The sequence below is a fragment of the Collinsella aerofaciens genome (genome assembly GCF_015670795.1).
In the GTDB taxonomy this organism is placed as follows: domain Bacteria; phylum Actinomycetota; class Coriobacteriia; order Coriobacteriales; family Coriobacteriaceae; genus Collinsella; species Collinsella aerofaciens_Q.
Genome location: NZ_JADPCJ010000005.1, coordinates 1 through 92,315, shown reverse-complemented (window position 1 = coordinate 92,315; position 92,315 = coordinate 1). Strand labels below are relative to the sequence as shown.

Sequence of the window (92,315 nt, the reverse complement as noted above, 5' to 3'; positions counted from 1 at the left end):
CAAAGGGAGCTCAAGCCCATAAGGAGGGCCTACGAGGCATGGGTCGAGGCCGGACTTCCGCTCGATTGGGACAGGCAAGCCTTCGAGGCCGAGCGCAAAATGGATTCTAAAAAACACCTTGCCAAATAGGAGCGTCAGCACGAAGCCCCCTTATCCGCAGCTCCGAAGGAGCAGGATAAGGGGGCTTCAAGTGCGAGGACGCATTCAGAGGGAAACCCGTCGGGTCCCGGTGAGAGCCACAGGGCTATCGATTACCCCGTGTTCTGCAATCCTGCCGAGACGCCGGTCACAGTCGAAAGAATCAGGCTCATGTACTCGGCCTTCTTCTCCTCGGCCATCTCGTCCTGATTCATGCGCACCTCGCGAAGGGCGCGGACCTGGGCGATGGACAGAGCGTCGACGTAGGGGTTACGCACGCGAACGGCGCAGCCGAGCACGCGACGACGCTGCAGCGGCCACTCATCACCGACGATGGCAAGGACCCACTTACGCGTGAGCTGCATCTCGGTGAAGACCTTCTCGGACAAATCATCGCGGTCGCCCAGGTGCAAATACATCTTGGCGATGCGCTGGTCGGTCTTGGCGATCGACATCTCGATGTTGTCGATAAAGGTGCGGAAGAACGGCCACTCCTGGTAGGCAGCCTTGAGCTGGTCAAGATCGCCCAGCTGCTCGCAGGCGGTGCCCAGGCCGTACCAAGCGGCCAGGTTAATGCGCGCCTGGCTCCAGCTGAAGATCCACGGAATGGTACGCAGGTCATCGAGCGACTTGGCGCCCAGGCCGCGCTTGGCGGGACGCGAGCCGATCGGCAGCAGACCGACCTCGGTCAGCGGCGTCACGGTCGAGAACCACGGTGTAAAGTCCTCGGTGTTCAGCAGGTCCAGATAACGCTCGTGGCTTGCGGTGTTGAGCTTCTCGGCCATATCCCAGAACTTCTGAGTGGTCTCGGTGTTAGTCTTCTCGACACTCGGGGCCGACTGCAAAAGCGTTGCAGCAGCAACGGACTCAACATGGCGCTGGGCCAGCGTGCGGTTGCCGTAACGGGCAAAGATGACCTCGCCCTGCTCGGTGAGCTTAAAGAAGCAGTTGACCGAACCCTTAGGCTGCGCCAGCACGGCCTTGTTGGCCGGGCCGCCGCCACGGCCCACGGCACCGCCGCGACCGTGCATGAGCACCAGGTCGATATCGTTCTTCTCTGCCCACTTGGCAATGCGCTCCTGCGCGGAATGCAGCGCGAGCATGGCCGTGGTAGGACCGGCGTCCTTGGAGGAGTCGGAATAGCCCAGCATAACCTCCATGCGGCGGTTGGTCTGGGCAAGGCGCTTTTGCACCACGGGCAGCGTAAGCATCTGATCGAGCACGTCGACGCAGCCCTCGAGGTCCTCGAGCTGCTCGAACAACGGGATCACGTCGAGCTCGGGGACATCCTCCTCGTGTGCAAAGGACAGGTGCGCCAGCTCAAAGACGTCGGCCACATGCTGAGCGCTCTTGGTAAACGAGATGATGTAGCGGTGCGCCATCTTCTTGCCGTAGCGCTTTTGGATGGAGCCGATAGCGCGGAAGGTATCGATGACCTCGCGCGTCATGGGCTGCAGGTCGCCATGGATACCGTTCTCGTGGATATCCTTAAGGGCGCGGGCATGCACCACAGAGTGCTGACGGAACTCCATCTCGACCATATGGAAGCCGAAGGACTCGACCTGCCAGATGATGGTTTGGACCGGGCCGTAGGCAGCACGGACGGCACCGCAGGCGGCCAGCGAACGCTGGACGACGCGCAGGTCCTCCAGGAACTCATCGGCGCTGTGGTACATGGTGTCGGTGATACGACGGACGGTGGCGTTCAGGCGGTCGGCCATGACGAGCATGACGGCGCGATGCGGCTCGTGCTCGGAGATCAGCTCGGCGCGGGCCGTGTAACGAGGGCTCATCTCGACCTGATGGTTCCACAGGTTAATGAGCTCGGCAGACGGCTTGCTGTAGGTGGCCTCGAGCGTGAGGTTGCGGCCGATGCGGCGGCACTTGTCCTCGAGCTTGAGCACCATGTGAGTGAAGTACTTGGCGGCGACTTCGCGGCTCACCTTGGCGGTGACGTTGGGGTTACCGTCGCGGTCGGAGCCGATCCAGCTGCCGGGATGGAAGAACGCCGGGCACAGCGGCGGCACGGTACCGGCCTTGTCGCCCAGCACCCAGTCGTCAAAGCGACGATAGATGACGGGGATGACGTCGAACAGCGTGTTATCGAAGATGTCGATGATGGTATCGGCTTCCTCGACCGGCGTGGGCTTCTTGAGCGCGATGGGGCTCGTACGCACCAGGGCGTCGATCTCCTGCAGCATATGGCGCTCGTTCTCCACCAGGTCGGAGCCGCCCAGACGCGGACGCTCCTCCAGCAGGTTGGAGATACGGCGAATCTTGCCCTCGACGGCCTTACGACGGGCCTCGGTGGGATGTGCGGTAAAGACAGGGTGGAACTCGAGCTTGCCGAGCAGCTCATTGGCACCCTCGACGCCCATCTCGTTTACCAACTGGTGATAGGCGACGGTGAGTTCGTTGGCGGGATCGACCTCGGTATCGGTCGATGCGCCGGCCTCGCGCTCGCGCAGCTGCGCCACACGGTAGTTCTCCTCCGACAGGTTTGCCAAGTGGAAGAAGCTCGTAAAGGCGCGAACGATGACCTGCTGCTTATCAAGCGGCAGGCTGTCAATCAAATCGACGACTTCGCGAAACGCCACGGCGGTGGGCTCGTCGGCAGTGGGCACGCCCTGTTCGTCAACGGACTCGTCGGCAGCGCGGCTACCGGGGTTGCCAGCATTGGCCACAATCTCGGCTGTCAAAATCTTGTCGAACAGGTCCGCGATCTCGGGATCATACTCGCTAAGCACACGACGTTCCAGGCGCAGGAACAGCGCCAGATTATCGCGCAGCTCCTCGGGGATCTCGATCTCGGCGAGACGCTCCCTGGACTCGGCATTCGAGCCGATTCGGTTAACGAGGCGGTTGACCACGGCAGCGACGCGCGCCGCGGCTTCGGGTACAGACTGGTTGCTTAGGTTCTCAGCCACGTTTCCTCCCATTCCTCCTTCTATGCACGTAACATGCGGTATTCATTATAGGCGCTTGAGAAATACTTTCGACATTGATTGCGCTTTACCACACAAAAGTATTTTCTGCATTGCAAGGGTTTTTGCCCCAAATGGTCGTATTTCTCGGTGGGCGGCATATGCAAACGAGGGCATTCCGCATAAATGCGAAACACCCCCGTAACAATAGCTCGTCGCGAGCGGGACATGTTAGCGGGTCCGCAGCTCAAAAATCATGCGCTACAGACGCTCGCGAACCGCCTCGACGACGTTGGCCAGATCGGCAAGAACCTCTTCGTGGCTCTCCATGTCGCGCACCTTGACCTTGCCGGCGGCAAGCTCGTCGCCGCCCAGGACCAGGATGAGCTTGGCGCCCACCTTATCGGCCTGCTTAAACTGGGCTTTGAGCGAACGGCCCTGATAGTCGGCCTCGGTCACGATGCCTGCGGCGCGAAGCTCCTGCGTAATGGCAAAGACGTTCTGGCGCAGCTCCTTGCCTGCGTTGGCGACATAGACGCACGGGGCCTCCTCGGCACCCAGATCGCTGCCAAAGGCCTGCAGGGCCAGCAGGGCGCGCTCAAAACCGACGGCAAAGCCGACGCCTGCCGTGGGCTTGCCACCCTCGAGCTCGACCAGGCCGTCGTAGCGGCCGCCGCCGCCGATGGAGCCGACGCCGGCGCCAGGGGCCTCGACCTCAAAGACAGTACGGGTGTAGTAGTCCAGGCCGCGCACCAAGGTGGGATCCTCGACATACTCGATACCGGCGGTATCCAAATAGCGCTTGACCTGCTCGTAGTGCTCGCGGCACTCGTCGCACAGGTTGTCGCCCATCAGCGGGGCGTCGGCCATGATCTCACGGCAATGGTCGTTCTTGCAGTCGAAGGCGCGCAGCGGGTTGAGCTCGGCGCGCTCGCGGCACTCGTCACACATCTCGTCTGCGTGATCGAGGATGAACTGCTTGACCTGCTCGCGGTAAGCCGGACGGCACTGGGCGTCACCCATCGAGTTGATGAGCAGACGAAGCTTGGAAAGATCGAAGCCCAGGCGCTTGTAGAACTCCATGAGCATGATGATGCACTCGGCGTCTGCCGCCGGATCGGGAGCGCCGAGCCACTCGATGCCCACCTGGTGGAACTGGCGCAGGCGGCCCTTCTGGGGACGCTCGCCGCGGAACATGGCCTCGGCGTAGTAAGCCTTAAACGGCGTGGAGCCCTGGGGCACCAGATTGTTCTCGACGACGGCGCGCACCACGCCGGCCGTGCCCTCGGGGCGAAGTGCCAGGCGCTGCTTGGGCTTGAGTTTGGTGTCGGTGCCCTCGGTAAAGACGCGCTCCAGGTTGGCACCGCTGAACACGCGGAACATTTCCTTGCGCACGACGTCGGTCGACTGGCCGATACCGTGGACAAACACGTCAACCTGCTCGATCGCGGGCGTCTCGATGGGTTTAAAACCAAACGGCTCGAACACGCCGGCCGCAATCTGCTGCATCTTTTGCCAGGCGCGCATCTCGGCGCCGATAAGGTCGCGGGTTCCCTCCGCCTTCTGTGCCTGCATGGGCAAACACCTTTCTTTTGTATCGCGTCATAGGTAGTGGACATTATACGGCACAAAGCAGCAACGCGGCGGCGCGCCTGACCGAACGAGGGTATGGGGACTCGTTCGGCCAGACGCGCCGCCGCGGACGAAGCGGACAAGCGGCGATGCGCTTTGGCCTACCTACTCCCCCGCCACGCTCGCGCGCAGCTTGGCGGCGATGGGCTCGGATGCCAGCAGGAACACGAGCATGACCACGGAGCACGCCAGGCACACAATCCAGGCGCTCGCAAAGGAGCCCGTGGCATCGAACAGCACGCCCGAGACAATAGCGCCCACGGTGCCGCCGACCATCTCGAGCGAGGTAATGGTGCCCGTGACCTTGCCGAGGTCGGCCATGCCAAACTGCTTGGACGCGGCAATGGTAGGCGTGATAGTGCCCATGCACGTTCCGACACCAAAGCTCACGGCAGCCACGATGGGACCAAGATCGGTCGCGGGGAAGCACAGGGCGACGCAGGCGATAATGCACGCAATGGAGCCAAGGATATTGCCAAAGCGCAGACCAAAGCGGTCATAGATCGCACCGAGCGAAATCTTGGCGATAACGACGGTGACCATGTAGGCCGAAAGCACGGTACCTGCCCACATGGGATCGTGGCCGCCCGTGACGATCTTGGCGCCGTTGACGGTAACACTCGTCATGTTGGTGACCTGGTTGGGCAAGATGGCGCCGTTAACGAGACCCATAAAGAGGAAGGCGACGACGAGCAGCCAAAACGCCGGGCTCTTCTTGATACGAGACCAGCCGACGCTAACCTCGGGCGCCGTGTGCTCGTCCTTGTCGCCAGCCGTCGAGACGGACGGATCGCCCGGGTTCTCGCCGAGCGGCTTAAGGCCGATCTCGGAAGGCTTGGTGCGGAAGGAGTAAGCCGTGATGGGCAGTGCCGCCACCATGCAGACGGCAGCGAGTACCAGGAACGCAGAGCGCCAGCCCACACTCACGATAAGAGAGCTCACGATCGGCGAGAGAATGGCGCCGCCAAAGCCCGAACCCGAAAGTGCGATGGAAATGGCAAGGCCGCGCTTGGCCGTAAACCAGTTGGCGGTCACAAGGCTGATGAGCAGGCGGGTCGAGGCCACAGCGAAGCAGCCCGAAACGGCAAAGAGCACGTAGACCTGCCACAGCTCACCGACAAAGCTCATGCCAGCAAGCACCGCCGAGGTAGCGATAACGGTGAGCGAGCCCAATACGCGGCCACTCACCTTATCGGCAACATGGCCGATAACGAGCGAACCCACGACGCTCACTACGGTGGAGATGGCATTGGAGATGTTGTACTGCGCAAGGGAAATGCCCAGGTCGCTGACGATCAGCGGCTGGAATAGGCTCATGCAGTTGACGAAAATCGTGTAGCACGTGGCCATGATCACGAAGCCGGAGGCCACCACGAGCCAGCCGGGGAAGAACTTACGCTGCTGGGGCATACTGCTCCTTATTTAACAAACGAATAGCCGGCGCAGGGGCCGGTAGTGCCCAAGATTGCCTTGAAAGACAAGGGCATAGGCCTTACGGCCATGCCCGCAGGCTTGAAAGGCAAGGTTGGGTGCTACCGGTGGTCGGCGATATAGCCCAAAGCGACGGCGGTATAGGCCGCGGCGCCGAGCGGCAGCTCGGCATCGTTAAAACGTGCCTTGGGATGGTGCTGGGCAAAGCGTTCGTCCGTGTCGGTTACGGCCGCGCCCACGGTAAAGTACGCACTCGGAATCTCGCTCGAGATAAGCGCAAAGTCCTCACTCGCCATGGCATGGAAAAGCGGCAAGAAAGCCGCCTTGGGCAGCACTGCGCCCACGTAGCCAAGCGACGCCTGAGTCATATCGCTGTCGAGTACAAGCGGCGGAACATCCGAAAGCGTCTCGATGGTCGCCGGCGTACGATATGTTGCGGCAACGCCGTTAACGACCTCCGCGATGCGGGTCTTTAGGTGAGCTATGAGCTCGACATCGAAGCCACGCAGCGTTCCCTCGAGCACGCAGGTGTCGGGGATGACGTTGGCCGCCAAGCCGCTAGCAAACTTACCAACGGTAAGTGCGACTTCCTTGGCCGCCGGCACCTCGCGGGAGATGAGCTCCTGGAGCGCCAGGTGCACATGGACGCCGGCCGTAATGGGGTCGATGCAGATCTCGGGGCTGGAACCGTGGCCGCCCTTGCCCTGGAGCGTGATGCGGAAACCGTACACGCCCGAGAGCGCCGGGCTGCCGTAGAGCACCAGGCCAAGCGGCGACTGGCTGTTGACATGCATGGCGAAGGCCGCCTGAGGGCGCGGGTTCTGCAGCAGACCGTCGGCGATGGCGGCGCGGGCACCCTCAAAGGTTTCCTCGCCCGGCTGGAACAGCAACTTAACCGTAGCCTTGGCATCAACAAGCTCTGCCTCGCGCGCTTTGAGCATACGAGCCGCACCAAGCAGCGCCGTCGCGTGCATATCGTGACCGCAAGCGTGCATGCAGCCGTTGGTGGATGCAAAGGGCTCGCCGGATTCCTCGGCAACGGGCAGGGCGTCCATGTCGCCACGCAGCATGATGACCGTACCGGCCTGCTCATTCGTGCAGATGCCATTGCCTTGGGCCGCGGCGGCACCGGCGCCGACAAGGCCCACAACGCAGGAACCATCGACGAGCGTAGCAAATGGGATGTCCATCTCGGTCAGGCGCGCTTGGATATACGTAGAGGTCTGCGGGAGGCTATTACCCAGCTCGGGCATCTGATGTAAATCGTGTCGCCACGCAGCGAGCTCGTCTGCAAAAGCCTGAGCTTCTGCAACAAGACCGTCACCGATAGCGGTCTGCGCCGCCGCGGTGGCCTTGGGCGCTGATTGCGGTTGAAGATCGGACAGTGCTGGTGCCATAGATGCCCTACAGTAACGTTTTTGCAGCAAGCACTTTGATAGCGTAAAGTGCAAGGTACTACTTTAAGGGCGACGCATAAAAAATGCCGCCCCGGGAGGCGGCGCAACAAATTGTTTACAATTGCGGACGCGGCTTTCGACGCAAAAAATCGAAATGCGTCTCGCTCAAGATAATCGAAAGAAAGATGAGCGCGAAGCCGGCGAGCAGGCGCGAGGTGAGCGCCTCCCCCATCAGCAGCACCGAGAACAGCACACCCGAAGGCGACTCCATCGAAAGGAGCAGCGAGCCCGCTGAGGCCGGGACATGCGCCAGGCCGACGTTTTGGATGAGCAGAGCCACACACGTACAGCCCACCGATAGAAACGCCATCGCGCTGATAAAGCTCGGCGTCCACACGGACAGAGGCGCTTGGGTCTCGAATAGCAGCGACGTTGCCAGGCTCAGCACGCCGTTGCCCACAAACATCCAAAACGTGATGACGTTGATGTCCATTTTGCGACCGTACTTGGCAGTCACCGCCATCTGGATGGCGAAAAAGACCGCACCCGCCAGCGTAATGACATCACCGATGTTGAATTCAACGCTATCGAGCGCCACCAAGCCAATGCCCGCCAAGCACAGCAGCGCCGCGCCCAGGTTATAGCGGGTGAGTTTTTCGCCGCTCAGAAAATAGCTCGCGAACGGCACAACGATGCAATACGTGCCCGTCAAAAAAGCATTCTTGCCCGCCGTGGTGTGCGCCAGACCGACTGTCTGCAGGGCGTAGGCGGCCCACATAAGTGCGCCCATGCCAAGTCCGACGATAAGGTTGCGGGCGTTGAGGTGCGCGATGATGCGCTTGTGGAAGATGAAAAACATGACCAACGCCGCAGGCAGAAAGCGCACGTAGAGCAGTTCGAACACCGGAATGGTGTCGAGCGCGTCCTTCATGGTCGTAAAGGAGTAGCCCCAGACGACTGCCACCGAAAGCAGCAGGACTTTCCAGAACAGCGGCGAGCGAGCGCCGGCGCCGCGGGAGGTGCCGCCCGCGCCCAGGTCCTCGCGAGCAACAGGGCTATCGGGCATCATTTCGATATTGTCAGTGGCATGCTGGGCCATAGGGCATCCTCGCGCTCAATCTGGGCGTGGTGTCCGCACGCGCATGGCTGCGTGCCGCCTCATGGTCAAATAAAAGCAGGGCGCACCGGACCCCCGGCACGCCCCGCTACTGTAGCAACAACCAAGCAGCCCGTGCAATTCACTACGCTAAAGCATCGGGTTGGAAGATCTCGATGTTCCGACGGCGTTTACGTTGCTGAACTAAATCAATTTGGTTGACTCCAGTTTTTCGATGATCCAGTCGTTGGCTTTGATGACCGGGCGGCGGAAGACGACGCCCAGTGCCAGCGACGGAATCAGATAGCTCGCCAGAATGCCTAGCTCAATCCAGTACTCCATGTGGTACGCACCGGCCATGGCGGCATGCATGGCGTTGATGCCGTGGGTGAACGGCAGGAACGGATAGATCGCCTGGAACACGGGGCCGGTCATCTCGATGGGGAACGTGCCGCCCGAACCGCCGACCTGCATGACCAGCAGCACGACGGCGAGCGCCTTGCCGATATCGCCAAACGAAACCGTAAGCGTGTAGACGATATTGGAGAACACGAGACTCGCGACCCAGCCCGCCAGCACAAACTGCAGCGGGTCGTCGCACTGGATGCCAAAGAACAGGATGTCGCCCGCACACACGAGCGTTGCCTGCAGCAGGGCCAGACCGCCAAAGAACAGGTAGCGGCCCAGGTAGATCTCGTGCAGGCGCACGGGGATGAGCTCGTTGATAAGCTCATCGTCAACCGAGACCTTCATCATGGCCGCCAGCACAATCGAGCCCACCCAGAGCGACAGAATCGTGTAGAACGGTGCCATGGCCGAACCGTAGTTGCGGATCGGATAGACCGGCTTGCGATCGAGCGCGACGGGGCCGGAAAGCGACACGGCCAGACCCTCGGGATCATTGCCGATCATCGTCTTGATCGTAGCGAGGTCATCCGACATCAAGGCGCCGTCGAGCTCGTCCTTAAACGCACTGATCTTGTCCGACGCCTCGCCCAGCTGATCAGAAGCCTTGTTGACCAGCTTTGCAGCTTTGGAGAGGCCCTTTGCCAGCGAACCGGATGCGTCGGTCAGGCCAGCAACAGCACTATCCAGATCGTTCGAAATACCGTTCAGCGAATCCAAAACGCCCGAGATGGTCTTCTTGAGCTCCTTTGCCTTGGCCGAAAACGTAGAGTCGTAGTCAGTCTTGGCGCCCGAGATACCAGCCTTGGCATCCGCGATTGCCTGATCGACCTCGGCACGCGACTTATTAACCTCTGCCATGCTGTCAGAGAGAGACTTCGCGGTGGCCGTCAAGTCCTTGGCGTTGTTGCGATACTCCACAGCAATCCTGCTCAGCGATGTTGCCACAGACTTGAGGCTGTCCTGGAGTTTTTCGTCAGTCACCTGATCGGCAAAGCCGCGGAGCTGGTCGGCCGTGGCGTCGATATCGTCGGCACGCGTGTTGAGCGCCGCCGCGGCATCGTTGAGCTGGGACACTGTAAGGTCGACATGTTGATTCGCGGCATCAAATGCCTTCGCAAGCTCGGCGGACACGTTGTCAAACGAGCCCGCGCTTCCGTCAATCGCGGCATTGATGGCGTCGTTGGCGTCCTTCAGCGCTTCCTTGGAATCGCTAATACCGCTCTTGACATGCTCCATCAGCTGCTTCGTTGACTCATCGACCGTGCCCGTCTGCTTGAGCATGCCGCTCGCCGACGTCAGCGAATCGGACGTGGAGCTCAAAATGCCCGCCAGCGACGAAGCATTTGCCCGAACGTCTCGCAGGTCCTCAATCGAATCGCCGAGCGTCGAGGACAGGTTGGCGATAAAGTTACCCACCTGGTCGGTGCTCATGTAATCGAGCAGGCTGGACACCGTCTTAAGACCGATCGTCATAATGGTCTCGGTAAAAGTTTTGTTAACCTGGCTCTGGACGGCGCTCGAACCCTTCTCGGTCACGATCTGCGCAATGGCGTTGGCCTTCTGATTCTCGTAGAACTCGATATCGGCATGCTTCACGTCGGTCGAGAAAAGCGTCATCATGTCAGCGCTAAACGTTTTGGGGATAACGACGGCAGCATAGTACGCGCCCGACTTAACGCCCTCGATAGCCTTTTCGCGATTGTTGAGCACAACCCAATCGAAGCTCTCGTTGCCGCGTAGGGTGGCGGTCACGTTTTCGCCCACGTTAACCTCGACGGGGATCAAATCGCTCTCGTAACCCTCATCGGTGTTGACCACGGCGATCTTAAGATTGCCGGTGTTGCCGTACGGATCCCAGCTGCCGGCGATGTTAAACCACGCGTACAGACACGGTACGATAATGAGGCCCATCACGACAACCAAGCCGATCACGGAGCGAGACACGTTTTGGACATCGCGCTTAAACAGATGCAGGATGTTCTTCATTTATGCCTCACCTCCTTTGGAGTGCTTGCCAAGCGCGGTGGTATCTCCATCATTTGTGGCTGTGCTGTCGCTGCCCTGAGATTTATGGTGCGAGCCGATATGCGGCAAGCGGCCCGTGGACTGATCGCCGCCCTTGGCACCACGCTCGCTGGCGTTGAGGCCAAACATGTGGCGGGCGGCAGGAATGGCGGCCGTGTGTTCGCGCATCTCGCGACGCAGGTCCTCATCCGAAAGCGCCGAGATGCGCATCTGGGTATTGAGGCTCGCTCGGATATATTCGATATTGATAAGCCAGCCGCAGATGGCAATAACCGAGATGATCCAAATGACAAGCAGGATGATCTTGCCGTTATTGTCGATATCGAGAACCGTCGACAGGACAAAGAGCAGGACCTGAACGCCCACCACGGCGGCAAAACCGCCCTTGATGTAGTACGGGTAGCGATGTTCAAAGGCGACCGCATGATCGAGCAGTTCGCGACGGTACGAATCGGAATCGAGCATGACGCGCATGGCCGTGCGCAGCGAGTAGCGCTGGCGCGGCAGGTCGTTGGACTCGCAAATCATCATACCGGTCGTGGAGAGCTGTTTATCAAAGAGCAGGTTAAGGTTGAGCAGCAGCGGACGCAGCTGCAGGCCGATAAAGAGCGCCACGATCAAGAACACGCCCAGAATGCACAGGTTAAACAGGTAGTTGAACGAATACATGCCGCCGACCGTCTCGCGCAGCAGATTGATGCCGTAGGTAAAGGGCAGCAGCGGGTGCAGCCACTGGAAGAAGCCGGGCATCATCTCGATGGGGTACATGCCCGACGAACCCGGGATCTGCACGATGACGAGAATGACGCCGATAGCCTTGCCGATATGCTTAAACGTGGTGGACAGCGCATAGATGATATTGACGTAGGTGAACGAAATGGCGATGCCGCCCAGCACGAACAGCAGCGGGCTGACGCACTGCACGCCAATCACCAGATCGCCTACCGTAACGATGATGGCCTGCAACGCGCCCAGGATCACCATGAGCAACCAGCGGCCAAAGTAGCCTTGGCGCGCCGTAAAGCTGCCAACACCTTCACGGTCGACCTCGAGCTTGTAAATGGCGATGAGCACATAGCCGCCCACCCAAAGCGCCAGATTGGTGTAGAAGGGAGCGATGCCCGAGCCAAAGCTCTTGACCGGATAGATTGGCTTGGACGTCAACTCAACCGGAGACGCCATGAAATCTGCCACGTCATTGACATCGACGCCCATCAGATCGGCCAGCTCGCCCATGGACTCGGAGGTCTGCAGCGCCGCGATGTCATTGGCGGCGGTTGCAAGCTTGTCCTGGACCTTGGCAAGCGAGGAATCGGTCTGGGACAGCGTGGTCTTGGCCTGGCCGAGCGTAGCGCTAAGCTGCGCCAACGTGCCGCGCGCATTTGCAAGTGTAGGTGTCATACCCGAGACGATACCGGTCAGGTCGACCGAAACGGCAGCAAAAGAGTCGAGCGCGCTCGAGGCCTTCGGCAGCGCGTTTTGGCCCAAGTCCGTCTGGGCTTGGCCAAGGTTGGTCGCACCGGTATGAATTGCGTTATTGATAGCGTCACTGGCACCCGAAACAGCCGCTGCGTCATTCGCCATGGCGCTCGACTGCGCGGACAGACCGTCCTTGATGCTCTGAAGCTTTTCATTCTGCTCTCGAAGCAAATCGATGGTCGATACAATGCGCGCGTCAATTTCCTCGGAACCTGTCGACGTGTCATTGGCGAGAATCTCCAAGTGCCCGATAACGGCCTTATTGTGGTCGATCGTCGCTTGAAGAGACTCGAGCGAGTTGTCGATACGGGTGGTCGTAGATGTGACCGCGCCCGTCAGCTTGCCGATGGCAGCGTTCGCAGAGGCCGACGTCTTGGTGAGCGCAAGGCTGCCTTCCGAGAGCGCCTTGGAGAGCGAGGTGATGGAGTTGCCCGCCGTGGTGCGAGCTTCGCTCAGCAGATCGTTGCCCTGGGAGATCGCCTGCGTCAGCGACGGTGCCTGGCCTTGCAAGCCGGCAAGTGCCGCATCAGCCGAGGCGATAGCGCCACTCGTCTTATCGATGGCGGCATTCATATCGCCAATCGAATCGCGCACCTCGCCCAAGGTGTCGGACGCCTCGGACACCGAACTTGCCAGCGAGTCCTGAGTCTGGGTTGCCTTGTCCTTTAAATCGACACCGGCATCCTTGGCGATACCGGCAACAGTCTTGCCTACCGTAGAGACAAATTCCGAGTTGATCTGCTCCTCGATGGTGTTTGCACCGGTATCGGTAACCTTGGGCGCAATGGCGCTCTTCTTCTCATTGACGTAGTACGTGAGCTTGGGCTGATGGTAGTTGCCGTCGAGCATCGAAACCAGGTTATCCGAGAAGTTCTTGGGAATCACGATAGCGGCATAGTACTCGCCGCTCTCGACGCCCTCCTTGGCATCGGCCGTCGAGTCGACGAACGTCCAGCCCAGCTGATCGTTCTCCTTGAGCTGATCGACGACCTGATCGCCCGCGTTGAGCTCGCCCACCAGGTCGTTTTGGGTGCCCCGATCGTTGTTGGCGATGGCAATCTTGATGCCCTGGGTGTTTCCGTACGGATCCCAGTTGGCCACGATGTTGTACCAGGCATACAGCGAGGGAATAACGCACACGCCAAGGGTAACCACCAAGGCGACGGGGTTCACAAGCAGTCGCTTAATGTCGCGCTTAAATATCGCAAAGGAGACCTTTGCATTGGATAGTTTGCTGCCGAGACTCACGCTTGGACCATCCATCCTGTCGTTGAATCGAATCGTACTATCGATAACCATTGTACGTAAGCGCTTTAGCGTCTCAGAGCACAATGGTATTGAGTTTTGCGGGTAGCAATATACTACGAAGACGAATTAACGTACAGTTGTACAGTATCTTTAATTTCAGCAGGTCACAAAACCACAACCCGCACAAATTAGCAATTCAAATAGTCATCGGGGACGTTCTTAAACGACTGGTCAAACAAGAACGCCCCCAACGACTAGTTTGGACCACGGTAACATCGATGTTTTAGCAATGCCAGCGAGCGGGCGCCAGAGCGAACAAATTGGCATGAAAAGAGGACGGCATAGACCTTCTGGTCATGCCGTCCTCTTTGAATGACAAGTTGTCGCTCTGGCGCCCGCGCAGCGTCGACTGGTCCGCCGTTCGTTAGAACGGCGGAACTGAGGGCAGCGTCGAGCCGTTACGCGGTTTGGTAAAACCGCGTAAATACCTAACTACATCAAGTTGCAAACAGCTGCTGCGAAGGCAACGGGGTCCTCGGGCAGAATGCCCTCGACCAGCAGGGCCTGGTCATAGAGCAAACCGGAGTACTGCTTGATCTTGTCGGCGTCGCCCGCCTTCTGAGCGGCGACGAGCTTGGAAAAGACCGGGTGCTTGGCGTTGAGCTCGAGCACGCGCTGGCTCTTGGGCATACCGTCGGGCGCGCCCTCGGGACCCTTCTGGAGCACCTTCTCCATCTCGAGCGAAAGCGGGCCCTCGGTGGTGATGCACGCGGGAGCATCGGTCAGGCGCGCAGAGACGGCAACCTTCTCGACCTTGTCGCCGAGTGCCTCCTTCATGGCGTTAAAGAGGTCCTCGTTCTCCTTGGTGGCGTCCTCGGCCTCCTTTTTCTCGTCCTCGGTCGCCAGGTCAAGATCACCGGTTGCGACGTTCTTGAGCTCCAGGTGACGATCCTCAACCTCGGGCTCGGCACCATCGGCCACGGCCTTCTCGGCAGCCTCGCGGGCGGCATCGTCCTCGTAGATCTTGGGCATATCGGCGGCAACGTACTCACGCATAGCCTGGAACGTGAACTCATCCACATCCTGCGTCAGCAGCAGCACGTCATAGCCGCGGTCGAGCACGCCCTTTACCACGGGCATCTTGGCCAAGCGCTCACGCGAGTCGCCGGCGGCGTAGTAGATGGCCTTCTGATCCTCGGGCATGCCCTTGGCATACTCGGCCAGGGTAATCATCTTCTGTTCCTTGGCAGACCAGAACAGCAACAGGTCGGCGAGCTCATCGGCCTTCATGCCATAGCTCGAGTAGATGCCGTACTTAAGACCGCGGCCAAAGTTCTCAAAGAACTTCTCGTAGGCCTCGCGGTCGTTGTCACGCATATCCTCAAGGTCGGCGGTAATCTTCTTTTCCACACGCTTGGCGATGGCCTTGAGCTGACGGTTCTGCTGCAGCGTCTCGCGCGAGATGTTGAGCGACACGTCGGCGGAATCCACGACGCCGCGGACAAAGTTGTAGTAGTCGGGCAGCAGGTCGTCGCACTTCTCCATGATCAGGACGTTGGAGCTGTAGAGCGCCAGACCCTTCTCGTAGTCCTTGCTGTACAGATCGAACGGCGCGCGTCCCGGCACAAACAGCAGGGCGTCATACTCGAGCGTGCCCTCGGCGTGGAAGCTGATGGTGCGCGCAGGATCGTCAAAGTCGTGGAACGTGGACTTGTAGAACTCGTCGTAGTCCTTCTGCTCGACATCGGAGCTGCGCTTCTTCCAGATCGGTGTCATGGAATTGACGGTCTCGAGCTCCTGATAGTCCTCGTACTCGGGCTTGTAATCGTCGCCGGCGTCCTCGGGCTTGGGTTTCTGGCGGCTCTTGGACACCATCATCTGAATCGGGTAGCGCACATAGTTGCTGTACTGCTGAATCAGGCTCTTGAGACCCCACTCGGTCAGGAAGCGATCGTAGGTCTCGGCCTCGCCGTCGGCATCGAGCTTCTCGTTCTCGCGCAGCGTCAGGATGACATCGGTACCGTGCTCGGCGCGCTCACCGTCCTCGATGGTGTAGCCCTCAAGACCGTCGGATTCCCACACATGGGCGACATCCTCGCCATAGGCGCGGCTGACGACCTTCACATGGCTGGCAACCATAAAGGCAGAGTAGAAGCCCACGCCAAACTGGCCGATGATGTCGACATCGGAGCCCTGCTGCTCGGCGTTCTCGGTCTTAAACTCCTCGGAGCCGGAATGGGCGATGGTGCCCAGATTGCGCTCGAGCTCCTCGGCGGTCATGCCAATGCCGTTATCCGAGATGGTAATGGTGCGGGCGTCTTTATCAAAGGAGACGCGAATGGCCAGGTCGCCCTGGTTGATCTTGACGCTCGGATCCTGCAGGCTCTTAAAGTTGAGCTTGTCGACGGCGTCGCTCGCGTTAGAGATAAGCTCGCGCAGGAAGATTTCCTTATTGGTGTAGATGGAGTTGATCATGAGGTCGAGCAGTTTTTTGCTCTCGGTCTTAAATTGACGCATGTGCAGTCCTTTCGCGCTACCCCCGTCCGCAAAAACGGCCCGGTTGCCCGAGCCGCATCGCAGACCTGCTATGTTCAGACTTAGATTTTATAACCCAATAGCGCGCATATATACATACGGAATCGAAAAACTGTATGTCCGAGCGCTCCAATGCGTCAATTGCCAAGGAGTGTCCCCAGCTGCCGGCAGAAAAGGAACGTCCCTATCTGCCATCTACGCGCTTGGCCATCCAGACATGGGGCTGGCCCTCGTCTTCGTAATCTACCGGGGCAATTTGCGTGTAGCCCGCCTTTGCATAGAGCGGCAACACGTATTCCTGCGCATGCAGCTTAATAAGCTTAGCGCCGGCATCGCGTGCACACGAAGCACTGGCCTCGACGATCGCACTCGCCAGTCCGCGACGACGCATAGCCGGCAGCACGGCGACGCGCCCCATAATGTAGGCCTCCCCCGCCGCAACGCCTTCGTCCATGTCGCATGCCGGCAACACCGGGGCCTCTGCGTCAGCCACGCGCTCAAGCTCCTCGGGAAACACGCGCGAGCAACCGGCAAGCTCGCCGTCTACATAGAGCGTCACATGAATGCAGTTCTGATCCTCGTCGATAGCGTCGAACTCATTCTCGTAGCCCTGCTCGTCCATAAAAACGACGCGGCGCACCAACGCCGCGTCATCAAAGCATCCCGTCTTAAGTTGGATATCCATGGCTGCCCTTTCATTCAATGCGAACGTTAGGGACAGATATTAGCGAAAATGAGCTCCGCGCACGCTAAACTTCGCGCGAGCCTTCGCCAGGCAGTCGTAATGACCCACGTTATGGGCATCGCTCGCGATGAAGCTGTACAGGTTCTGATCGAACAGGCGCTGTGCCGGCTTTTTCTCGCGACCAAAGCGACCGCCGGCAATAAAGTCCGCCGAAGCCTGCAGCTTGCAGCCCATATCGACCAGACGCTCCGCCACGCTTACATCCTTTTGAACCGCACGATAGCGCTCAGGATGAGCGATGATCACCTGGTAGCCACGGCACTGCAAATCGTAAATCGTGTTCTCGTACTCTCTAAACGCATACGCATCGGCATGCGTCGAAAGCTCGAGCAGAAACTCGTTGGTCCCATCGAAATGCAAGTGCTCCGCGGCATCGATACCAAGCTCAACGAGCTTTCGATGGTTGACCTCGAAGCCCATCTGGAGCGGAAAACCGTCAGCGTTATCACGCAGCAGCTCAAAGGCATCCCACATCTTGTCGTAATCAAAATAGGGATCACGGCAGTGAGGAGTGCAAACGATTCTGGTTACACCGGCCCGCTTGGCAGCCTCGAGCATCGCCAAGCTCTCATCGAGATCGGCGGCGCCGTCGTCTACACCCGGCAAGATATGGCAATGAATGTCACGCATAGGTCAGCCTTAATCAACTAAACGTTTGCTCGGTTGGTGAAGATGCCCTTTTTGGAAGTCCCCTGATCGTCGGAGCCCTTCTTCACCTTCTTACCGTCCTTGGTGTAGTAGGAGTAGTAGTACTCGCTGGTCTCGGTCTCGCAGTAGTTCATAACGGTACCGATGAGCTTGACCTTTTCGGACTTCTTAAGCTGGCCGATAGCGTTGAGTGCCTCCTCGCGCTTGGTGAAGTCCTCGCGCACCACGAACAGCGTGCCGTCGGTCAGACTTGCGATCTCGGCAGCATCGATGAAGGTGCCGACCGGGGGAGCATCAAAGATGACGTACTGAAACTTGGCGGACAGTGCCTTTACCAGCTTGGCAAAGCGGTGAGAGACGATGATGTCAGCAGGATTGGGAATGTGCGGCTCGGCATCGAGGAAGTAGAAGTTCTTCTGACCCGTCTCGACAATTGCCTGGTCAATGGAGATCTGCTCGGAAAGGACCGCATAGAGTCCGCCGCGCGAACGAACGCCGAGCATATCGGAAAGGGACCTGCGGCGCATATCGGCCTCGACCAGGAGCACGGACTTGCCGCTCGTGGCGATAGCCTGGGCAAGGTTGATGGAAACCGTAGACTTGCCCTCGTTGGGAATCGAGGACGTGACAGTAATGGAGCGAATGGGGTCGTCCACGCTCGCAAAGCGGATGTTGGCCAGAAGGGTCTTGGCGGCATTCTGTACAACGAGCTTATCGGTGTTCTTTGCCTTAGCCATGCCTATTTACCACCTTTCATAGCCGGAATTCGGCCAACAACGGGAATGCCCAGGAGCTCTTCTGCCTCTTCGGCACCGCGGATGCGGGTATTGAGCATGTCTGCCAAAACGACATAGGCGACTGCGATAAAGATACCGGCGAGGAACGCGACAGCAACGTACAGCATACGCTTGGGACCGCTGGGGGCTTCGGGGGTCTTAGCCTCGTCGATAACGTTGATGCTCTGGGCAGCGCCGACGTTCTGAGCGACCGTACTCACCGAGCTGGCCATGGCCTTTGCGACCTTAGCCGTCTCCTTGGCATCGGTGCCGGTAACCGAAAGCGTAATGACACGCGTGGTGGTCTCGGAGGAAACAGACACCTTGTAGTCATCCAGATCGGTGAGGCCCAGTTCATTGGCTGCGCCGCTCTTAACGCTATCGCTATCCAGCAGCGTGGCGATATCGTTGGAAAGCATCTGACTCGCCGAGAGATCGTTGTAGCTCATCTGACCGCTATCGTCGGTCTTGGCGAGAATGTACATGCTCGTCGTCGCGGTATAGGTGTTGTCCATCGCAACGAAGGACACGATGCCCATGGCGATCGCGCAGACCACCGGAAGGGTGATGACCAGCTGAAGGTGCTTCTTCAGCAGCTGGAACAGTTCGAGAAGGGTCATGCAGCTTGCCTTTCATTTCCCCAGTTCGGATTGACAAAACTGTCCGTATGTTATCGCATCTTTTTACCGAGACCAAACTCTATACATAAGAAACAGGCTCTCCTGTAAAAATGTCGGAAGCAATCGTAAAATTGCACAACAACGCCGCACCCGAAAGTCAAATGCGGCGTCTGCATCAATATCTATGTTATATCGCTATGCGAATGGCTCGTCCTGCTGTATGGGAAACGTCACCGTAATGGTGGTTCCCACGCCCAACTCGCTCGACAGATCGAGCGTGGCGTGATGATACAGGGCCGCATGCTTGACAATGGCAAGCCCCAGACCGGTTCCGCCGCGTGCCTTGGACCTACTCTTGTCCACGCGATAGAACCGCTCAAATACCTTGCCCTGTTCTTCAGGCGCGATACCGATTCCCGTGTCGGCGACCGCAAGGAACGGATGGCCTTCGTCGTTGGTGCCGCACTGCAGCGTAACCGTACCGCCGGGTCGATTGTAGCGGATGGCGTTGCTTGCCAGATTATAGATGAGCTCGTCAAGCAAGCGCGACACGCCCTCGATGACCACAGGCTTGGTCTCATGACTTATCGTCACATTCGCCTGACGGGCGACCTGTTCAAGACGCTGCTCGACCGCGTAGATGGCACGTGAGAGCTCAATAGGCTCCGTGGACCCAATGGGCACCGCCTCGCCCTCAGCTGCACGCTCGGCCTCGTCCAAGTTAGACAGCGTAAGGATATCGTTGACAAGCGCTGCCAAGCGGCCCGCCTCACGATAGATGCGACCGCCAAAGTTGCGCAGGTCGCCCTCGCCCTCGACCATGCCGTTTGCGATGAGCTCGGCATAGCCCGAAATCGCCGTAAGCGGCGTCTTGAGCTCATGGGTGATATTCGCCGTGAACTCGCGGCGCATACGGTCGTTGTCCGCCAGCACCGCCATTTGGCGCTTGAGCTCCTGGCGCTGCGACTCAATACGCTCAAGCATGGGGACCATCTCGGCATAGGCGTGCTCATAGCTACGGCGTGGGTGGTCCAAATCCACCTCTTGCAAAGGCGCGATGATGGCACGGGACTCGCGGCGCGCCATAAAAAACGAGAGTACCGCACCCGCTGCTGCGATAAGCAGCATCGGCGCCACCATCGACAGCAAAATCGCCGCAACGCCAGGCTGGGCCTGCGCCAAGCGGACAACCTGGCCGTTATCAAGGGCGACGGCGCGATACAGCATAATCTCGTCGAGCGTAGAGCTTGCGCGCTCCGCGGAACCCGAACCACTCTCAAAGGCCTCGATGACCTCGGGGCGATCGCCATGGTTGGGCAGTGTGGAAGGCGACGCCTCGTTGTCGTAGGCAACCGATCCATCCTTGTTAATCAGCGTGATGCGCAAGTCCTCTCGATCGAGGCTACGCAAGAACGGGATGGGCTCCTGCTGCTCGTCGAGGGCGGCAGCAATGAGCTCGGTTTCCTGCGCCAGATTGGCACTCGTGGCATCCGCCAAGGTGTTTTGCACAAAGAACGCACCCAGCACCGTAAACGCCACGATAACCGCCATGGCGCAGACAAAGATCGTCACAAAAACGCGGTGCGACAGCGTATGTTTTCCCTGGGGGGCGAAGACCACGGGTTACTCCTCCGATGCGGTGGCCGCGGTGTCGTCACCTTCGGCACCATCACCGGCAGAAGGCTCGGCCAAGCGGTAGCCCACGCCGCGCACGGTCTCGATGGCGCTGGCATGCTCGCCCAGTTTTTGGCGAAGCGTCTGCACGTGCACGTCAACGGTGCGCGAACCGCCGTCGAAGTCCCAGCCCCACACGCTCTGCAGCAACGACTCGCGGGTAAAGACCACGCCGGGCTTGCGCATGAGGTACTCGAGCAGGTCGAACTCGCGCAGGGTGAGCTTAAGCGACTCGCCGGCAACAGTCACCTCACGATGGCTGGGCGAGAGCACAATGTCGCCCACGCTGAGCACATCGCTTGCCTGTTTGACCATGCCGCCGCGACGCAGCAGTGCGCGGCAGCGGCTGGCGAGCTCCATGAGCGAAAACGGCTTAGTCAGGTAATCGTCGGCACCGCCATCGAGCGCCATCACCTTGTCGAGCTCGGTATCCTTGGCGGTAAGCATCATGATGGGCACCGTCGCCGTCAGGCGATCGGCACGCAGTCGACGCATAATCGCCAAGCCATCGGTATCGGGCAGCATGATGTCGAGCAGGACGGCATCGGGTACCCGTCGCGCCACGGCAGCCTTAAACTCACCGTCGCACGAAAAGCCTTCGGCCTCAATCCCCTGCTTGCGCAGTGCATAGACCGTCAAATCCCTGATGTTGTCATCGTCCTCGACGTAATAGATCATGTTGAACCCCTTTGCGGCCGGCATGACCGCATCTTAACCCTAAAGGTACCTTTACTAGATGGTATCAGCCAAAACGTCCCGTCAAATAATCCGCCGTGCGCGGATCGGTCGGATTCTTGAAGAGTTGCGCGGTGGGCGCGTGCTCCACCAGCTCACCCAGCAAAAAGAATGCGACCGAATCGGAGATACGCGCCGCCTGCTGCATATTGTGCGTAACGACCACGAGCGTGCAGGTCTCTTTGAGCTCGCAGGCCAGCTGCTCCACCACCAGCGTCGACACAGGGTCGAGTGCCGAGGTCGGCTCGTCCATCAGCAGAATGTCGGGCTGCACGGCAAGTGCGCGGGCGATGCACAGACGCTGCTGCTGGCCGCCCGAAAGACCCAGACCCGACTCTTTGAGCTTGTCCTTGACCTCATCCCATAGCGCAGCGCGACGAAGGGAGTCCTCGACCAGCTCATCCAGCGCAGCGCGATCGCGCACACCCATACCGCGCGGACCATACGCGACGTTGTCGTAGATGCTCATGGGAAACGGGTTGGGGCGCTGGAACACCATGCCCACGCGCTGGCGAAGGCGGCAGATGTCGTAGTCGCCCAGGATATCTTGACCATCGAGCGCAATCTTGCCCTCGATGCGGCAATCCTTGATGCCGTCGTTCATGCGGTTAAAGCAGCGCAGCAACGTGGACTTTCCGCAGCCCGAAGGCCCGATGAACGAGGTGATCTGCTTGTCGCGGATCTTGATATTCACGTCCTTGAGCGCATGGTGGTCGCCATAGAACAGGTCGAGGCCCTCGACATCGATACGCGTCGGCGAGGCGGCAAGATCCTCTGCCGTGGGGCGAGTCGCATCCCCAACCTCGCGCTCGCGCGCGGCCTCGGCCTGCGCTTTCATGAGTTCTTCAAGCTCCGTGGGCTCCACAGCCGCAGCAGCCGTCATACCGCATACCTCCACATCGATATCAATTCAGCAGTATCGATAGTAGGAATCACGGCTCATATGCACGTGAGCGCATTGTCAAGTGTTTGTAAGGGCACACTGGCTATGCGGCGGGCAGCTCGATGGTGAATATCGTGTGTTCGGGCGTCGATTCACATGCAACGGTACCGCCGTGCGCGCATACGATCTCCTTGGCGATGGCAAGCCCCAGTCCAGCGCCGCCGCGATTGGTCGCACGCGCCGCATCCAGGCGATAGAACTTCTCAAAGATCACCTTGAGCTTTGCCTCAGGGATGGGATCGCCCTGATTGATAAAGCGCACGCGCACGCCACCGCCGTCCCGGCGTCTGGCCTCGATCGTGATGGTCGAGCCCTCATAGCTATAGGCAATAGCGTTTTTCATGATGTTGTTGAACACGCGAGCCATTTTGTCGCCATCCACGAGCACCGTCAGGTCCTCGCGAATATCAACTTGGACTTCCTTATGCTGCTCGTTGAGGATGGGATAGAACTCGTCAGCCACCTGAGCCAGCAGCAACCCCAGATCAACATAGCCGCGCGTGAGCACGATATCGTGGAAGTCAAAGCGCGTGATATCGAAGAACTCTTCGATGAGCGCATCGAGCCGGTGCGCCTTGTCGAGAGCCACGCCCGTAAAGTGCGCACGTTGCTCAACCGGCAGCTCAGGAGCCTCTTGCAGCAGCGAAAGATAGCCCACTACGCTCGCAAGCGGGGTGCGTAGGTCATGTGCCAAGTACGTAACCAGATCGTCCTTGCGATGCGACTCGTCACGCAGAGCTTGCTGCACCTTGCGCTCACGGTCACGCACGCGGTTAAGGGCGCCCTCGACCTCCAAGAAGTCGCCGTCGATGTTGTCCCAGGTGTCGGGGTGATCGATCAGGCGATCTTGAATACGAGCGGCCAGCACACAATCGGCATGCTGCTCGCCCTGTTCGTAGCCCTGGTAGTACAGGGCACGGCCGCACAAGAACAGCACGCACGCGGCAAGCGCCAGCACAAAGCCAAGCATGTTGAATACAAAGCCGGCATCGAACAGCACCGGCCCTTCGATGCCGCCGAGCGCCATGGCGCCAATCGCCAACGTCATGGCCCACGCGGCGCCGCCAATCACCACGCAGCGGCACACGATCTCAAATCGATCGATCAGCAAAAAGCCGACAAGCAGCACCGCCAAGATTCCGACGATGTTGTCGATGCCAATCAGCAGCAGGCTCAGCAAAAAGAGCAGCACCGTTGCAAGCGCGCGGTTGTCGACGACCGACCTCACGTATTCAAAGAGCCGATCGGGCACCTCGAACGCTTGCCTATCGTCTTTTGTCATATCAAGATCCTCACAAGCGAAAAGCGTTATTCGATGATGTAGCCGACGCCCCAGACGTTTTTGATAAAGCGTGGCTTTTGTGCGTCGTCGCCGATCTTTTCGCGCAAGTGGCGAATATGCACCATCACCGTATTGTTGGAGCCGGGCATAAAATCCTCGCTCCACACCGCGCGGAACAGGTCCTCCACGGCCACCACGCTGCCGCGATGCTCGACCAGATACAGCAAGATTGAATACTCGGTGGGTGTGAGGCGTACCGGTGAACCGTCCACTGTCACGGAACGAGCATCGCGGTTGATCTCCAAGCCGTCGAGCTGAATGGTCGGCGACTCGGCCGCCTGTGCACGGCTACCGTAGCTGGTGTAGCGGCGAAGCTGAGCGTGCACGCGCGCGATGAGCTCCAGCGGACGGAACGGCTTAACCACGTAATCGTCCGCGCCAAGCGAAAGGCCCCCGATCTTGTCTTGCTGGGCATCGCGCGCCGTCAGCATGATCACGGGATAGGTATGGCTGGAACGGATCGTACGCAGCAGCTCAAACCCATCGATATCGGGCAGCATGACATCAAGCAGCGCCAGATCGAACTCCTGCTCCAAAATCGCCTTGGCAGCATCGGCCCCGCTATAGGCAATCTGGACATCAAAGCCCTCTTTTGTAAGGTAGATGCCAACCAAGTCGGCGATGGCCTTTTCGTCATCAACTACCAAAATGCGCTCGTTCATGCGTGCTCCTCTCGCGCTCCATTATGCCTGAGGCGACGCACGCCACACACAACAAGCGTGGGTGATTAAGTCGGCCTTAAGCACCCTTGTGCCCGTTCGGGTGCGGATGTGGGCCAAGCGCGCACGCGATGATCGCCGACGCCGGCAAACGATATACTCTAGTTTCAGAAGAGACCATCCCGTCGAAAGCGAAATCTGTGAAGTCCCTCACCTCTTTTGCAAAGCGCTCAGCCCAGCTTGCCGCCGGCTTTGTCTGCGCTATCGCCCTTGCCGCTGGCGCGCCCACCGTCGCCGGCGCCCAAGTGCTCACGACCGACAATGTTTGCGGCAAAACCGCCGATGCGCGCGGCATCACGGCCGAAAACCTGCCCGATATCGATGCGACCAATGCCCTCGTCATGGGCAAAGACGGCACCGTCTACTATGGGCGCGGCGCCGATGAGCAGGTCAAGATTGCCTCGATCACCAAGGTCATGACCGCAATCCTAACCGTCGAGAATTGCAAGATGGACGAGAAGGTCACGGTGAGCAACGCCGCAGCCACCGTGGGTAATTCGACCGCCGGCTTGCTCGAAGGCGACGAGCTTACCGTGGAGCAGGCACTGCGCGGCCTGATGATTCCCTCGGGCAACGACGCCGCCATCGTGCTCGCCGAATATGTGGGCAAGAAAATCGACCCTAAGACCAAAGACGCCGAGGCCACATTTGTGAAGGCCATGAACGAGCGCGCTAAGAAGCTCGGCTGCACCGGTACGCTTTTTGAAAACCCGCATGGTCTGGACTTTGATGAGTGGGCTGGCGATATGCACTCAACCGCACACGACGTAGCGCTGATGATGCAGGAGGCCATGAAAAACGACACGATCCGCGAGGTCGTAGCGAGCGAGGATTCCTGGATCGAAGTCACGGGCGCCGACGGCACCGACCATTCGCATTCCATGGACACGCATAACTATTTGCTGGGCCAAGATGGCAACATCGGTGGCAAGACCGGCACCACCGACGACGCGGGCTATTGCTTTACGAGCGCCTACAACCGCGACGGCGACGAGATCTACACCGTTATTTTGAACTCCACCACCACCGATCAGCGCTTTACCGATACCGCCACCCTTGCCAACTGGTACTACGGCCACAAGGTGACGGTCGCAATCGCCAACACGCAGGAAAAGACCGCCAACGGCAACCCGCTTATGGCGCGCATTGGCCAAACCGACTGGACGGATAAGACAATCGACGCCACACTCGCCGATCCTACGGCGCAAGCGACCGTGTTTTCCCTTGCCGGCGAGGTGACCGAAAAGGTTAGCTACGACGATCTTTCGGGCACGGTGCATGTGGGCGACAAGGTGGGCAGCGTTACTCTCAAGCAGGACGGCACCAAAATCGCCGTTATGGACCTGGTTGCCGACGAGGAAGGTGCAGGGCCGAATCCCATTGAATGGCTGCTCGTGAAGCTCGATCGCTTGGGCCGCCGCATCGACAACCGCCCGCTCACAGCCGAGAGCGAGACCGTCGCCAAGGCGCCCGAGATGTAAGATCGAAGAACAATACACTCGCTGAAAGGAGGTGTCCGAAAGGATGCCTCCTTTTTTTGAGGGTTCGAATCCCCAGCGCCCTTTCTCGATAATAAAAAAGGGCCCCCGATGGGACCCTTCTTTAAAGTTAAACTGGCGGAGAGCTGGGGATTCGAACCCCAGATGCCCTTTTGGGGCATACTCGCTTAGCAGGCGAGCACCTTCGGCCTCTCGGTCAGCTCTCCGTAACAGCCGTTCTATAGTAACCAAACAGCCAAGGATGGGCAAGAGGAAATTTTCTAATTGCCTAGCATCCTTTCCTCCTTGGAAGCTTCGCCTACCCCAGCGAGCGGTTGAGGGAGCCGAGCTCGTCGTTGCCCATGGTGCGCCACATTTGGAAGATGCAACCGCGTGCCAGGAAAAAGAAGCCGTTGTCGACCAGTTGCACAGCGGCATCTGCCAGCTGATTCGTCACGGCGGACACTGGCGGCAACTCAAGTCCAGCCTTGTGGATGGTCTCGACCGCTTCTTCGAACGTCGGAGGCTCGCTGACGCCCATCTCGTTCATAAGGCCCTGCATTTCTTCCAGCGCGCTGCTGCCCGACTCCTCGCCGCGCGGCACTAGACGGTAACAAGCCAGCGCCAGGTCGAGCTGATCGCAATTCCAATAGGCAAACGCCAAGCGGTAGAACAGGTAGCCAATTGCAGAACGATCGCTGGCAATACGTAGGCCGTGGCGCGCCACCTCGATAATCTCGTCAAAGCGCTCCAGACGCGCAAGCACGTTGATGAGCGCAAAGTGCGATTGCATGGACGAGCGCGCCAGATCGTAAAGATGGCGCACCTCGGGCAGTGCTCGTTCAAAGTCCTCTTGCTCGGCGTAAAAGCTGCAAATCTCGTGCTGGGCAAAGTACAGCGCATCGGGCGCACGAAGGATCCGCACCGAGCGGTCTTCTTCCAACACCGGTAGCACCATGCGCACCAGCTGGTTATCGCAAAACTGCGTTTGAACCGGACCTGTCGCCAAAAGCTCGGCGACGGCGCACTTAGCCTCCAACTCCTCGACAAGACGGGAAAAGCCTTCAAAAGCACCTGTACGGTCGACTTTTGCCTGCTCGCGCAATTCAACAACACGGGCCACGTATGGGTCGTCGTCCTCTTCCATGACCTCCAACTCGTCAGCCGTATCGGCAAGCAGCAGATTGCGCAGCGCCGGCGGCAGCGTGCGATGGTCATCACGCGGACGAGCATGAACCTCCGCAGGCTCAATCGTCTCCGGAGCGGTTGACTCATACGCCTCAAGCACACGCTTGCACGGCATATCGTCCATGTCCATGCTCTCAAGATCCTTGGCGACAGGCACGCAATCGGCCAGATAGGCCGCACGCCCAAAGAAATACGTTGCGACAACGCGCTCGCCCTGCTCACTGTCGGTAGCAGCAATCTGCACATAGCAGCGCGTGATGCAGGTGCCCGCGGCAAAACACGCTGCCGCAAGCGTGAGTGCCACGCGCGCATCGTGCTCCGCGGCCCAGATCGCCCGCGTGTCCTCGTCCAGCTCGCGCCAGGCGTCATCCTGAGCGTCGTATTCACGTTGCGGCATGGCATCAACGACAGACTGCCCAAACCGAACGAGCATAATCCCCTCGGCAACGTTTGCCCGATAGGTATAGTCGAGCCGCGTGACCACGTTGAGCGCCTCAACGATTCGCGCAAAACGGGTGCGCACGTCCCACTCGCCGCCCGGCTGGCAAGCCACCGTACCCGGCTTGCCCCACGGGTTATCGCTCGAAGCCGTATCGAGCAGTCGGGGAACATCGTTGGTCGTCTTGGCGATATGCCACGCATCAAAGAGCGCGCAGCCCTCAAGGCTCGGCGAGGATGCCGTAGGGACCAATCCGGCCCCGATGCGCTCAAGGATGCCGGAGAGGCGGTTGAGACGGCACTCGACGGCAAGCAGCATGTCAATCTCGTCCTGGTCCAGCAGGCTACGATCAAAATTGAGATAGAAAATCTTTGAGCGATCAATGCGAGCCAGGCTCATCTCGGACTTGGCAGCGATGGTGCGCAGGCGGGGCAAGTCAATTTCGCTCATAAGGGCGGCGGCATAGCGCTCGATACCGCTCGGATTCTCGGCATGGTCAACGCGGTAAAGCAGCGTCTCGATAGCATCGGGGAGCGGTGCCGTGTTAAAGCCCAAAAACACCTCGACCGGCTCGGGCAACTTTACGAGCTTGATCTTGTCGACTACGTTTTGCATACCCTCGTCGAGTCCGCCGGCGTCCGCCGTGTTCACAATAGCGCTTTCGGAGTTGGCAAATATCACGTAGCGCAAGAACATCGAGGCCATGAACTCGCCGTAAGGAAGGGCGCGGGTCGAATTCCATGTCTCGTGGTCGGACTGCTCGCGCATGGGGCCTTCGGGAGAGCCGGCAGTTTGCGCACACGCGCGCATTGCACCGTTGGCTTCCCTTACCATAATCTCACCAATACTGGAATCCGACTCGTCAAGGACCAGTTCCATGTCGGGATCGTTGGGCAGCGGAGCCTCGCAGACGGGGCGGTCCACCTTGTACACCTCACCCGAAACGCTTACGTAGCCCAAAAGCGACACATGACTTTTGCCAACGAATTCGACGACATAACAAGATTCATGCTGGTCCTCGCCAAAGAGTTTCCAGACCACGCCATATGAGCGCCCCGCAGGCTGCTCGGGCATCGCCGGAAAGCGCTTTTTGGGATCGAGAAACCTGAGCCTGTATGTCGGACGCTCTGCCACGAAATATCACCCTGATCGGTCGTTGAGAGAAGGAGTGGTCGCGGATGGGCCGCGACACCTACTCGGAATCTTACACGAGTCGACAGGAAATCGTCCCTTTGGACGAAAGCACTCAAGCTGGCGTAAAAGAAAAGCCCCCGTTGCCGGGAGCTTTAATCTCAAATGGTGCGGCGTATAGGATTCCGCGCATCCGCTGCGCGGATCCGCACCGGCTTCGCCCGCCTGCCGGCGCGCTCGCCCGCGGGCTAAAAACGCTCCGCGTTTTCTTTACGCCCGCGCCTCGACCGAGGTTCGAATCCATGCGGTGGCGGCATAAAAGAAAAGCCCCCGTCGCCGGAGGCTTTCAATTTCAATTGGTGCGGCGTATAGGATTCGAACCTATGACGTTCTGATTCGTAGTCAGACCCTCTATCCAGCTGAGGTAACGCCGCGACTTGTTGATTATTATGCACATCGACTGAATAAAGGTCAAGCAATTTTCGAAAAAAGTTATCAAATTTGATTTTTACTCATTTTGACCACTTGATGCTATCTTCGACGCATCGCGATATAAGAAAAGCCTCCGTTACCGGAGGCTTTAAAGTTCAGTTGGTGCGGCGTATAGGATTCCGCGCATCCGCCGCGCGGATCCGCACCGGCTTCGCCCGCCTGCCGGCGCGCTCGCCCGCTCGCTAAAAACGCTCCGCGTTTTCTTGACGCTCGCGCCTCGAACGAGGTTCGAATCTCCGCAATGCCCCCGTAAAGGAAAAGCCCCCGTTTCCGGAGGCTAAAAACTCAATTGGTGCGGCGTATAGGATTCGAACCTATGACGTTCTGATTCGTAGTCAGACCCTCTATCCAGCTGAGGTAACGCCGCAGCGCAAGACATATAAAACCACTTTAGCTTATTGGAGTCAAGCTCAATCTCAAACTTTTTTGTGAAACGCAGTTTTGTCATGCTGCTCCGCATATACCGCCGTTCCCCGTACGATCGATTGGCTTTTCGATCACGTCAAACTTGGCATCAAGTTCCCTCAGGAGCGATCTCACCCGCTGGGCACAATCATAATCGGCAAACGAGATGCTCAGCATGCGCGCGACCTGGTTGGAAGTCCCAACTCCATAGAAGTGCTCCAGCGCCACAAGCCCCACGTGCGTCACAAAGGTCTCGACCACATGCGGCGACTCCTCAAAACACCATTGTGTCAACGGACCCTCACTCGTCTGTCGAACCACCAGGCCACCCATGCCAGACGGCTCACACGTTACAAGCAGGTACTCCCCACCCTCGTCGCTCTCAAACAAAACCACCCGATCATCAAACAGCTCCATCGCGTCCCCTTTCTCTCGCTCTTATTTAGCAAAAGCATAACAGGTAGATAGCTGTATACAGAACAGTTGTTCGTGTGTTTTCTATTGAGCTGTCCGCACGGCATGATATGGACCTGCGCACGAAATAGGGCGCCCCCGAAGGAGCGCCCTTGCATATCCCCTATGCAGCCAAGTTACGCGACCGGCTCGATCTTCTCGAGACCGCCCATGTAAGGACGCAGAACCTCGGGGATCGTGATGGTGCCGTCGGCGTTCTGGTAGTTCTCCAGAATGGCAGCCATGGTGCGGCCGGCCGGCAGGCCAGAACCGTTGAGCGTGTGCAGGTAGCGCGAACCCTTGAAGTTCTCGGGGTCGCGATACTTGATGTTGGCGCGGCGAGCCTGGAAGTCACCGCAGTTGGAGCAGGAGCTAATCTCCTTGTAGGCGTTGTAGCTCGGCAGCCAGACCTCAACGTCGTAGGTCTGACGGGCAGAGAAGCCCAAGTCGCCGGTGCACAGGCTAATCACGCGATACGGAAGGCCCAGCTGCTGCAGCAGGTACTCGGCCTCGGCGGTCATGCTCTCGAGCTCATCGTCGGACTCCTCCGGCTTAGCGAACTTGACCATCTCGACCTTGTCGAACTCGTGCTGACGGATGATGCCGCGGGTGTCGCGACCGGCGGAACCGGCCTCCTCGCGGAAGCAGGGGGTGAAGGCGGTGTAGCGACGCGGCAGAGTGTCGGCATCGAGGACCTCGCCGGCGTGCAGGTTGGTAAGCACGACCTCGGCGGTGGGGATCAGGAAGTTGTCGCCCGAGACGTGGTAGGCGTCGTCCTCGAACTTGGGCAGCTGACCCGTGCCAAACATGGTCTGACGCTTGACGACGATGGGCGGCCACCACTCCTTAAAACCACGGCTGGTGTGCGTATCGAGGAAGAAGTTGATGAGGGCGCGCTCCAGGCGGGCGCCAGCGCCACCGAGAACGGTAAAACGGCTGCCGGAGAGCTTGTTGCCGCGCTCGAAGTCGAGGATGTCCAGATCGGTGCCCAGATCCCAATGCGGCTTAAAGTCGAAGTCGAACTCGCGCGGGGTGCCCCAACGACGGCGCTCAATGTTCTCGTCCTCGTCCTTGCCGTACGGCGTGGCCTCGCAAGGAATGTTGGGCAGGTGAGCCATGAAGTCGTACTGCTCCTGCTCGAGAGCAGTACGGCGCTCGGCCAGACCGTCAATCTTCTCGTTGACGGCGCGCACGGCCTCCTTGGCGGCCTCGGCCTCGTCCTTCTTGCCCTCCTTCATCAGGGCGCCGATCTTCTTGGACTCGGCATTGCGCGTAGCCTGGAGCTCCTCGACCTCGGTGATGACGGCACGGCGCTCGTCGTCGAGCTCAAAGAACTTCTCGCGATCCCAAGACGTCTGGCGGTTAGCCATGGCGACATCGATGGCATCGGGGTTCTCGCGAACAAACTTGATATCAAGCATTAGATCCTCCGGCGATATACATTCCATTTAGGTTGCAACCTTGTACATGTATGGGCAAGTATATACTTATGAGCGTTTACGACCCAACTCAACTACGCAAGAAGGCACCCAATGGACGCAGTTTTTTCCTTTTTGTTTGGCACCCGCACCGGTTTTGCCATCCTTTTCGCCGGCGGCATCCTGTTATTTGCGATTCTTGCCTTTGTAATGGAGAAGCGTACCCATAAGATGTACGTCGACCGCGGACCCAAGTCCGAGGATGAGGAAGACAGCTTCTGGGACTAACCTGCCAAAAAGGGACAGGTTTATTTTGGTCTGTTTTATCTGGGCAAACGCAAGCGCCCCGCAACTGGAATTGAGCCAGTTGCGGGGCGCTTTTCGCTAAAAGGACAAAACCGCAGAAAATACCTGCCAAAAATAAACCTGTCCCTAAATGGCAGGTTTTACTGGAGAGTCGCGTCGATTGCCTTGACCAGGGCGCTGCGCATGCCGGCGTCCTCGAGCGCAACGACGCCCTTGATGGTGGCACCACCGGGCGAGCATACGGCATCCTTCATCGCCGCAGGATGCTGGCCAGTTGCAAGCTGCAGCTTTGCCGTACCCAGCACCATCTGGCTCACAATGCGATAGGCATCGGCACGCGGGATACCGTGCTTGACCGCCGCATCGCCCAGAGCCTCGATTGCCATGGCGACAAATGCCGGAGCGCAACCACCCACCGTGCCGCCCACGAACAGCAGGCTCGTATCGAGCTCGACCACCGCGCCGAGCTTGCCAAGCAGATCAAGCACCACTGTGCTCTGCTCATCACTAAGCGTGGAAGCCTTCTCGCAAGCGATGACGCCCTCGCCCACCGAAACCGGTGTGTTGGGCACCGTCGAGATATGCGCGACGCCCGGCAGGACCTGCTCCCACTTGGCACTGTCCCAGGTCCAGGCAACCGACAGAACGACCTTTTTGGCAAGAGCATCCTTGAGCGGGGCGAATATCTTCTCGATCATGTACGGTTTGACCGCAGCGACCACGATATCGGATGCGGCGACAACCTCGGCGGCATCGTGGCAGGCGACCATGCCGCGCGCCTCGCAGCGCTCAACCAGTGCGTCGTAGCGACCCGCGCAGGCGCACATGTCGCTCGCAGCTACACCGGCAGCGATCCAGCCATCGGCCATAGCGCTCGCCATATTGCCAAAACCGACAAATCCAATCTTCATATCGCATAGTCCTTTCAGACACATTCCTCAAAACGAAAGGTATTGTCCCACGCCATTGTTTCGTATTGCCGACCTATTTGTGATACGGCTCGCCACGACTGATCTTGCAGGCACGGTAAATCTGCTCTAGCAGCACCACGCGCGCCAAGTTATGCGGCAAGGTAATGCGTCCAAAGCTGAGCATCTCGTCGGCTCGTGCGCGCACGCCATCGCTCACGCCGTCCGATCCGCCAATCACAAAGGCGATGTCGCTATTGCCTCGCAGCATAAGATCATCGAGCCGCGCCGAAAACTCCTCGCTCGAGCGCTCTTTGCCCTCAATGGCCAGCAGGATCACATGCGCTCGAGACGGCAAGGCAGCAAGAATCGCCGCCCCCTCCTTGTCGCGCGCGGCATCCACGCCGCCCGCCTTAGCCGGGTCGATATCGGCCACCTCGCGGATATCAACCTTGGCATAGGCACCTAGGCGCTTGGCGTACTCAGCGCACGCGTCCTTCCAAAAGCGCTCCTTGAGCTTACCGACGCAAACGACGGTGTATTTCACGCGCGCCTACTCCTTCGAACCGTTTTGAACTTTGCCGGCGGTCAGCATCTGCTCGAACATCGAGGCCGACTGCGAGAAATCGCTCGGCAGTACGACCGTCGAAGTTTTACCCGTGCGAGCGAACTCCGTCATCATCTCGGACCACTGCGTAAACATGAACAGCTGGTTGGCCTCGTCGTTGCCGACGCCCGTCTCCTGGATGATCTCGAGTGAATCTTTGATGCCCAGCGCGATGGCCTTGCGCTGGTTGGCGATGCCCTCGCCCGCCTTTTCCATAGCCTCGGCCTCGGCGGTCGCCTCGGTGACGCGCTTGATACGGTCTGCCTCGGCGAGCTCCTGTGCCGCAGCGCGCTTGCGCTGGGCGGCGTTGATGTCGTTCATGGAGTTCTCGACCTCGGTCGGCAGTGCGATTTTGGTGATGAGCGTCGACACGAGGGTGAAGCCGTAGGCGGCCATCTGCTCGGAAACGGTAGCGTTGACATCCTTGGCGATGTCATCCTTCTTGGCAAAGACCTCATCGAGTGTGTAGACGGGGATCGAAGAGCGCAGGGCGTCGGTGATGAAGTCACGCATCTGGTCGACGGGCTCCTGCAGCATGTAGTAGCTCTTGTAGATACCCGAATCTGCCGGGCCGGCGCCCATGTCATAGCTCACGTGGTACTGAGCAGAGACCTCAAGGCCGATGGTCACGTTGTCCTGGGTCTTAACGTCGATGCCAAAACCGTTTTTCATGGTGCGCAGACTCACCGTGGCGGCCTTGCGGTCGATCACGGGCACCTTCATGTGGAAGCCCGCGTTGACGATGCGGTTAAACTTGCCCAGACGCTCGATGATCACGGCATGCTGTTGTTCAACGACATAGCAGGCGTTGGGAAGCAGTAACAACAAAATGATGATGGGAATCAAAAGGCTGGTAAGGGCGGCGATGATACCGGACAACAGCATGGTCTCTCCTCTGATAGGCATACGTTGGCACTAGGATACCCGCACAAGGAGATCGTACATAACAAAAAAGCTCCCATTGCTGGGAGCTCTTTCATTCAATGGTGCGGGCGAAAGGACGTCCGCGTATCCGCTTCGCGGATCCGCACCGGCTTCGGCCGCCTGCCGGCGTCCTCGCCAGCTCGCTAAAAACGCTCCGCGTTTTCTTTACGCTCGCTCCTTTACAGGTTCAAGTCCCTGTGATGGGCCCATAACAAAAAAGCTCCCATTGCTGGGAGCTCTTTCATTTAATGGTGCGGGCGAAAGGACTTGAACCTTCATGGGGTTGCCCCCATACGGACCTGAACCGTACGCGTCTGCCAATTCCGCCACGCCCGCGTGCAGAAATTAGAATAACGGAGCGCCATCGCGAACGCAAGAACTATTTTTGAAAAAGTTTGCAGGCATTTTCCCAAGCTGCTCGCGCGATTACCTCAGCATCCTCGCCGGTACGATCGACACGGTCGTTGACCAGCGTGTTTGCCGTAATGGAGATCATTGCGGGCTCGCATTCAAGACCGCGGATGGGCTCCGGAGCCATATACGGGCAATCCGTCTCGAACAAAATTCGATCGAGTGGGGTTGCCGCAAATGCCTCGCGCACATCGTCGTTGCGCTTAAAGGTGGCCGCACCGCCATAGGCGATATAGCAGCCCAAATCCACAAAGCGCTCCATCGTGGCGCGGTCCTCGCCAAAACAGTGCAGCACACAACCAGCCTGGGGCACACCCACCTCGCGCAGTACGTTGTACGCATCAACGTGCGAGGTGCGCTCCCCATCCGAGTCCTCGTGACGCAGGTGCAGCTCCACCGGCACATTGCGGCGCACGGCAAGCTCGAGCTGGCGCGCCATGCAATCAATCTGCACGTTATGGGGTGCCGGCGCGATATCGTCGTCATAGTCCATGTGATAGTCCAGGCCGATTTCGCCAATACCGGCGCATAAGGGGTCATCAAGTGCCGCAACGACCTGTGCATGAACGTCGTCGGTATAGTCCGGCGCGCCATACGGATGCACGCCGGCAAGATACTTGATCTGCGGGATATCCTGCATCGGAAGAATCTCGCGCGCCAGCCAGTCGCTATAGTCCGCCACGCTGCGCTTGTCGGCAATGGGGTCGAACATCGTCACCAACAGGTCGACGCCCGCGGCTTTGGCGCGCACGAGCGTCTCGGGCACATCCTTGCCCCAAAACGAAAGCAGATGTGCATGCGTGTCGGCAAGCGGCGCCAAGGGCACGGGACAAGCAACCGTCTTCTTTTTCTTGGTAAACGTCACGCGTTCGGCATTAGGCGTCATGGATTAGCTCCCGGGCCAGACGGACAAAGTCGGCAACATCGAGCGTCTCGGCGCGCGTGGTGGGTGCGATACCGCAAACCTCAAAAGCGGCATCGAGCACGTCCTTGGCAAAACCGTTGGCGCTCATGGAATTTCGGATGGTCTTGCGCCGCTGAGCAAATGCAGCGTCGATCACACGAGCCACGAACTCGCGATCGAGCCCCTCGGGCACCACGCCGTCAACACGGTCGATACGCACGACGGCCGAGTCCACGTGCGGCGCTGGCATAAAGCAACGCGGCGGCACCTCAAAGCGACCCGTCACCTGCGCATACAGGCCGAGCTTTGCCGTATAGCCGCCATAGGTCTTGTTGCCCGGCACTGCGGCAATGCGATCGGCAACCTCCTTTTGCACCATGACGACGGCACGCTTGAGCGCCGGCATCGTCTGGAAAAATTGCAAAATGATCGTCGCCGCCACGTTATAGGGCAAGTTCGCGACAAATACCGTGGGCTCGCCGCCGGCGGCCTGCTCAATCTGCTCCGGGCCCACCTTAAGCGCGTCGCCCATGATAAAGCGGAAGTTGGCATAGTCGGCGGCATGGGCGTCGAGCACCGGTTCGAGCTCGGGATCTGCTTCGATCGACGTGACGCACGCCGCCTCCTGCAACAGCGCAAGCGTGAGCGTGCCAACGCCCGGACCAACCTCGAGCACGCGCTCATCGCCCGCAAGCTCGGCAAGCTCGCAAATGCGCTCGATCACATGGTTGTCGATCAGGAAGTTCTGGCCCAGGCGATGCTTGGTCGCAAGGCCAAACTCCTCCAGCAGCTCCCTTGTTGCCGTGGGGTTTGCCAAAGGCGAAGTTGTCATAGTTGCCTCCTTAGCATGATGGCGGCGTCTTGAAACGAAAGGGCATGGACCGTGGCGGCCATGCCCTTACATCTAAACAGCAAATTGCCGATATGGCGCGCCGCGTCTTAGCCCAGACGCGGGAACAGCGGCTCGCCCTTCTCGACAGGCTGACCGCCGGCAAGCAGGCCCCAAGCGCAAATGCCCTTGAGGTCGTCGGTCGCGGCCTCGTCCTCGCAGGACAGGCGGCGCAGGGCCTCGGCAGAGGTCTGAGGCATGAGCGGCATCAGCAGGTGGGCGGCAATGCGGATGGCCTCGAGCAGGTTGTAGATCACAAACGCCAGCTCGTCAGCCTTGGCCTCGTCCTTGGCAAGTGCCCAAGGCTCAGAGTCCTCGATGTAGTGGTTGGCGGCATGGATGAGCTCCATGACCTCGTCCTTGGCTCCGCCGTAATCGAGCACGTCCATCTTGGCCATGTAGCGCTCGACCAGACCATCGGCGATCTTTGCCAGCGGGTTGTCGAACGCATCGAACGATGCGGGCTTGGCGGGCGCGCAACCGTCAAAGTACTTGCCGCTCATGTTGAGCGAACGCGAGATAAGGTTGCCCCAGCTGTTGGCCAGGTCGGCGTTGTAGACCTGCTCCATGCGGTCGAAGCTGATGGCGCCGTCGGTACCGGGGACGACGTCGGTCATGAAGTAGTAGCGATAGCCCTCGACGCCCAGCATGTCGATAACGTCCTGCGGAGCGATGGCGTTGCCGCGGCTCTTGGACATCTTCTCGGCCTTGCCAGTCTCGGCATTGCGCACGGTCAGGAAGCCGTGGGCAAAGACGTGCTCGGGCAGGGCCTCGCCAATGGCCATGAGCATGGCGGGCCAAATGACGCAGTGGAAGCGGATGATGTCCTTACCCACGATGTGGAACTGCGCGGGCCAGCGATAGGCCAGCTCGGCACGCGCCTCGTCGGTGTCGACACCGTAGCCGACGGCCGTCATATAGTTGAGCAGCGCATCGAACCACACATACGTCACGTGGCCCTCGTCAAACGGGACCTGAATGCCCCAGTCAAAGCTCGTACGGCTCACGGATAGGTCGTTAAGGCCGCCCTCGACAAAGCTGCGAACCTCGTTCATGCGGAACGCAGGCTCGACAAAGTCGGGGTGCTCGTCATAGAGCTTGAGCAGCTTGTCCTGGAAGGCGGAAAGCTTAAAGAAGTAGGACTCCTCCTGCACGCGCTCAAGCGGACGGTGGCAGTCGGGGCACAGGTGCTGGCCGACGCTGCCGTACTCCTCGTCGCCCTTCTGGACCTGCGTATCGGTGAAGTAGGTCTCATCAGGCACGCAATACCAGCCGTCGTAGCTGCCCTTATACAGGTAACCGGACTCCTTCATGCGCTCCCACAGGTACTGCACGGCATGATGCTGGCGCGGCTCGGTGGTGCGGATGAAGTCGTCGTTGGAGATCTCGAGCTTGTTCCAAAGCTCCTTGAAGTGCGGAGCCTGGCTGTCGGTCCACTCCTGAGGCGTCATGTTGTGCTTGGCTGCGGCCTCGGCGACCTTCTCGCCGTGCTCGTCCATGCCGGTCAGGAACTTGACGTTATAGCCGGCGGAGCGGCGATAGCGAGCCTGAACGTCGGCGATGATGGTGGAATAAGCCGTGCCCAGGTGCGGATCGGCGTTGACGTAGTAGATGGGCGTCGTGATAAAGAACGAAGGCTTGCTTTGATCCATGGGGTTTGTCCTCCAGAAAAACGTTGCATACAGAGGATGATTCTAGCGCAAGGGCTGGATATCCTCCATCTATTGCATATCGAGCACCATGGCATAGACATCGCGCTTGCGGCGCGAATACTTCTGAGACAGGCGCTTGGCCACCGCAGACGCGGGCTCCCCCTCCTCGAGCGCGGCGCGGATATCCTCGCGCAGGGCCTCGTCGGGATCCGCTGCCGCGGCGCCAACCGGCACGATACCGGCCTCCTCATCCTCGCTCGGCGGCGCGATGACCAGCGCAATCTCGCCCTTTACCTCGCCGCGAGCACGCAGCTCCTCAGCAAGCTGGGCAGCGGGCCCGCGCAAGACTTCCTCGTGCAGCTTGGTGAGCTCGCGGCAGACGGCAACCTCACGCTGGGGAAAAACCTCTGCCACGGCCTCGAGCGTCGCCACGATGCGATGTGGAGACTCGTAGAAGATGAGTGCGCCGGGAACCACGGCAAGGCGCTGCAAACGACGCACGCGGTCGCCGTGCTTTCGGCCCAAAAAGCCCTCAAAGAAAAAATGCTCACAGGGAATGCCGGACGAAACGAGCGCCGTGACGCAAGCGGAGGGCCCGGGAATAACTTCGACGGGCACATCGGCCTCACGTGCCGCCTCGACCAGCGCCTGGCCGGGATCGGACACGCTCGGCATGCCGGCGTCCGAGGCAAAGGCGAGGGTCTCCCCCGCCAGCAGACGGTCGACCAGGCCGGCGGCGCGGCTGGCGATCACATTCTCGTCGCAACGGACAAGCGGCTTGGAAATGCCCAGGTGCATCAGCAGCTTTGACGTCACACGCGTGTCTTCGCAGCAGATGGCATCGGCGGCGGCAAACGCCTCGCCAACGCGCGGGGACAGGTCGCCCAGGTTGCCGATGGGCGTGCCGACCACATAGAGTTTGCCCGTATGGGCGCTGTTTTGCGTCATATCAACCTATTCAATCATGCCACGCTCGAGCGTACCGAGCGCCGCGCGGGCGTCCCATGCTGCAATGCGCTTCTCGGTCTTCCACGTTTGGAAGAACCAACCGGCAGCCGGTGCAAACGAAGCCAGTTGGTTGGCGATAAACACGCGCTCGTAGGCATTGCGGCCCTCGGGCGTAACCGACGAGTTGGCAAAGATCGCCGCGCCCGACCATTCGCCCACCAGCACGGGGAACCCAGTCGAAATCGCTTCTTTAAGCTCGCGCTTGTTACGCGAAATCGCCGTCGTCAGCCCGCGGGGGCTCGTGATATCGAGCGCATACTCGTCGCGGTAATGGTACAGGTGAAGGTCCATGTAGACGTTCTTGTACTTAGCGCCGCGCATAAAATGCTTCCACTCGCTGGGATGTCCCGAAGACGAAAAGACGACGATCTTATCCTCGGGCATATACGAACGGACGAGCTCATAGGCATCGCGATAGAAGTTGCGCAGGTAGTGCGCAGGAATGCCATCCGTCATGGTGAAGAGGCTCTTGCGGACACTCATCTGCGGCGTATCCAGCAGCTCAATGCCCAGCAGGCTCTCGGCCTCGCCGTAGCGATCGGCCAGGCGCTCGAGCACGTCGAGTGCGACATGACGACCGTTGGTGGACGAATGCCACTCGGCAACAGCCTCCGGCGTGGCGGGCGAATCGTTGGAATCGCCCTGGCCACCGGGCACAGTTGCTAGATCAAGCAGCACGCGGATGTCGTACTTGGCAGCCCACTCAATTGCACGGTCGATGTAGTCGACAACCGAGATGTAGGACGCATCGGACTCCTGCGAGCCAAAGGCATACCAGGGTACCGGCAGACGCACGGCATTGAGGCCGATCTGCGCCATGCGACGGAAATCATCCTCGCTCACAAACGTCTCGTAATGACGGCGCATGCGCTCGTTATAGGCGGCGGTGCCCATGGCCTCCTGCAGCTCGGCCGCATTGGATGCACCGGTCGCCGTGTATAGCGACGGGGTCACCCAAGGCTCGGGAATAAACCAGCCAGAGAGATTAACGCCGAGTATCCTCTCCATCACTGCCCCCTTTTGAATCATACGGGCTAAGCCCGCATCGCTCTTGCATGACATATCTATCGATTTGAGTATACCCGCGCATGCAGACAGGCGACCGAACGGTCTACAAAGTGGCGCAAAAGTGGGAGGAATGTCTAGGCGGGCGGGTCCGAGATGGCGCGCCGAGATGTGCACGCACGTCGGAAGTACGCGCCGGAAAGCGCATCCCGCTCTAAAGCCCAATTCTGGGATGCATTTTTCGCGGAACTCTACATAAAAGAAAAGGACCCCTTTGCAGAGGTCCTAGTCAATTCAAGGTGGCGGGGAAGGGAATCGCGTCCGCGCGCTGCGCGGACGGACCGCTGCGGCGCTTACGCGCCTTGCGAGCTACGCTGGCAAACGCTTACGCGTTTACTCAGCTCCGCGCCCTCACGGGGTTCGATTCCATGTGGGGGCTGCATAAAAGAAAAGGACCCCTTTGCAGAGGTCCTAAACAATTCAAGGTGGCGGGGAAGGGAATCGAACCCCTGACACGAGGATTTTCAGTCCTCTGCTCTACCAACTGAGCTACCCAGCCATTTGAGGTGTGCCTTGTTTCAAGGCTTGATTAGTATAACCAAGGACGCGTTCCGGTCAACCGAGAATTTTAAAAAAGTTTTTGAGCACAGCCTCGGTTCTATAAATCGGCACGTCAGAGGCATCAGCCGGCAGCAAGAAGTTTTTCGCTCAGTCCCTTAAGCCGGCACGCGTTGGAGAGCAGGGGTCGAAACAATGATTGAAGGGCGCTCTAGTACGGCCCAGGCGCCGGGACAGGAGCACATACGCCAGGGACGTACGTTTTCGTAGCATACGAGGACATAGCCGCGCGCATCGATAAAGGCGATATCGATGGGATAAGCCATAAAACACGTGTGGACCGAGGAACAGTGCGGAAACGCCATGACAAGCGGCAGGCCGTTGGCGGCAACCGGACGCCGTCCCAGCATGCCGCGCAGGCGCACGGCAAACGACTCCGCCACCACAAACTCGGCCGGCGTCCAACCCAGCCTGTTGAGTGCCCGCGCGTAGGCGATGTAAGACGAGACCGCGGTCACATGACCACCCCCGGACGCCATGGATCGACCGTCACCGCGCGCTCGTGCGACAACGTTGTCGGCGCCCCCAGCGAAACGCCAGCGATGCTGAGAGAAGTCGGCCACGGCTCATAGTGCATGGTGCAGGTGTAGGTCCTAAACGTACCGGATAGGGAGAGCAGGCCACCATCCAATGCCTCCGCGCCTTGCTCGCTCGACACTTCGATCCGCAAGTCATAGCCTTCCATGGCATTCAGAATTTGAGTCTGAACCGTCGCCGAGGCATCGGCAGAGCTTTCGTCGCCCTCCCCCTCCGACGCCACGGCGTGCGCCAACACGATGTCGGGTACCACGCGGTCGAAGCGCGCGACAGCGCTGGCAAAGATCATGACGTTGTACACGATGAGTGCCAGCACCAGCAAAACGGGCGTAACCACCGCCATCTCCACCGTCGCTTGGGCGCGCTCCTCGCGCAGACGCATGCGGATACTCATTACGACCCACCGCCCAGAGCGCCAACCAGCGTGGCAACATCGACGGTGAGTGGGATGGAGCCGCCGCCGGGCAGAGGAATCTCCGCAAGCGTGAACACCGTACCGCTAATGGTGCGTTCGACTTGATATTCCAACGCCTCGCAAAGCGCCTTGGGATCGGTCACGCCCAACGGAATACTTCGCAGCTTGTCTTGCGCTTGAGAGAGACCAGCAATGTCAGACCCCGGGCTCTTAATGACGTTGGCGGAATCGGTCAGCACTGGCTTTCGCAGGCGCAAGTCGCACGGTTCCAGACCCAACGCCGCCATGGACGCCGAAACGGTATCGCCGAGCCACGATGCGATGGAACCCAACGCGCCGCTGCCCCCTCCTAGGCCTTTAATCATCTCGTCCATAAGTTCGTCGGCCGAACCTTGGATATCACCGTATCCTACGAGCAGCCGTCCCCAAACATCCATGACGCCGTCGAGCACGCCGGCAACGCCGCCCGAGCGTTCCTTCAATGTCGAGAAAAATCGCGAAAGCACGTTGTTTTGCGCCGTCGCCTCATCGGGTGCCAACACCGCGGCAGAGATAGCACCGCGATCGCCGAGCCTGACTGCCGTGCTAAACGAAGAGTTGAGCTCATCGGGGCTCGAGATGGCACCCGAAACCGCAAGGGCAACTACGCCGTTGCGACCGGGCGGAGCGATACGCGGACGCTCGCCCGAAAGCTCCTTGATGGCCTGGTCAAACGTATTGCCCGCACGATCGGCCTCGTCTTCGGTCTGACGCTCGAGCTCGAGCTCTTTGTTGCGGCATTCGACGTAGTCTTCCAGAGCCTCTTTGAACTTGTCAAAGTGGTACTCGAAGCCGTTTTCGATAGAAGTCGAAGGAGCCGCAACGGCACCGAGCGACGAAACACCAAAATGGCATCTATTGCATTTGTCCTGCCCGTCATAAGCAGCAACCGAGGCCAGCCCGCATGGCGCCCCCTTCTTATAGTTGGGGCAACTCGTTCCGTAATGCAGATACGTCTTGCCATCGATGGCACTGGTTGGCCACACCGTATCGGTATAGAGTTCCGTCGCTCGCACCTCGTCAGTGTTGCGCGGCAACAGCGGGATATAGGAAGCGACTTCATCTCCGTCCTCGGTTACATATGCACGATTGACCTCTGTACTCGCATAGGTGTAAAACGCCTTGCGCGCCGCCGACTCCGCCTTCGTCTCGACGCTTGAACCCTGCGGTTTTTCGTCTGCCAGGCGTTGACGGTAGTAGGTCTTCGCGCGGTCGAGCGCCACCTGTGGCTCCCACGAAATGCTCGAGGCATAATGCGGGTTCTGCTCACCCGAGAGCTTTGCCAAACTCCTCGCACGTTCCCACATGCATGAACAGCTACCGACCGAAGCCGGAACCGATCCACCGCAATCCGCAAGCCAGGCGCGTTCTTTTGCTTTCGCCGTCTCCTCCGAGGCCTTCTGCAGCTCATCTGCTGCGCGCTCCAGATCTTTCGATGTGTCTTTAATGGCATCGGTCGAGATCTCAGAACCCTCGAGCGCAACGAAATCCGACTCGGACATCCTGGGCACGGCAAGCGCCGTACCGGTATAGGTCACACTATCGGTATCCTGCGCCGACACCGCCTGCGTGGCACGCGCGGCAATCAGATACGGCAGAGCCGTCTCGATTTTCTGTAAGCCTTCCGATGCGCTTTTGGCAAACTTGTTGCGCGTTTTAATGATCTCAATCCCGGTGTCGACCATATTGCCGGCAACTGGTTCGGCACCCGGGATGAGGATGGCGACCAGGCCCGTCCCGATTGTGGCAAACCCCGCCAGCCCCAGACTCAAGATGCTCGCATCAACCACCGTAGCAGCCGTGTGATAGGACGACACTACGTTGGCACCCGCCAGCGCGCCGCTATCGGCCGCCACCTGGGTATCCCCGGCACGCGACATGCTCCATATCGCCGCGGTCGACGAAAACAACAACGTGAGCACCACTAGGATGACCACGGCAGAAGAAAGCGTGGTGTAGGCACCGTCTTCGATAAACAGGTCGATACCGGCGCGGCCCATAAAGCCGCCTCGCTTGCGATGGCAGCTCGGACGGCGCGTCAAAACGCATCTAGACCAGAAACGCTTAATCCCATGTAGCAATCCACGAATCATAATCTCCCTCCAGCCATTCGGGACGTGATTGATACGAGACATCGACCTTGAGCTCAACGTAGCCGCCCTCGGCGGTACCACCCATAGCCTGCGCAAACGCACCGATCACAGGCAACGGCCTGACCTCGCCGGAAACGGACACGGACGAGACGCCACCCGCACCGGCCCGACCAAGCTCGATATTCCACGACAACGGCCCGCCGGCATGAAAGATCGAAACGTTGGGCACCGCGGCAAGCCGGCGGCGGGTGAACTCCTTAAGATCGTCGTCCTCCGCCGTCGTCGTGGTCATGAGCCGCGCGGTCTCGGCAGCGGCAGACTCCATGACCGCGCGCGTATAGAGCAGGCACACCGGTTGCAGTGCGAGAAGGATGAGCATCAGAAACGTCGGCAGCAAAAAAGCGGCCTCGACCGTAGACTGCGCCCGGTCCTCGCGCGCGATATCAATACAACGCGATGTCCTTAGCACCCGCAGCGGCGTCGATAACCGACGTCGAGGCAACGCCATGGGATGCCGCCCGCTCGACCAGCGCCGCCAAGCGCCCGTCGGCACCGGCACGCCAAAGCCCCGCGATCGCCAGCACGATGGAAAGCAGCGCCACCGTGACGATGGCGTATTCGACCGTCGCCTGGGCAGATTCCTCGCGCAGGACGTCATGCATTTCACGACCCCTCCTTTGAGTTCGATGCCTGCGGGCTCAGGCGGATCACGCGCAGGCGGCACGAGGCATCGCCGGCATCCGCGGCAACCGTCACCATATCGACCCAGCCGCGCCCATCGCGCACAATGGCGCCCCATACGTTGCCCTTAATATCGAGATAGCCGCTCAGGGCGAGCTGGGCCGTTGGCACCTCGCGGTAGGCGCGTAACATATCCGCCGCTGCCTCGGTCATCGGTCGGTCCTCGGACCATGCAAGCCGGACCGCAATCGCGTTGTCCTCAGGTGAATCCGTCGCAGTGCCAGACCGCTTGTCGAGCGTCCGCAGAAAGGTTTGCGCCGTGACAGCGACATCCGAATCGTCCGCATCTCGCATCTCATCTTTTTGAGACGCCACCGCCGAATCTGAGCCCGAATCGAAGGCGGCCCCAGGACGCTGCTGCCGCGCGGCGTTAAGCCCCCAAAGCACCGCCGCTATCGCCACGGTCAGGCAAGCAAACACCAGCAGCACCCCGATGGGGCGCTCGCCCTCTACAGGCTGTTGATGCCCTCGCTGATAGCGTTCCATAGATCTTGGACCTTGCCCTTAAATGCGACAATGGCAATGATGGCGATCACCACGAGCACGCCGACCAAGATGGCGTATTCGGTGGTGCCCTGCGCACTCTCCTCCTGCAGTAGCTCCCCGGCATGCTGGCGAGCGCGAATTGACTGGCAAACAGCCCAGCTCCAGACCTTGCCAGCAACGTCAGTCATCGTGTTCATGTATTCCTCCCTACATCATCCCGCCTGCTCCCAACAGCGGGCCCAATATGGACAGAAGCAACGCCGGCAAGATGAGTGTGCCGGTGGGAATCAGCAGCTTGATGGGCGCACGCTCGATCTCGCGCTCGACCGCGGCGCGATGAGCCGCACGGATCTCGCGACTTTGAGCGGCCAGTGTCTCGGCAAGTGGGGCACCCAGGGCGAGCGCCTGCCCCACCGTGATGGCAAAGGTCTCGAGCGCTCGTACGTCCAGATCGCGCGCGGCGGCCAACAACTCGTCCTCACGCGTGCCCACGCCCACCTGCCACGCCATGCAGGCCCGCTCAAGGCGAAGAGCCAGCACTGACCGGCGGTTGGCGCAGAAAATCTCAAGCGCCGCATCAAACGAAAGACCGGCCGAAAGACCCAAGCGCACAACATCGATCATCTCGGACACTTCGCCGAGCGAAACTCGCGCCGGGCCGCCCGCTCCAACCGCGCCCTTCACTCGCGCGGTCAGGGCATCGACCACTGAGCGACCCGCGGCAGCGACCAGCACCGCCTCGCGCTTGCAGGCCCCTGCGATCTTGCGTGCATCCGCCCGATCCAAACCCGTCGCGATAAATACACTCAGGGCGCACAGGCAAGCCGCAACTGCAACTGGGGCGCTCATAGCTCCACCCTCATAATGCGCCGGATAACCACCAGGGCAACGGCGTTGAGGGCGAGACCCAGCACCACAGCGCCCGCACCGGCAGGCGTCGCAAGACCGCGACGAAAATCTGCCGAAAGCAGCACCAACACCGCGCACATGCCCGCCGGCATCGCCGCGACCATATGCGCCGACATGCGAGCCTGCGACGTCTTGACATCCAGGCGGCGCTTGAGCTCAATGCGCTCCCCTACCATGCTCGACGCCTCGGACAGCAAGTCGGCAAGCGGAGCGCCGGTGCGCTGTGACACCTTAAGCGCCAAGGTCACAAGCGAAAGACCGGGGGCGTCGATGCGCACGAGCAAGTCATCGAGCGCGTCGGTCGCCGAGATACCGCAATCGATCGCCGCCGCCACCCGCAAAAACTCGGTATGCACCGGTTCTTGCGCATGAGCGCCCACAAAGCGCATGCCCTGGGCCAGCGAATGTCCCGAGGCAAGCGACATGGAAAGTGCGGTAAACGCCTCGGGCATGGCCTCTTCTGCATCGTGTTGCTCGCGCCGGCTCTCAAAGCCATCCCGAGCGGCGCCAGCGGCAATCGGAGCAACAAGTCCCAAGGCAAACCCGAGGGGCGATAACGACACCATCGTTAGTAAAACGCTGCAGACACCGCTCGATAGCAGTAGAAACGCCAAACGCCCCGAAGCATCTTCAATCACGAGGCCAAGGCGATGCGCCGGAGCCAGCGATGCCCACGAACGGGCGATCTTTTTCAGCAGATCGTTTTCCACCAGCTCACGCGGCAGCTTCTCTGCCACCGTCTCGAGCGCCTGACGCGCCAGCTCCGCCGGCGGCACCTGCGGCACACGAGGTTCCGCCCCGCACGCCGTCGCAACAGAAAACCCTGCCAAACCCCCTACGACGAGGGGCACAGCGACCTCCATTCGTCCACCTCCTCTTGTGTGAGCGTCCCCGACCGCAGGCCTTCTGCGATAAACGGCGGCTCGCGGTCAAGCGCCCAGGTGCGCTCGGCGGCATCGAAAGTCACATAGCGCTCGAGCTCTACGCCGCCCGACGCGGCGCGACGCACCCCCGAATACGAGGAGACGAAGCGCCTGCCATCGGCGTGGCGCTCGGACATCACGATGTCGTCGAGCGCCATGGCAATCTGCTCCTCGATGAGCTCGCTCGGCAGATCGATGCCATAACGTGCAAGCAACGTCAGACGCACCACGGTCTCCTGTTCTGAACCCGCATGAAGTGTGGTGAGCGACCCGTCGTGGCCCGTATTCATGGCCTGCAACATGTCGCAGCACTCGGCACCGCGCACCTCGCCCACCACGATGCGGTCGGGGCGCATGCGCAGGGCATTGGTCACCAGGTCGCGGATCGTCACCGCGCCCTCGCCCTCAATTGAAGCCTCGCGCGCCTCTAGGCGCACCACGTGCGGATGATGCGCAAACTTGAGCTCGGCAGAGTCCTCGATCGTCACGATGCGCTCGCCGGTGGAAATCTCGCATGACAGCGCGTTGAGCAGGGTGGTCTTACCAGATCCCGTGCCTCCCGCAACCGCCAGGTCCTGTCGCAGCGACACCGCGCACGACAGCAGCTGCGCATACCAAAGCGGCAGTGACCCCAGCCCCACAAGCTCGTCCAGCGAGCAGATGCGGTCCGAGAACTTTCGGATGGTGAGAATCGGTCCGTCAATCGCCACAGGCGGAATCACCGCGTTGACGCGATAGCCCGTTTTAAGGCGAGCGTTGACGATGGGGCTGCGCTCGTCGATACGGCGGCCAAGTGGCGAGATGATGCGGTCGATAAGCACACGGATCTGCTCATCATCCTCAAACGCATGCTCGATAGGGTACAAGACGCCGCCGCGTTCAAAGAAGGCCGAGCGGCAGCCGTTGATCATGATCTCGGTAACGGTGTCGTCCTCGATGAGCGGCTGCAACGGCCCCAGGCCCACCACGTCATCCAAAATCTCGTCGATGATGGTCTCGCGTTCGGACGTCGCGAGATCGGTCGGCTCCTCAACATTGAGCGCCGCCTCCACCGCGGGACGCAATTCCGAGCGGGCAAGCGCCGGGTCGATATAGGCGCTGATACGCGCCACTTCGTCGTAACCCATGCGGTCCATCACGGCGCGCTTAGTGCGTCGTTTCACCGCGCGGCGACGCCCCGCATCTACAGGAGCTGCCGCCGCTGCAGCGCCGGCAGCCTTAATCCTCGTTTGCAGGCTCATCGCTGATCACCCTCGCGCGACCAGGGAAGGCGGATACGCGGGCGTTCGGTACGCGTTGCACGGTCGGCGACTATATCGCTCCAAGGGCCGACGGCGCACCCCAGTTCCACGAGCATCTCGCGCGTGGCCTCGCGCACGCTGGTCGCAAAAGCGCTCGTCTGACCCACTGCCTCGTCGGCGCGCCCAAACGCCATGAGCGCGGCGAGATCCTGCCCGCCATCGGCGATACGAATCTTGGAGCTCAACGCACAGGCAATCTCAAAGCGCATGGCGACGTCCTCGTCTGCCCCGCGCGCACCGAACCGGTTGAACACGGCGCTCATGCGCGTGCGCGGCACACCTACTCGACTTGCCAGTTCAATGACGCGCGACGCCGATGTCGCGGACGACACCGCCGCATCGCCAACGACCAGGCAACGGTCGCTCGCCGCCACCGCAGCCGCCACGGCATCGCCCCAAAAGACCGAGGTATCGATAAAGACCACGTCGGATTCGCGACGCAGGACATCGAGCAGCAGCTCCACCGGACGTGCCATGAGCTCGGCTTGCTCGGGCGCCGCGACGGGACCCCAGAGCGTAACGCCCGGGGCGACGCGCATCGATGCGGCCACGATATCCGGCTCGGTGAGCGTGCCCGCCGCCGACGGCTCGATAAGTGCCGCCATATCGTGCGGAGCATCGACGCCTAACAAGTCGTAAAGGTTTCCAAACATCAGGTCCAGGTCGAGCACGGCGGCACGCAAGCCCAACAGCGACGATGTGTGTGCCATGGTGGCAACGATCGTCGACTTGCCGCAACCGCCCGAACCCGAAATGGCGCAGATGACCGGAGCTCGATGCGGCGAAGCGGCAGCGTCTGCCGGCGGCATCGGAGGCGGCGGGGCGGGCGTCGGTGACAGCGTCCCCGTCTCCCCCGCCGCAACTACACGCTGCGTCCAAGCCGGCATGGCGGCTTGTTCGGTCTGCGAGGCAGGCTCGTTCTGCGCAATCTGCTCATGCTGCATCAGCGACAACTCGCCGCACCCGGCAAAGCCCTCAACTTCGTCGAGTTCATCCGCCAGATTCACGCCGCGCACGTATCCCATATCTACAGCCGGGGAGTCGCCAGCATGCTGCGCCGGTCCTCCAGCGTCATCGTATACAAGGGGGTTCCGGGGGCGCCGACCATGCTCGGCTTCCGCTTTTCCATAATCATCAACACGCGGGCCTCTTGTAGCGCGAGGCGCCCCGGGTTCCCTATCAACAAAAGCATCGGGCTCAATCGTCATGCGCCGATCGGAATCAACCGCTCCCTCGCCCGCTCGCCCGTTGCCGCATATACTGTGCGCAGCGATGACCTCGGTCGCCCCTGCGCGAAACAGCCCCTCGATATCCGACGGATCGAGTGCTTCTATCAACACGACCACGCGACTCACGCGGCCTTCGGCCGTCAGGCGCGCAACAGTCTTGCGCACATCTTCGGTATCAAACAGAGACGCCGCGATGATGGCAGCTCCGCGGCGCGACGGAAACGCCCGCGCCATGGAAACCAGCCCGTCCAGGTCACCCACGCGAAGCACCTGTGCACCCGTATCACGGCCCTCGACTTCCCGCTGCAACAGCCCGTAATCGCCGCACGCGCAGCACGCAAGCCAGATCGCCTTCATCACTCGTCGCCTCCGCTCTTTTTGCCGCGCGCCGTGGCGGGAATCGTCAAGCTGACCGTTCCCTTGCCCGAGGCTCCCAGCAGTTCCTTGACGTCTTCGGGGTCAGCCGCCAGCGTCACCCATTCGATCTTGCCCTCGCGCGTGGCGCCGGAATCCTCACTGGTATCGATCACGTACGCGCCGCACAGTCGATCGGTTACGCCGTCTTTTTGCACATACACATCCACGTAGCTGCCCACGCCCGTAGCACCGCCGACCGAGTGCTCGGCATCGACCGCCACCGAAACGGCGACCTTGCCCTTAGGCACCTCGAGCTTGTGGCTCTCGGCCTTGGTGTAGACATTGCAGATCACGGCGTTTTTGGGAATACGCGAAGTCGTCACGTCGCCGCGCACCTGGCGCAGCTCGGTCGCCGCGTCACGCGGCAGCAGACTCGTCAGCCATTCCTGGGTTATGACATTGGTCTCATCGAGGGTCTCGCCCACATCGATATCGCGCGCCGCGACGCATACCTCGGCGCGATCGCCACCGTACTTGGCCAAGGTCTCAGCCTGGACCTGTTCGGCTTGCGAGCGAATCGACGAGCCGTAAACCATGCAGAGCAGCGCAGCGAGCACGCCCGCGACCAGACTGATGGCGATGCGCTTGCTCTTGTTCACGGCCGCTCCTCTCATGGCAGTGCCGGGCGAATGCCCGTACCACCATTGTCTGGGTGGTCAGAGTGCAAAGCGGCGCAATCGCGATCTCGGTTTTCGATGTCAAACCAATCGCTGACCAAAAACTAACCAGCCCGTCAAGCTCGTGGCAAGGTTTTGGTCAGCACGTCAGCAAACTGCATGTTTCGAGGCTTTTTCGCAGCAAAAAAGCCGTCTCCCGAACAGTTGGAAGACGGCTGTCATAGGAAAAATCAATTACAGGTGGACATCGGGATCGAGCATTTGAGCACTCACGCGCATGGATGACGCCAGGTTTTGGAACGTTTCCAAACGCAGGCTGTCGATCTGCCCGGCGTCCTCGGCCTCGCGAACGGCACAACCCGGCTCATGGGTATGCGTGCAATCGCCAAACCGGCACGCGCGCGATGCCTCGACAATCTCGGGGAAGGCGCGCGCCAGACCCCGCTCGTGACCCACGAGCGGTAAGCTGCGCAGGCCCGGGGCATCGGCGATCACGCCGGCGTCGCCCGGCAGTGCCACCATCACGCGCGCGACGGTAGTGTGACGGCCCTGGTCGTCGCGTTCGCGCACACCGCCAGTCGCCAACGTATCGTGGCCCAGCAGCGCATTGAGCAGCGTCGACTTGCCGGCACCCGACTCGCCCAGAATCATGGCGCAGCTCCCGGCAGGCACGCAGGAACGAACCTCGTCCAGGCCGCGCCCCTCGGCAGAGGACGTCACGATCACGCGCACGTCCGGACCCACCAGGCGGCGCATGCGGTCCAGATCGCGCTCGAGCTCCTCGGCATCGCAGCGATCAGCTTTGGTGAGCACCACCACCGGTTCGGCATCGCAGTCGAGCGCCAACACCAGCGAGCGCGCCACGCGGTCGAGCAGCACCTCGCCGGCACCGAGCGCCTGCACGATTAGCACGCTATCCACGTTGGAGCAGAGCACCTGGCGCTCTCCACGGGCACGGCCGCGCCAACGCTCAAAGCTCGTACGGCGCGGCAGCACGCACTCAATCACGCCCATATCGTGCCCGGGAGCGCGGCGCACCGCCACACGGTCGCCCACGGCAGGCAACAGGACCTCGTCCTCGCCGCGCGACTTGGCAAACCCCACGGCATGCTCGGCGCGGAAGGTGTCGTCGGCAGTCGCCACCAGCGGAAACCCGCGATCCAAGCGCACCACGGCACCCAGCCGCATCTGCTCGGGCTCCTCGGCATGTGCGCAGAAATCATCAAAGGCAGTCTGCTGGGTTTCATCGACTGGCAGGTCATCAAACGCCGGAACGTCCTGCAGCGCGTCAAGCCCCGGCACGCTTGCCAGCAGCTCCTCAGCAGATACGGGAGCCTCGGTCGCGAGCTTCCGACGACGATCGCGCTTAGCCCGCGCCCCCGTCGTCTTTTTCTTCGCCTTAGCCTTAGCCTTGCCCACAAGCGCCTCCCAGCACCATAAATCACAACTGAGCAGGTATTTTAAATCAAAAAGAGCTGGCCGGGCAAAGCCCGACCAGCTCACAAACTTTCCCTCAGCCCTTTATCATCCGCGCGGGAGAAAAGCCAGCAAGGATACCGCAGGGCCCGCCCCGGAAGCCCTTTCTCCCGAACGATCCCGCAGCGCGAAGCGCGAGGACCAGTGAGGGAGAAAGGGCGTGGGGCAGGCCCGGACAGGTACGTTACTCTTTCTCCACAGCGCGCATGATCGCCTTGTAGATCTCCATCAGCGGGATGATCAGGAAGGCCAGGCCCAGCGCGGCAAGAACGCCCTTGAGCTCAAGCGTCACGGGGCCAAAGAACATCTCGGCAAGCGTCGGCTGCACGGTCACGATCACCGTCAGCACCAGTGCCAGCGCGGCGGAAGCCCACAGCCACTTGTTCTGCTTCTTCATGGTGAACAGCGACGCACGACGGCTGCGCATATTGAAGCAGTGGAAAATCTCGACCATGTTGAGCGTGATGAACGCCATCATCACGCCTTCCTCGTCGGCATTGCCGGCGATCATATCGGCGATGTGGATGTAGCCCATGTCAAAGTACACGCCCACAAAGAAGCTCGCCAGCACCAGCACGGTGATGATTAGGCCCTGGACCACGCAGTCCAGACCCATATGTCCGGCAAAGACACCGTCCTTGGCGTTGCGCGGCTTGCGCTTCATGATGTCGCCCTCGGCGTCCTCCATGCCCAGCGCGAGCGCGGGGAAGCAATCGGTGACCAGGTTCACCCACAGCAGCTGCACCGGCTGGAAGATGGTAAAGCCGATGAGCGTGGCGATGAATACCGAGAAGACCTCGGCAAGGTTGGCCGAAAGCAGGAACTGAATGACCTTGCGGATGTTGTCGTAGATGCGACGGCCCTCTTCGCAGGCACCGATGATGGTGGCGAAATTGTCGTCGGCAAGCACCATGTCGGCGACGTTCTTGGTGACATCGGTACCGGTGATGCCCATGCCAACGCCGATGTCGGCGCGCTTGATGGACGGGGCGTCGTTGACGCCGTCGCCCGTCATGGCCACGATCTGGTCGCGCGACTTCCAAGCCTCGACGATGCGTGTCTTATGCTCGGGCTGGACGCGGGCATACACGCCGTAGTCCTCGATGTGCGCGTCGAGTTCCTCGTCGCTCATGCGATCGAGGTCGGCACCGGTGATGGCCTGGCTGCGATCGGTGACGATGCCCAGCTGCTTGGCGATGGCCACGGCGGTGTCGATGTGGTCGCCCGTGATCATGACGGTGCGGATACCGGCGTCGTGCGCCTCGCGGATGGCGTCGGCGACCTCGGGGCGAACCGGGTCAATCATGCCAGACAGGCCGCAGAAGACCAGGTCGTGCTCGAGCGCAGCGGGGCTGCAGTCGTCCGGGACCTCGGTGTAGGTGCGACTTGCCAGCGCCAGTACGCGCAGGGCCTCGTCGGCCATGGCCTTGTTGGCGGCCACGAGCTCGGCACGACGCTCCTCGGTCAGCGGAACGACCTTGTCGCCGTCGTAGATATGGGTGCACAGGCCGATCACCACGTCGGGCGCGCCCTTGGTGTACTGCTCATACTCGCCATCCAGGGTCTCGACGACCACGGACATCATCTTGCGGCCGGAGTCGAACGGGGCCTCGCCCACACGCGGGTGCTCGGCGGTCAGGCCGGTGAGCCCCGCCTTGCCGGCGTCGTTGACGAGCGCGCACTCAGTCGGCTCGCCCACGGCCTCGCCCAGCTCCTCGTCCCACTGGGCATCGGAGCACAGAGCCATACCGGCCAGGAACTTCTCCTTAGGCGCGGCGAGCTCGTGCTTGACGACGGTCATCTTGTTTTGGGTAAGGGTACCGGTCTTGTCGGAGCAGATGGTCTGCGTGCAGCCAAGGGTCTCGACGGCAGAGAGCTTGCGGATGATTGCCTGACGCTTGGCCATCTTGGTCACGCCAAGCGACAGCACGATGGTCACGACGGCAACCAGGCCCTCAGGGATGGCGGCGACGGCGAGCGAGACAGCGACCATAAAGGTGTCGAGCAGCGCGGTCGGATCGGTGAGAACGTTGCCCACGCCGTGGCGGATGATGTCGACACCAAAGATGACGACGCAGATGACGATAACCATGATGGTGAGGATGCGGCTGAGCTCGGCAAGCTTCACCTGCAGCGGCGTGAGCTCTTCCTTGGCCTCGGCCAGGGCGCCGGCGATCTTACCCATCTCGGTGTTCATGCCGGTGCCGACCACGACGGCGCGGCCGCGGCCGTATACCACGGTGGAACCCATGTAGCACATGTTCTTGCGGTCGCCGAGCGGCACGTCGTCGGTGCCAGCGGCGAGCTCAATCACGTTGGCATGCTTCTCGACGGGCACGGACTCGCCGGTAAGGGCGGCCTCCTCGATCTTCATCGTGGCGCTCTCGAGCACGCGGCAGTCGGCCGGGACGGAGTCGCCCGCCTCGAGCATGATCACGTCACCGGGCACGAGCTCGGCGCTCGGCAGGTGCACGAGCTTGCCGTCGCGCAGCACCTTGGACTGCGCCGCGCTCATCTCCTGCAGGGCCTCGAGAGCCTCCTCGCTCTTGGCCTCCTGAACCACGCCCAGCACCGAGTTGACGATAACGACGAACATGATGATGGCGACGTCGGCAAAGTCCGCCTCGCCCTTGACCATGCCCGTGAGTGCACTGATGACGGCGGCAACGATCAGCATGATGACCATGGGATCGGCCATCTGCTCAAAGAAGCGCTTCCACAACGGTGTCTTCTCGGCTTCCTCGAGCTTGTTAGGGCCTGTCTTGGCGAGGCGCGACGACGCCTCGTCGTTGCTCAGGCCGAGGTACTCATCGACACCTTGGTCGCTGAGTACCTCCGCCGCGGCGGACAGGTATTCCTTTTGCATATAGAGTCCCCTCCTGGGATTCGGGCCACTCAGCAGATTGATGCCCGATCATAATTCCCAGGAGAAGGGCAAGGGCTCATCAAGGCTGCCGTGCTGAGCGGCAGTTGATAGTGGAGCTATGGTACCCCAAAGCGGCGCGTCTAGCCAAAACATTCCAATTGGAAACACGGCTCGAGTGCAACGATGCAGACCGTGTGATGCTCAACATTGATAAAACGTTTTTCCTTCGGCGCATCGTCAAACTGAAATATCGCCCAGATAGCAGCGGTCAGAACGGTTGATAAAGTTTTTTCATATACCGTTTTTACCGCAAAAAATGAACTTCTAATTCGGCATACGGTCGATTTTTGGGGGTGTTCGGTCGTCATTTCGTTATAATCATCTCAGTTTTATTTCTTATGGTTTATCTATCAGCGCAAGACGATGTCAGATGGAGGTCTGAATGTACAAGCGCACTAAGATTGTATGCACCATGGGTCCCGCCTGCGATAGCGACGAGACCATCCGTGAGATGATCAAGGCGGGCATGAACGTCGCCCGTTTTAACTTCTCGCACGGATCCTACGACGAGCACCACGGTCGCATCGAGCGCGTCCGTCGTATTTCCAAGGAGCTCGGTCTGCCCGTCGGCATCCTGCTCGACACCAAGGGCCCCGAGGTCCGCACCGGCCTTCTGGTCGACGGCAAGAAGGTTGCCGTCAAGACCGGCGACAAGATCGTCGTCACCGCTCAGCCCACGTCCGAGGATTTCCACGGCACCGCTGAGCACATCTCCCTCGACTACCTGGCCCTGCCCTCCGAGGTCGAGAAGGGCTCCCTCATCCTGATCGATGACGGCCTGGTTGCCCTCGAGGTCGAGTCCGTCGACGGCCAGGACATGACCTGCGTCGTTAAGAACGACGGCCTGATCGGCGAGCGCAAGGGCGTCAACATGCCCAACGTCAACATCTCTCTGCCCGCCATCACCGAGCGCGATCGTCAGGACATCCTCTTTGGCCTGACCGAGAACATCGACTACATCGCCGCTTCCTTCATCCGTGACGGCGAGTCCGTCCGCGGCATCCGCAAGCTTTGCCGCGAGAACGGTGGCGAGCACGTGACGATCTTCCCGAAGATCGAGTGCGCCCTGGGCGTCGAGAACTTCGACGAGATTCTCGAGGCTTCCGACGGCATCATGGTCGCCCGTGGCGACCTGGGCATCGAGATCAAGCCCGAGCTCGTTCCGCACATCCAGAAGGAGATCATCGCCAAGTGCAACGCGGCCTACAAGCCCGTTATCACCGCTACGCAGATGCTCGACTCCATGCAGCAGAACCCGCGCCCGACGCGCGCCGAGGTTGCCGACGTCGCTAACGCCATCTACGACGGCACCGACGCCGTCATGCTCTCTGGCGAGTCCGCTGCCGGTAAGTACCCGGTCGAGGCCGTCAAGATGCAGGCCAGCATCGCTCTCGAGACCGAGAAGTACCTCCCGGCTCACGCTCCGCTCGAGGTTCCGGCTGACGCTCACGGCACCCGCGTCGTCAACAACGTTGTGGGTATGTCCGCTGTGAACATGGCCACCACCGTTGGCGCCAAGTGCATCACCGTGCCGACGACCACCGGTCGTACCGCTCGCCTGATCTCGCACTTCCGTCCCAACATGCCGATCTGCGCGTTCTCCCGCCACGAGTGGGCCGTCCAGCAGATGATCATGTACTGGGGCGTCATCCCGCACCAGGCCGAGATTACCCAGGGCACCGTCAACGGCACGATCGTCAAGGCGATCGAGACCGCTAAGGAGCTCGGCTACGTCAAGACTGGCGATTTGACCGTCGCTACCGCCGGCGATCCCCGCATGAGCGTCCAGCTCGAGGACAAGGTCTCCTCGACCAACGTCGCTTACGTCGCTCAGGTGCGCTAAATCGTACTTGCAAGCAGATTTGCATTGCAAAGGGCCCGGAAGGCATTGCCTTCCGGGCCCTTTTTCTGTGCCAATGCCGCCGCACGGCAAAACACGCACTCATTTCTTTACCAAAAGCGCGAAATCCACCCTTCGAGGCCCAAAAAATAAAGCCCCAAGCGCTAAAAGTGTTCGCCCGGTGGCAAACCCACACCTCACACAGGGCTGATAAATCGTTTTAGCAAGAACCAAATCGACCTGGTTTTCGGAAGTATGCGGCAAATTCTGGAACCTCCGAGCACACCCTGTTTTTTCGCAACAAAATGCCTGATAAACTAGCCTCAAAAGCCAGGTCCGCTCATAGGGTTCAGATTTTGCCGCATACTTCCGGATTGACGCTGGCATCACTCGCTTCAAAGAGATGATTTCGGCCAGGAGGGCATTATGGACCTGACGCTTTGTGGGCAATCCGCCTTTAACTACTACCGCATCCCGCCGCAGGTATTAGGCCTTTACCCCGCCATTAGCCTTGGCAATATGGATCGCAGATGTTGTGGTCTCGGAAGTCATGCAGTTGTAAAAGACCTGCTTCACGCACCACTTCACAGGCTTGTATTCACTCGGGCACAATCCGGGTCGCGAAGCCTGTTTAAATCGCACCTCCTGACCCAAGAACCACCTCCGGGGTCGTTTAGGCAGACTGAACATGGGTTTGATGTCACGTCACCGGAGTTCACGCTGCTCAACCTTGCTACGCAGGTTTCACGCAACCAGTTACTCATGGCTTGCTACGAGACGTGCGGCTCCTTTGCAGTGTTTAAGCCCTGCGAGCGAACGCAACAACAACTCGATGAAGCTATTTCGCTTAAGTTCATTCCACCCAACTGCGGCTGGGAGCGAGTTAACGACACCAAGGGCAATGACACCAACTTGTGGAAGCGCACGCCGCTTCTTACCGCAACGGATATCGCCGCGTTCGCCAAGCAAGCCGCAGGCCTGCGCGGCGTCAAACAACTGCGCTGGGCGGCCGAGCACATGACGGGGCAGGCCGCCTCGCCCTTCGAAGTACAGACCTCCATGCTTATCTCGCTCCCCCGCGACGAGGGCGGCCAGGGCATCGAGATCGCCAACAACGCGCGCATCCCGCTCAGTGAAGCCGCACGTTCGCTGTATGACAAAACCTGCTGCTACGCCGATATCCTCATCGAAAGCGCCACCGACAGCATGGGCGTCATTCTGGAATGCCAAGGCCGCTCTGCCCACGACAGCGAAGCCGCGAGCCTCTCCGATGCCGAGCGCGCCACCGCACTCACAAGCATGGGCTACGACGTCATCCAAATTACCTATGACCAGATCAAGGAGAAGAAGAGCTTCGACCACATAGCCGAGCTCATCCATAAAAAGGCCGGGCTTCCCCACATCCCAAAGACCAAACAGGAACGCATTGCCGAAGATACCTTACGGCAAGAGCTACTTGTCGATTGGGTTGAGCTATTCACTGCCGGGCCGGCCAGCTAGCAGCTAGCAATCAGGGGCAGCGCAGGCACATCGGGCGATTCGGCGCGAGCCGCAAATCCCGCCTCGGTCAGCTCGATGACCTCGGTAAACGTTGCATCGAAAAACTCCTCGGTTAGCAGGCGGTATGGCGGATGGTCGGGCTCACCGGGGTTTTCGCGTACAATCTCGTGCATGACGCCGATGGTCTTGAGCACATATTCTTTATGGATGGGATACTGCCCAAAACGCGTCGCAGCGGTATACAGGCGATCGGTCGCACGCGGGATGGAAACAATGCCCAGCGTCTTGCCAAACCAGTCAAAGTCGCCTTGCTTTTTAATGCGGAACTCCTCGCACGGCTTGCCGCCGTGCACCTCCAGGTACTGATTCACGCGCGTATTCCATACGGTATCGGCCACCAGATGCGACCAGACACCCAGTGTCAAATCGAGCAACGACTGCGCCACGTCCTCGGACGCAAGCGAGAACTCACAGGCGCCGGGACCGGCAACCGGCTCGGCATCCTTGTAGCGCTGGGGATAGTGCACGCGGTTCAGTCGCTCGCGTTCCTCGATAATCGAGGTCGCCGCGGCTGGCGCACCGATGGGCGAACTTTTAAGCAACGGTGCCACATAGGTATCCCAGAACTCATGCTCACGAGGCTTTGGGATGGGCTCAGGCTTGGCAAAGTGCGTAATGCGGTACGGGATGGGATCGGCGATGCCAGGGACCATATAGCCCACGAAGATATCCGGAACCACGCAGCCAAACAAAAAGGCATTGCGGTCGCGCACGCTATTGGCAAGCGCACCGGTGCGCTCCAGCAAACGCTCCGTCTGAGCGATATGAATGTTCCAACTTGGCATAGCCACCCCCATAAAAAACCTGGATAACTATACCATCACGGCAAAGCCGCGCGGGCGGCTACGCACGCTCTACGCAGCAACTAGTCCGTAGCACCGCTTTCGGTTCCATACGACGGCGAAGGCGCCTCGACCACATGGTGATATCGATCGATATAGATTGCACGGGCACCCAGGCGTCGCACCAAATCCTGGTGATGCGTGCTCATCAAGACCGTCTTACCCACCGCGACGTAGGCCAGCAAGAAGTTGACCACGATGTCGCATGAATCCTCGTCGAGTCCATTGGTAGGCTCGTCGAGGACCAAGATATCCGGGTTCATCGACACCACCGCAGCCAGCGCAACGCGCTTCTTTTGCCCGCCCGAGAGCTGATAGGGAGAGGCGTCGGCAAGGTCAGCAACCTGAAACAGCCCCATGGCATCGCGCACGCGGCGCTCGAGCTCGTCTGCCGGCAGCCCCATCTGCGCGGGACCAAAAGCAACTTCCTCGCCCACCGTGGCGCAGAACAGCTGGGCATCGGCGTTTTGGAATACGAAGCCCACGCGCTGGTGGAACTTCTGAGCAGCAGCAGAATCCTTCAGATACGCCGCATCGACCACGTGCCCGTCAAACAGGTATGCCCCTGCGTCCGCGAGTTCAAGGCCGTTAATAAGACGCATAATCGTCGTCTTGCCGCAGCCGTTGGGACCGAGCAGGGCAACGAGTTCACCACGATCGACCTGCAGCGACACGCCATCGACAACCGTATGCCCCGCATAGGAGAACACCACGTCGCGCAGCTCGATGAGCGGAACGACCTCGGCGCCGCCCACACCGTTCGTGCCCGCCGCACTATTCATATCGATCGTCAAAACGTCGCCCTTCCCCATTTACATCCCCAGTCGGAACCAGCAGCGCCTACAGCACGGCGCACAACACTGTCAGCAGCGCCACGCCGGCCGCATAGGCCGCATCGCGCCAGCCAAACCTGGCGCGCGCGGGAGCCGGATACGCACCGGCAAAGCCGCGGCAAAGCATAGCCTCGTCCATCGCGCGGCTGCATTTCATCGCCTTGATAAAGGTCATGCCCATGATACCCGCGATCGAATCGGTACGCGAAAATCCCTCGGGCGCACGGCCAACGCTGCGCAGCATGACCGATTCGCACAGATCGTGCGCCGTACGACCCAGCACCTCGATGTGCTTGAGCGCCATATCAAACGTAAAGATAACTTCGTCGGGTAGATGCAGCATCTTGAGCGCCGCCGATATGCGGCTCCACGTGAGGGTCCACGAAACGCCCAGCACCAGCGACACATTAATGAAGGTCTTGAGCGCAATCTTGAGCATGGCGCCCGTAGCGGAAGCACCCAGCAGCAGGGCAGGCAGCGCCAAAACCACTGCGAGCCCCGCGGCGCCAAGCGCCGGCACAAAGGTCGCGCGCAGCCCGCGTACGGGACGCACGGCAACGAGCACCAGCGCAATGGCCGCCATCAACATGAGGTACAGCGGGCTTTGTGTCAGGCACACGCACAGGACGCAAACGAATATCCCCACCAGGCGCACCGGAGCCGAAACGCAAGAAAGGGCGCGGTCGACCATCGACCCGCCCTCGTGCGCGCCTCCACCCAGGCGAACCCGCTCAAGCAGGCTCGCCAGGTGCAGGACGTTCTTTTGCATCACGCGATGACGAGCGCCCGTGGGCTCGTATCGCTCCTCGGCCGCAAGCCAGCTAGGCAGCTCGACCATCGCCATGGGCTCCGCTTTCCTTGACCGTCAGCGAGATCAGACGGAATGCGATGGTGAGCACCGCCACGCCAATCACGCCGGACAGGATATACATGGCAGCCTGACCGGCAAAGCCGAGACCCTGCTCCTCGGAATAGGCCTGCAGGTAATCACCCGTAGGCAGAGCGTCGGCAAAGGTCGGGGTGTCGAGACCGACCGAAGCCTGCAGGCTGTCGTCGCCAGCCTCCTGAACGGCGGTCGCGGCGCCCTCGGCGTCCCACTCACCCCAGGCGTCACCCGTGGCCAGCAGGCCCAGCGGCGTGGCCACGACAAGCACGGCAACCAAGATGAGCGTGGGGACCAGCGAGGTCTTCTTTGCAGCAGCGCCCTCGGCAGCAAGCTGTCCATCGGCGGCTTCGGGGCCGACGATAACGCTCGGCGCCGTCTTCTTGATAAAGCCGTAGATCGCGGCAGTCGCCACGCCCTCGACCACGCCGGCTACCAACATATGCGGGATCATCATGGCCGGAATGGCAATGGACAGCGGGAAGGGGCAGTACAGCGGAGCGCCCGAAGCATTCGTGAAAAGCATCGGCTGAATACCAAACTCGATTGCTGCGCACAGGGCCGCCAGGCACAGGCCGACCCAGCCGCTTACGATGGCCGAAACCGAGGTGCCCCAGCTCTTGTCGTGCAAACGGCTGTTAAGCGCGCGGAACACGATGGCTGCGGCAAACGGCAACACGAAGGCCATGTTAAAGCAGTTAGCGCCAAAGGACAGGATGCCGCCGTCGCCAAACAGCAGCGCTTGCAGCGCCAGCGCGACCGAAACCGCGATAGCCGCGGCCTCGGGGCCCAGCAGCAGCGCGATGAGTGCGCCACCAACGGCGTGGCCAGTGGTGCCGCCGGGCAGCGGCACGTTGAACATCATAAGCAAGAAGGAAAATGCGGCGCAGATGCCCAGGAAAGCCATGTGCTCGCGATCGAGCGTGGCGCGCACCTTCTTGATACAGTGAACCCAGACGGGCACCATTGCCACCGCCATGACGGCATCGGTCTGCGGGGACAGATAATTATCTGGAATGTGCATGTACGCCTCCCGGTTATCGGCGCACGGAATTGCAACGCCGCTTGAATCACCTTTCCAGTGTTACGTAATGTCAGATTCGTAACACGCCGCGGGCTATCATAGCAAAACGGCGCACTGCCGACAAAGCAGCACGCCGTTATGTAATGCGCGTGTCATATATGCAGGCTCAACGGTGCCTTATACCGAAAACAGCAGTCACGTAAGACTCGACGGCAGCCGACGCTGGCCTATATCCGGCGCAGGACCTAGCCGCGGACCTCGCCGTTTACGCCCTTGCACACCTTGGTAACGATCTTCTGGTGCGCCTTTTCGACCTCTTCGCTGGTAAGCGTGTGGTCGTCGGAGCGATACGTAAGCGCAAAGGCCATGGACTTCTTGCCCGCTCCGATGCGGATGGGATCGCGGTAGACGTCGAACAGACGCACATCCTCGAGCAGCTTGCCTCCGGCGCTGGTAATACGGCGCTCAAGATCCTCGCAGGTCACAGTGTTGTCGACCACGATAGCAAGGTCGTGCTCAACGGCCGGGTACTGCGAGAACTCACGGTAGTTCTCCTGGTTGCGGGCGCCCTTGATCAGCTTGTCCAGGTCGAGCTCAAAGGCAACGACAACCTCGTCAATGCCCATAGCCTCGCGCGCCTCGGGGTGAATCTCGCCAACCCAGCCCAGCACGGTACCGCCGGACAGAACCTCGGCGGCGCGACCCGGCTGCAAGAAGGCATAGCCCTCGCCCTCGACGGGACGGAAGCGAACCTTCTCGATGCGCAGCTGAGCAAGCAGCTCCTCGACAATGCCCTTGCCAAAGAAGAAGCGCAGCTTACGGTACTTCATGTTCCAGGACTGCTCGCTCCACTGGCCCGAGAGCACGCCCGCCACGGACTTGGTCTCCTTGGGCAGGCTGGCGTTCTCGCGGCCATGGAACAGGCTGCCGACCTCGTACAGGTGCACGTTGGGCGTGCCGTGGGCCTCGTTGTAGGCCACAGACTGCAGCAGACCCGGCAGCAGCGAGCGGCGCATCTCGGTCTGCTCGGCCACCAGCGGGTTCATGAGAACCACGGGGCAGCCGCGGCCCTCGGTGGACATACCAATCTTCTCCAGGTCGCCCGGGGCGGCAAAGCCAAAGGTCGTGGTCTCGTTGAGGCCGCAGGCGCGCAGGATCTCGCCGACCTTACGGGTGAGCTTCTGCTCGCGGGTCAGGCCGCCGATGTGGTTCTTGGCAGCCGGGATGGTCGCCGTAACGCGGCCCATGCCCCATAGGCGCAGGACCTCCTCGATCAGGTCGATCTCACGCGGCAGGTCGGGACGGAAGCTCGGCGGCGTGACCATAAAGTCCTCGCCGTCGCGCTCGACGGTGCAGCCCAGGCGGGTGAGCGAACGCTCGATAAAGTCGGGCTCGATGTCGGCACCGCAGATGGCACGCACGCGGGCCAGGCGCAGCTTAATGCTGTCGATGGTCTTGGGCGCGGGGAACACGTCCACATAGCCGGGAGCAACCTCGCCGCCGGCGATCTCCTCGATCAGCGCGCAGGTAACGTTGGCGACATCCACGCAGCCGGTCTCGTCGACCTGGCGCTCAAAGCGAATGGAGGCGTCGGAGATCAGCGACAGATCGCGGCTGGTGTGCGAGGTGCGACCGGCGTTGAAGCAGGCGCTCTCGACCATCACGTCGACGGTGTCGTCCTCGATCTCGGAATCCATGCCGCCCATTACGCCGGCCAGCGCCACGGGACGCTCGCCGTCGGTGATGAGGCCCATACCGGCGTCGAGCACGCGCTCCTCGCCGTCGAGCGTCGTGAACTTCTCGTCCTGCTGGGCGGCGCGAACCACCACACGACGGTGGCCATCGCGCTCGGCAAAGGTGTCCAGGTCAAAGGCGTGCAGCGGCTGACCGGTGAGCATCATCACATAGTTGGTGATGTCGACGATGTTGTTGTGCGGGCGCACGCCCAAGGCGTTAAGGCGCTTGACCATCCAGTCGGGCGACGGGCCGACCTTGACGTTGCGCACGATGCGGGCAACGTAGCGGTCGCACAGGCCCTCGTCAGCGATCTCGACGGAAAGCTCGTCGTCGGTCGCGCGGCCGGCCTCGGCCTTAATGGCGGGCAGCTCAACGTGGAAATCGCGGTCGAAGATGGCGCCGGTCTCGCGAGCCATGCCGATCATGGACAGGCAGTCGGGGCGGTTGGGCGTGATCTCGCAGTCGAGCACGGTGTCGCTCGAGCCCACGTACTCGGCAAACGGCATGCCGCAGGGCGTATCCTCGGGCAGGATCATAATGCCGGAGTGGTCGCCACCCAGGCCGAGCTCGCGCGCGGAGCAGTTCATGCCCATGGACACGACGCCGCGAAGCTTGCTCTTCTTGATCTTGACGTCGCCGGGAAGCACGGCGCCGATCATGGCCGTGACGATGTGGTCGCCGGCCTCAAAGTTCTGCGCGCCGCAGACGATCTGCAGCGGAGCGGGATTGCCGTCGGGGTCGAGGTTCTTGTCGCCCACGTCGACCGAGCACACATACATGTGGTCGCTATCGGGGTGCGGGGTCTTGGTGAGCACCTTAGCGGTCACCACGTGGTCGAAGGACTCGCCCACGGTGTCGATCGCCTCGACCTCGGTGCCGGTACGGATATATTCGTCCGAAAGGGTCTTGGGATCCTCCGGAATATCGATCATGGTCTTGAGCCAGTCGTAAGAAACGCGCATGTAGCTCTCCTAGTTCTTAATCTCCGCATAGGGAGGAAATATCAAATGAAGACGTTCGCCTTAGGGTTGTCCAGGTGCCCCAGGTTGGCGTGAAAGAGGAGCGACGCGTACTAAAGGTACGCGAGCGACGGTTTGAACGCCAAGATGGGGTGCCTGGGCAAGCCTAAAATTGGTTCAAGAAGCGCATATCGCCCGTCATGAGCGTTCTGAGGTCGGGCAGGTCGTAGCGCAGTGCCGCGACGCGCTCGGCGCCAATACCAAAGGCGAAGCCGGTGTACTTCTCGGGGTCGATGCCGCAGTTGATCAGGACGTTGGGGTCGACCATGCCGCAGCCCAAGATCTCGATCCAGCCGCTGTGCTTGCAGAAGTTGCAGCCCTTGCCGCCGCAGACGTGGCAGCTCACGTCCACCTCGCAAGAAGGCTCGGTGAAGGGGAAGAAATGCGGGCGGTAGCGCGTCTTGCGGTCCTCGCCAAACATGCACTTAACAAAGTAGTCGAGCGTGCCCTTAAGATCGCCAAAGGTGATGCCCTCGTCGACGACCAGGCCCTCAATCTGGTTGAACTGCGGCAGGTGGCAGGCGTCGGCCGTGTCGGGACGGTAGACGGTGCCCGGGCAGATCATGTAGATGGGCGGCTTCTGCGACTCCATGGTGTGGATCTGCACGCCCGAGGTCTGGGTGCGCAGCAGTACGTCGGACTCGCCGTGAGCGTGGGCCTCGGGATGCGCGACGCTGCCGGGGTTGTTGTCGACCACATAGAACGTGTCGCGAGCCGAGCGGCTCGGGTGATCCATGGGCGCGTTGAGCGCGGTGAAGTTGTAGTAGGAGGTATCGACCATGGGGCCGGACTCGACGGTGTAGCCGATACCGCAGAAGATATCCTCGGCCTCCTCGATGATCTGCTTGATCAGGTGCTGGTGACCGATCTGCGGACGGATGCCCGGCAGCGTGATGTCGACGGCCTCGTGCTCGAGTGCATGCTTGAGGGCGGCGGCCTTCATCTCGGTGGTGCGCTCGTCGAGCATGCCCTCGATCAGCTGGCGCATCTCGTTGGCGCGCTTGCCCATCACGGGACGGTCCTCGGGGGCGAGCTTGCCCATCATGCGCATCAGGCCGGTGATGCGGCCCTTGCGGCCGAGCAGCTCAACGCGCGCGGCCTCGAGCTTTGCGGCGTCGTCGGCGCTAGTGACGAGCTCCTTGGCCTCTTCCTCGAGTTTGACCAGATCATCAATCAGACTCATGTCTTCCCTTTCGTCTCTCGCGCATCCGCACCCCGGGACGGCTGACGCCGCCCGATGCTGCGGATGCGCGGCCCGGTTCGGTAACAAAAAACCGCCCTCGGGCATGTGCATTGCCCAAGGACGGTTAAATTCCGCGGTACCACCTTGTTTGACCCGGCGGATGTCTGGCCCGCCGCGCCCACTCTGCGCCTCTTGTCGCGAGGCTCACGGCTTCCCTACTGAGGCTTTGCTGCCACTGGCCGCGTGCCCGTTGAGGTCGCTGCTCGGGAGTGAACGCTTGGCCCTTGCCACCGCAGGAAGGCTTGCAGCCCATGACCTTCCCTCTCTTGCCGGCGACGCGGCGGGCAAAACCCTCTCCGTCAACGCATTGGGCTATAGGATAACACATTTCGCGAGCGCATCGCCGCGTTCCGTTTTGTTCGCGCTGGGTACAAGGCAAGTAGCTGTGAAAAGTGGCCGTGCATCCGCCTGCGGTGCTCGGCCTGCGAGATTAAGGATACGGTATGGGAAAGAAACTCGATAAGAAGGCCAAGGCCGCCGTGGCAAAGGCCGCCAAGGGCGTCAAGGCCGCTAAAGTCGACAAGGCCGTCAAAAAGTTCCGCAAACTCGAGGGCAAGCTGTGGACTCGTGAGTACCTGCTCAAGATTGCCGAGTTCGACGGCGCGACGATTGCCCCTGCCAATGGTGCTGCCGCCCGTGCCGACGCCATGGGCACGCTTGCCGGTGAGCATCACAAGCTGCTGACCAGCGAGAAATCCGTTGAGCTCGTACGCTCGTTAGCGCGCGAGACCGTCGCCGGCGGCAAAATTGACGACCCGCAGCTGCTCGACGAGATCCGTGTGCTCGGTCGCGACCAGCGCGAGGCAAGCGTCATCCCCACCGAGGAGGCCGAGGCCTGGACCAGGCTCACCTGCGAGGCCGATGCCGTGTGGCACAAGGCCAAGACGGCTAATGACTGGGCGAGCTTTGAGCCCTATGTGGATAGGATCGTCGCCCAACTTAAGCATCAGGCCGAACTTATGGACCCCAAGCGCGACCCATACGATGTTTGGCTCGACCAGTACGAGCGCGGCCTTTCCGCCAAGAGCTTCGATGCGTTTTGCGATGAGGTCAAGGCGACGGTCGTGCCGCTCGTGCACGCCATCGGCGAGCGCAGCCAGCAGCCCGATGCCGACTTTTTGCACGCCCGCGTGCCCGAGGCCGCCCAGCGCGCCATGAGCTTCGACCTTATGAAGCTTGTCGGCCTGAACCTGGACGACACCACGCTTGCCTTTACCGAGCACCCGTTTAGCGAGGGCTTTGCCGTGGGTGACGCGCGCATCGCGACACACATCTACGAGGACGATTGCATCTCCAACGTCTACAGCATCATCCACGAGGCGGGACACGCCATGTACGAGCTGGGCGTCAATCCTGCCTATGCGCGCACCTGTCTTGAGGGTGGCACCTCCATGGGCATCCACGAGAGCCAGAGCCGCTTTTTCGAGAACACCGTGGGTCGCAGCCGCGCCTTTATGGGACCGTTGCTCGAGGTGCTGCGCCGCCACGCACCCGAGGTCTACGGCGACGTCGACGAGGACACGCTCTACCGCGCCGTGAACATCGCGCAGCCGTCGTTGATCCGCACCGAGGCCGATGAGCTCACCTATCCGCTGCACGTTATGGTGCGCTACCAGATCGAGCGCATGCTGTTTGCCGGCGAGGCCATGGCCAAGGATATCCCCGCGCTTTGGAATCGCTTTATGGACGAGTACCTGGGCATTCCCGTTTCCGACGACACGCACGGGTGCCTGCAGGATACGCACTGGAGCGGCGGCTCGTTTGGCTACTTCCCCACCTATGCACTGGGCAGCGCCTACGACGCCATGTTTGTGCCGGCCATGTGCCGCGACGGCGTCGACCTTACCGGCGCCTGTGCGAGCGGCGACCTGACACCCGTCCGCGCCTGGCTGGGCGAGCACATTTGGCAGTGGGGCCGCGCCAAGGACGCGCCGGAGCTCATCAAGGGCGCGTGCGGCATGGCGTTCGATGCCCGCTACTACTGCAGCTACCTGCAGGACAAGTTCACCACGCTCTACGAGCTGTAAGGCATAACCGACACGCCAACGCAAAGGGGACGCCGCGGAACCAATCCGCAGCGTCCCCTTTCCACCTAGTCGTTTAAGAACGTCCCCAATGACTACCTTACAGAGCCTCCAGAGCACTTGCGATGCGCTTCATGGCGGCATCGGCGGATGCTTGGTCGGGCGCCTCGGCCAGCACGCGGATAACCGACTCGGTTCCGCTCTTGCGCACGAGCACGCGGCCCTCGCCTGCCAGCGCAGCCTCGGCCTCGGCGATGGCGTTCTGCACGCCCATATTCTCGAGCGCGGCGTCCTTGTCCGCCACGTGCACGGCCACCTGCGCCTGTGGCAGCAGCTTGCACGGAGCCGTGAGCTGCGAGAGCGTCTCGCGCTCGGCACGAATCACTTCCATCACGCGCAGCGAGGTCATAATGCCGTCGCCCGTGCGCTCGATATCGCCAAAGATCGTATGGCCCGTCTGCTCGCCGCCCAGGCTGTAGCCGCCCTCGCGCATCTTGGCATACACGTGACGGTCGCCCACGCCGCTGGTCACGGCACTCAGGCCGGCAAGCTCCAACGACTTGATCAGGCCAAAGTTGCTGGCGATCGTCGGCACCACGGTACCGCCCGAGAGACGCCCGTGCTTGTTCAGGTACACACCGCACACGTACAGGATCTGGTCACCGTCGACCACGCGGCCGCGCTCGTCCACGGCCAGGCAGCGGTCGGCATCGCCATCGTAGGCAAAACCCACATCCAGGCCCTGCTCCACCACGTGGCGCTGCAGACGCTCAATATGCGTAGAGCCGCAGTCGACATTGATGTTAAAGCCGTCGGGCGCGGCATTGATCACGCGCACATCGGCGCCCAGTGCGTCGAACACCGGCTTGGCCACCGAGGATGCCGAGCCGTTGGCGCAGTCGATACCGATCTTGACGCCCTGCAGCGAAAAGTTCGCGCTGGCGATGAGCGAAGCAATGTAGCGGTTGCGACCCTGCATGTAGTCCACCGTGGCGCCGATGTGGTTGCCCGTTGCCAGCGGCACCTCGCTCTTGCCATCGATATAGTCCTCGATGAGCTCCAGTACGTCCTCGTCCATCTTAAAGCCGTCGCTGTTGACGAGCTTAATGCCGTTATCGCAAAACGGGTTGTGGCTCGCGCTGATCATGATGCCGCAATCGAAGCAGCCTTCCACAGTCTGATGCGCTACGCCCGGCGTCGGGATCACATGCAGCATATAGGCGTCCGCACCGCTCGCGACCAGGCCGCTCACCAGCGCCGCCTCAAACATATAACTCGAGCGACGCGTGTCCTTGCCCACGATCACGCGTGCCTTGCGCTCGCGGTTGGCGCCGTAATACCAGCCCACAAAACGGCCAATCTTATAAGCGTGCTCTACCGTCAGCCCAACGTTGGCCTCACCGCGAAAGCCGTCGGTGCCAAAGTACTTCATGCGCTCTCCTTACAAAATAGGGGCGAACAGATTGCCTGTCCGCCCCAAAATGGTACTCGATTATCTGCGCTACCAGAAAAACCCTACGCCGACGCGCTGTCGCGAGCCGCCTGGCATGTAGGAGTCTGACGCAGCGTAAGCGGCTTGTCCCCCGCCTCGGCCGACGTGGTCAGCGTATACGTGATCGTCGTCGTCTCGCCAGCATGCAGGTCAACGGTGCCCGAATAGAAGGGGATTCCATGCCACGTAGCGGCGCCAAGACCAAACTGTGTGCCCTCAACCGTAAGGTCACTGATGTTGCCGCCCGTCGGGGCAAACAACGAGACATTCAGGCGTTCGTCGTCACGCGCGGCATCGGGTGCGCTCGCCGCAACGTAGTCGGGCAGCTTGCCTGCCTCCTCCTGCGTCATGATGTTCGTCAGAGTAACGGTGATGCGATACGAGCACGTGCCGTCGCCGTTCTTGATGCCCTGGCCGATCTGCGTGTCGGCGTTCAGATACCAGTCGAGCTTGGAGAAGCTCAGGTTGTTAAAGTAAACGCCGGCAACAGGATCGGCACTCGGGTCATCCGGATCGGGCAGCGAAGCGTCAATGCCCGTCTCTTTGATGGCACTCTGCTCATCATCGTTTCTCATCCACGCGATCAGGCGGCCCTCTTCGGCACCGCGCTCAACGGCGCTGACAAGCTTCGTAACATCGACATCGCCGATACCGCCAAGGATCTTGTCGAAGGCAGCGCTGGCGACGGATGCAAAGATGCCGTCAGACTCCTCGACCGGATAGTTCCAGTACACATCGTGCATGAGGACCTTTGCGGCGTTGGTGCCGTCGACAACCGTTCCGTCGGGCAGTGACACGTTACCGACCAGGCCCAGCAGATACTGCAGGAACACCGGGTCGATACCGATGACGCCATCAGCGTCCTGTCCATACTGGGACTTCCACAGCGCGGCGACACGCTGCGAGTTGCGGGGCCAATCAGGCGAATAGGTATTGCCCGAGTTGTACAGGTTACTGTGGTTGCCGAACAGCGCCTCATCCTCTTCGTCGACGCTCTCGACTGCCTCATCCTCGCTGAGTCCAATGCGGGGAACAAACTCGCCAATCGACATCTGGCCGTCAGTGACCGAAATCAGGCCCTGCGAACCGCCAAAGCCGCCGCAAGCACGAATCTCGACGTTGTTCATGGCGTACATAAGGTAGTTGCGCGTCTGGCCGTTGGCGCCGAGCATCTGGGGAAGGACGGGGGCGACCTTCTCCGCCGCGTCAACCGCACCGTTGAGGGTGGCAAAGCCGTCCTTGGCCTTATCGACCAGCTCGGTCACCTGGGAAATATGAGTATCGCCAATGCCCTGGACCTTCTCGTTGGCGCTCTTGAACACCTTCGAGCTGCTGGAAAGCGAATCGGCGACCGCCTGCAGCGCGGACACGTTAATCATGCCGTCCTGGAACAGCTTGCCGGGCGTGGCCTGCGAAAGGTTGTCGGCCATGGGAACCAGCGCGTTGCTCGAGACATCGGACAGGGCGTCGATCATGGTGCGGGCTGCGTTGATGTCACTGCCATACACCGGGATAAACGATGCCGCCGTCCACAGCGGGCTCGAGGTCTCCGCCTTCATGCTGTCGCAGAGCTCATCGATCTTCTTCGCGTCGTCAGGCAGCGTCGAAAAATCGCCCGACGTGACCTTGTCCTTAAGGCCACCGACGATCTCGACAGCCTCCTTCGCTTCGCTCTTTACGGTCTTTGCCGAGTTAAGCAGCATAAAGCCGCTTGCGCCAAGCGCAACGAGAAGCACCGCGACTACAACGGCAATAATGGCGCCGGTGTGACGCTTTTTGCGCTCGCCCTTGCGATGGCGATGACGGACCAGACCGTCAGAGGTCGAACTCGGCGAAGCGTCGCCACCGTAGTTCAAGCCAAAATCGTAATAATCTTCCTTGGAACCCGAGCCCGCAAACTCGGCACCGCCATCATCCAGGCGGGCGAACGTGCCAGTCTCGGAGGCGCCGGTGTAAATCGTGCCAAGGTTACCCGTAAGCCCCGCGCCACCGGCAGAGGGAGTATTGTTGGCGGCCTTGTCGGCATTAACGTTGCCGGCGGCATTCGCGGCGTTGGCAGCACCTGCGTTGTTCGCGGGTACCGAAGGAGCCCCGCTCGGCTGCGACGTGGAGGTTGCACCGCCCGCAAAGACATTCCCTCTTGCACGGCCGGTCTTTTTTGCCTTTTGAGACTGCTCGTACAGAGCGGTAAACATCGCTGTCTCGCCCGGGGACACGCGCTTACCGGAACCGCCCTGTCCAGCGCCGCCCGGCGTGCCGGCCTTACCAGCCCCGTTCGGACGCGGCGGAACTGCAGGACGGCCGCTATCGCTGCCCTTAAAGTGATTACCAGCCATAAAGAAATCCTCGCAATTGAGTCGCAATGAAAAAGTCCATAACGTTACTAGTTTATGGCATTTTGAGCATCGACAGCTAAACTCCAGACACGGACATCAATTGGCGAAAATGCGGCACAACACCTTTTCCGTCTTGGCAGCGGCGCCAGCTACACCGTGAGGAACATCATCACGATGATCATGGCAAAGCCGATAAGGTCGGTCGGCAAAAACACCGTGCCCAGCATAACGGCGCTGGTGATGGTCGCCGAGACGGGCTCCACGGTTCCGATGAGACTCGCACGCACCGAGCCGATGTCCTTAACGCCCTGCATATAAAGCATGTAAGCAAAAAACGAGCCGATAACCACGAACACCGCGAGCGCCTCGATGCCGGCAGCGTCGAGCGCCGGCATATGCGCCCAGGGCTGCACGAAGACACACGAGACCACGCCCGCCGTGAGCATTGCCGAGCCCGTGACGATAGGGCTGCCGTATTCGGGCAGGATCTTGGCGGGAATCACCGCCATACACGCGGCGCTGACCGCACACATAAGACCTGCTGCCAGGCCAAGCGGCGAGATATTCAGGCTGGTAGGGTCGCCGCCGGTGGCAATTAAAAAGGTTCCACCCAGAGCCAGGCCAATGCCGATGACTTCGCGAGTACGCGGCATGCGGCGATCGGTCACGCAGGCGTAGCCCATGATGATAACGAGCTGCAGGCACTGGAGCACCGTCGCGGTTCCGGCGTTCGTCAGGCGCACGGCCGAAAGATAGCAAAACTGGTTGAACAGCAGGCCAAAGGCAGTAAAGAGCAGCAGCTGCTTGCGATCGGCGGGTGTGGTCCAGAGCTTAATCAGGCGCTCGCGGTCGCGCGTAACAACCACGGCCATAAAGAGTAGACCGGCGAGAATCTGACGCACGCTCATAAGCCACAAGGTGTCGACGTGGTAGGTATCGAACAGAAAGCTCGCGCTGGTGCCCGAGAAGCCCCAAAACGAACCGCCCACCAGCGTAGCCAAGACGCCCGTGATCATCTTGCGCGACGACGCATCGTTAAGGCGCTCGCGCCAGGCGCGGCGGGTGCTACGGCTGAGCTCGTCGGTGCCCTCGGGCACATCAATGTTCGATATATCGGTCATCGGCACCGAAGCCCCTGCGCCTTCGACCTGCTCGACACACTCTTTGCTCATTCCACTCCCCCGAAACAGCCTGGAAACAATTCGGCTTACCTTACCACGGCGAAGGCACCAGCTGGAGGCTTGTCCGCTTATCGGTAGGACAATTCCGCAGGCGTCTTTCCATAGCTCGATACCGCAATGGCCTTGCATTATGCGACAGCCAAATCGCGGCAGTAAGCTCTTTTGAAATGGATATGACAAAGCCCCTGAATTCCACAATGTAAGCGATTTTTAAAAATGTTCTTGCCACCGAGTTCAGGCTCCGTTATATTATCCCTTGCGCGCTTGCGCACCCTTGATCGGGCGTTTAGCTCAGGGGGAGAGCGCTTCCCTGACACGGAAGAGGTCAGAAGTTCAAATCTTCTAACGCCCACCAAATGTTCACAGCTCAGAGGCTATGTCCTCTGGGCTGTTTTGTTTTATGTCGCCAAATCCGCTGGCAGCTCCAACCGCCCAACTAGCCAAAAGCCGACCATCTACTTGCCGATCTATCCATCGGCATAACCAATCAGTCCGCACCGCAGCTTCTCGGCAAAACGCCACGATGCCTGCGCCCTGCGGTATCCTTGAGCCACTTACACCTGCAGCACCAAGGAGCCACCATGCGCACCGAGCTCGATGTTCCCTTTTCGCACAAAGAAGAAGCCAAGGCGTTGGGCGCCAAATGGGACCGGACCAAGAAAATCTGGTATGTACCCAGCGGCGTCAACCCCGAGCCCTTTGCCGAGTGGCTGCCCGGTATTGACCGATCCGACCCCTCTGCGCCGTATATATATCTAGTACTGGGCAAGCGCGAGTGCTGGAAGTGTCACAAAGAGACCTCGGTCGCGGCCTTCGGCATTCCCTATCGAGCCGATAACGACGAGAGCATCGCCATCGCGCACGCGCCCAACGAAGCCGGGCACATTGCCATCGACACGGCCAACGCCAACGCACTTGCCATCGTGCCCGCTCTTGGCTGCGTGCCGGGCGAGATCCGCGACTACCTTCATAAGCGCTGCGGCTACAAGCCCGTAGGCGCGCGAGCCTCCAAAGCCCCGTCGCTCGGCAACACGTGCACCAGTTGCGACGCGCTGCAAGGCAGCCGCTATCTGTTCGAGGAGCCCTCGTCCCCGTTTGCCCTCACTGCCATCAACAAGCTGCCGGCACTGGAGTTTATACGCGTCGAAGTTGCCGGCGTCTTTGGCGTCCCGGCCACGCGTACCGACTTTGACCAGGCGCTCTTTACCTGGGCACGCGACCATCACGCCGAGTTCCACAAGCAGCTCGGTGAGGGGATTAATTTGTAGGGACGGAGAGGCCTTCACAGTCAGCTCCTCCGCATCACCTATCCCTCGTCGCCGGCGTCGTACACGATATCGAGGCCACAAACGGGGCATTTCTCCGGATACACCGGCATATGAACGCCTGTCTGTTTTCTCACTTCGTCGCTGAACCTGTCGCGCGCATCGATGAACCGAATGTCGAGACACGGTATTTGCGAGCCGCAGCAAGGGCAGGTGACGACAAACGACCCGCAATCAACCTCTACGCTCGGAAACATATTGTTGTCTATAAGGGCACACGGCAGTTTTCCGTACTTCCCCATCGCAATATCGCCTCGCCAGCTCATACACGCTCCCCTCTCGCTATACAAAACAGGAAGAGCATGCACCGGCGGGCATGCTCGAGATTGCATCGCCACGCGATCCGATCAAACAACACGATCGTCAAAGAATGCCAAAGCCAAATACGCTAATACGGCAGAAGCCCCGCCTTTTCACGCTTCTTTTCCGAGCGATCGAACTCAATGCGATGGGCCTCAAGAAACACCGTATTGGGTCGCCACTGACGCTCATTCGGCTGCCTTAGCGTCGCACCCGCAAAGGAAGCGTAGCCGGTCTTATCCAGCAGGTACGATCCGCACAGCCGATATTCGCCGCAAACAGGCTCAAACGAAATCAGATGAGCATCGAATAAAGCATGTAAGTCGCGCCGAAGCAGAATGCCGTTGCTGGCAACCTGCGATTTGGGTCCCGAGTAATTCTCGATATGTGCAGCCTCCAGAGCTTCGCTGACGCCGCAGTCCGACACCGCGCAACGGCCATCATAGGCGGCAACGAGCTGCTTGCGGAACCATTGCTGCCCCAATCGCTCGCGCCTTAACGCATAGCGGACCTTTTCGTCGTCGGTCGTACCCTGTCCGGCAAACTCAATATCGACGGGCATGTGCTTCAGATAGCTCATGTCGGGCGCAAAACGGGGGTCCGGTCCGCCTTTATGAACAGGACCGTGCAGAACAAACCATCCGTTTTCGGGCTCGAACCGTTCAACAAACGCAAGGCCGAGCACCTTGTAGCCCACCTCGGTTGCAAATATGACTCCGACTGGAACGCCACATTCCATGCAGTTGAGCATTTTACGGTTGTAATTCTGGTCTCGAGAACCAACGGCGCCTGGCGCTTGGACCGAATACTTAATGACCCACGTACCATCGTCCAAATAGAGCGGAGGTACATCGGTGTAGAAGCTCTTTTTAGAGTTATGGACCGAAAGCGCAAAGATCTTATTGGGATCTTGCTTCACCCGATCCTGGCCCGGCCAGAAGATCCCTGAATCCCGCGTTACGGGAAAGAAGTCCGAGCCAATTCTCAAACGATACTGATACTGAGGGCTATCTTCCTTGGTGTGGTGCGGAAGGCTGGTCCAAACGCCGCCGCGCTGTTCCTCACCCAGAAACCACTCCCATGCCTCAACGTATTCGGAAGGCACGAGACTGCAGGCGCGGTCATAGCTTGGTCCATCCATCAACGGAACAGCAAGGTCAATGTCGTTCATCGCCAGCACCTACAACCATACGAACGCGAGTCATGCCACTCAATAATATGGCCGAGAGTCAATTATTACGAGATCTCATTCCGCGATCGGCACATCGTTGATGCTCTCGGTTTGCCGCTGGCGCGTTTGTACCCCGCTGCCCCACTTCCCTGTATACTGATGTAGCACGTGTTTCATCCGGGCTTGTTGGGCCGGATTGTTCATGGGAGGTTCTTGTGGCTGTTTCGAATCCGCCTAAGGGAAGCGTTTCTTCTTCGTCCATCAAGCCGGTTACGCGCAAGGCCGTGCGTTGCCAGCGCGAGGTCGCTTGGCTTGTCACGCAGGCAGCGGGCAGGCTTGTGGCGACCACTCAGGACGTCAATGCGCCTACGCCGAGCTTTGTGCTGGCAGTGGCGCTGGATCGAGTACGCCAGCTGGAACTCGCCGCACAAGAAGACGGCAACCATCTTGGCTACCAGGACGCTATGGCGCCCGACCTGCAAACGTTCTGCCACATGGCCAAGTTGCCCGCCGCGCCCAATGCGCTTTCGGACGCAGGCTACATGTTTACGCTTTCGGGCGCGGACCTTATCCGCGACATCTATGCATACTGCAGCGAGCTCGCCGAGCGCCACGTCTTTGGCACGGCCGAAGTCAAACCGGGAAATGTCATCAAGCTGGTTCTTAGGCTGTTCTTGATGGACGGGTTCGGGGCCATGCCGGCGTAAGCCGAGTCTTTAGCATCACCGTCGACTGGGCAACAACCGCTTTACCTTAATGGACGCCAATCGAGGGTCGATTATTGGGTCGCCTCGTCCACTAACGCATCTATCCCACGCGCTCCGACAGTCGATACTTGCGGTTGCGGCTCGTCGCCGGCGCCGTGGGCTCAAGCTCGCCTTGAGCAATGAGCGCGTTGACGCGCGACCTAACCTGGGAAATTGTGAGCCCTGTGTGCTCTGCCAACTCGCGCGTCCCCAGCTCGCCGTAGTGTTTGAGTGCCGTCACAATTAAGCCCCCGCCATGATCGACCGGCTCGATCTTTGAACGGTAAAGTACGACCTTGAACCGATCGAATCCCGGGCGGAACAGGGGATCGGCCAGACCATACGCGCGCATGGCATCGATCATCATCGGGATGCCCGAGCCATTGCCCTCAACCGGCGAACCTGCGCCATCCGGCAGCGGAACAATCGACATGAGCTTCACAAGCGTCGCGTTACGGCATCGGGAGCTGCCGTCAAACAAGCTCTCGCGAGTCATTCCCCCGTAAAGGCCGCCAGGATTCGTCACCTCGACACGATCGTCAAAGACGTCGACGGCAATCGATTGTCCACAGAACCGATCCCCGTATTCTCGATGGATTACGGCGTTAGCGATTGCCTCGCGCAGAACCTCCTCGGGAATCTCAAGCGAGTCGACACGCGAGACGCCTTGGACGGTCGAGGTTCGCCGCAAATTCTCGGCGACGGCTGCGACGGCATCCGAGATCATCTCGCCCAACGTTCCCTCACAGATTGTGCGGTCCATGAATCTCAGCGACCCCGCCATGCCCTTCTGAGTTCCCGCATGGACAGCCACGTCAATGAAGAGCTTGGGATAGAACTGCTGAGGGTAGGTGCCCACAACTAGGAGTCCAGCCTTGGTGACATTGCCCTGGGAATCAAGGATATTTAGGCGCTCCAGCTTCGTTTGTTTGTCCGGCGCGCCGCGCATTGCCCGGGGTGTCAGCGAGAAAGCACGCTCTATCGTGCGGTCGACCAGGGCCTCGTCAAGATCGCCTGCGACCGCGCCGGGCACCGCATCGCGATCGCTAGGACTCGTCCGCTCGTATGACGACAGCGCCAAAACCTCGGTCGGTGAAAGTGGCACGTCTTTGTCATCGATGCGCTTGTAGCTGCCGCCCTGGGCGCCACGCTCTATTACATAGCAGGGCTTGCTCGACGGGTCGAGATCCTCAATCGTGATAGCGAGAACCACGGTGCCCCGAAGCTCCACGCGCTCAATGGTGTATTTGGGCGGATTGGCCAGTTTTCCGCGGCCGCCGGCATCACCCATGCCCGCTACGAATTGGTTGAGCACCTTCTCGGTCTCAAAGTTCTCAACCGGGACAAAGCCCGCGCGCTCGCTCACGCCGAGCACGATAATTCCGCCGGCGGTATTCGCGAATGCGCTAACCGTTTCCCATACGTCGCGAGAAAGCGTCGTGGCGCTCTCCTTGACCTCGACGTTAAGATCGTCCGAGCCCATGCGCCTTAAAGACTCGAGCAGACCGGTCAGCTCGTTTTCGTTCATCTGCACGTCCTTTCGCTCGGTCCGGCGGAGAATGCCGTGAATAGATTTCCTTCATCTCTCAGTTATCTCTCGTAATTATCTCTCATCTTACTGCTATCTCTCATATAAGAGATGAGTGAGAGATGGAAGATAAGATGTCTGCTATCTGTTTCATTTAAACATGTTCTTGCTGGTAGAACAATCGGTATTGAGACAATACCATGATTGCTTGTCTCTTTGCTGCTCAGTTATCTCTCATATTTATCTCTCATCTTTCTGTTATCTCTCATATTAGAGATGAGTGAGAGATGAGAAATGCATGAGTGATGGACGGTCAGGAATCGAGAGTGGATTTCCGGACGGTTTTTGGGCGTTTTGGAGCTGTTTCCGTCCGAAAATCCACTCTCGTTCAATTTGCGTCCGAATTTCCACGCTCGTGTGTCCGAAAATCCACGCTCGTGCGGCAGATTGGTCGAGGGCCCCATATGGGTATACTCTCGAGGATTCGACTCGATTCGCCCCCGCTGGGGCGTCAAAGGAGACTGCATATGCCCACTACCTCAACCGACCCGCGCGCCGCTGCCGCCGCGCTGCTGGTGCCTGGCACCACCTGCCATGGCTTTGCCGTCGAGCGCTGCGAGACCGTGCCCGAGCTCGACTCGGACGCCTACGTGCTGCGCCACACCGCCTCGGGCGCTCGCCTGCTGTACCTGGCGTGCGACGACGAGAACAAGGCCTTTGCCATTGGCTTTAAGACGCCGCCGGCCGATTCCACCGGCGTGTTCCATATTCTTGAGCACTCAGTGCTGTGCGGATCGGCCAAGTTTCCCGTCAAGGAGCCGTTCGTGGACCTGATCAAGAGCTCCATGCAGACGTTCCTCAACGCCATGACCTACCCCGACAAGACTATCTACCCCGTTGCCACCACCAACGAGCAGGACCTGTACAACCTGATGGACGTGTACCTGGACGCGGTGTTCAACCCGGCCATCTACACCAAGCCGACCATTTTTGAGCAGGAGGGCTGGCACTACGAGTTGGACCTGCCGCAGGGCGCCGAGAGCGAGGGCGACGGCGGCTCCGCCAGCCCGCGCGAAGGCACGCTGCGCTATAACGGCGTGGTGTTCAACGAGATGAAGGGTGCGCTGTCCGATCCCATGAGCGTGCTGGACGACGCCGTCAACGCCGCGCTCTATCCCGACACCGCCTATGCACACGAGAGCGGCGGCGACCCGCGCGCGATTCCCGCGCTCACCTACGAGCAGTTCCTGGACACGCACGCGCGCCACTACAATCCCTCCAACTCCTACATCACGCTCTACGGCGACCTGGACGCGGACCGTGCCCTGGCCTTTTTGGACGAGCGCTACCTGTCGCAGCCGAGCGCCGCGAGCCGCCGCATGGACGCAGCCGTCGCCGCCGGCGAGGACCCGTCCACGCTGGCACCCAATCCGCTGGGCGTGCAGGCGCCCGTGACCTGCGAGTATAAGCGCGTCGAGATGGCCACCACGCCCGAAAACGCCCTGGTAGGCTTGGGTCTTGTGCTGGGCAGCGCGCTCGACCGCAAGCGCACGATCGCGGCGGATATCCTGTTCGAGGCACTGCTGGGTTCCAACGAAGCGCCGGTTAAGAAGGCCATTCTGGCCGCCGGCCTGGGCGGCAACGTGGTGAGCTACACCGCGGCCGAGAGCCTGCAGCCCTACGAGCTCATTATGCTGCAGAACGCGCAGACCGGCGTGGCGCGCGAGCTGCGCCGCGTGTTCCAGGACGCCTGCCGCGACCTGTGCGAGCACGGCGTTCCGCGCGAGCGCCTGGAAGCCATCATCAGCAGCAACGAGTACGACCTGCGCCAGCGCGACTATGGCATCGCCGACGGCGTGGCCATTGCGTGCGACGCGCTGAGCACCTGGCTCTACGATGACGACGCCGCGACGCTGGCGCTCAAGTACGGCCCGGTGTACGAGGAGCTGCGTGGCGAGCTGGACGGCAGCTATTTTGAGGACCTGCTGCGCGAGCTCGTGCTGGAAAACGACCACATGGCGCTGGTCGAGCTGGTGCCGGTGGACGCCGCTGAGGGTTCGGAGGGCGCCGAAGCTGCCGAGCTGGCTGCCAAGCGCGACGCCATGACCGATGCCGAGCTGGCCGACGTGGTCGAGCGCACGGTCGCACTGCGTGCCGCGCAGGAGGCCGAGGACACGCCCGAGGCCAAGGCCACGCTGCCGCGCCTGCGCGTTTCCGACATTGGCGAGGCGCGCCCCGAGCCGCCGCTGGTCGTGGACACCACTGCGCCCATCCCCTGCCTGCGCCACGGCATCCCCACCAACCGCCTGGCCTACGCCATGCAGTATTTCGACCTGAGCTGCGTCGCGTTTAAGGACCTGCCCTATGTGACGCTGCTCTGCCGCCTGCTCAAGCAGCTGCCCACGAGCGAGCACTCGGCCGAGGAGCTCGACAACTTGCTCGCCGGCAAGCTCGGCTTTTTGAGCTTTACGACCGAGGTCATGACCCAGCCCGACGTGGACGGCGTGCGCCCTTATCTGTTGGTGAGCGCCGGCGCCCTATCCGAGAAGATCGATGCGCTGGCGAGCCTGCCGCGCGAGGTGTGGTCGAGCACGCTATTGCTCGACGCCGACGCCGACCGCGTGCGCGACGTGCTCACGCAGATTCGCATTGGGCTTGAGCAGGGCTTTATCAACAACGGTCACTCGGCGGCGCTCGGTCGCGCGATGAGCTACAGCTCGCCTTCGGCCATGGTGCGCGAGCAGCTTTCGGGCGTGGACTTCTACCTGTTCCTGCGCGATCTGCTCGACCACTTTGACGAGCGCCTGGACGGTCTGCGTGCCAAGCTTGCCGAGCTGGCAGACCGCATCTTTGTGGCCGATGGCTGCATGGCGAGCTTTACCGGCAGTGACGAGGACTTTGACGCGTACTGGGATGCTGCGGGCGACCTGGGGCTGGGCGCGGGCCACGGCGCCGATGCCGGCCGCAACGCACTCGTGGTGCCGACGCCGTGCGACCGCCACGAGGCCTTTGTCATCCCCAGCGACATCTGCTTTGCGGCAAGCGCGTGCGACCCGCGTCGCTTAGGGCTTGACGTGACGGGCGCCTGGGCGGTTGCCGCCAACGCGCTCTCCTACGACTATCTGTGGAACGAGATCCGCGTGAAGGGCGGCGCGTACGGCTGCGGATTCCGCGCGGCAGGCGAGCGTCAGACGGCGTTCTACACCTACCGCGACCCGGCAATCGACCCCTCGATTGAGCGCGTGGCGCGCGCGGGTGAATGGCTCGGCAGCTTTGAGCCCGACGAGGCCGCCTTTGAGGGCTTTATCGTGAGCTGCGTGAGCGGCATGGACGCGCCGGTAAAGCCGTACGCGCTCACCAAGCGCCGCAACACGACCTACCTGGCCGGGCTCGATCCGCACGCACGCGAGGAGCGCCGCGCCCAGATGCTCGCCGCCACGCCCGGTGAGCTTCGCTCGCTCGGCGCCGACGTGACGCGCATTGCGGCCGAGTCGCCCACCTGCGTCTTTGGTGGCCGCGACGTCATCGCCAAGAGCAACGCCGGCTTTAACGTAGTCGACCTGCTGGGCTAACCGCAACAAAGGTAGATTTTTGGGACATGCCTGAAAATCTACCTTTTCTTTTGCCGCTGCTTGGGCAGGGCAGCTCAGCCCGTCCCACCAGTTTGTCTAAATCTGTAACAGCTAGGCCCATTTTTGCCGAGTTAATGTTACAGATCGAGACAAACCGCCGCAGACACCCGCCCCACCAGCAAAACCCCCACGAAGGGGCAGGTGCCTTCGTGGTGGTTCGAACACTTGTTCTATACGTACACATGTTCTATAGTAGGGGCGCTTGCATCGGACTTAAATTGCAACTAGGATATAGTTGCAGAATGTGAGGCGGGATGACTCGGACCGATAAACTCATCGCCCAACTGCTTAGCTGCCCTTCGACGTATCGGTATACCGATTTTTTAAAAGTCATGGCTTCATATGGCTTTGAAATGGACAACAAAGGCAAGACATCCGGATCGCGCATTCGCTTCTACAGGCCATCAGATGGCAGGATGTTCGTAATGCACGCGCCACATCCATCTGACGAATTGACGGCGGGGACCATTCGAAACATCGTTCGATTTCTGCAAGATGTCGGAGGTAGTCATGAGTAACGTTTTGGCATACAAGGGTTATTTCGCCCCAGTCGAGTTCGATGCCGAACAGCATGTGCTAACAGGTATGGTCACCGGCATTAGGGACGCAATCGTATTTGAAGGCTCCACAGCTGAAGAGGTGGAGCAATGCTTCCACGACGCCGTCGACGATTACCTTGAGTTTTGCGCCGAGAAAGGCAAGGAACCCGAGCGGGCTTTTAAGGGCTCGTTCAACATAAGAACGGGCTCTGAGCTCCACAAGCAAGCGGCGCTGGCAGCGGCAAAGAAGGGTGAGTCACTCAATAAGTTTGTGACTGAAGCAATCGCTGCGGCGTTATAGCATTAACGCATAGGCCCAAACAACCACAAAGGGCGCAGTTCACAGGCATATTTGCGGTGGCTTTACTGCCCATATCGCGTTTGCCCAGATAAAACCTGCCAAAATAAACCTGTCCCTTTTTGGCAGGTTTGGGAGAAAAGGTTGAGATGGATAAGGTTGAGCTGCGACGGGCGGTGATTGCTCGGCGCGATGCTCTTGATTTGGATGTGCGTGCTGCGATGTCTGCCGTTATCTGTGCGCGACTTGTCGAGCTGTTGGATCGCTTGGGTGCCGCGGCGCCGCACACCGTTGCCGTCTATGCCGCCATGGGTTCCGAAGTCGATCCTGCCGCGTTTGCCGCAGCTGCCGCCAAACGCGGCTGGCGCGTGGCCTATCCGTGCATGTTCTCGGCAATTGATGCCGCAGCTTGTGGCCAGCGCATGTGCATGCGGGCAGTTGCCGCCGACGATGCGTCCGCGGCACCGTTTATCGCCCACCCCACGCGGGTCTTTGCGGCCGTGGACATCGACAACGACCGCTTCCCTATCGTGCCTGCCGAAGCTCTCGACATGGTCGTCGTGCCGCTCGTAGCCTTCGACCGCGCCGGCGCGCGCCTGGGCTACGGCGGCGGCTGCTATGACCGCTACCTGCCCATGCTCTCGCCCGCATGTCAAATCATCGGCATCGCCTTTGACGAGCAGCGTGTCGACCACGTTCCCAACGACGCCCACGACCTGCCGCTACCCCACATCATCAGCGCCTGATCGCCGCTGTATCGCACCCGCAAGATGAGCGTGGAAAATCTCCCACTTTGAGCCCCCTTACGAGCCAAAAGTGGGAGATTATCCACGCTCAACCATTGCGCGTCCAGATTTCCACGCTCGTCCGTCCGGATTTCCACGCTCGTGCGGCTCAACGTCCTGCAACTGCCTCAACACGCACGCGGCACGCCGGCAACTTTGAGTTTGCGATCGAGCTTTGACGGGTCCCTCAAATCATCCCAGCACAAGCGCACGATCTTGCAGTTATCAAGCAGCGAAAGCCTCGACTCGCGCTGGCGCTCATCAAACTGCGCCTTCGCGAGCTTGCCCTCCTCCGCCGCCTTCTCGCTTTTAACGAATCCGTCGAACTCCCCGATAATCAGCTGGTCGCCCGCACGCCACAAGTAGTCAACGCGATACGGCCGTCCCGGCTCAACCGGGTCGAACAGCTCAACTTGCAGCTCCGGCGTCTGCCAACCGCGCTCGATCATCAGGGCGCGCGCCTTGGACTCGCCACCGCTTTCCGATAGGCCATCGGCACACCGCGCAACACTTCGCGCCGTCACAACACCGCGACGATTTAAGCCAAGCTTGTCGACTGCCTCAACGAGATGCTCCTTCGACAACAGCTGCTCATGAAGCGCCGAGTCCGCAATGATCAGTCCCTCGACAAACGATGCATCGACCAGGCAATCCGTAATCGTTTGATCGATATCGGTCACGGCAATATCCATCTGGATTGCCCGTGTTTGACGAGCATAACGATGGCGAATCACCTGAGAGCCGGGCGTCGTCGATTGCGCCGGCGCCACGGCGATATGGATGTGCGCCAAATTGGCATGCGAAACCGAAAGGCCATAGATAACAGCCGCCGTATAGGAGCAAAACGTCCAGTCGGGATGTTTTTGCGCAAGGGCCCGCACCCGATGCAGATAACGCTGCCGAAACTTGAGCTCGGACCAATAATCCGGACGCGCATACAGCCCCGGCATGACCGCCTCTAGACTTCACGCCGCCACCCGCCGCTCAATCTGCTTTGCCTCCGCCGTCGTGCGTGCGTACACGCAGCTCATCTGCTGTTCGCATGCTTTAATGTGACTTGTAAGCCTTTGATTCGCCGTCATGTTTCCCATGTCGCCTCCCAACTCTTGGAACGGCGCAAACGTACCAGACGGTTTCATGCGAAGTCTGACCAAATGCTGTCCAGGCGCTGACCAAATGCTTGACGGTTTTGGACGTTTTAGGCTGATGACTTATATCTGCAGGTAGGGTGGTTGTCGAGAGGTCCCCGTCTCCATAATTTGGCGCCTTGGTCCATCGGATTATCAGAAAGAAAAACCCGTCGAGATTCAAGACCACGCCAAATGCGACTTTGCCTCTGCACGCACCGTCTCTTAGCCGAGCCATCGGCATCTACATGCCTAAAAAATGAGCGTGGATAATCTTCCGTTTTGAGCCTAGTTTCAAGCCAAAAGTGGGAGATTATCCACGCTCGATTTGTAAACGTCCGAAAATCCACGTTCGCGTGTCCGATAATCCACGCTCGTCATGCCGTGAGCACAGCCACAGTCGCAGCCACGGCCGCAGCCTAGTGCTCCTCGCCGGCGCGGGCCAGGTCGTAGGGCGTGGTCTGGTAGACGTAGTAGTTGAGCCAGTTGGTGTAGAACAGCTGAGCCTGACTGCGCCAGACGTTGCGCGGCTCGGCGGTGGGGTCGTCGTTCGGGAAGTAATGCGCCGGCACCTGAGGGTTAAGCCCGCGCTTCACGTCGCGCTCGTACTCCAAACGCAGCGTGTCGGTATCGTACTCGGGATGGCCAAAGACAAAGAAGCGGCGGCTGTCGGTCGACTTGACGATGTACAGGCCCACCTCGTCGGACACGGCCACGACCTCAAGCTGCGGCTCGGCCTCCACGTCCTCGCGGCGCACATCGGTGTTGCGCGAATGCACGGCATAGAAACGGTCGTCAAAGCCGCGGACCAGCGGGCTTTGCGGCTTCACCAGATAATGCTCGAACACGCCACTCGCCTTTGCCGGCAGGTCGTACTTCTGGATGCCGTAATGATGGTACAGGCCGGCCTGTGCGCCCCAACAAATGTGCAGCGTAGAGTGCACGTGCGTGGTGGACCAATCCATGATCTGGCAGAGCTCGGGCCAGTAGTCGACCTCCTCGAACGGCATCTGCTCCACCGGCGCGCCCGTGATGATCAGGCCGTCGTAGTGAATGTCGCGGATGTCGTCGAATGTGCGGTAGAACGTCTCCAGGTGGCCGGCGCTCACGTGCGTGGCCTCGTGCGTCTTGGTGCGCAGCAGGTCCACCTCCACCTGCAGCGGCGTGTTGGAGAGCTTGCGCATGATCTGCGTCTCGGTGGCGATCTTGGTGGGCATGAGGTTGAGGATGAGCACGCGCAGCGGACGGATGTCCTGGTGCAGCGCGCGGTACTCGGTCATGACAAAGATGTTCTCGCTCTCGAGCTGCGCGGCGGCAGGGAGGGCGTCGGGGATGCGAATGGGCATGGATGCTCCTTACGAGTCAGTTGCAGCTATGGTACAACGACCGGCCCCATCCGCGCGAGTGCATCGCCCAGCGATGCCGTCAGCGGCCCAAATCACTCCAAAAGTAGAAATTAAGGCATGTCCCAAAAATCTATGGCGCTTTAGCCTGGCAAAGTGGCGGCAGGAAGCTACAATGGTTCGACGCGAAAAACTCGGCCGAAAGGATACGTATATGTACCAGACGCGTAAGATCGGTGTGGTCGGCCAGGGCCACGTAGGAGCACATGTCGCCAACAGCCTGCTCATGCAGGGCATTGCCGATGAGCTGTACCTGTGCGATATCAACGAGGCCAAGGTGACGTCCGAGGTCCAGGACCTGTGCGACTCCCTTTCGTTTGTCCCGTACAACACCAAGATCGTCAACTGCTACGACCACTACGAGGAGCTGGCCTGCTGCGACGTCATCGTCAACGCCGCCGGCAAGGTCGCGCTGGCCGCCGGCAACCGCGACGGCGAGCTGTTCTTTACCACCGATGCCGCCCGCACCTTTGCCAAGCGCATCGTCGACGCCGGCTTTGACGGCATCTTCGTGAGCATCTCCAACCCCTGCGACGTCGTGTGCACCGAGCTGTGGCACCTGACCGGCTACGATCCCAAGAAGATCATCGGCTCGGGCTGCGGCCTGGACTCCGCCCGCCTGCGCACCGAGATCTCCAAGAAGGTCGGTGTGAGCCCCAAGTCCATCGACGCCTACATGATCGGCGAGCATGGCTTTAGCCAACTGGCAGCCTTTAAGGCCGCGACCATCGCCGGTAAGAGACTCAACGAGCTTCAGGCCGAAAACCCCGACAAGTACGCCTTCGACCACATGGAGGTCGAGGAGCTTGCACGCAAGGGCGGCTATGTGACCTACCAGGGCAAGCAGTGCACCGAGTACGCCGTCGCCAACTCCGCCGCGCGCGTCTGCGCTGCTGTTCTGCACAACGAGCACGCCGTGCTTTCGGCCTCTACGCTTATGACCGGCCAGTATGGCGAGGAGGGTATTTTTACCTCCCTGCCGTGCGTGATCGGTGCCGAGGGCGTCGAGGAGGTCTACACGCTGGACCTGTCCGAGCACGAGCTCGAGGGCTTCCACAAGAGCTGCCAGCACATCCGCGACAACATCGCCCAACTCGACTGGTGGGATGCCGAGGCCTACGACGCCAAGTAAGCCGCTGACTGACGCGACACCTCGCTCATACGGACGCCATGCAAAGCGGGCCGCGCCGGAAATCCCCGGCACGGCCCGCTTTTTTGACTCGCGCTGCGCCCTTGCGAATCGAAGGTGAATGGTTTTCCCGTTACCTAATACTGCTCGATGCCCATGTAGCGACGAACCTCGGGGCTGTGGTCGAATACCTTGCCGCGAGCGGCACGCAGCTCGCAGCTCATGTTGTAGAAGAAGATCGGCTCCAGGTACGAACGCACGCTGGCAGGCACCTCGCCCACGCCGTACTCGAGTGCATCGAGCACCATGACCGTATCGGTGTGCGTGTTGAGGAACGCCAGCGCACGCTCCTCCATGGGGCGGCACTCGCCCGATCCAAGCTGCACAAAGTAGAACACGCCGGGCTCGGTGGCCTCGAACGGGCCGTGGAAATACTCGCCGGAGTGGATATAGCAGCAGTGCTGCCACTGCATCTCCATGAGCGAGCAGATGGCCATGGCGTAGGTCTGGCTAAAGTTGGGGCCGGAACCCAGAATATAGAAGAACTTATGCTGCTGGCAGAGCTCGGCAAAACGGGCGCCCAGCTCAGCGTTGACCTTCTCGCGGGCAGCGGGCAGCAGCGCATCCATCTGCTTGAGGCCAGCGTACATGTCGGCAAGCGCCTCGTAACCCTCTTGCTGGTCGAGCAGCTCGGCAGCCATCAGGGCGCCGATGCCCTGCGGCACCTCGGCCTGCGGCACGCCTTCGCCCCACGGATAGACCCAGGTGGTCCACTTGCCGTTATCGATCTTGGAGCCCTCGCAGTCGGTGAGGGCGACAACCTCGGCGCCGGCGGCCAGCGCCATCTCGCAGCCGTCGACGACCTCCTGCGTGTTGCCGCTGTGGCTGCAGGCGATGACGAGCGACTTCTCGCCAAGGCTCTTGGGGGCCATCAGGCAAAACTCGCGCGCCGTGTAGACCGTCGAGGTAAACGTGGTTGCCTCGCGCTTGAGCAGCTCGTTGGCCGGCATCAGGTCGATCATCGAACCGCCGCAGGCGATCCAAAAGACGTTCTCAATCTTGCCCTTGCGCTCGATAATTTCCTGAATCAGATCGTGTGCGTTCATGGTGATGCTCCTCCTTGTGTGGCGCTTTTGAACGACGGCAGCTCGTACCTGCGGTCGTTCTATGTTATCCTATTTATAGCACGCATGACGACGCCCGTGAAGCCATTTCACCAAATTTGTTCTATATCGTTCTATCTGTGGACGTTAGATGTCGAACACGTAGCGCGAACCCACGATCTTTTGGCGTCCGAGCAGCAAGGGCCGCTCGTCCTCATCGGTAAAGTACGCCTCCATATAGAAGAGCGGCTCGCCGACCGGCACCTCCAGCAGCGAGGCCGCCTGAGCATCGGCAAGCGCAATCTCCACAGTACAGGGGTCGGACTTGAGCGGCGCGCGGCCCGAATGCTCGGCAACGAGCGCAAAGATGGAATTGTCCGTGAGGTCCTTGTCGGTAAGCGTCTGCAGATAGGGATGGTCGGCCAGCACAAAGGCGTTGTTCTCGAGCATGACGGGCACGCCGTCTGCCGTGCGCACGCGCTCGACCACGATGAGCTCGCAGCCGGGTTCCACCCCAAAAAACACCGCGTCCTCGCGCGTCGCCGCAACCACCGTGCGCGACACCAGACGTGCTCCGGCCACCATGTCGTTGGCAGCGCAACCCTCGGAAAAGCTCTGAACGTCACCCTTCTGGACAATCTTGCGTTTGAGCTTGGGCGCACACACAAACGTGCCCCTCCCCTGCTGGCGGTTGAGATACCCCGCGCGCGACAGCTCCTCGATGGCGCGGCGCACGGTGACGCGCCCCACGCCATAAGACTTCGCGAGCTCCATCTCGGAAGGAATGCGCGAGCCGGATGCGTACACGCCACGCGCGATCTCGCCCTTTAGGTCATCCATAACCTGCTGGTACAGCGGCACGGCGGACACCTCAGTGCGCTCGGTTTTATCGTCGGATGCCATCGTTATGCTCCATTCCGTGCATGCTCGGACTCAAACTCTTCAATCGCCGCCATAAACTGCTCGCCAAAGGCATCGGCCTTTTTCTCGCCAATACCGTTGACCTGGATAAGCTCGTCGCGTGTCTGAGGTCGTAGGCGGCACAGGCCGCGCAGGGCCTTGTCAGAGAAGACCATGTACGGCGCCATCTCCAGCTCGGTCGAAATCTCCTTGCGCAGGGCACGCAGGCGCTCGAACAGCTCGGCATCGTCACCCACGCGCGGGCGCTGATCTAGCTCGGCCTCCTCACGCAGCAGATCCACCGCGCGGCGGGCACGGGCCGAGGCCTTGTGCTTGGACGCACGACGCTTAACGGTAAAGGCAAACGCCTCATCCTCGACCTCGGCGGCACGCGGGCCCAGCCCCACGACCGGGTACTGCCCCTGCGAGGTAGCCAGATAACCGCGGCCGCACAGCTGGCCGATGATGTCCTTGATACGCCCGACCGATTCGCTCGACAGCTCACCATAGCCGCGGTCCTCGTCCAGATGCATCTGGCGAATGCGCTCGGTGTTGCCGCCGTGGAGCACGTCGGCGATGAGCGACTTGCCAAAGCGCATGGGTCGCGTGGCCACATAGCGCACAGCGGCGCGGGCCATATCGGTGACGTCCTCGACCTCGAACTGCGTAAGGCAGTTGCTGCAGTTGCCGCAGCCCTCGGCCTCGTCCGTGGCGGTGGCGCCCGCACCAGCCGCGGCAGCATGCTCGGCCGCGGCCTCGTCGCCAAAGTAGCGCAACATATATTCGCGCAGACAGCCGGTGGTATTGCAATAGCCCTCCATCTGGCTGAGCAGACGATATCGATTCTGAAGCGCCCACGCGCGCTGCTCGTCGTCAAGCGCCTCATCGGCGGCATCGCCGCGGTCGATTAAAAAGCGGCGCATGCGAAAATCGTTACCGTTCCACAGCAAGTGGCAGCTTGCCGGGTCGCCATCACGGCCGGCGCGGCCCGCCTCTTGGTAGTATGCCTCGATGCTCTCGGGCACGTTGTTGTGGATCACGTAGCGCACGTTGGGCTTGTCGATGCCCATGCCAAAGGCGTTGGTGGCAACCATCACCTGAATGTCGTCGTCGATAAAGGCACGCTGGCTTTGGCGGCGGGCGTCGTTGCCCATGCCGGCATGGTAGCGACCCACGCGAATGCCGCTGGGGCCCAGTGCCTCGGCAAGCTCGCCTGCCAGCGCATCGACCGTCTTGCGGGTCGAGCAATACACGATGCCGCTCTCGCCCGAATGCGCAATCACATAGTCGCGCACCCAGGCGGTCTTGGCCTTGTCGCCCATCTCCTCGCAACCAAAGTAGAGGTTCTTGCGATCGAAGCCCGTTACCACCGTCGCGGGGTTTTGCAGGCCGAGCATTTGCTGAATGTCCGCGCGCACACGCTCGGTCGCCGTAGCGGTAAAGGCTGCCACGATAGGGCGCTGCGGCAGGGAATCGATGAACTCGCGAATCTGCAGGTAGGCGGGGCGGAAATCCTGGCCCCATTGGCTCACGCAGTGGGCCTCGTCAATGGCCACGAGCGGCACGCCGATGCCGCCTCCGGCCGCAGCTTCCTGCGCAAAGGCCAAAAAACGCGGCTCAAGCAAGCGCTCGGGCGCCACGTACATAAGCTGATAGCGGCCCTCGCGCGCCCGCTTGAGCACGGTGTTTTGCTGGGCCGGGGTAAGGCTGGAGTTGAGATAGCTGGGTCGCGCACCCGCCGCGAGCAACGCACGGGTCTGGTCCTCCATAAGCGACAGCAGCGGACTCACCACAAAGGTGATGCCGGGCAGCATGAGCGCGGGCACCTGGTAGCAAATGGACTTGCCGGCGCCCGTGGGCATAACACCCAACGCATCGCGACCGGCAAGGATCGCATCGACCATGCGGTCCTGTCCCGGGCGAAACGAGGTGTAGCCAAAATAGGCGCCGAGCGTGTCGAGCGCCATCTGCTGCATGCTATCGGTCATGGTTTCCTAACGTCCAAGTCATCTGCCGCCGATTATACGCCGCCACGCGGACCGGTGCCGCGCGGCTGCCGGCCACGGGCAACGCAATCCAAAAGGAACGAGCGTGGGATTTTTGGACACTTTCCCAACGGCTAATCTCTTGACAAGCGCGCAAACGTCGCTGGTTGAGCATAAGTCAGACACTATGACCCAATCCGAGGGCACGGAAACGACAGGAGCCCCCGCTCGTGACCGCGGGTCGGGGCTGCGACAATGTTGTTGAAGTGCCAGAGGCGCAGCCGCGCCGCAACGAGGTTGGGAGGCTCCCGTGCCTAGATATTCTACCGCCTTCGGAATGGACGTACACCTCAGGTCCACCACCGTCTGCGCGCTCGACGCGGAGACGGGCGAGGCCGTGACGAGGAGGTTCCGCGGCAACCCCTGGGGCGAGGTCGCGGAGTGGATGTCGGGCTTCCCCGGCCCGTCGCTCGCCGCCTACGAGAGCGGCTACCTCGGCTTCGCCCCGCAGAGGGAGCTCTCCGGGCTCGGCGTCGACTGCGTCGTCGCGGCCGTCTCCAGGGTCCCGAGGTCGGCGGCAGACTTCTCGTCCAAGAACGACCGCAACGACGCGGCCAGGATGGCCAAGGCGATACTGTCGCACGACATCTCCCCGGTATGGGTGCCGTCCCCCGAGATCGAGGGGCTCAGGGACCTCGCCGGGGCCCACGACGCGGCGACCGCGAGGCTCGCGGCGGCGAAGCAGCGGCTCCTGGCGTTCCTGGCCCGCCGTGGCTACGCCTACGGCGGCACGACGCCGGCCGGAAACCCCCGGAGGTACTGGACGTACGACTTCCTCAGGTGGCTCGACAAGGTCCGGCCCGCCGACGACGGCGGCATCCGGGCGCTGGCGGCGCTGAGGAGCGAGGTCGAGGCGGCCGCCGAGACGCGCGACGACCTCCTCGCCGAGTACAGGGCCGCCGTCGCGGCGGGCCCCCTCTCGGCGGAGGTCGAGGCGCTCCAGTCGATCAAGGGATGCGGGTTCGCGCTCGCCGCCGCCTTCGCGTCCGAGGTCGGCGACTTCTCGAGGTTCCGCTCCGGCAGGCAGGTGACGTCCTACTTCGGCCTCGCCCCGAAGCAGAGGTCGAGCGCGGACTCCGTGCGCCTCGGCGGGATCAGCGGGGCCGGCAACGCCCTCGTCAGGAGGTTGGCTGTCGAGGGGTCCTGGAGCTACGTCCAAGCGAGCCACCAACCGAAGCTGATGCCCAAGGGCAGCGGCGTCCCCCTCGAGGTGAGGATGCACGGGAGGAAGGGTTCCGAGCGCCTGCTCCGGCGCCGCGAGGAGATGCTCGCCAGGGGCATGCCCCAGGCGAAGGCGAACGCCGCCACCGCGGCCGAGCTCGTGAGGTGGCTGTGGGCCCTCGGCGCGATGTGCCGGGAGGGCGCGGAATAGACATAGCCCCCGTCCCGGCGAGCCGGGCGGCCTTCGGG

72 protein-coding genes and 6 tRNA genes are annotated in these 92,315 nt (G+C 60.7%); 14 read left to right on the top strand and 64 right to left on the bottom strand.

Features of this window, described 5'->3' with window-relative positions:
* Nucleotides 1-251: 251 nt before the first annotated feature.
* The 17 genes from I4W09_RS03155 to I4W09_RS03075 all read right to left on the bottom strand — a co-directional run bounded on the left by I4W09_RS03155 (nt 252) and on the right by I4W09_RS03075 (nt 24,458).
* Nucleotides 252-3,065: a phosphoenolpyruvate carboxylase gene (locus tag I4W09_RS03155; protein WP_371732492.1), complete on the bottom strand. Its 2,814-nt coding sequence runs from the start codon at nt 3,063-3,065 to the stop codon at nt 252-254.
* A gap of 258 nt (nt 3,066-3,323) precedes the next feature.
* Entirely contained in the window at nt 3,324-4,637 is a 1,314-nt protein-coding gene (gene hisS / locus I4W09_RS03150) for a histidine--tRNA ligase (RefSeq protein ID WP_196031739.1), read from the bottom strand.
* A gap of 162 nt (nt 4,638-4,799) precedes the next feature.
* Nucleotides 4,800-6,104, bottom strand: coding sequence for an MFS transporter (locus I4W09_RS03145; RefSeq protein WP_196031736.1), 1,305 nt, complete (start codon nt 6,102-6,104; stop codon nt 4,800-4,802).
* Between the two features lie 122 nt (nt 6,105-6,226).
* Nucleotides 6,227-7,522 (bottom strand): M20 family metallopeptidase, encoded by a 1,296-nt coding sequence (locus I4W09_RS03140; RefSeq protein WP_196031734.1) that lies wholly within the window; start codon nt 7,520-7,522, stop codon nt 6,227-6,229.
* 115 nt (nt 7,523-7,637) lie between these two features.
* On the bottom strand, nt 7,638-8,621 hold the full coding sequence (locus I4W09_RS03135; protein WP_196031731.1) for a DMT family transporter: 984 nt from the start codon (nt 8,619-8,621) through the stop codon (nt 7,638-7,640).
* A 201-nt stretch (nt 8,622-8,822) separates the two neighbouring features.
* Nucleotides 8,823-11,012: a YhgE/Pip domain-containing protein gene (locus I4W09_RS03130; RefSeq protein WP_196031728.1), complete on the bottom strand. Its 2,190-nt coding sequence runs from the start codon at nt 11,010-11,012 to the stop codon at nt 8,823-8,825.
* The gene (locus I4W09_RS03125; RefSeq protein WP_271756717.1) at nt 11,013-13,778 is read right to left on the bottom strand and encodes a YhgE/Pip domain-containing protein; all 2,766 of its coding nucleotides are present in this window, start codon (nt 13,776-13,778) and stop codon (nt 11,013-11,015) included.
* Nucleotides 13,779-14,270: 492 nt separating this feature from the next.
* Nucleotides 14,271-16,295, bottom strand: coding sequence for a molecular chaperone HtpG (gene htpG, locus I4W09_RS03120; protein ID WP_161115698.1), 2,025 nt, complete (start codon nt 16,293-16,295; stop codon nt 14,271-14,273).
* 202 nt (nt 16,296-16,497) lie between these two features.
* A complete protein-coding gene (locus I4W09_RS03115) occupies nt 16,498-16,998 on the bottom strand; it encodes a GNAT family N-acetyltransferase (RefSeq protein WP_138114010.1) in 501 nt (166 codons plus the stop codon).
* Between the two features lie 39 nt (nt 16,999-17,037).
* Nucleotides 17,038-17,688 (bottom strand): tyrosine-protein phosphatase, encoded by a 651-nt coding sequence (locus I4W09_RS03110; protein WP_022094060.1) that lies wholly within the window; start codon nt 17,686-17,688, stop codon nt 17,038-17,040.
* 17 nt (nt 17,689-17,705) lie between these two features.
* The gene (locus I4W09_RS03105; RefSeq protein WP_196031722.1) at nt 17,706-18,443 is read right to left on the bottom strand and encodes a CpsD/CapB family tyrosine-protein kinase; all 738 of its coding nucleotides are present in this window, start codon (nt 18,441-18,443) and stop codon (nt 17,706-17,708) included.
* 2 nt (nt 18,444-18,445) lie between these two features.
* On the bottom strand, nt 18,446-19,102 hold the full coding sequence (locus I4W09_RS03100; RefSeq protein WP_022094058.1) for a YveK family protein: 657 nt from the start codon (nt 19,100-19,102) through the stop codon (nt 18,446-18,448).
* A 195-nt stretch (nt 19,103-19,297) separates the two neighbouring features.
* Nucleotides 19,298-20,722 carry a sensor histidine kinase gene (locus tag I4W09_RS03095; protein WP_271737930.1) on the bottom strand — a complete coding sequence of 475 codons (1,425 nt, stop codon included), beginning with the start codon at nt 20,720-20,722 and terminating at the stop codon, nt 19,298-19,300.
* A gap of 3 nt (nt 20,723-20,725) precedes the next feature.
* Nucleotides 20,726-21,454: a response regulator transcription factor gene (locus I4W09_RS03090; protein ID WP_050766101.1), complete on the bottom strand. Its 729-nt coding sequence runs from the start codon at nt 21,452-21,454 to the stop codon at nt 20,726-20,728.
* Between the two features lie 64 nt (nt 21,455-21,518).
* Nucleotides 21,519-22,394 (bottom strand): phosphate ABC transporter ATP-binding protein PstB, encoded by an 876-nt coding sequence (pstB, locus tag I4W09_RS03085; RefSeq protein ID WP_215694906.1) that lies wholly within the window; start codon nt 22,392-22,394, stop codon nt 21,519-21,521.
* Between the two features lie 103 nt (nt 22,395-22,497).
* Complete coding sequence (locus I4W09_RS03080; RefSeq protein WP_196031719.1) at nt 22,498-23,736, bottom strand: sensor histidine kinase; 1,239 nt, start codon at nt 23,734-23,736, stop codon at nt 22,498-22,500.
* 26 nt (nt 23,737-23,762) lie between these two features.
* Nucleotides 23,763-24,458: a response regulator transcription factor gene (locus tag I4W09_RS03075; RefSeq protein ID WP_195503860.1), complete on the bottom strand. Its 696-nt coding sequence runs from the start codon at nt 24,456-24,458 to the stop codon at nt 23,763-23,765.
* A 197-nt stretch (nt 24,459-24,655) separates the two neighbouring features.
* On the opposite strand from I4W09_RS03075, the gene I4W09_RS03070 reads away from it, so the two are divergent.
* Complete coding sequence (locus I4W09_RS03070) at nt 24,656-25,996, top strand: D-alanyl-D-alanine carboxypeptidase family protein (protein ID WP_196031716.1); 1,341 nt, start codon at nt 24,656-24,658, stop codon at nt 25,994-25,996.
* A gap of 133 nt (nt 25,997-26,129) precedes the next feature.
* Here the strand turns inward: I4W09_RS03070 and I4W09_RS03065 are convergent.
* From I4W09_RS03065 to serS, 6 genes are all read right to left on the bottom strand, one after another.
* Nucleotides 26,130-26,220, bottom strand: a tRNA-Ser gene (locus tag I4W09_RS03065).
* A 92-nt stretch (nt 26,221-26,312) separates the two neighbouring features.
* Nucleotides 26,313-28,754 carry a tetratricopeptide repeat protein gene (locus I4W09_RS03060; protein WP_196031714.1) on the bottom strand — a complete coding sequence of 814 codons (2,442 nt, stop codon included), beginning with the start codon at nt 28,752-28,754 and terminating at the stop codon, nt 26,313-26,315.
* 354 nt (nt 28,755-29,108) lie between these two features.
* Nucleotides 29,109-29,185, bottom strand: a tRNA-Arg gene (locus tag I4W09_RS03055).
* 348 nt (nt 29,186-29,533) lie between these two features.
* Nucleotides 29,534-29,610 (bottom strand) — tRNA-Arg (locus I4W09_RS03050).
* Between the two features lie 77 nt (nt 29,611-29,687).
* Nucleotides 29,688-30,065, bottom strand: a complete 378-nt coding sequence (locus I4W09_RS03045) for a hypothetical protein (RefSeq protein WP_022094533.1) — start codon at nt 30,063-30,065, stop codon at nt 29,688-29,690.
* 173 nt (nt 30,066-30,238) lie between these two features.
* Entirely contained in the window at nt 30,239-31,522 is a 1,284-nt protein-coding gene (gene serS, locus I4W09_RS03040; protein WP_022094532.1) for a serine--tRNA ligase, read from the bottom strand.
* A gap of 111 nt (nt 31,523-31,633) precedes the next feature.
* Here serS and I4W09_RS03035 point away from each other — a divergent pair, with 111 nt between their 5' ends.
* Nucleotides 31,634-31,807, top strand: coding sequence for a DUF6724 family protein (locus I4W09_RS03035; protein ID WP_006235069.1), 174 nt, complete (start codon nt 31,634-31,636; stop codon nt 31,805-31,807).
* A 158-nt stretch (nt 31,808-31,965) separates the two neighbouring features.
* On the opposite strand, the gene proC is transcribed toward I4W09_RS03035, so the two are convergent.
* The 24 genes from proC to I4W09_RS02915 all read right to left on the bottom strand — a co-directional run bounded on the left by proC (nt 31,966) and on the right by I4W09_RS02915 (nt 54,800).
* Complete coding sequence (proC, locus tag I4W09_RS03030; RefSeq protein ID WP_196031712.1) at nt 31,966-32,736, bottom strand: pyrroline-5-carboxylate reductase; 771 nt, start codon at nt 32,734-32,736, stop codon at nt 31,966-31,968.
* A gap of 73 nt (nt 32,737-32,809) precedes the next feature.
* Nucleotides 32,810-33,280 carry a 23S rRNA (pseudouridine(1915)-N(3))-methyltransferase RlmH gene (gene rlmH / locus I4W09_RS03025; RefSeq protein WP_196031710.1) on the bottom strand — a complete coding sequence of 157 codons (471 nt, stop codon included), beginning with the start codon at nt 33,278-33,280 and terminating at the stop codon, nt 32,810-32,812.
* A 6-nt stretch (nt 33,281-33,286) separates the two neighbouring features.
* Nucleotides 33,287-34,225, bottom strand: a complete 939-nt coding sequence (locus tag I4W09_RS03020) for an SPFH domain-containing protein (protein WP_161115708.1) — start codon at nt 34,223-34,225, stop codon at nt 33,287-33,289.
* Nucleotides 34,226-34,513: 288 nt separating this feature from the next.
* Nucleotides 34,514-34,600, bottom strand: a tRNA-Leu gene (locus tag I4W09_RS03015).
* A 43-nt stretch (nt 34,601-34,643) separates the two neighbouring features.
* On the bottom strand, nt 34,644-35,561 hold the full coding sequence (locus tag I4W09_RS03010; protein ID WP_196031708.1) for a TatD family hydrolase: 918 nt from the start codon (nt 35,559-35,561) through the stop codon (nt 34,644-34,646).
* Entirely contained in the window at nt 35,551-36,411 is an 861-nt protein-coding gene (gene rsmA, locus I4W09_RS03005; RefSeq protein WP_196031706.1) for a 16S rRNA (adenine(1518)-N(6)/adenine(1519)-N(6))-dimethyltransferase RsmA, read from the bottom strand. Before rsmA ends, I4W09_RS03010 begins: the two co-directional genes overlap by 11 nt.
* Before the next feature lie 107 nt (nt 36,412-36,518).
* A complete protein-coding gene (gene metG / locus I4W09_RS03000; protein WP_161115710.1) occupies nt 36,519-38,120 on the bottom strand; it encodes a methionine--tRNA ligase in 1,602 nt (533 codons plus the stop codon).
* Between the two features lie 69 nt (nt 38,121-38,189).
* Complete coding sequence (rsmI, locus tag I4W09_RS02995) at nt 38,190-39,068, bottom strand: 16S rRNA (cytidine(1402)-2'-O)-methyltransferase (RefSeq protein ID WP_138374422.1); 879 nt, start codon at nt 39,066-39,068, stop codon at nt 38,190-38,192.
* 6 nt (nt 39,069-39,074) lie between these two features.
* The gene (locus I4W09_RS02990) at nt 39,075-40,136 is read right to left on the bottom strand and encodes a glycoside hydrolase family 5 protein (protein WP_196031704.1); all 1,062 of its coding nucleotides are present in this window, start codon (nt 40,134-40,136) and stop codon (nt 39,075-39,077) included.
* Between the two features lie 483 nt (nt 40,137-40,619).
* Nucleotides 40,620-40,692, bottom strand: a tRNA-Phe gene (locus tag I4W09_RS02985).
* 157 nt (nt 40,693-40,849) lie between these two features.
* Nucleotides 40,850-41,230: a DUF192 domain-containing protein gene (locus I4W09_RS02980; protein ID WP_196031702.1), complete on the bottom strand. Its 381-nt coding sequence runs from the start codon at nt 41,228-41,230 to the stop codon at nt 40,850-40,852.
* Nucleotides 41,206-41,682, bottom strand: a complete 477-nt coding sequence (locus tag I4W09_RS02975) for a TadE/TadG family type IV pilus assembly protein (protein WP_196031701.1) — start codon at nt 41,680-41,682, stop codon at nt 41,206-41,208. Before I4W09_RS02975 ends, I4W09_RS02980 begins: the two co-directional genes overlap by 25 nt.
* Nucleotides 41,682-43,835, bottom strand: a complete 2,154-nt coding sequence (locus tag I4W09_RS02970; protein ID WP_230318646.1) for a hypothetical protein — start codon at nt 43,833-43,835, stop codon at nt 41,682-41,684. The genes I4W09_RS02975 and I4W09_RS02970 overlap by 1 nt, the downstream gene beginning before the upstream one ends.
* Complete coding sequence (locus tag I4W09_RS02965; RefSeq protein WP_271756720.1) at nt 43,807-44,304, bottom strand: TadE/TadG family type IV pilus assembly protein; 498 nt, start codon at nt 44,302-44,304, stop codon at nt 43,807-43,809. The genes I4W09_RS02970 and I4W09_RS02965 overlap by 29 nt, the downstream gene beginning before the upstream one ends.
* Complete coding sequence (locus tag I4W09_RS02960) at nt 44,279-44,497, bottom strand: hypothetical protein (RefSeq protein WP_147579407.1); 219 nt, start codon at nt 44,495-44,497, stop codon at nt 44,279-44,281. The genes I4W09_RS02965 and I4W09_RS02960 overlap by 26 nt, the downstream gene beginning before the upstream one ends.
* Nucleotide 44,498: 1 nt before the next feature.
* Nucleotides 44,499-45,062, bottom strand: coding sequence for a hypothetical protein (locus I4W09_RS02955; protein WP_147579406.1), 564 nt, complete (start codon nt 45,060-45,062; stop codon nt 44,499-44,501).
* A complete protein-coding gene (locus I4W09_RS02950; RefSeq protein WP_006235091.1) occupies nt 45,026-45,259 on the bottom strand; it encodes a hypothetical protein in 234 nt (77 codons plus the stop codon). The genes I4W09_RS02955 and I4W09_RS02950 overlap by 37 nt, the downstream gene beginning before the upstream one ends.
* 10 nt (nt 45,260-45,269) lie before the next feature.
* A complete protein-coding gene (locus tag I4W09_RS02945) occupies nt 45,270-45,911 on the bottom strand; it encodes a type II secretion system F family protein (RefSeq protein ID WP_196031695.1) in 642 nt (213 codons plus the stop codon).
* On the bottom strand, nt 45,908-46,801 hold the full coding sequence (locus I4W09_RS02940; RefSeq protein ID WP_230318645.1) for a type II secretion system F family protein: 894 nt from the start codon (nt 46,799-46,801) through the stop codon (nt 45,908-45,910). The genes I4W09_RS02945 and I4W09_RS02940 overlap by 4 nt, the downstream gene beginning before the upstream one ends.
* Before the next feature lie 5 nt (nt 46,802-46,806).
* Entirely contained in the window at nt 46,807-48,135 is a 1,329-nt protein-coding gene (locus tag I4W09_RS02935) for a TadA family conjugal transfer-associated ATPase (RefSeq protein ID WP_196031687.1), read from the bottom strand.
* Entirely contained in the window at nt 48,132-49,781 is a 1,650-nt protein-coding gene (locus I4W09_RS02930) for a nucleotide-binding protein (protein WP_161115722.1), read from the bottom strand. Before I4W09_RS02930 ends, I4W09_RS02935 begins: the two co-directional genes overlap by 4 nt.
* Nucleotides 49,781-50,440, bottom strand: coding sequence for a Flp pilus assembly protein CpaB (gene cpaB, locus I4W09_RS02925; RefSeq protein ID WP_249360913.1), 660 nt, complete (start codon nt 50,438-50,440; stop codon nt 49,781-49,783). The genes I4W09_RS02930 and cpaB overlap by 1 nt, the downstream gene beginning before the upstream one ends.
* Before the next feature lie 252 nt (nt 50,441-50,692).
* Nucleotides 50,693-51,646, bottom strand: a complete 954-nt coding sequence (gene rsgA / locus I4W09_RS02920; RefSeq protein WP_196031745.1) for a ribosome small subunit-dependent GTPase A — start codon at nt 51,644-51,646, stop codon at nt 50,693-50,695.
* A 472-nt stretch (nt 51,647-52,118) separates the two neighbouring features.
* Nucleotides 52,119-54,800 carry a cation-translocating P-type ATPase gene (locus I4W09_RS02915; protein WP_196031684.1) on the bottom strand — a complete coding sequence of 894 codons (2,682 nt, stop codon included), beginning with the start codon at nt 54,798-54,800 and terminating at the stop codon, nt 52,119-52,121.
* 442 nt (nt 54,801-55,242) lie between these two features.
* On the opposite strand from I4W09_RS02915, the gene pyk reads away from it, so the two are divergent.
* Both pyk and I4W09_RS02905 read left to right on the top strand, forming a co-directional pair.
* On the top strand, nt 55,243-56,703 hold the full coding sequence (pyk, locus tag I4W09_RS02910; RefSeq protein WP_195404628.1) for a pyruvate kinase: 1,461 nt from the start codon (nt 55,243-55,245) through the stop codon (nt 56,701-56,703).
* A 423-nt stretch (nt 56,704-57,126) separates the two neighbouring features.
* On the top strand, nt 57,127-58,200 hold the full coding sequence (locus I4W09_RS02905) for a putative endonuclease domain-containing protein (RefSeq protein WP_196031682.1): 1,074 nt from the start codon (nt 57,127-57,129) through the stop codon (nt 58,198-58,200).
* Here the strand turns inward: I4W09_RS02905 and I4W09_RS02900 are convergent.
* The 6 genes from I4W09_RS02900 to pheS form a co-directional block, all read right to left on the bottom strand.
* A complete protein-coding gene (locus I4W09_RS02900) occupies nt 58,197-59,045 on the bottom strand; it encodes a hypothetical protein (protein WP_230318644.1) in 849 nt (282 codons plus the stop codon). The genes I4W09_RS02905 and I4W09_RS02900 overlap by 4 nt on opposite strands.
* Before the next feature lie 80 nt (nt 59,046-59,125).
* On the bottom strand, nt 59,126-59,896 hold the full coding sequence (locus I4W09_RS02895) for an energy-coupling factor ABC transporter ATP-binding protein (RefSeq protein WP_196031678.1): 771 nt from the start codon (nt 59,894-59,896) through the stop codon (nt 59,126-59,128).
* A gap of 46 nt (nt 59,897-59,942) precedes the next feature.
* Nucleotides 59,943-60,779, bottom strand: coding sequence for an energy-coupling factor transporter transmembrane component T family protein (locus I4W09_RS02890; protein ID WP_196031676.1), 837 nt, complete (start codon nt 60,777-60,779; stop codon nt 59,943-59,945).
* On the bottom strand, nt 60,757-61,842 hold the full coding sequence (gene cbiM, locus I4W09_RS02885) for a cobalt transporter CbiM (RefSeq protein ID WP_138374406.1): 1,086 nt from the start codon (nt 61,840-61,842) through the stop codon (nt 60,757-60,759). Before cbiM ends, I4W09_RS02890 begins: the two co-directional genes overlap by 23 nt.
* A 245-nt stretch (nt 61,843-62,087) precedes the next feature.
* Nucleotides 62,088-64,541, bottom strand: a complete 2,454-nt coding sequence (pheT, locus tag I4W09_RS02880) for a phenylalanine--tRNA ligase subunit beta (protein ID WP_196031674.1) — start codon at nt 64,539-64,541, stop codon at nt 62,088-62,090.
* Nucleotides 64,542-64,704: 163 nt separating this feature from the next.
* On the bottom strand, nt 64,705-65,781 hold the full coding sequence (gene pheS, locus I4W09_RS02875; protein ID WP_118226143.1) for a phenylalanine--tRNA ligase subunit alpha: 1,077 nt from the start codon (nt 65,779-65,781) through the stop codon (nt 64,705-64,707).
* A gap of 503 nt (nt 65,782-66,284) precedes the next feature.
* Between pheS and I4W09_RS02870 the strand changes: the two genes are divergently transcribed.
* Nucleotides 66,285-67,868 carry a carboxypeptidase M32 gene (locus tag I4W09_RS02870; RefSeq protein WP_196031672.1) on the top strand — a complete coding sequence of 528 codons (1,584 nt, stop codon included), beginning with the start codon at nt 66,285-66,287 and terminating at the stop codon, nt 67,866-67,868.
* Nucleotides 67,869-67,965: 97 nt separating this feature from the next.
* Here the strand turns inward: I4W09_RS02870 and glmM are convergent, their stop codons facing one another.
* The 3 genes from glmM to I4W09_RS02855 form a co-directional block, all read right to left on the bottom strand.
* Nucleotides 67,966-69,297, bottom strand: a complete 1,332-nt coding sequence (gene glmM / locus I4W09_RS02865; protein WP_196031670.1) for a phosphoglucosamine mutase — start codon at nt 69,295-69,297, stop codon at nt 67,966-67,968.
* 83 nt (nt 69,298-69,380) lie between these two features.
* Nucleotides 69,381-71,693, bottom strand: a complete 2,313-nt coding sequence (locus I4W09_RS02860) for a DUF4012 domain-containing protein (protein WP_196031668.1) — start codon at nt 71,691-71,693, stop codon at nt 69,381-69,383.
* A gap of 149 nt (nt 71,694-71,842) precedes the next feature.
* A complete protein-coding gene (locus I4W09_RS02855) occupies nt 71,843-72,865 on the bottom strand; it encodes a DMT family transporter (protein WP_196031665.1) in 1,023 nt (340 codons plus the stop codon).
* 289 nt (nt 72,866-73,154) lie between these two features.
* Between I4W09_RS02855 and I4W09_RS02850 the strand changes: the two genes are divergently transcribed.
* Nucleotides 73,155-73,229: transfer RNA gene (locus tag I4W09_RS02850), tRNA-Val, on the top strand.
* A gap of 226 nt (nt 73,230-73,455) precedes the next feature.
* Nucleotides 73,456-74,142 carry a DUF5710 domain-containing protein gene (locus I4W09_RS02845; protein ID WP_196031663.1) on the top strand — a complete coding sequence of 229 codons (687 nt, stop codon included), beginning with the start codon at nt 73,456-73,458 and terminating at the stop codon, nt 74,140-74,142.
* 38 nt (nt 74,143-74,180) lie between these two features.
* Here the strand turns inward: I4W09_RS02845 and I4W09_RS02840 are convergent, their stop codons facing one another.
* The gene (locus I4W09_RS02840) at nt 74,181-74,465 is read right to left on the bottom strand and encodes a hypothetical protein (protein WP_195361582.1); all 285 of its coding nucleotides are present in this window, start codon (nt 74,463-74,465) and stop codon (nt 74,181-74,183) included.
* A 122-nt stretch (nt 74,466-74,587) separates the two neighbouring features.
* Nucleotides 74,588-75,670 (bottom strand): HNH endonuclease, encoded by a 1,083-nt coding sequence (locus I4W09_RS02835; protein ID WP_196022480.1) that lies wholly within the window; start codon nt 75,668-75,670, stop codon nt 74,588-74,590.
* A 215-nt stretch (nt 75,671-75,885) separates the two neighbouring features.
* On the opposite strand from I4W09_RS02835, the gene I4W09_RS02830 reads away from it, so the two are divergent.
* A complete protein-coding gene (locus tag I4W09_RS02830; RefSeq protein WP_196031659.1) occupies nt 75,886-76,377 on the top strand; it encodes a hypothetical protein in 492 nt (163 codons plus the stop codon).
* A gap of 100 nt (nt 76,378-76,477) precedes the next feature.
* Here I4W09_RS02830 and I4W09_RS02825 read toward each other — a convergent pair whose 3' ends face one another.
* Nucleotides 76,478-77,944: an ATP-binding protein gene (locus I4W09_RS02825; protein ID WP_196031657.1), complete on the bottom strand. Its 1,467-nt coding sequence runs from the start codon at nt 77,942-77,944 to the stop codon at nt 76,478-76,480.
* A gap of 527 nt (nt 77,945-78,471) precedes the next feature.
* Here I4W09_RS02825 and I4W09_RS02820 point away from each other — a divergent pair.
* The 4 genes from I4W09_RS02820 to I4W09_RS02805 all read left to right on the top strand — a co-directional run bounded on the left by I4W09_RS02820 (nt 78,472) and on the right by I4W09_RS02805 (nt 83,159).
* Nucleotides 78,472-81,516 (top strand): insulinase family protein, encoded by a 3,045-nt coding sequence (locus I4W09_RS02820; protein WP_196031655.1) that lies wholly within the window; start codon nt 78,472-78,474, stop codon nt 81,514-81,516.
* A gap of 314 nt (nt 81,517-81,830) precedes the next feature.
* The gene (locus tag I4W09_RS10660; RefSeq protein WP_117746728.1) at nt 81,831-82,094 is read left to right on the top strand and encodes a type II toxin-antitoxin system HicA family toxin; all 264 of its coding nucleotides are present in this window, start codon (nt 81,831-81,833) and stop codon (nt 82,092-82,094) included.
* Nucleotides 82,087-82,416, top strand: a complete 330-nt coding sequence (locus I4W09_RS02810) for a type II toxin-antitoxin system HicB family antitoxin (protein WP_196031653.1) — start codon at nt 82,087-82,089, stop codon at nt 82,414-82,416. Before I4W09_RS10660 ends, I4W09_RS02810 begins: the two co-directional genes overlap by 8 nt.
* A gap of 146 nt (nt 82,417-82,562) precedes the next feature.
* A complete protein-coding gene (locus tag I4W09_RS02805) occupies nt 82,563-83,159 on the top strand; it encodes a 5-formyltetrahydrofolate cyclo-ligase (RefSeq protein ID WP_196031651.1) in 597 nt (198 codons plus the stop codon).
* Nucleotides 83,160-83,326: 167 nt separating this feature from the next.
* On the opposite strand, the gene I4W09_RS02800 is transcribed toward I4W09_RS02805, so the two are convergent.
* Together I4W09_RS02800 and metA are read right to left on the bottom strand one after the other, a co-directional pair.
* Nucleotides 83,327-84,148, bottom strand: a complete 822-nt coding sequence (locus tag I4W09_RS02800; RefSeq protein ID WP_196031649.1) for a hypothetical protein — start codon at nt 84,146-84,148, stop codon at nt 83,327-83,329.
* Between the two features lie 596 nt (nt 84,149-84,744).
* Nucleotides 84,745-85,671, bottom strand: coding sequence for a homoserine O-acetyltransferase MetA (gene metA, locus I4W09_RS02795; protein ID WP_117583845.1), 927 nt, complete (start codon nt 85,669-85,671; stop codon nt 84,745-84,747).
* 211 nt (nt 85,672-85,882) lie between these two features.
* On the opposite strand from metA, the gene I4W09_RS02790 reads away from it, so the two are divergent.
* Complete coding sequence (locus tag I4W09_RS02790) at nt 85,883-86,860, top strand: L-lactate dehydrogenase (protein ID WP_196031647.1); 978 nt, start codon at nt 85,883-85,885, stop codon at nt 86,858-86,860.
* 134 nt (nt 86,861-86,994) lie between these two features.
* On the opposite strand, the gene I4W09_RS02785 is transcribed toward I4W09_RS02790, so the two are convergent.
* From I4W09_RS02785 to I4W09_RS02775, 3 genes are all read right to left on the bottom strand, one after another.
* Complete coding sequence (locus I4W09_RS02785) at nt 86,995-87,963, bottom strand: SIS domain-containing protein (protein ID WP_196031645.1); 969 nt, start codon at nt 87,961-87,963, stop codon at nt 86,995-86,997.
* Nucleotides 87,964-88,107: 144 nt separating this feature from the next.
* Nucleotides 88,108-88,863 (bottom strand): GntR family transcriptional regulator, encoded by a 756-nt coding sequence (locus I4W09_RS02780; protein WP_196031643.1) that lies wholly within the window; start codon nt 88,861-88,863, stop codon nt 88,108-88,110.
* 2 nt (nt 88,864-88,865) lie between these two features.
* Nucleotides 88,866-90,848 carry a RecQ family ATP-dependent DNA helicase gene (locus I4W09_RS02775; protein ID WP_196031641.1) on the bottom strand — a complete coding sequence of 661 codons (1,983 nt, stop codon included), beginning with the start codon at nt 90,846-90,848 and terminating at the stop codon, nt 88,866-88,868.
* A 307-nt stretch (nt 90,849-91,155) separates the two neighbouring features.
* On the opposite strand from I4W09_RS02775, the gene I4W09_RS02770 reads away from it, so the two are divergent.
* Entirely contained in the window at nt 91,156-92,277 is a 1,122-nt protein-coding gene (locus I4W09_RS02770; RefSeq protein WP_271756724.1) for an IS110 family RNA-guided transposase, read from the top strand.
* Nucleotides 92,278-92,315 lie beyond the last annotated feature (38 nt).

Bases quoted from the DNA above. Each gene is read 5' to 3' on its own strand.
- I4W09_RS02775 (WP_196031641.1), bottom strand. From the start codon at position 90,848: ATGACCGATAGCATGCAGCAGATGGCGCTCGACACGCTCGGCGCCTAT.
- I4W09_RS02840 (WP_195361582.1), bottom strand. From the start codon at position 74,465: ATGAGCTGGCGAGGCGATATTGCGATGGGGAAGTACGGAAAACTGCCG.
- I4W09_RS03135 (WP_196031731.1), bottom strand. From the start codon at position 8,621: ATGGCCCAGCATGCCACTGACAATATCGAAATGATGCCCGATAGCCCT.
- I4W09_RS03110 (WP_022094060.1), bottom strand. From the start codon at position 17,688: ATGCGTGACATTCATTGCCATATCTTGCCGGGTGTAGACGACGGCGCC.
- I4W09_RS02820 (WP_196031655.1), top strand. From the start codon at position 78,472: ATGCCCACTACCTCAACCGACCCGCGCGCCGCTGCCGCCGCGCTGCTG.
- rsmA (WP_196031706.1), bottom strand. From the start codon at position 36,411: ATGACAACTTCGCCTTTGGCAAACCCCACGGCAACAAGGGAGCTGCTG.
- I4W09_RS02825 (WP_196031657.1), bottom strand. From the start codon at position 77,944: ATGAACGAAAACGAGCTGACCGGTCTGCTCGAGTCTTTAAGGCGCATG.
- I4W09_RS02955 (WP_147579406.1), bottom strand. From the start codon at position 45,062: ATGGAACGCTATCAGCGAGGGCATCAACAGCCTGTAGAGGGCGAGCGC.
- proC (WP_196031712.1), bottom strand. From the start codon at position 32,736: ATGAAGATTGGATTTGTCGGTTTTGGCAATATGGCGAGCGCTATGGCC.
- I4W09_RS02915 (WP_196031684.1), bottom strand. From the start codon at position 54,800: ATGCAAAAGGAATACCTGTCCGCCGCGGCGGAGGTACTCAGCGACCAA.
- rsgA (WP_196031745.1), bottom strand. From the start codon at position 51,646: ATGCGGCTGGGTGCCGTGGTGCGCTTGGATCGCGGGTTTCCGCTGGTG.
- I4W09_RS03010 (WP_196031708.1), bottom strand. From the start codon at position 35,561: ATGACGCCTAATGCCGAACGCGTGACGTTTACCAAGAAAAAGAAGACG.
- I4W09_RS03105 (WP_196031722.1), bottom strand. From the start codon at position 18,443: ATGGCTAAGGCAAAGAACACCGATAAGCTCGTTGTACAGAATGCCGCC.
- I4W09_RS02810 (WP_196031653.1), top strand. From the start codon at position 82,087: ATGAGTAACGTTTTGGCATACAAGGGTTATTTCGCCCCAGTCGAGTTC.
- glmM (WP_196031670.1), bottom strand. From the start codon at position 69,297: ATGAAGTACTTTGGCACCGACGGCTTTCGCGGTGAGGCCAACGTTGGG.
- I4W09_RS02990 (WP_196031704.1), bottom strand. From the start codon at position 40,136: ATGGAGAGGATACTCGGCGTTAATCTCTCTGGCTGGTTTATTCCCGAG.
- pstB (WP_215694906.1), bottom strand. From the start codon at position 22,394: ATGACGGCTGCTGCGGCTGTGGAGCCCACGGAGCTTGAAGAACTCATG.
- I4W09_RS03115 (WP_138114010.1), bottom strand. From the start codon at position 16,998: ATGGATATCCAACTTAAGACGGGATGCTTTGATGACGCGGCGTTGGTG.
- I4W09_RS02835 (WP_196022480.1), bottom strand. From the start codon at position 75,670: ATGAACGACATTGACCTTGCTGTTCCGTTGATGGATGGACCAAGCTAT.
- I4W09_RS03035 (WP_006235069.1), top strand. From the start codon at position 31,634: ATGGACGCAGTTTTTTCCTTTTTGTTTGGCACCCGCACCGGTTTTGCC.
- metA (WP_117583845.1), bottom strand. From the start codon at position 85,671: ATGCCCATTCGCATCCCCGACGCCCTCCCTGCCGCCGCGCAGCTCGAG.
- I4W09_RS02805 (WP_196031651.1), top strand. From the start codon at position 82,563: ATGGATAAGGTTGAGCTGCGACGGGCGGTGATTGCTCGGCGCGATGCT.
- I4W09_RS02800 (WP_196031649.1), bottom strand. From the start codon at position 84,148: ATGCCGGGGCTGTATGCGCGTCCGGATTATTGGTCCGAGCTCAAGTTT.
- serS (WP_022094532.1), bottom strand. From the start codon at position 31,522: ATGCTTGATATCAAGTTTGTTCGCGAGAACCCCGATGCCATCGATGTC.
- I4W09_RS02935 (WP_196031687.1), bottom strand. From the start codon at position 48,135: ATGAGCCTGCAAACGAGGATTAAGGCTGCCGGCGCTGCAGCGGCGGCA.
- I4W09_RS02975 (WP_196031701.1), bottom strand. From the start codon at position 41,682: ATGAGTATCCGCATGCGTCTGCGCGAGGAGCGCGCCCAAGCGACGGTG.
- pyk (WP_195404628.1), top strand. From the start codon at position 55,243: ATGTACAAGCGCACTAAGATTGTATGCACCATGGGTCCCGCCTGCGAT.
- I4W09_RS02950 (WP_006235091.1), bottom strand. From the start codon at position 45,259: ATGAACACGATGACTGACGTTGCTGGCAAGGTCTGGAGCTGGGCTGTT.
- I4W09_RS02845 (WP_196031663.1), top strand. From the start codon at position 73,456: ATGCGCACCGAGCTCGATGTTCCCTTTTCGCACAAAGAAGAAGCCAAG.
- I4W09_RS03080 (WP_196031719.1), bottom strand. From the start codon at position 23,736: ATGACAAAAGACGATAGGCAAGCGTTCGAGGTGCCCGATCGGCTCTTT.
- I4W09_RS03045 (WP_022094533.1), bottom strand. From the start codon at position 30,065: ATGGAGCTGTTTGATGATCGGGTGGTTTTGTTTGAGAGCGACGAGGGT.
- pheS (WP_118226143.1), bottom strand. From the start codon at position 65,781: ATGAGTCTGATTGATGATCTGGTCAAACTCGAGGAAGAGGCCAAGGAG.
- I4W09_RS02790 (WP_196031647.1), top strand. From the start codon at position 85,883: ATGTACCAGACGCGTAAGATCGGTGTGGTCGGCCAGGGCCACGTAGGA.
- I4W09_RS02785 (WP_196031645.1), bottom strand. From the start codon at position 87,963: ATGAACGCACACGATCTGATTCAGGAAATTATCGAGCGCAAGGGCAAG.
- rsmI (WP_138374422.1), bottom strand. From the start codon at position 39,068: ATGACGCAAAACAGCGCCCATACGGGCAAACTCTATGTGGTCGGCACG.
- I4W09_RS02900 (WP_230318644.1), bottom strand. From the start codon at position 59,045: ATGCCAAGTTGGAACATTCATATCGCTCAGACGGAGCGTTTGCTGGAG.
- cbiM (WP_138374406.1), bottom strand. From the start codon at position 61,842: ATGCACATTCCAGATAATTATCTGTCCCCGCAGACCGATGCCGTCATG.
- htpG (WP_161115698.1), bottom strand. From the start codon at position 16,295: ATGCGTCAATTTAAGACCGAGAGCAAAAAACTGCTCGACCTCATGATC.
- I4W09_RS02905 (WP_196031682.1), top strand. From the start codon at position 57,127: ATGGACCTGACGCTTTGTGGGCAATCCGCCTTTAACTACTACCGCATC.
- I4W09_RS02870 (WP_196031672.1), top strand. From the start codon at position 66,285: ATGGGAAAGAAACTCGATAAGAAGGCCAAGGCCGCCGTGGCAAAGGCC.
- hisS (WP_196031739.1), bottom strand. From the start codon at position 4,637: ATGCAGGCACAGAAGGCGGAGGGAACCCGCGACCTTATCGGCGCCGAG.
- I4W09_RS02960 (WP_147579407.1), bottom strand. From the start codon at position 44,497: ATGCATGACGTCCTGCGCGAGGAATCTGCCCAGGCGACGGTCGAATAC.
- I4W09_RS03140 (WP_196031734.1), bottom strand. From the start codon at position 7,522: ATGGCACCAGCACTGTCCGATCTTCAACCGCAATCAGCGCCCAAGGCC.
- I4W09_RS02890 (WP_196031676.1), bottom strand. From the start codon at position 60,779: ATGGCGATGGTCGAGCTGCCTAGCTGGCTTGCGGCCGAGGAGCGATAC.
- I4W09_RS10660 (WP_117746728.1), top strand. From the start codon at position 81,831: ATGACTCGGACCGATAAACTCATCGCCCAACTGCTTAGCTGCCCTTCG.
- I4W09_RS03075 (WP_195503860.1), bottom strand. From the start codon at position 24,458: ATGAACGAGCGCATTTTGGTAGTTGATGACGAAAAGGCCATCGCCGAC.
- I4W09_RS03090 (WP_050766101.1), bottom strand. From the start codon at position 21,454: ATGATCTATTACGTCGAGGACGATGACAACATCAGGGATTTGACGGTC.
- pheT (WP_196031674.1), bottom strand. From the start codon at position 64,541: ATGCGCGTTTCTTACGACTGGCTCAAGACCATGATCGATATTCCGGAG.
- I4W09_RS02970 (WP_230318646.1), bottom strand. From the start codon at position 43,835: ATGATTCGTGGATTGCTACATGGGATTAAGCGTTTCTGGTCTAGATGC.
- I4W09_RS03145 (WP_196031736.1), bottom strand. From the start codon at position 6,104: ATGCCCCAGCAGCGTAAGTTCTTCCCCGGCTGGCTCGTGGTGGCCTCC.
- I4W09_RS03130 (WP_196031728.1), bottom strand. From the start codon at position 11,012: ATGAAGAACATCCTGCATCTGTTTAAGCGCGATGTCCAAAACGTGTCT.
- I4W09_RS02780 (WP_196031643.1), bottom strand. From the start codon at position 88,863: ATGGCATCCGACGATAAAACCGAGCGCACTGAGGTGTCCGCCGTGCCG.
- I4W09_RS03020 (WP_161115708.1), bottom strand. From the start codon at position 34,225: ATGCTGTTGTCCGGTATCATCGCCGCCCTTACCAGCCTTTTGATTCCC.
- I4W09_RS02860 (WP_196031668.1), bottom strand. From the start codon at position 71,693: ATGGCTGGTAATCACTTTAAGGGCAGCGATAGCGGCCGTCCTGCAGTT.
- I4W09_RS02980 (WP_196031702.1), bottom strand. From the start codon at position 41,230: ATGGCGTCCGGGGGTGGTCATGTGACCGCGGTCTCGTCTTACATCGCC.
- I4W09_RS02945 (WP_196031695.1), bottom strand. From the start codon at position 45,911: ATGAGCGCCCCAGTTGCAGTTGCGGCTTGCCTGTGCGCCCTGAGTGTA.
- I4W09_RS03100 (WP_022094058.1), bottom strand. From the start codon at position 19,102: ATGACCCTTCTCGAACTGTTCCAGCTGCTGAAGAAGCACCTTCAGCTG.
- I4W09_RS02930 (WP_161115722.1), bottom strand. From the start codon at position 49,781: ATGAAGGCGATCTGGCTTGCGTGCTGCGCGTGCGGCGATTACGGGCTG.
- I4W09_RS02855 (WP_196031665.1), bottom strand. From the start codon at position 72,865: ATGAGCAAAGAGTGTGTCGAGCAGGTCGAAGGCGCAGGGGCTTCGGTG.
- metG (WP_161115710.1), bottom strand. From the start codon at position 38,120: ATGGATCAAAGCAAGCCTTCGTTCTTTATCACGACGCCCATCTACTAC.